97 protein-coding genes (2 of these 97 cut by a window edge) are annotated in these 115,343 nt (G+C 57.2%); 37 read left to right on the top strand and 60 right to left on the bottom strand.

Annotated features, from left to right (window positions below; genetic code table 11):
• The 4 genes from ORG26_RS09470 to nuoL all read right to left on the bottom strand — a co-directional run.
• On the bottom strand, positions 1 to 741 hold the 5' portion of the coding sequence (locus tag ORG26_RS09470; RefSeq protein ID WP_266368719.1) for a hypothetical protein. The gene continues 606 nt to the left of window position 1, outside the view; only the first 741 of its 1,347 coding nucleotides appear in the window; it begins with the start codon at positions 739 to 741; the stop codon falls past the left edge of the window.
• An 18-nt stretch (positions 742 to 759) separates the two neighbouring features.
• Complete coding sequence (locus tag ORG26_RS09465) at positions 760 to 1,512, bottom strand: carboxypeptidase-like regulatory domain-containing protein (RefSeq protein ID WP_266368718.1); 753 nt, start codon at positions 1,510 to 1,512, stop codon at positions 760 to 762.
• 147 nt (positions 1,513 to 1,659) lie between these two features.
• Positions 1,660 to 3,333, bottom strand: a complete 1,674-nt coding sequence (locus ORG26_RS09460; protein WP_266368716.1) for a complex I subunit 4 family protein — start codon at positions 3,331 to 3,333, stop codon at positions 1,660 to 1,662.
• Positions 3,334 to 3,424: 91 nt separating this feature from the next.
• Positions 3,425 to 5,479, bottom strand: a complete 2,055-nt coding sequence (nuoL, locus tag ORG26_RS09455; RefSeq protein ID WP_266368715.1) for an NADH-quinone oxidoreductase subunit L — start codon at positions 5,477 to 5,479, stop codon at positions 3,425 to 3,427.
• 198 nt (positions 5,480 to 5,677) lie between these two features.
• On the opposite strand from nuoL, the gene ORG26_RS09450 reads away from it, so the two are divergent.
• Positions 5,678 to 6,655, top strand: a complete 978-nt coding sequence (locus tag ORG26_RS09450; RefSeq protein WP_266368713.1) for a phytanoyl-CoA dioxygenase family protein — start codon at positions 5,678 to 5,680, stop codon at positions 6,653 to 6,655.
• Here the strand turns inward: ORG26_RS09450 and ORG26_RS09445 are convergent.
• From ORG26_RS09445 to ORG26_RS09425, 5 genes are all read right to left on the bottom strand, one after another.
• On the bottom strand, positions 6,652 to 7,266 hold the full coding sequence (locus ORG26_RS09445; RefSeq protein ID WP_323134402.1) for a 2OG-Fe(II) oxygenase: 615 nt from the start codon (positions 7,264 to 7,266) through the stop codon (positions 6,652 to 6,654). The two genes, ORG26_RS09450 and ORG26_RS09445, sit on opposite strands and share 4 nt — an antisense overlap.
• A 46-nt stretch (positions 7,267 to 7,312) precedes the next feature.
• Positions 7,313 to 7,624 (bottom strand): NADH-quinone oxidoreductase subunit NuoK, encoded by a 312-nt coding sequence (gene nuoK / locus ORG26_RS09440; protein WP_323134401.1) that lies wholly within the window; start codon positions 7,622 to 7,624, stop codon positions 7,313 to 7,315.
• The gene (locus tag ORG26_RS09435; protein ID WP_266368711.1) at positions 7,611 to 8,153 is read right to left on the bottom strand and encodes an NADH-quinone oxidoreductase subunit J family protein; all 543 of its coding nucleotides are present in this window, start codon (positions 8,151 to 8,153) and stop codon (positions 7,611 to 7,613) included. Before ORG26_RS09435 ends, nuoK begins: the two co-directional genes overlap by 14 nt.
• Positions 8,154 to 8,178: 25 nt before the next feature.
• The gene (locus tag ORG26_RS09430) at positions 8,179 to 9,744 is read right to left on the bottom strand and encodes a 4Fe-4S binding protein (protein ID WP_266368710.1); all 1,566 of its coding nucleotides are present in this window, start codon (positions 9,742 to 9,744) and stop codon (positions 8,179 to 8,181) included.
• A gap of 121 nt (positions 9,745 to 9,865) precedes the next feature.
• Positions 9,866 to 12,274 carry an alpha-ketoacid dehydrogenase subunit alpha/beta gene (locus ORG26_RS09425; RefSeq protein WP_266368709.1) on the bottom strand — a complete coding sequence of 803 codons (2,409 nt, stop codon included), beginning with the start codon at positions 12,272 to 12,274 and terminating at the stop codon, positions 9,866 to 9,868.
• Between the two features lie 244 nt (positions 12,275 to 12,518).
• On the opposite strand from ORG26_RS09425, the gene ORG26_RS09420 reads away from it, so the two are divergent.
• Positions 12,519 to 12,968, top strand: a complete 450-nt coding sequence (locus ORG26_RS09420) for a DUF1573 domain-containing protein (RefSeq protein WP_266368707.1) — start codon at positions 12,519 to 12,521, stop codon at positions 12,966 to 12,968.
• Positions 12,969 to 13,148: 180 nt separating this feature from the next.
• On the opposite strand, the gene ORG26_RS09415 is transcribed toward ORG26_RS09420, so the two are convergent.
• Positions 13,149 to 16,055, bottom strand: a complete 2,907-nt coding sequence (locus ORG26_RS09415; protein ID WP_266368705.1) for a putative LPS assembly protein LptD — start codon at positions 16,053 to 16,055, stop codon at positions 13,149 to 13,151.
• 268 nt (positions 16,056 to 16,323) lie between these two features.
• On the opposite strand from ORG26_RS09415, the gene ORG26_RS09410 reads away from it, so the two are divergent.
• The 3 genes from ORG26_RS09410 (at position 16,324) to ORG26_RS09400 (ending at position 19,971) form a co-directional block, all read left to right on the top strand.
• Entirely contained in the window at positions 16,324 to 17,100 is a 777-nt protein-coding gene (locus tag ORG26_RS09410; protein ID WP_323134431.1) for an N-acetylmuramoyl-L-alanine amidase family protein, read from the top strand.
• A 142-nt stretch (positions 17,101 to 17,242) separates the two neighbouring features.
• Positions 17,243 to 18,241 (top strand): MlaD family protein, encoded by a 999-nt coding sequence (locus tag ORG26_RS09405; protein WP_266368703.1) that lies wholly within the window; start codon positions 17,243 to 17,245, stop codon positions 18,239 to 18,241.
• A gap of 119 nt (positions 18,242 to 18,360) precedes the next feature.
• Positions 18,361 to 19,971 (top strand): acyl-CoA carboxylase subunit beta, encoded by a 1,611-nt coding sequence (locus tag ORG26_RS09400; protein ID WP_266368702.1) that lies wholly within the window; start codon positions 18,361 to 18,363, stop codon positions 19,969 to 19,971.
• Positions 19,972 to 20,057: 86 nt separating this feature from the next.
• Here ORG26_RS09400 and ORG26_RS09395 read toward each other — a convergent pair whose 3' ends face one another.
• The 3 genes from ORG26_RS09395 to ORG26_RS09385 all read right to left on the bottom strand — a co-directional run bounded on the left by ORG26_RS09395 (position 20,058) and on the right by ORG26_RS09385 (position 23,406).
• Entirely contained in the window at positions 20,058 to 21,332 is a 1,275-nt protein-coding gene (locus tag ORG26_RS09395) for an ArnT family glycosyltransferase (RefSeq protein WP_266368700.1), read from the bottom strand.
• 98 nt (positions 21,333 to 21,430) lie between these two features.
• Positions 21,431 to 22,246 carry a glycosyltransferase family 2 protein gene (locus ORG26_RS09390; protein ID WP_266368698.1) on the bottom strand — a complete coding sequence of 272 codons (816 nt, stop codon included), beginning with the start codon at positions 22,244 to 22,246 and terminating at the stop codon, positions 21,431 to 21,433.
• Between the two features lie 248 nt (positions 22,247 to 22,494).
• Entirely contained in the window at positions 22,495 to 23,406 is a 912-nt protein-coding gene (locus ORG26_RS09385) for a DUF1338 domain-containing protein (RefSeq protein ID WP_266368696.1), read from the bottom strand.
• A 199-nt stretch (positions 23,407 to 23,605) separates the two neighbouring features.
• Between ORG26_RS09385 and ORG26_RS09380 the strand changes: the two genes are divergently transcribed.
• From ORG26_RS09380 to ORG26_RS09350, 7 genes are all read left to right on the top strand, one after another.
• Positions 23,606 to 23,866, top strand: a complete 261-nt coding sequence (locus ORG26_RS09380; protein WP_266368694.1) for a hypothetical protein — start codon at positions 23,606 to 23,608, stop codon at positions 23,864 to 23,866.
• A gap of 169 nt (positions 23,867 to 24,035) precedes the next feature.
• Entirely contained in the window at positions 24,036 to 25,670 is a 1,635-nt protein-coding gene (locus tag ORG26_RS09375; protein WP_266368693.1) for a M14 family metallopeptidase, read from the top strand.
• Between the two features lie 3 nt (positions 25,671 to 25,673).
• Positions 25,674 to 27,428: a M14 family metallopeptidase gene (locus ORG26_RS09370; RefSeq protein ID WP_266368692.1), complete on the top strand. Its 1,755-nt coding sequence runs from the start codon at positions 25,674 to 25,676 to the stop codon at positions 27,426 to 27,428.
• 754 nt (positions 27,429 to 28,182) lie between these two features.
• Positions 28,183 to 29,262 (top strand): 5-(carboxyamino)imidazole ribonucleotide synthase, encoded by a 1,080-nt coding sequence (locus tag ORG26_RS09365; protein ID WP_266369353.1) that lies wholly within the window; start codon positions 28,183 to 28,185, stop codon positions 29,260 to 29,262.
• 77 nt (positions 29,263 to 29,339) lie between these two features.
• Positions 29,340 to 29,831 carry a 5-(carboxyamino)imidazole ribonucleotide mutase gene (gene purE / locus ORG26_RS09360; protein WP_266368691.1) on the top strand — a complete coding sequence of 164 codons (492 nt, stop codon included), beginning with the start codon at positions 29,340 to 29,342 and terminating at the stop codon, positions 29,829 to 29,831.
• A gap of 118 nt (positions 29,832 to 29,949) precedes the next feature.
• Positions 29,950 to 30,711, top strand: coding sequence for a LysM peptidoglycan-binding domain-containing protein (locus ORG26_RS09355; protein ID WP_266368689.1), 762 nt, complete (start codon positions 29,950 to 29,952; stop codon positions 30,709 to 30,711).
• 97 nt (positions 30,712 to 30,808) lie between these two features.
• Positions 30,809 to 31,201 carry a Dabb family protein gene (locus ORG26_RS09350; protein WP_266368687.1) on the top strand — a complete coding sequence of 131 codons (393 nt, stop codon included), beginning with the start codon at positions 30,809 to 30,811 and terminating at the stop codon, positions 31,199 to 31,201.
• A gap of 125 nt (positions 31,202 to 31,326) precedes the next feature.
• Here ORG26_RS09350 and ORG26_RS09345 read toward each other — a convergent pair whose 3' ends face one another.
• Positions 31,327 to 33,546 (bottom strand): S9 family peptidase, encoded by a 2,220-nt coding sequence (locus ORG26_RS09345; RefSeq protein WP_323134398.1) that lies wholly within the window; start codon positions 33,544 to 33,546, stop codon positions 31,327 to 31,329.
• 69 nt (positions 33,547 to 33,615) lie between these two features.
• Entirely contained in the window at positions 33,616 to 34,182 is a 567-nt protein-coding gene (locus ORG26_RS09340) for a YcxB family protein (protein WP_266368685.1), read from the bottom strand.
• Positions 34,183 to 34,480: 298 nt separating this feature from the next.
• On the opposite strand from ORG26_RS09340, the gene ORG26_RS09335 reads away from it, so the two are divergent.
• Together ORG26_RS09335 and ORG26_RS09330 are read left to right on the top strand one after the other, a co-directional pair.
• Complete coding sequence (locus tag ORG26_RS09335) at positions 34,481 to 34,990, top strand: phosphoribosyltransferase family protein (RefSeq protein ID WP_266368684.1); 510 nt, start codon at positions 34,481 to 34,483, stop codon at positions 34,988 to 34,990.
• A gap of 127 nt (positions 34,991 to 35,117) precedes the next feature.
• Positions 35,118 to 36,503: a sensor histidine kinase gene (locus ORG26_RS09330; protein ID WP_266368682.1), complete on the top strand. Its 1,386-nt coding sequence runs from the start codon at positions 35,118 to 35,120 to the stop codon at positions 36,501 to 36,503.
• Between the two features lie 96 nt (positions 36,504 to 36,599).
• Here ORG26_RS09330 and ORG26_RS09325 read toward each other — a convergent pair whose 3' ends face one another.
• The 3 genes from ORG26_RS09325 to gldG form a co-directional block, all read right to left on the bottom strand.
• A complete protein-coding gene (locus ORG26_RS09325; RefSeq protein ID WP_266368681.1) occupies positions 36,600 to 39,584 on the bottom strand; it encodes a DEAD/DEAH box helicase in 2,985 nt (994 codons plus the stop codon).
• 358 nt (positions 39,585 to 39,942) lie between these two features.
• Positions 39,943 to 41,064 carry a DNA polymerase III subunit beta gene (gene dnaN, locus ORG26_RS09320; protein ID WP_266368680.1) on the bottom strand — a complete coding sequence of 374 codons (1,122 nt, stop codon included), beginning with the start codon at positions 41,062 to 41,064 and terminating at the stop codon, positions 39,943 to 39,945.
• 169 nt (positions 41,065 to 41,233) lie between these two features.
• A complete protein-coding gene (gene gldG / locus ORG26_RS09315; protein WP_266368679.1) occupies positions 41,234 to 42,889 on the bottom strand; it encodes a gliding motility-associated ABC transporter substrate-binding protein GldG in 1,656 nt (551 codons plus the stop codon).
• Between the two features lie 166 nt (positions 42,890 to 43,055).
• Between gldG and ORG26_RS09310 the strand changes: the two genes are divergently transcribed.
• On the top strand, positions 43,056 to 44,225 hold the full coding sequence (locus ORG26_RS09310; protein ID WP_266368677.1) for an alpha/beta hydrolase family protein: 1,170 nt from the start codon (positions 43,056 to 43,058) through the stop codon (positions 44,223 to 44,225).
• Here ORG26_RS09310 and ORG26_RS09305 read toward each other — a convergent pair.
• The 4 genes from ORG26_RS09305 to nhaD form a co-directional block, all read right to left on the bottom strand.
• A complete protein-coding gene (locus ORG26_RS09305; protein ID WP_266368675.1) occupies positions 44,135 to 45,685 on the bottom strand; it encodes a hypothetical protein in 1,551 nt (516 codons plus the stop codon). The genes ORG26_RS09310 and ORG26_RS09305 overlap by 91 nt on opposite strands.
• 443 nt (positions 45,686 to 46,128) lie before the next feature.
• On the bottom strand, positions 46,129 to 48,246 hold the full coding sequence (locus ORG26_RS09300; protein ID WP_266368674.1) for an insulinase family protein: 2,118 nt from the start codon (positions 48,244 to 48,246) through the stop codon (positions 46,129 to 46,131).
• Between the two features lie 102 nt (positions 48,247 to 48,348).
• Positions 48,349 to 49,749 (bottom strand): M16 family metallopeptidase, encoded by a 1,401-nt coding sequence (locus ORG26_RS09295; RefSeq protein WP_266368672.1) that lies wholly within the window; start codon positions 49,747 to 49,749, stop codon positions 48,349 to 48,351.
• Positions 49,750 to 49,976: 227 nt separating this feature from the next.
• Positions 49,977 to 51,260, bottom strand: coding sequence for a sodium:proton antiporter NhaD (gene nhaD, locus ORG26_RS09290; protein ID WP_266368671.1), 1,284 nt, complete (start codon positions 51,258 to 51,260; stop codon positions 49,977 to 49,979).
• A 63-nt stretch (positions 51,261 to 51,323) separates the two neighbouring features.
• Here nhaD and ORG26_RS09285 point away from each other — a divergent pair, with 63 nt between their 5' ends.
• The gene (locus ORG26_RS09285) at positions 51,324 to 51,644 is read left to right on the top strand and encodes a hypothetical protein (RefSeq protein WP_266368670.1); all 321 of its coding nucleotides are present in this window, start codon (positions 51,324 to 51,326) and stop codon (positions 51,642 to 51,644) included.
• Positions 51,645 to 51,808: 164 nt separating this feature from the next.
• Here ORG26_RS09285 and ORG26_RS09280 read toward each other — a convergent pair whose 3' ends face one another.
• Genes ORG26_RS09280 through ORG26_RS09270 form a run of 3 tightly spaced genes read right to left on the bottom strand, consistent with a single transcriptional unit; the run spans position 51,809 to position 55,405 of the window.
• Positions 51,809 to 52,987 carry a cation:proton antiporter gene (locus ORG26_RS09280; RefSeq protein WP_266368668.1) on the bottom strand — a complete coding sequence of 393 codons (1,179 nt, stop codon included), beginning with the start codon at positions 52,985 to 52,987 and terminating at the stop codon, positions 51,809 to 51,811.
• Between the two features lie 27 nt (positions 52,988 to 53,014).
• A complete protein-coding gene (crtD, locus tag ORG26_RS09275) occupies positions 53,015 to 54,493 on the bottom strand; it encodes a 1-hydroxycarotenoid 3,4-desaturase CrtD (RefSeq protein ID WP_266368666.1) in 1,479 nt (492 codons plus the stop codon).
• A 30-nt stretch (positions 54,494 to 54,523) separates the two neighbouring features.
• The gene (locus ORG26_RS09270; RefSeq protein WP_266368664.1) at positions 54,524 to 55,405 is read right to left on the bottom strand and encodes a PE-PGRS family protein; all 882 of its coding nucleotides are present in this window, start codon (positions 55,403 to 55,405) and stop codon (positions 54,524 to 54,526) included.
• A gap of 173 nt (positions 55,406 to 55,578) precedes the next feature.
• Here ORG26_RS09270 and ORG26_RS09265 point away from each other — a divergent pair, with 173 nt between their 5' ends.
• Together ORG26_RS09265 and ORG26_RS09260 are read left to right on the top strand one after the other, a co-directional pair.
• Positions 55,579 to 56,484, top strand: coding sequence for a glycosyltransferase family 2 protein (locus tag ORG26_RS09265; protein ID WP_266368663.1), 906 nt, complete (start codon positions 55,579 to 55,581; stop codon positions 56,482 to 56,484).
• A gap of 70 nt (positions 56,485 to 56,554) precedes the next feature.
• Entirely contained in the window at positions 56,555 to 56,980 is a 426-nt protein-coding gene (locus tag ORG26_RS09260) for a secondary thiamine-phosphate synthase enzyme YjbQ (protein ID WP_266368661.1), read from the top strand.
• Between the two features lie 61 nt (positions 56,981 to 57,041).
• Here ORG26_RS09260 and ORG26_RS09255 read toward each other — a convergent pair whose 3' ends face one another.
• Complete coding sequence (locus tag ORG26_RS09255) at positions 57,042 to 57,407, bottom strand: hypothetical protein (RefSeq protein WP_266368659.1); 366 nt, start codon at positions 57,405 to 57,407, stop codon at positions 57,042 to 57,044.
• A 322-nt stretch (positions 57,408 to 57,729) separates the two neighbouring features.
• Positions 57,730 to 59,241: a TolB family protein gene (locus ORG26_RS09250; RefSeq protein WP_266368657.1), complete on the bottom strand. Its 1,512-nt coding sequence runs from the start codon at positions 59,239 to 59,241 to the stop codon at positions 57,730 to 57,732.
• Between the two features lie 219 nt (positions 59,242 to 59,460).
• Here ORG26_RS09250 and ORG26_RS09245 point away from each other — a divergent pair, with 219 nt between their 5' ends.
• Together ORG26_RS09245 and ORG26_RS09240 are read left to right on the top strand one after the other, a co-directional pair.
• Positions 59,461 to 61,824 (top strand): TonB-dependent receptor, encoded by a 2,364-nt coding sequence (locus ORG26_RS09245; RefSeq protein WP_266368655.1) that lies wholly within the window; start codon positions 59,461 to 59,463, stop codon positions 61,822 to 61,824.
• 72 nt (positions 61,825 to 61,896) lie between these two features.
• Entirely contained in the window at positions 61,897 to 62,721 is an 825-nt protein-coding gene (locus ORG26_RS09240; protein ID WP_266368653.1) for a DUF4249 domain-containing protein, read from the top strand.
• 76 nt (positions 62,722 to 62,797) lie between these two features.
• Here ORG26_RS09240 and ORG26_RS09235 read toward each other — a convergent pair whose 3' ends face one another.
• The 8 genes from ORG26_RS09235 to ORG26_RS09200 all read right to left on the bottom strand — a co-directional run bounded on the left by ORG26_RS09235 (position 62,798) and on the right by ORG26_RS09200 (position 71,796).
• Positions 62,798 to 63,916 (bottom strand): IS110 family RNA-guided transposase, encoded by a 1,119-nt coding sequence (locus tag ORG26_RS09235; protein WP_266368651.1) that lies wholly within the window; start codon positions 63,914 to 63,916, stop codon positions 62,798 to 62,800.
• A gap of 276 nt (positions 63,917 to 64,192) precedes the next feature.
• Positions 64,193 to 65,221, bottom strand: coding sequence for an LLM class flavin-dependent oxidoreductase (locus ORG26_RS09230; protein WP_266368649.1), 1,029 nt, complete (start codon positions 65,219 to 65,221; stop codon positions 64,193 to 64,195).
• Positions 65,222 to 65,364: 143 nt separating this feature from the next.
• A complete protein-coding gene (locus ORG26_RS09225; RefSeq protein ID WP_266368647.1) occupies positions 65,365 to 65,793 on the bottom strand; it encodes a GldM family protein in 429 nt (142 codons plus the stop codon).
• Between the two features lie 50 nt (positions 65,794 to 65,843).
• Positions 65,844 to 66,500, bottom strand: coding sequence for a DUF4369 domain-containing protein (locus ORG26_RS09220; protein WP_266368645.1), 657 nt, complete (start codon positions 66,498 to 66,500; stop codon positions 65,844 to 65,846).
• Between the two features lie 171 nt (positions 66,501 to 66,671).
• A complete protein-coding gene (locus tag ORG26_RS09215) occupies positions 66,672 to 67,889 on the bottom strand; it encodes a DUF2264 domain-containing protein (protein ID WP_266368644.1) in 1,218 nt (405 codons plus the stop codon).
• 157 nt (positions 67,890 to 68,046) lie between these two features.
• Positions 68,047 to 68,868 (bottom strand): class D beta-lactamase, encoded by an 822-nt coding sequence (gene blaOXA / locus ORG26_RS09210; RefSeq protein WP_266368642.1) that lies wholly within the window; start codon positions 68,866 to 68,868, stop codon positions 68,047 to 68,049.
• Positions 68,869 to 68,874: 6 nt separating this feature from the next.
• On the bottom strand, positions 68,875 to 70,308 hold the full coding sequence (locus ORG26_RS09205) for a hypothetical protein (protein ID WP_266368640.1): 1,434 nt from the start codon (positions 70,306 to 70,308) through the stop codon (positions 68,875 to 68,877).
• A gap of 195 nt (positions 70,309 to 70,503) precedes the next feature.
• Entirely contained in the window at positions 70,504 to 71,796 is a 1,293-nt protein-coding gene (locus ORG26_RS09200; RefSeq protein ID WP_266368638.1) for a hypothetical protein, read from the bottom strand.
• A 288-nt stretch (positions 71,797 to 72,084) separates the two neighbouring features.
• Here ORG26_RS09200 and carB point away from each other — a divergent pair, with 288 nt between their 5' ends.
• A complete protein-coding gene (gene carB / locus ORG26_RS09195; protein ID WP_266368636.1) occupies positions 72,085 to 74,961 on the top strand; it encodes a carbamoyl-phosphate synthase large subunit in 2,877 nt (958 codons plus the stop codon).
• A 267-nt stretch (positions 74,962 to 75,228) separates the two neighbouring features.
• Positions 75,229 to 75,651 carry a response regulator gene (locus ORG26_RS09190; RefSeq protein WP_266368634.1) on the top strand — a complete coding sequence of 141 codons (423 nt, stop codon included), beginning with the start codon at positions 75,229 to 75,231 and terminating at the stop codon, positions 75,649 to 75,651.
• A gap of 94 nt (positions 75,652 to 75,745) precedes the next feature.
• Here the strand turns inward: ORG26_RS09190 and ORG26_RS09185 are convergent, their stop codons facing one another.
• The 6 genes from ORG26_RS09185 to ORG26_RS09165 all read right to left on the bottom strand — a co-directional run bounded on the left by ORG26_RS09185 (position 75,746) and on the right by ORG26_RS09165 (position 80,745).
• Entirely contained in the window at positions 75,746 to 76,156 is a 411-nt protein-coding gene (locus ORG26_RS09185) for a response regulator (protein WP_266368633.1), read from the bottom strand.
• Positions 76,157 to 76,237: 81 nt separating this feature from the next.
• Positions 76,238 to 78,460, bottom strand: coding sequence for an ATP-binding protein (locus ORG26_RS09180; RefSeq protein WP_266368632.1), 2,223 nt, complete (start codon positions 78,458 to 78,460; stop codon positions 76,238 to 76,240).
• An 88-nt stretch (positions 78,461 to 78,548) separates the two neighbouring features.
• The gene (locus tag ORG26_RS23515) at positions 78,549 to 78,773 is read right to left on the bottom strand and encodes a Uma2 family endonuclease (RefSeq protein ID WP_323134430.1); all 225 of its coding nucleotides are present in this window, start codon (positions 78,771 to 78,773) and stop codon (positions 78,549 to 78,551) included.
• A 45-nt stretch (positions 78,774 to 78,818) separates the two neighbouring features.
• The gene (locus ORG26_RS23510; RefSeq protein ID WP_323134397.1) at positions 78,819 to 79,109 is read right to left on the bottom strand and encodes a hypothetical protein; all 291 of its coding nucleotides are present in this window, start codon (positions 79,107 to 79,109) and stop codon (positions 78,819 to 78,821) included.
• Positions 79,110 to 79,192: 83 nt separating this feature from the next.
• The gene (locus ORG26_RS09170; RefSeq protein ID WP_266368631.1) at positions 79,193 to 79,366 is read right to left on the bottom strand and encodes a hypothetical protein; all 174 of its coding nucleotides are present in this window, start codon (positions 79,364 to 79,366) and stop codon (positions 79,193 to 79,195) included.
• A gap of 197 nt (positions 79,367 to 79,563) precedes the next feature.
• Positions 79,564 to 80,745, bottom strand: a complete 1,182-nt coding sequence (locus ORG26_RS09165; RefSeq protein WP_266368629.1) for a DUF6563 family protein — start codon at positions 80,743 to 80,745, stop codon at positions 79,564 to 79,566.
• A gap of 177 nt (positions 80,746 to 80,922) precedes the next feature.
• Between ORG26_RS09165 and ORG26_RS09160 the strand changes: the two genes are divergently transcribed.
• Positions 80,923 to 81,741 carry an aldo/keto reductase gene (locus ORG26_RS09160; RefSeq protein WP_266368627.1) on the top strand — a complete coding sequence of 273 codons (819 nt, stop codon included), beginning with the start codon at positions 80,923 to 80,925 and terminating at the stop codon, positions 81,739 to 81,741.
• A 114-nt stretch (positions 81,742 to 81,855) separates the two neighbouring features.
• On the top strand, positions 81,856 to 82,083 hold the full coding sequence (locus tag ORG26_RS09155; protein ID WP_266368625.1) for a DUF4834 domain-containing protein: 228 nt from the start codon (positions 81,856 to 81,858) through the stop codon (positions 82,081 to 82,083).
• A 96-nt stretch (positions 82,084 to 82,179) separates the two neighbouring features.
• Here the strand turns inward: ORG26_RS09155 and ORG26_RS09150 are convergent, their stop codons facing one another.
• Together ORG26_RS09150 and purN are read right to left on the bottom strand one after the other, a co-directional pair.
• Positions 82,180 to 82,560: a hypothetical protein gene (locus ORG26_RS09150; RefSeq protein WP_266368624.1), complete on the bottom strand. Its 381-nt coding sequence runs from the start codon at positions 82,558 to 82,560 to the stop codon at positions 82,180 to 82,182.
• A gap of 106 nt (positions 82,561 to 82,666) precedes the next feature.
• Positions 82,667 to 83,239, bottom strand: a complete 573-nt coding sequence (gene purN, locus ORG26_RS09145; RefSeq protein WP_266368622.1) for a phosphoribosylglycinamide formyltransferase — start codon at positions 83,237 to 83,239, stop codon at positions 82,667 to 82,669.
• 121 nt (positions 83,240 to 83,360) lie between these two features.
• Between purN and ORG26_RS09140 the strand changes: the two genes are divergently transcribed.
• Both ORG26_RS09140 and ORG26_RS09135 read left to right on the top strand, forming a co-directional pair.
• The gene (locus ORG26_RS09140; RefSeq protein ID WP_266368620.1) at positions 83,361 to 83,987 is read left to right on the top strand and encodes an ABC transporter ATP-binding protein; all 627 of its coding nucleotides are present in this window, start codon (positions 83,361 to 83,363) and stop codon (positions 83,985 to 83,987) included.
• 97 nt (positions 83,988 to 84,084) lie between these two features.
• Positions 84,085 to 85,467: an ABC transporter permease gene (locus ORG26_RS09135; protein WP_266368618.1), complete on the top strand. Its 1,383-nt coding sequence runs from the start codon at positions 84,085 to 84,087 to the stop codon at positions 85,465 to 85,467.
• A gap of 95 nt (positions 85,468 to 85,562) precedes the next feature.
• On the opposite strand, the gene ORG26_RS09130 is transcribed toward ORG26_RS09135, so the two are convergent.
• Together ORG26_RS09130 and ORG26_RS09125 are read right to left on the bottom strand one after the other, a co-directional pair.
• Positions 85,563 to 86,783: a hypothetical protein gene (locus ORG26_RS09130; protein WP_266368617.1), complete on the bottom strand. Its 1,221-nt coding sequence runs from the start codon at positions 86,781 to 86,783 to the stop codon at positions 85,563 to 85,565.
• Between the two features lie 382 nt (positions 86,784 to 87,165).
• Entirely contained in the window at positions 87,166 to 87,546 is a 381-nt protein-coding gene (locus tag ORG26_RS09125; protein WP_266368616.1) for a MerC domain-containing protein, read from the bottom strand.
• Positions 87,547 to 87,756: 210 nt separating this feature from the next.
• On the opposite strand from ORG26_RS09125, the gene ORG26_RS09120 reads away from it, so the two are divergent.
• Positions 87,757 to 88,311, top strand: a complete 555-nt coding sequence (locus tag ORG26_RS09120; RefSeq protein ID WP_266368615.1) for a hypothetical protein — start codon at positions 87,757 to 87,759, stop codon at positions 88,309 to 88,311.
• Between the two features lie 99 nt (positions 88,312 to 88,410).
• Here ORG26_RS09120 and ORG26_RS09115 read toward each other — a convergent pair whose 3' ends face one another.
• Positions 88,411 to 89,103: a TapB family protein gene (locus ORG26_RS09115; protein ID WP_266368613.1), complete on the bottom strand. Its 693-nt coding sequence runs from the start codon at positions 89,101 to 89,103 to the stop codon at positions 88,411 to 88,413.
• A 62-nt stretch (positions 89,104 to 89,165) separates the two neighbouring features.
• On the bottom strand, positions 89,166 to 90,035 hold the full coding sequence (locus ORG26_RS09110) for a geranylgeranylglycerol-phosphate geranylgeranyltransferase (protein ID WP_266368612.1): 870 nt from the start codon (positions 90,033 to 90,035) through the stop codon (positions 89,166 to 89,168).
• 126 nt (positions 90,036 to 90,161) lie between these two features.
• Between ORG26_RS09110 and bshA the strand changes: the two genes are divergently transcribed.
• The gene (gene bshA / locus ORG26_RS09105; RefSeq protein WP_266368610.1) at positions 90,162 to 91,301 is read left to right on the top strand and encodes an N-acetyl-alpha-D-glucosaminyl L-malate synthase BshA; all 1,140 of its coding nucleotides are present in this window, start codon (positions 90,162 to 90,164) and stop codon (positions 91,299 to 91,301) included.
• A gap of 14 nt (positions 91,302 to 91,315) precedes the next feature.
• Here bshA and ORG26_RS09100 read toward each other — a convergent pair whose 3' ends face one another.
• Positions 91,316 to 91,561 (bottom strand): hypothetical protein, encoded by a 246-nt coding sequence (locus ORG26_RS09100; protein ID WP_266368608.1) that lies wholly within the window; start codon positions 91,559 to 91,561, stop codon positions 91,316 to 91,318.
• 148 nt (positions 91,562 to 91,709) lie between these two features.
• Between ORG26_RS09100 and ORG26_RS09095 the strand changes: the two genes are divergently transcribed.
• The gene (locus ORG26_RS09095) at positions 91,710 to 93,044 is read left to right on the top strand and encodes an NAD(P)/FAD-dependent oxidoreductase (protein WP_266368607.1); all 1,335 of its coding nucleotides are present in this window, start codon (positions 91,710 to 91,712) and stop codon (positions 93,042 to 93,044) included.
• 87 nt (positions 93,045 to 93,131) lie between these two features.
• The gene (locus tag ORG26_RS09090) at positions 93,132 to 93,752 is read left to right on the top strand and encodes a sterol desaturase family protein (RefSeq protein ID WP_266368605.1); all 621 of its coding nucleotides are present in this window, start codon (positions 93,132 to 93,134) and stop codon (positions 93,750 to 93,752) included.
• Between the two features lie 100 nt (positions 93,753 to 93,852).
• Here the strand turns inward: ORG26_RS09090 and ORG26_RS09085 are convergent, their stop codons facing one another.
• Positions 93,853 to 95,688, bottom strand: a complete 1,836-nt coding sequence (locus tag ORG26_RS09085; protein WP_266368603.1) for an ABC transporter ATP-binding protein — start codon at positions 95,686 to 95,688, stop codon at positions 93,853 to 93,855.
• A gap of 208 nt (positions 95,689 to 95,896) precedes the next feature.
• Between ORG26_RS09085 and ORG26_RS09080 the strand changes: the two genes are divergently transcribed.
• Both ORG26_RS09080 and ORG26_RS09075 read left to right on the top strand, forming a co-directional pair.
• A complete protein-coding gene (locus tag ORG26_RS09080) occupies positions 95,897 to 96,238 on the top strand; it encodes a PadR family transcriptional regulator (protein ID WP_266368601.1) in 342 nt (113 codons plus the stop codon).
• Positions 96,235 to 96,927 (top strand): hypothetical protein, encoded by a 693-nt coding sequence (locus ORG26_RS09075; RefSeq protein ID WP_266368599.1) that lies wholly within the window; start codon positions 96,235 to 96,237, stop codon positions 96,925 to 96,927. Before ORG26_RS09080 ends, ORG26_RS09075 begins: the two co-directional genes overlap by 4 nt.
• 21 nt (positions 96,928 to 96,948) lie before the next feature.
• On the opposite strand, the gene ORG26_RS09070 is transcribed toward ORG26_RS09075, so the two are convergent.
• The 5 genes from ORG26_RS09070 to ORG26_RS09050 form a co-directional block, all read right to left on the bottom strand.
• A complete protein-coding gene (locus tag ORG26_RS09070; protein WP_266368597.1) occupies positions 96,949 to 98,601 on the bottom strand; it encodes a hypothetical protein in 1,653 nt (550 codons plus the stop codon).
• 93 nt (positions 98,602 to 98,694) lie between these two features.
• Positions 98,695 to 99,186 (bottom strand): NADH-quinone oxidoreductase subunit C, encoded by a 492-nt coding sequence (locus tag ORG26_RS09065; RefSeq protein WP_266368595.1) that lies wholly within the window; start codon positions 99,184 to 99,186, stop codon positions 98,695 to 98,697.
• Positions 99,183 to 99,773 (bottom strand): NADH-quinone oxidoreductase subunit B, encoded by a 591-nt coding sequence (locus tag ORG26_RS09060; RefSeq protein ID WP_266368594.1) that lies wholly within the window; start codon positions 99,771 to 99,773, stop codon positions 99,183 to 99,185. The genes ORG26_RS09065 and ORG26_RS09060 overlap by 4 nt, the downstream gene beginning before the upstream one ends.
• Before the next feature lie 12 nt (positions 99,774 to 99,785).
• Positions 99,786 to 100,382, bottom strand: a complete 597-nt coding sequence (locus ORG26_RS09055; protein ID WP_266368593.1) for a hypothetical protein — start codon at positions 100,380 to 100,382, stop codon at positions 99,786 to 99,788.
• 44 nt (positions 100,383 to 100,426) lie between these two features.
• Positions 100,427 to 100,909, bottom strand: coding sequence for an NADH-quinone oxidoreductase subunit A (locus ORG26_RS09050; RefSeq protein WP_266368591.1), 483 nt, complete (start codon positions 100,907 to 100,909; stop codon positions 100,427 to 100,429).
• A gap of 88 nt (positions 100,910 to 100,997) precedes the next feature.
• Here ORG26_RS09050 and ORG26_RS09045 point away from each other — a divergent pair, with 88 nt between their 5' ends.
• Together ORG26_RS09045 and udk are read left to right on the top strand one after the other, a co-directional pair.
• Entirely contained in the window at positions 100,998 to 103,457 is a 2,460-nt protein-coding gene (locus tag ORG26_RS09045) for a S9 family peptidase (protein ID WP_266368589.1), read from the top strand.
• A gap of 225 nt (positions 103,458 to 103,682) precedes the next feature.
• Positions 103,683 to 104,306 carry a uridine kinase gene (gene udk / locus ORG26_RS09040; RefSeq protein ID WP_266368588.1) on the top strand — a complete coding sequence of 208 codons (624 nt, stop codon included), beginning with the start codon at positions 103,683 to 103,685 and terminating at the stop codon, positions 104,304 to 104,306.
• 1 nt (position 104,307) lies between these two features.
• Here the strand turns inward: udk and ORG26_RS09035 are convergent, their stop codons facing one another.
• From ORG26_RS09035 to nadC, 6 genes are all read right to left on the bottom strand, one after another.
• Positions 104,308 to 106,020: a hypothetical protein gene (locus ORG26_RS09035; RefSeq protein ID WP_266368587.1), complete on the bottom strand. Its 1,713-nt coding sequence runs from the start codon at positions 106,018 to 106,020 to the stop codon at positions 104,308 to 104,310.
• 48 nt (positions 106,021 to 106,068) lie between these two features.
• Positions 106,069 to 107,661, bottom strand: a complete 1,593-nt coding sequence (nadB, locus tag ORG26_RS09030) for an L-aspartate oxidase (RefSeq protein ID WP_266368585.1) — start codon at positions 107,659 to 107,661, stop codon at positions 106,069 to 106,071.
• A gap of 16 nt (positions 107,662 to 107,677) precedes the next feature.
• Positions 107,678 to 108,064, bottom strand: coding sequence for a type II toxin-antitoxin system VapC family toxin (locus ORG26_RS09025; RefSeq protein ID WP_266368583.1), 387 nt, complete (start codon positions 108,062 to 108,064; stop codon positions 107,678 to 107,680).
• Positions 108,061 to 108,282, bottom strand: coding sequence for a hypothetical protein (locus tag ORG26_RS09020; RefSeq protein ID WP_266368581.1), 222 nt, complete (start codon positions 108,280 to 108,282; stop codon positions 108,061 to 108,063). Before ORG26_RS09020 ends, ORG26_RS09025 begins: the two co-directional genes overlap by 4 nt.
• 16 nt (positions 108,283 to 108,298) lie before the next feature.
• On the bottom strand, positions 108,299 to 109,303 hold the full coding sequence (gene nadA / locus ORG26_RS09015) for a quinolinate synthase NadA (protein ID WP_266368580.1): 1,005 nt from the start codon (positions 109,301 to 109,303) through the stop codon (positions 108,299 to 108,301).
• Positions 109,304 to 109,467: 164 nt separating this feature from the next.
• The gene (nadC, locus tag ORG26_RS09010) at positions 109,468 to 110,307 is read right to left on the bottom strand and encodes a carboxylating nicotinate-nucleotide diphosphorylase (RefSeq protein WP_266368578.1); all 840 of its coding nucleotides are present in this window, start codon (positions 110,305 to 110,307) and stop codon (positions 109,468 to 109,470) included.
• 194 nt (positions 110,308 to 110,501) lie between these two features.
• Between nadC and ORG26_RS09005 the strand changes: the two genes are divergently transcribed.
• From ORG26_RS09005 to ORG26_RS08995, 3 genes are all read left to right on the top strand, one after another.
• The gene (locus ORG26_RS09005; protein ID WP_266368577.1) at positions 110,502 to 110,873 is read left to right on the top strand and encodes a hypothetical protein; all 372 of its coding nucleotides are present in this window, start codon (positions 110,502 to 110,504) and stop codon (positions 110,871 to 110,873) included.
• A gap of 149 nt (positions 110,874 to 111,022) precedes the next feature.
• Positions 111,023 to 113,995 (top strand): protein translocase subunit SecDF, encoded by a 2,973-nt coding sequence (secDF, locus tag ORG26_RS09000; protein WP_266368575.1) that lies wholly within the window; start codon positions 111,023 to 111,025, stop codon positions 113,993 to 113,995.
• Positions 113,996 to 114,160: 165 nt separating this feature from the next.
• A protein-coding gene (locus ORG26_RS08995) for an APC family permease (RefSeq protein WP_266368574.1) crosses the window boundary here: on the top strand, positions 114,161 to 115,343 show its 5' portion. It continues 317 nt past the right edge of the window; only the first 1,183 of its 1,500 coding nucleotides appear in the window; the start codon lies at positions 114,161 to 114,163; its stop codon lies off the right edge, out of view.

The following is a 115,343-nucleotide window of genomic DNA, read 5'->3' as shown; positions in this document are numbered from 1 at the left end:
GTTCACGCCAAGCTGATCGCCGTTGATGCCGTAATGACGGATGACGCTGATACCTGCTTCGGTGGCTGATCCCAGAGGCAGAAAAAGGTCGTAATTGGAAGGCTTGCCGTCGATTTCCCGGACGTCGTCGAAACCGCCGGACTGGTACATGATCGTTAAATTCCGCTCCTGCAAATACACCAGCGTATCCGTTTCGGGCGTCATTTTGTAGCGTTCGATCCAGGCGATGGCGTCTTGGCTCACCCGCCGGACGCGGGCCGTCAGGGTTCTTTTAACCGGGTCTACGACCGCCAGCTGATTCAGGCCCCATACGCCCCCGCTGTTTTGCCGGGCAAGACCAACATTGTTTTTTCCCGCTCCTGAAAACTCGTTCTGCCGGTATTGGTACGTAAGAATGAGGGGTTCGGATACGGTAATTTCACCCTGACCAAAGGTGTAAGCGGTGCCGCTGCCGTTGGGGGCTTTGTTTTCGACCGCCTGGATCGAAACCGGAGTCTCTTTCGCCAGTGCCCCTGCCGGAATGGTCAGCTGAAGCTTTCCGTCAGCGGAGGTCACCGTGCCGCCCGCCGGACCAATGACCTGCGTGACGGAAGGACCCACCGGCCGGCCCGCTTCTGTGACGGCTCCGGGTTGGGTGGGCGTCGGAACAGGGGTTTCGGGCGTGACCGTATCGACACCGGGCTTGCAGGAGACTATCAGCATCAGGGCAGCCGCCAGAAAAGAAAAATGTGCCGTTTTCATATAAACCAGGGCCTGTTTTTAGTGAGCATATTCAATCCGCATGCAATCGTTGCAGAAGGTGGGCGAGTCATCGCCGTAGAAGTCCTGGGTCAGACTTTCGGCCAGCGGCTGGTCGTAGCTGGCCTGAAGCCGCAGCCGCCGGCCGGTTGGCTTGTGGACCGCGGTGATTTTGTACCGGCCGATAGGAATGTCCACGATTTTGGCGTAAAGCTTCGTCCGTGGCGCTCCTGATTTGCGCACCAGGGTCTTGCCCGTTGAGCCGTCGATCAGCGGCCCTACCGGCGTGAAGGTGAACTCAATGTTTTCTACGTCGTACACCTCGCTGTCCGCGTTGGCGTAGAGATAGGCCGTGCCGCCGTAGAAAGTGTCCGGATTGGACGGCCGTTCGCCGGTAAGTCGCCAGGAGAAGTTCCGGACGGCCCCTTCTTCCCCGAAGGAGTCGTACTTGTCTGGGTGGAGGTCAATCCTGTAGGTTTGGCCGTTGTACCGGTGGCTCATGCGGGCATAGCCCCGGAAGGCCCCCGGCTGCGCTTTGACTTTGTAGTTTCCGGCGGCATCCGTCGTGGCCGAGAAGCCGGAGTTGTAGTAGAGCGTGTTGTCAAAAAAGACGTTTATGCCCGAAAGGGCCTTGCCGCCGGCACCGGTCACCTTGCCGGTTACGTAACCCGATTGGGGGTTCCCGGAATCGGTGCCGGGACCGGGTTCGGTCACTTCGCAGGCGGAAAGCAGAAGCAGCGCCCCTGCCGCCAGGGAGGTGAGTATCGTTTTCATAATCAGCGAGTTTTGTTGTTTACACCTTAAAGTTGGAGAAGCGCAACCGGCTGACCATCCCGGCCTCTTTTGAAGCGGAAGTTTTATTCGGCGAAACGAAAAAAGGCCGCCGTTAAGCGACCTTTCCGAAAAAGAGAAAAGCAAGGTTTATTCCACCGTAAACTTCTGCAGCCATTCGGCCACGGTGGCGTTGGTGAGGTCGAAAATAAGGTGGGGGAAAACGCCTAAAGCCAGCGCCAGCGCCGCCAGCGGAATCAGCATGAGGCGTTCACGGCGGTCGAGGTCGGGGAGCGGCCCGACGGTTTCTTCCTTCACCCAGAGCGGTCCGAAAAACATCCGCTGCAGCGTCCAGAGAAAATACCCCGCCGCCAGAATGATGCCCAGCGTGGCTACGGCCGTCATCCAGCCCGGCAGCCAGAGCGACTGGAAGCTGCCCATCAGCGTGAACAGTTCGCCGATGAAACCCGAGAAGCCCGGCAGACCCAGCGAGGCAAAGAAAGCGACGGCGGTCAGGGCCGTATAGCCCGGCATGGACGCGGCCAGTCCCCGGTAGTGGTCGATGCGGCGGTCGTGCGTCCGGTCGTAGAGCACGCCCGTCAACAGAAACAGCATGGCCGACAGCACGCCGTGGCTGACCATCTGGTAGACGGCCCCGTTGATGCCTTCGGCCGTCAGCGAAGCGACACCCAGCAGGACAAAACCCATGTGCGACACCGAGGAGTAGGCAATCATTTTCTTCAAATCGGTCTGCGCCAGAGCGTTGAAGCCGCCGTATACGATGGAAAGGACACCCAGCCCTGCCAGCCAGAGCGCATATTCGGCGGCCCCGTCGGGGAAGAAGCCCCAGCCAATCCGGAGAAAGCCGTAACCGCCGATTTTCAGCAGAATTCCGGCTAGCACCACCGATACCGGCGTCGGCGCCTCGACGTGGGCGTCGGGCAGCCAGGTATGGAAGGGAACGACCGGCAGTTTGACCGCAAAGCCCAGAAAAACGCACAGAAACGCCACCAGCCGCGAAGGAATACCAAACAACTGCACTTCGCCGTAAATGCTCAGGAACGAGTCGGGCAGGTAGTTCCGGCCGTCGGACATATAGCGGAAATCGAAGGTGTGCGTCAGTTGCCGCGGTTCGATGCGGTTGTCGGCCAGCCAGGTCTGCATCTGGCGGATGATGTCTTCCGTGATATTGGCCCGGTCGTCGATCAGGCCCAGGTTCAGCGCCGTTTCGACCGGGTCCATCACGGCCAGATACAGCGCAATCATCACCAGCAGAATCAACACGGAGCCCGCCAGCGTATACAGAAAGAACTTGATGGAAGCGTATTCCCGGCGCGGGCCGCCCCAGAGGCCGATGAGAAAATACATCGGCAGGAGCATAAATTCGAAAAAGAGGAAAAACAGGAAGAAGTCCAGCCCGACAAAGCAGCCCATGATGGTGCCCGTCAGCAGCAGATACAGCGAGTGGTAGGCCCGTTCGCGCTTGTCGATGGTCCAGGAGGAAATGGCCCCGATGAGCATCACCACGCCCGTCAGCACCACCAGCGGCAGACTGATGCCGTCCACCCCGACCACGTAGTCAATCGAAACCACGCCCAGACTGCCCAGCGGCAGCGTAATCCAGTCGAGGCGTTCGAGAAGCTGGTAACCGGCCTGCGCCGGGTCGAAGGCCAGGTAAGCCGCGCCGCAGAGCAGCAGTTCGCCCAGACAGAACAGCAGCGTAATCCAGCGGTAATGGTCTTTTTGGGTATCGGGCAGCAGGGCCACCAGCACCGCTCCGGCCAGCGGCCAGAAAATCAGCAACGAGAGAATGTGTTCGCTCATACGTAACGCAGAATGCTATTCCGCGATCTTATTTTTCGTAGCGCGGAATGATATTCCGCGGTTCTATTTTTTCCCGGAATGGTTTTCCGGGTTACAGTATCAACCAGATGATCAGCAGCAGGCCCATAACGGCCGCCACGATGTACGACTGCGCCCGCCCGCTTTGCACCTGCCTCGCCGCCGTCCCGAAACGGCCCGCCAGCCAGGCCGCTCCGTTGACCAGCCCGTCCACCAGATTGCGGTCGAGCCAGCCGACGACGTGCGCCGCCACCACATTGCCCATCGCCACCAGATGCACCAGGCCATCGACAACCTTCGCGTCGAAGCGCGACAAAGCGTCCGAAAACGTCAGCACCGGCTGGATAACGCCCTTCCAGTGCAGCGTATCCAGGTGCAGTTCCCGGTTCCGGAACCAGAAGATAAACCGCCGCTCGAAGCGGTGCAGCCGCCGCGCAAACGTATGGAACGGCCGGAACACCCAGCGGTCGGCCAGTTCGGCGGGGGCCAGGTCCGGCGTCAGCAACCGCACTTCGGGCAATTTGGGGTCGGTCGCGGGCAGGAAATAGCCCGTCAACAGCCCGACCGTCACCACCCCGACCGAAACCAGCGCAATCAGGAGATGCTCATAGGCCAGCCCCAGCGTCTCGTCGCCCGCCGAGAAGGCGTTGCTTTCCGCAAAAAGCCGGAAAAACCAGCTTTCCGTGGCCGAGAACGGGTTCCGGGAAAAAGTCAGTCCGAGGGAAAGGGCGGCCAGCAGCACCACCGGGCCGGTCATGCGCCAGTCCGATTCGTGAACCCGCGAAAAGGGCAGATCGACGTTCCGGTATTTGCCAAAAAAGATCAGATGCGCCTGCCGGGCCATGTAAACGGCCGTCAGCCCCGACGAAATCAGCGCCAGCGCGGGAACCAGTATGGCCCCGCCCGAGCGGTTCTGCGCCCAGTCGAACGAGCCGGTCAGCAGCGCTTCTTTGGACAGAAAGCCCGAAAACAGCGGGACACCGGCGAGGGCCGCCGCGCAGACAAGGTAGCCGATGAAGGTCACGGGCATGGCTTTGCGCAGCCCGCCCATCCGCCGCATATCCTGCGTATGGACGCCGTGGATGACCGAACCCGCCGCCAGAAACAACCCCGCCTTGAAAAACGCGTGGGTCGTCAGGTGGAAAAGGGCGCCGGAAACATTGCCCGTTCCCATGCCCACCACCATCAGGCCGAGCTGCGAGACGGTGGAATACGCCAGTACTTTTTTGATGTCGGTCTGAAAAACGGCGCTGTAGGCCGAAACCAGCATGGTAATCAGGCCGATGACGATGATGACCGTCAGGGCGTCGGGCGTCAGCAGCGGGTGAATGCGGGCGAGCAGAAAAATCCCCGCCGCTACCATCGTCGCGGCGTGAATCAGGGCCGAAACGGGCGTGGGGCCTTCCATGGCGTCGGGCAGCCAGGTCGATAGCGGGAACTGCGCGGACTTGCCCACGCAGCCGCAGAAGAGGCAAAGGCCCGTCAGCGTAGCGAAGGGCGTGGCGAGGTTCGGCTGGTCGAGGACTTCCGAAAATTCGGTGCTGCCGTAGGTGTAGTAGACCAGAAAAATACCGATCAGAAACCCGGCGTCGCCAATCCGGTTCATGACGAAGGCTTTCTTGGCGGCGGCGGCGGCTTCGGGTTTCCGGAACCAGAAACCGATCAGCAGGTAGGACGAAAGGCCCACCAGTTCCCAGAAAATATACAGGCCAATCAGGTTTCCGGCCAGCACAATTCCGAGCATGGACCCGACAAAAACGCCCAGAAAGCCGAAATAACGGTTTTTGTCCGGCTCGTCGTGCAGATACGAGGTGGAATACAGCTGGACGAGCAGGGCGATAAAATGCACAACCCCCAGCATCAGCAACGTTAGCGAATCGAGGCGAAAGGCAATGGGCAGGGAAAAATCCTGGAGCGCAATCCAGTCGGTACGCAGCGTAACCGGCTGACGGCCCGTCTGTATCATCACCCACACCGACAGGGCGAGGCCCGCCAGCGTCAGAACCGCCGAGGCCAGGCCCGCCACCGCATTAAAGCGCCGACCCGCCAGCAGCCAGCCGATTCCGTGGACAAACGGAAGCAGCAGAATAGTCCAAAGCAGCGTACGGAGCAGGTTTTCGTCAGGCATCAAAGCGGTGAAGCGGTTTCGTGGGGCAAATATCTTGAATAACCGCCCGAAAACAAATCCTGTTGTTCTTTGCCGCTTACGAAAAAGTAAGCCAGCATCAAGATTTTCAACACTTTGTTGGCTAGTTTTAGTGGTATTTATGAAAGAATTGATCTTTATTAAAGTATCCTATTAAACCACGTTAATATTTGTACTGTCATGCCTACTGCTGTCTTTCCCCAAAACTACACGGTAAATTTGCCCTGGGTCGAATCGCCGTTCTTCAAGAAAGAACTGAAAAGTGCGAATCTTGACCCGGAAACGGAGAAAATGGTCACCCAATTTGCGGAAGAAGGGTATGTCGTTTTTGACCCCGAAATCGATTTTTCGGTGCTCGACGAAGTGATTGCCTCTCTGGAAGAAAAACATCTGGCCACCAGCAACCTGCGGATTCAGGACGCGTGGGCGTACGCGGAAGCCGTGCGGCAGATCGCCATTGCGCCCAAGGTGATGGATCTGCTCCGGGTGCTGTACCGCCGCGAACCGATCCCGTTCCAGACCCTGAACTTCAAACTCGGCACGCAGCAGCGGACACACAGCGATTCGATTCACTTTCACTCGATTCCTCAGCGGTTCATGTGCGGTGTCTGGGTGGCGCTCGAAGACGTCCGGGACGACAACGGGCCGCTGCACTACTATCCCGGCAGCCAAAAACTGCCCTTCTACGACCTCGTGGACATGGGCCTGAAAGGCACTACGGCCCAGACCATTGAGGAAGTTTACGGTAAGACGTACATTAAATACGAAGATTTTCTGGAGGACATGATTCAGGCGCAAGGGTTGAAAAAATCCATCCTGAACATGAAAAAAGGGCAGGCCATCATCTGGTCGGCCAACCTGCTGCACGGCGGCGAGAAGATCAAAACCCCCGGCGCGACCCGCTACAGCCAGGTAACGCATTATTTTTTCGAAGACTGCGTATACTATACGCCGCTCCGTTCCGACGCCACGCTCGACAAACTGTTCATTCGCCAGATCATGAACATCGCCACGCGGAAAGTGGTCGAAAACAAGTACATGGACCAGACCCTGAACCAGGCGCACGAAGGCTATCCGCTGCGTTTTACGGTGCCGAAGACGCTGCTGTCACTGTCCCGGCTAATTCCGGCGCCGGTCAAGAAAATCCTGAAGCGCTAACGGGTTCTGAGCCAGCCTGTCAGGCTGATGCGCTCGCGGGTAGCCGGTTTGACTTCGTGCTCCAGCTTATCGCTCTCGAAGCAGACCAGCCGCCCGCCGAGCGGCAGCAGGCTGATGGCCTCTTCGGCTCCGTCCGGACCGGCTTTGTAAACTACCAGTTGCCCGCCGTCGGCTTCCTGCCAGTCCGTATTGAGGTAACAGATAACGGACATACGTCGCCGCGAATCCGTCCGGAAGCGGTCGAGGTGGCGTTTGTAAAACGTACCGGCGGGGTAGAGGGCGTAATGAATTTCTCCGTCCTGCAGGCCGAGGTAACACGTCCGGTTGAGGTAATCGACCAGACTCTGGAGGCGGTCGAGGTACTGCTGTTCTTCCGGCAGGGCGTTTTCGGCGTCGAGCCAGCAGATTTCGTCGCCGCGGATGGCCGTTTCGACCGTCACCTGCTGATTGCCGATACCGGCGGGCCTGAACGCGCCGTCCTGGTGGCGCTGGCGCAGCGTTCGGGTCAGGGCGGCTACTTCGTCCGGCGATAAAAAACCGTCGAGCACGCCGTAGCCCTGTTCCAGAATACCGTCGATGAGGCGTTCGAATTTATCTTCCAAAGTGAGCATGGCTGAGGGGATTTCGCGGCCGGTTCCGCGCGGAAAGTCAACGCGTTTATTTCTTCATTTCGCTGATTTCATCCAGCTGTACCGTCCGAAAGTGCTTGTGGACCTGCAGGATGATGGCCAGGGCCACGGCGGCTTCGGCGGCGGCTACAATCATGACAAACAGCGCCAGCATCTGCCCCTGCAGCCGGTCGGGATCGTACTGGCTGAAGGCGATCAGGTTGAGGTTCACGGCGTTCAGCATGAGCTCGATGCCCATCAGGACCATGATCGCGTGGCGTTTGATGACCACAATGGCCAGTCCGATGCTGAACAGGGCCGCGCTGATGAGCAGGTAATATCCGGGATTAATGACTTCCATCGTTGGTGGGGTTAACGCGGGCACCCGCCGCCAGCGTGGCCGCTCCGATGAGCGCTACCAGCAGCAGCAGACCCGCCAGTTCGAAGGGCAGACTGAACTCGGTCATCAACTGGCGGCCGATCAGTTCCGGGGTCTGCTGCCAGACGGCCTCCCGGTTGAACAGCACGAAGTTGGCCCGGACAAGCAGGCTGTACAGCGCCCAGAAAAGGCCCAGCGCCGTCAGCAGCGGCCAGAACCAGCCCCGGTGCCGGGTCAGAATGTAGTTTGGTTTGGACGCCGAATCGTTCGCCGATGGCCGCTTGTGGGTCAGCATCACCCCGAAAATGATCAGGACCAGAACACCGCCGACGTAGATCATCACCTGCGCCACGGCCAGAAAATCCGCTCCGGCGAGCACAAACAGGCCCGCCACGCCCAGCAGGGTTAGCAGCAGGAAAAACGCCGCATACAGCACATTCCGCGTGAGCAGCACCGCCAGCGCCGAGCCGAGGGTAAGAAGGGCAAAAAGCAGAAAAATAATCTGAACCACGATTGACGCTGATTACATGGATAAACTAGGATTCGTCGGAGGGCTGCTCCGGTTGGTCGGGCGTGGCGGGCTTCGGCTTCATCGTCGGCCGGAACGCCGGACGCGGTGAAGCCGCTTTGGGTGGCTCCGGTTCTGCGGGTTGCTCCGGTTCGGGCACAGAAGCCGCCGCCGGGCTCTCTGCCGCCGGTTTGGGCTTCATCGTCGGCTGGAACGCCGGTTTGGGCGCGGCCGCTTTCAGCTCTTCGGCGGGAGAAGCCGCTTCGGGTTCCGTCTTCGGCGTTTCGGTCGGAGGGGCCGGGTCGGGTGCCGCCGGTTTGGGCTTCATCGTCGGCCGGAAAGCTGGCTTCGGAGCGGCGGCTTTGGGTTCTTCCGGCTGGGTCGTCGGCCCGGTTTCTGCCTTGGGTTCTTCCAAGGGTGTCGGTTCGGCCGGAACGGACTCCGGGGCCGTCGGTTCCGGCGTACCGGCTTTCGGCTTCATCGTCGGGCGGAAAGCCGGTCGGGGTGCCGGTGCCGGGGGGGCTTCGGACGGCGGTGCGGCTTCCGCTTTGGGTTCGTCCGCGGCGGCGGGTTGGGGGATCGCCGGTTTCATCGACGGGCGGAAAGCCGGTCGGGCGGCGGGCCGGGCCGCTTCGGTCGCAATCTTTTCGGCCTCATCCGGAGTCGCCTGGGAAGGACGCGGGTCCTCGGGCGTCGAACTGGGCGAACGGTGGCCTTCGATCGGCTTCGGGTCATCGACCGGAATGACCACCCCGGCTTCATTCGGCACGGTGGTCGGCTCGTCCGTTTTCGGGGCCGCCCCGGGCTTCATCGACGGCCGGAAAGCGGGCCGGGCCGCCGGTTTGGGTGCCTCTTCGGGAGCCTGGGGCGGTTCCGGAGCGGTGGGCGTTTCGGCTTCGGCGGGTTTGGGAGCCGCGCCGGGTTTCATGCCGGGGCGGAAAACCGGACGCTTCGGGGCGGCGGGCGCTTCTTCGGCCGGTACTGTTTTCGCGGCGGCGGCCGATGCGGCGGCTTTCTCGGCGGCCTGTTTCGCCTTGAATTCTTCTTTTTCCCGCATAAACTGCTCGTACAACTCCCGCTTCTCCTCGGCCTGCTCGGGGGCGAGGTTGGTGAAGTGGTACGTCATGTTCCGGATGTCGAATTCGCTGTAATCGAACGTCTTCGTCATCGTCAGGCATTCGGTCGGGCAGACGGTCGTGCAAAGGCCGCAGTAGCAGCATTTGGCCATGTCGATGTCGAACTTACCCGCATACAGCCGGATGGGCGAGCCGTCGGAGGCTTTGCCGATTTCTTCGGTGGCCTTGATGGCTTCGATGCTGATGCAGTCTACCGGGCAGATTTTGGCGCACTTGTCGCAGACAATGCAGTCGTCGATTTCGTTGTGCAGCCGGTAGCGGCCGTTGTCGGGAATGGGAATCGTCTGGAACGGATACTGGAGCGTGACGATGCCGGTATCCTGATCAAAATAGGACGCATCCTGCACATTGATCGGCCTGCGGCTCTGCCGCGCCTGCCACAAATGGCGGAGGGTAAGCCTGAGTCCGGCCACCGAGGTGCGGATTCCTTCCTGTATATCTTTGAAATATTGAGTCATTTCGGTGCAAAAGTAGCGGTTTAAACGCAGAGGACGCTACGCTAAACGCAGAGTTCGCCGTGAAAATAACAGCGTTCCCGGTGTTTAGCCCAGCGTCCCCTTCGTGAAAACTCTTTTGCCCTTAATATAATTCCGGAAAACGGGCCGGTTCGGCTTCCCGCATCATCTCGTAAACGGCGTCGAATACGTCCTCCGCGCCCGGTTTTGAGAAATAATCCCCGTCGGAGCCGTAGGCCGGACGGTGGGCCTGAGCCGTCAGCGTGCGCGGTGCCGAATCCAGCCAGCGGTACGCATTTTGCTCTTCCACCACTTTCTGCATCATGTAGGCCGAAGCTCCGCCGGGGAAGTCCTCGTCGGCAAAAAGCACCCGGTTGGTTTTCTTAACCGATTCGATGATGGAGTGATGAATGTCGAAAGGCAGCAGCGACTGCACGTCGATGACCTCGATGCTGATGCCGAACGACTGCAACTGCTCGGCGGCTTCCAGCACCACGCGGCACATGGAGCCGTAGGTGACGATGGTGACGTCCGTGCCCTCGCGCAGAATTTGCGGAACGCCCAGCGGAACGCACATTGTGTCGAGGTTCTCGGGCAGACGCTCCTTGAGGCGGTAGCCGTTCAGGGGCTCGATGACGAGCGCCGGATCGTCGCCCTGCATGAGCGTGTTGTAGAAACCGGCGGCCTGGGTCATGTTGCGGGGCACCAGCACGTGCAGGCCCCGGAGGCTGTTGAGCATGGCCCCCATGGGCGAACCGGAATGCCAGATGCCTTCCAGGCGGTGGCCCCGCGTCCGGACGATGACCGGCGCAATCTGCCCGCTTTTGGTGCGGTAACGCAGCGTCGCCAGATCGTCGGTCAGGGTGGCCAGCGCGTAAAAAATATAATCGAAGTACTGAATCTCGACGATGGGCCGCAGACCGCGCATGGCCAGGCCGATTCCCTGCCCGACGATGGTGGTTTCGCGAATGCCCGTATCTGTAATCCGGAGCTTGCCGAATTTATCCTGCAAGCCCGCGAAGCCCTGGTTCACGTCGCCGATCTGGCCCACGTCTTCTCCCATCGCCAGCACGCGGGCGTCGCGGCTGAACAGGCTGTCGAAGTAACGCTGCATGAGCTGGTAGGCATCAACGACCGGGCTTTCGGCGCCGTACTCCGCCGGAACGGCCGCCACATTCATCGGCGAGGACGCGTACGGGCTGTAGAGGTGCGAGCTGAAACGGTCTTCGTTTTCAAGCTTGTTGCGCTCGACCCAGGCCAGCAGTCCCTGCCGGGCCGGGCTGTTTTCGCCCCGCAGATGACGCAGGGCTTTGCGCACGGCCGCTACCGCATCCCGGCGCAGCGGCGTGTGCGTCTGGCGGAGCTGCTCGCGGAGGGCGGCAATGGCGCCGGCATTGGCCGACGATTCGATAGCCTGCTGGAGCAGCGTCATGGCCTCGTCGAAATCGCCTTTCATGGAGGCGACGTAGGCACCCCAGGCGTCCTGTTTGGCCTGCTTGACGACCTGGGCGGCCTCCCGCTCGATGCGGTCGAGTTCGTCGGGCGTGGCGTAGCCGTTTTCCAGAATCCAGAGCCGGAACTGCCGGTTGCAGTCGTGCTCTTTTTCCCAGGTCAGGCGGTCTTTGGATTTGTAGCGTTCGTGGGAGCCGGAGGTTGAATGGCCCTGCGGCTGCGTCACCTGCTGCACGTGTACGAGCACCGGAACATGTTCTTCCCGGCAGATTCGGGCCGCCTTCTGGTAAGTTTCAATCAAAGCGGTATAATCCCAGGCCATTACGGTCAGGATTTCGAAGCCTTTGTCTTTTTCGTCCCGCTGAAAACCGGCCAGTGCTTTGGAAATGCTCGCTTTGGTCGTCTGGTATTCAATCGGGACGGAGATGCCGTAGCCGTCGTCCCAGACCGACATCAGCAGGGGCACCTGCAGCACGCCCGCGGCATTCATGGTTTCCCAGAACATGCCCTGCGAGGTGGAAGCGTCGCCGATGGTTCCGAAAACAATTTCGTTACCCTGACGCGAAAACTGCATCCTAGTATGTAAATCCGGATTCTGACGGTACAGTTTCGAGGCGTAGGCGAGGCCGAGCGCGCGCGGAAGCTGACCGGCGGTAGGGGCGATGTCGCTGACGGAATTGTAAAATTCGGTCTGTGTCCGCCACTGACCGGCTTCGTCGAGCCAGCGGGTGGCGTAATGGCCGTTCATCTGCCGACCGGCCGAGTGCGGGTCCGCTTCCACGTCCGTATGGGCGTAAAGCTGGGCAAAGAACTCGGTCCAGGTTAGTTGGCCCGTGGCCGCCACGAAGGTTTGGTCCCGGTAGTATCCTGAACGGAAATCGCCGCGCCGGAAAGCGGTGGCTGCCGCCAGCTGCGGAAGCTCCTTTCCATCGCCGAAAATGCCGAATTTAGCCCGGCCACCCATCACTTCCCGACGCCCGAGGAGACTTGCCTGACGGCTTTCCGAGGCCAGGCGGTAGTCGCGCAAAATTTTTTCACGCGTCAGAAGGTCGGTTTCGCTTATTGATTCGTTTACAATCACAGAACTGCCTTAATTTAAAGGTTGTCGGATAGTTTGCTGATGAAGTGGAGACGGTTCAATAGAGTCCCGTTCAGGTATTAGACGATTAAAAATAATAGAAAGTTTGACAGCTTTCAAAGAACCTTTTTTTTCACAATCTTTGTTTTGAGTGCAATTGCCGATATTTATTTGGCAAACCTTTTGCGGCAGTTCCGAATTATTGAGCGTAACGACTAATTTTTTATAACTAAATTTTTCAAAAGCGATGAAAAAAGTTTTTTCACTTTTCGTAGTTCTTTTTGCAATTACTACGGTCGCCTTCGCCCAGAAAGGGGTGGTCAAGTTTGCCAAGGAGTCGCACGACTTCGGCAAAATTGAGCAGGGTAAGCCGGTGACGTTCACCTTTGAATTCACCAACACGGGCACCGACCCCGTAGTAATTTCGAATGCCCAGCCGTCCTGCGGTTGCACGACGCCGGACTGGACCAAGAGCGCCGTCCTGCCGGGCCAGAAAGGCTACGTGAAGGCTACGTACAACGCTGCCGCCATGGGTCAGTTTAACAAAACCGTAACGGTCACCAGCAATGGCGAACGGCCGCAGATTTTCCTCGAACTGCGCGGGGAAGTGGTAGCGCCGAAGGAAGCCCAGTCTGCCGCTGCTGCCCCGACGCCGGCCCCGGCCATTAAAAAGAAAGTTGCCAAGACAACGCGATAAATTTCTCTTGTCATGCATGAAAAAAGGGCGACTCCAACGAGTCGCCCTTTTTTCATGCATGACAAGAGAAATGATTGAATGTTGAATGATTGAGTTTTGAATGATTGATCTGCTTCGCAAGGCTAGAATTTGGCGGAGCCATTCAACCTATCAATCATTCAAAACTCAATCATTCAACCATTAAAACATCGTTCCCACATTAAGTCCGCCACGGCTGCGGCGGCTGAGTTTCAGGTCCTGGAGGATGCTGGAACGGGCGCGCAGGTCGAAAGAAAAGTAGTTGGCCCGGTACCGGTTGCCGGAGAACGGCGTCCAGCTAAAGCTCATGTCCCAGCAGTGCAGGTCGCGGTTGATGGAAACGGTCGTCAGGGACGGAGCCCGGGCAACGATGTCGTAACCGGAGTTGATCGAAACCTTCCACTTGGGCGTCAGGCTGAAGTCGCCCGTAATTTGCAGCGTCTGGATGATCGTGCTTTGGGTCGGCGTAAATTTGTTCAGGCTGAAGTTGTAGCTCAGGTTCAGGTTCCAGGGAATCGTGAAATCCACGTATTCTTCCGGATTCAGACGAATGTCGTTGATCTGTGCCTGCTCGGCGGGCGTGGTTCCCTGGACCTGCTGCCCCACGGTCCGCGCCCGGTTCTGGTTCGCGCCTTTCGGATTGAAGCTCGTGCTGATGAAGAAGTTCAGATTCTGCAGATGCAGCGGCGCCTGCTTCAGGTCGCTGTTGAGGGCGAGTTTGTTGGTCCGCGTCAGCACCACATCGCCTTTCGTACCCCGCTGGACAATCCGGCCGTCGGCTTCGATGATGTACACGTTGGTGGTCCGGGGAAGGTACTCGAACGCGTACGGATCGAACGTCGCTGCAAAGTTAAAGTTCACTTTCTTCAGAATCTGCGTGTTGGCGCTCAGGTTGACCGGCGAGAAGTTGAACTGCGGCGCGAAGATGTTGTACCCGCCCGAAAGGCTGATGTTGTCGAACAGCGAAATCTTCTCAAACTCACTCTTGGCCGAGTCACTGCGCGACCGCACCTTCATCTCAATCTGGTTGACGAGGCTGTAACTTATGCTGGCCTGCTGGCCCGGCGAAGCCCCGCCGCTCCCGCCGAATCCGCGGAAGTTGGAGGTGCGCAGGGGCTCCCCGGCGGCGTTGCGAAAGCCTTCAATGGCCGTCGAAAACGAGTTCGACAGGTCGGGAAGGTAACTGAACGAGACCGATGGGGCGATCGTATGCCGGATGGCCTGCACCCGTCCCAGCCGCACGAAATACGTGCCGTAGGCCCGCGTGTTCACGCTGCCGTTGAACGATACGGAATACGTGCTGAAAACGCCGCCCACGGTGTCGATGCGGTAGGCGATGTCGCTGGTGCCGGGAATGCTCTGCCGGGTAAACTGAAGCTTTTTGGTGTACAGGTCACCCTGAAACGAAATACCCGGCGTGAAGTTGATGTACCGCGCAATCTTGAAGTTCGGCAGCGAAATGGGAATCGAATACCGGCTCTGCACCTGCATGTTGCGCAGCAGTTCCGGCAGTGTTTCGAGGTTGAACGGATACAGATTCTGCCCGACCTGCGAGAAATCGCCCGACCGGACGCGGTTCAGACTGTCGATGCGGGCCTGAATGGTGTCGCCCCGGATGTTGGCCAGCGACGTCAGAATCACCGGAAAACCGAGGCCGGTGGTGTCGATGCGGCGGCGGACGTTGTTGATCTGCGCCGACGCGTTGAAATCAAAGCCCACCCGGAACGACTCGTACCACTGGCCCGTTCCGCCGCGCAGGGCGAAGGGCGCAATCTGCGTGACGCCCAGGTTCACATCGGCCGAAACGTCGGTTTGCCCGTTTTCCCGCAGGCCGGTGAGCTGGTTGAAGCGTCCAAAGTTCTGGTTGACGCGGAAGTTGGCCCCGCTCCGGACATACTGCCCGAACTGGCGGCTGTACTGCACCGACGAGCCGGCCACGTTCCGGATGGTCTGCTGCAGGCTGGTAGCGTTGAGCTGGCTGTAGCTGTTACTGGCGACGTTGACGTTGGCCGAAAACGACGACCGGGCACCGCGGTTCTGAGGCGCGTGCGACCAGATGATGCTGAAGTCGTTGCTGGGCGCCTGGGCCTCCACAATGCGGTTGAGCCGGTTGCGGGAATAGCGCAGCGCAAACTGGCCGCCATAGCGGTAGCGTTTCAGGTACTGCGATTCGACGCCCGCGCCCCAGCTGCCGTTGGAGTAGATCGAGGCTTTGAACTGCATGCCGATGTACTCGTTCAGAGCCCAGTAATAGCCCCCGTCGCGGAGGAAGAACCCGCGGCCGTTGGGCTCTTCGCCGTACTGCGGAAAGATCAGCCCCGAAGTCCCGATCTCTTTCTTTTTGGGTATCGGAAAAAAGCCGAAGGGAAGCCCAAGCGGCAGCGGCACTTCGTTGACGGCCAGGTAGAACGGGCCCGCGACGACCTGTTTGTTGTGCACCACCTTGATTTTTGTGGCCGCAATGTGGAAGTGGGGCGTCGTCAGGTTACAGGTGGTGTAAATGGGCGTCTGCCCGTTCGCACGACCGATGTATACGTTGTTGTCGGCGTCCTTTTTTACGCGCGGGCCGCGGATATTGCCTTCGCCCTGCGCGGTGATGACGCTTGAAATGATTCCCTTTTTGGTCTTAAAATTGTAGCGGATTTCCTTGGTGTTGTACGTATCGGCACCATCCTGAAAAATCGGCTGCCCGATCCACTTCCGGGTGGTGGAGTCGTAACGACCCCGCGCAAACACTTCGTTGGTTGCGTAGTTCAGACGAATGTAGTCGGCCTGCAGCGTAATGTCGCCGTAGTTGACTTCCGCCTCTCCGAAAAGCTCGTAAATCCGGCCGGTGGCGTCAAAGAAGGACGAGTCCCGGGATTTGGACTTGACCGACGTCTGGAACTGCCGGTCGATGGTCATGGTGTCGCGGACGGTGGTATCCAGCGGGGTCGCCGTGCGGTTCGGCCGAAGGGTATCGCCGGGGGCCGCCGGGCGAACGCCGGTAGCGGGTGTCGCCGGGGCTCCGGCCGCGGGCAAACGTCCGGATGCGGGCCGACGAACCGGGTTCTGCTGCGCTGAAGCCACCAGTGCGGCCGTCAATAAGCAAAGAACCCAGCAAATCCGTATAATAAAGTATGTGTTTCTCAGTTTTATCAAAAAAATTACATTTGCTACAATGGGGTGTTCAGGTGGGAACACCTGTACCTTTCAGAATTACAAAGTTAGTCGCTAACTTTTATCCCATACTGCTTTGAAACGGATTGCGTTGTTAAAAATTATTAAAACCTGCTTCCAGACGGCGGCAACCTCAGCGTTTGCGGTTCCGCTGCTGAGCTTTGTTCTTTTGTCGCAAGTGCCCCAGCAGGTGCAGCAGCCCGCTCATCGCGACAGCAGCGGTACGGACGAGATGCCGGAAGGCCCCGGTCGGCTGCGCACGGTGGTGCTCGATGCCGGTCATGGCGGGAAGGACCCCGGCTGCGTGGGCCGAACTTCCCGCGAATCCCGGATAGTGCTCAAGATCGCCCTGAAGGTGGGGCAGCGGATCAAGCAGGAGATGCCGGGCGTCCGGGTCATCTATACCCGTTCGACGGATAAGTTCATCGAACTCAGCGAACGCTCCAACATTGCCAACCGCAACAAGGCCGACCTGTTCATCTCGATTCACTGCAACGCCAGTCCGAGCAGCAGCCGGGTGTACGGCACGGAAACCTACACGATGGGTCTGCACAAGACCAACGGGAACCTGGATGTAGCCAAGCGGGAAAACGCCGTTATCAAGAAAGAGGAAAATTATCAGGAAACCTACAAGGGCTTCGACCCGGACTCGCCGCTGGCGCACATCATGCTGGCCAATTACCAGCACGCGTTCATGAACAGCAGCATCGATTTTGCCCAGAAAGTGGAATACTGCTTCAAAAAATACGCCGACCGGTCGAGCCGGGGCGTGAAACAGGCCGGTTTTCTGGTTCTCTGGCGCACAACCATGCCGAGCGTGCTGATCGAAACAGGCTACCTGACGAATCCGAACGAAGAGCGCTATCTCGCCTCCGAAGCGGGTCAGGATGAAATTTCAGCGTCTATCGTTCAGGCGTTCAAAGCGTATAAACACGAAGTGGATACCGTAGACTAACGCCGCAAATTTCTAACTTCGCACCGAATTTAATTGTTGATTGAGCGAATGAGTGAATGAGCGAATAGCTCCGCTTTGTCAAGTAGTCGTTTGTCAGCGGAGCCATTCGCTCATTTACTCATTGGCTCATTCACTCATTACCATGAAACTATCCCAGGAAGCTAAAATCGGCCTTCTCGCGCTCGTCACCATGACGATGCTTTATTTTGGATTCAATTACCTGAAAGGCTCTGACATTTTTTCCCGCACCAATAAATTCTACGTCATCTACGATAACATCGACGGGCTGACGACGTCCAACTCCGTGCTGCTGAACGGCCTGGCCGTGGGGCGCGTGGAGCGGATCGAGATTTTGCAGGACCGTGGCAATCAACTGCTGGTGATGCTGGACGTGAAGAAAGACATCATCGTTCCCGTCGGCACCAAAGCCATCCTGGCCGATGCCGGGGTGCTGGGCGGAAAACAGATCCGGCTGGAACTGGGCACGGGGCAGCCCCTCGAAAAAGGCGATACGCTGGTGAGTGCCAAAGAAAAGGGCCTCACGGCCCAGGCGCAGGAGAAACTGCCGCCCGTGCTCAATAAGGTCGATTCGCTGATGGCCAGCCTCAACCGGGTGGTCGGCTCTTTCGACCAGACGGCGACCGTTCTGAACCGCACGCTGGCCTCCACCGAACTGGCTACGGGAACGCTGAACCAGACCCTCGCCGAAAACCGCCAGAACCTGAATGCGCTGATGGGCAACCTGAACCGGCTTTCGGCCAACCTCGTCGAAACCGAACGGCAGCTGAAACCGATTCTGGCCAAAGCCAACACCTTCACGGATTCGCTCAATGCCCTGCAACTGCGGCAGACGCTCAACAACGCCAACCGCACGGTGGGTACGCTGCAGACGATGCTGGCCGACATCAACCGCGGACAGGGCACGCTCGGGAAGCTGAAAAGCGACGAAAAGCTGTACGCCAACGTCACGGCCACGACCGCCAGCCTCGACCGCCTGCTGACCGACCTGCGCGAAAACCCGAGGCGGTATGTGCATTTCTCGCTCTTTGGTCGCAAGGAAAAGGCAAACGGCAAAACGGAAGCCATTTCGCCGCTGCCCACGGTCACCCCGGCGGCGGATACGGTCAAGCCCGTTCAGTAACCGAAACTTCGATTTTGTGCAACAGCCCCGGCAAACCCGGGGTTTTGTTTTTTCGGTATATTGCCGTTATTCATCAACACGCCTGACACACCTTCAACATGATTGCAACGGAAACTCCTTTGACTCCTTTCCTTGACGAACTAGCCCGCCGCGCGGCCCTGACCCGGCTCGGCGGCGGACCCAAAAAAATTGAGGATCAGCATAAAAAAGGCAAACTCACCGCCCGCGAACGAATCGATTACCTGACCGACCCGAACTCGCCTTTCCTGGAAATCGGCCTGTTTGCCGGGGAGGGAATGTACGCCGAACACGGCGGCTGCCCGGCAGGCGGCGTCGTGACCGGCATCGGGTACGTGGCGGGCCGCGAATGCGTCATCGTGGCGAACGACGCGACGGTGAAGGCCGGTGCCTGGTTTCCCATCACGGCCAAAAAGAACCTGCGGGCGCAGGAGGTAGCGATGGAAAACCGCCTGCCGATTATTTACCTCGTCGATAGCGCGGGCGTTTACCTGCCGCTGCAAAATGAGGTTTTTGCCGATAAAGAGCACTTCGGACGGATGTTCCGCAACAATGCGCAGATGTCGGCCCTGGGCATTGTGCAGGTGGCGGCCATCATGGGCAGCTGCGTGGCGGGCGGGGCTTACCTGCCCATCATGTCGGACGAGGCGCTGATCGTGGAAGGGACGGGCTCGATTTTTCTGGCGGGTCCGTATCTGGTCAAAGCGTCGATCGGCGAGGAGGTGGATGCCGAGACGCTGGGCGGAGCCTCGACCCACTGCGAGATTTCGGGCGTAACGGACAACAAGTACCCCGACGATAAAAGCTGTCTGGACGCCATCCGCCGTATTTTCGAGAAAATGGGCGCTCCCGACCAGGCGGGATTTAACCGGGTAGCCCCGGCCCCGCCCGTCAAACGTCCGGAAGAAATTTACCAACTGCTGCCCGCCGACCGCGTCAAGCCGTACGACATGCGCGAGATCATCGACCGGCTGGTGGATCATTCGGAGTTTGAAGAATACAAGGAACTCTACGGACAGACGATTCTGTGCGGATACGCCCGCATCGACGGCTGGGCCGTGGGCATCGTGGCCAACCAGCGCAAGGTCGTCAAGGCCAAAGGAAAAACCGGCCAGCCCTCGGAAATGCAGATGGGCGGGGTCATTTACTCGGATGCCGCCGACAAAGCCGCCCGCTTCATCATGAACTGCAATCAGAAAAAGATTCCGCTGGTCTTTTTGCAGGACGTGACGGGCTTTATGGTCGGAAGTCGTTCGGAGCAGGGGGGCATCATCAAGGACGGAGCCAAGATGGTCAACGCGATGGCCAATTCGGTGGTGCCGAAATTTACGGTCGTGATCGGCAATTCGTACGGGGCGGGCAATTACGCCATGTGCGGCCGGGCTTACGATCCGCGTCTGATGATCGCCTGGCCGACCGCCCAGATGGCCGTTATGAGCGGGGCGTCGGCGGCCAAAACGCTGCTGCAGATTCAGGTGGCGGCGATGAAAGCCAAAGGCCAGCCGATGACGCCGGAACAGGAGCAGGAACAGCTGCAGAAAATCACGAACCAGTACAACGAGCAGCTTTCGCCCTACTACGCCGCCGCCCATCTCTGGGTCGATGCGGTGATCGATCCGCTGGAAACCCGGCAATGGCTTTCCTCAGGCATGGAAGCGGCCAACCACGCGCCGATTACGAAGGCGTTTAATGTGGGCGTCATTCAGACGTAGCGGGCCCGGTCCACTGGACGTTTGGCGTTTGGGAGTACCGGTTCTGCAGCCGTTAACCACCGGCAGGCATCAAACGTCCAGATAACTTACTTGTCAAATCTGGCCGAAATCTTCACCACGCTGCTCAGCACGTACGCCATCCACACCAGCAGGATCGGCACGATGACGTAGAAAAGCCGCTGGTAGGCGCTCGCCGCCGTGCTTCCGGCCAGATAAATCAGCGCAAAAAGCAACAGGAAGCGCACCGGATAGGCCATTCTTCGCCAGTTCAGCGCCGTAGGAATGAGGCTCAGCAGGAACAGCGACAGGAAAAAGCCGTTGACGATAATTTTCTTGAGCAGCCCCGGGTCCTGAAAACGGTAGGAGAACGGGTAGCTGAAAAACAGGCGCCCGAGGTTGTTGAAGCAGTTTTCCAGAAACTTCTTCGGATGCGCTTTGATGTTGCGGATGGCCAGCCGTTTGAAGGCATCGTCGCGCTCCAGGCCACGGTACGAATAAATCTCTTTGTAGTCGGCGGCGTGATTGGCTTTCAGGATTTTGACGTTGAGCGAATCAGCCGCCGGATAAGGCGAAATAAAGGCGAAATCCAGATTTTCGTCGAACCACTCGCCGTACTCGTCCGCGTGCGGGGTGGTCATCCAGTACAGGCTCATCCCGCCCGAATTGCCCCAGTAGAGCGTCCGGCCGGTCAGCTGGTAGGTGTACAGGAGGTACGGCACCGTCGTAGCAAACGCCACCACCAGCACCAGCAGGCTCCGCCCATACGCCCGGTTCCGGCGATTGAGCAGCCACAGCAGCGCGTTGCCGCCCAGCATCAGCAGCAGCACGTACCCGAACATCACCTTCACCAGAGCCGTGTAGCCGATCAGAAACCCGGAAAGAAGGAGCCACCGGCGGCCGCCTTCCCCGTACAACCGGGTGAGGCTGTAGGCCAGCGCCGCGCACAGGAAGCTGACGAGCGTTTCGGTCATCAGAATCGGCAGCAGCTGGTACGTGATGAAGTACAGTCCCCAGAACACCGCCGTAGCCAGTGCCCAGCCGGGAGCCGTCAGCCGCCGGAGCGTCAGGTAGACAAGCACGACCGACCAGTACAGAAAAAGGGCGTTCGAGAGCGTAAGGACGAGAACGGGTACCCCGAGCGCAATCAGCGGTGCCAGAAACAGCGGGTAACCCGGGCCGTTCCAGAGGTAAACATCCGGTGGCGGCGGCGAGTAAAAGCCTTTGAGCAGATTCTGGGCGTACCAGTAGTACCGGTCGCCGTCCATCACCATTGGGTTGTGCCGAAGCACCACTATGGCGACGTACAGGGCCAGAAACGGCAGAAACAGCAGGTACGGATTGCGAATACGAAGTACGTTCATGGACATCAGCGGACTGGGTCGCAGCGCCGGGCAGAGTTTTTCGACCAATCTCCGCTAAGCTTTCTCCCTCCGCCGGGCGCTGCGCTCCAACCTCTCTTTTACAGCTTCAGAAAGCCGTATTTCATAATACAGTAAATGGCCCGGAAGCCGTCTTTCCAGTTGATTTTCTTGCCCTCGGCGTAGGTCCGTCCGTAATACGAAATGCCCACCTCGTAGATGCGGATTTTCGGAATCCGCGCGATTTTTGCCGTAACCTCAGGTTCGAAGCCGAAGCGGTTTTCTTTCAGGACAATCGGCTTGATGATTTCGCTGCGGAACAGTTTGTAGCACGTTTCCATGTCCGTCAGGTTCAGGTTCGTGGACATGTTCGACAGAAACGTCAGGAACTTGTTGCCGATGGTGTGCCAGAAGAACAGAATCCGGTGCGGCCGTCCGCCCATGAACCGGCTTCCGAACACGACGTCTGCGAAACCGTCGAGCACGGGCTGGAGCAGGATGTTGTATTCGTTGGGATTGTACTCCAGATCGGCGTCCTGAATGACGATGTAGTCGCCCGTGGCGTACTTTATACCCGTGTGCAGAGCCGCGCCTTTGCCTTTGTTCACCTCGTGCTTATAATACTGAATATCGTCGGCCAGGTCTACTTCCGTGGCCACCAGCATGGCTTCCGACTCCAGCAGGGCACTGCTGCCGTTGCCGAAGGTAGCCTCCTGGGCCACCTCCCGCTGCTGTTTCCGGTGCCGGGCGATGTACTGGAGCAAAACCGTTTCGGTATTGTCCCGCGAACAGTCGTTGACGAGAATGATTTCCTTCGTCAGTCCGGCGGGGAGTTGGACCATTTTTACCCGGTCGAGCAACTGGGTGATGGTTCGTTCTTCGTTGTAAACGGGAATAATGATAGAAAGCTTTTCCATGCGTTAAGTTTTCAAGCTACGGTTCTGCGGTGTCTTCTGATACCGCTCCTGCAATGCCGCTAAGCCATTGAGCTATCCGGGCATCCCTCCATTACCAGACATAGGCTGTCGAACGGAAAGCCGCTTGCCCGAGTTTGGTAATTCTTAACGCATTCAAAATCGTGCCAATCCTGCTGGAACGAAGTTATTTATAAGACAAAAAAGCCCGCTCGGGTAAGGAGCGGGCCTGCGGCTGGCAGCCGGTGGGGCTACTGATGAGTCTGGGAGGTGAAGGTACTTTCGAAAATCTTGTCGGCGTTTCCGGCCTCGAAGCCGTCGCGGCGGTGCTCCCGGCGAATCTGGTCGGGCGGCAGGTGCGCAAACTGGGGCAGCACCCGGCGTTCGGCGAATTCGACGTACGAGCCCGCAATCCGGTGCGTTTCGCCCCCGGCAAATTCGGCGTCGAGCATCTGCGCCACCGTGGACGCCTGCAACAGCACCCCGTCCGGGCTGGTTTTGACGACGCCCCCGGCGGTGTTAAGCCGGAAGCCGCGCCGTTCGAGAAAAGCCACAAAATCCTGAATGGTATGATAGCCCGGTTTCAGATTGTGCACGCTGACCGTAAAATGATTCAGGTAATAGCGGTTATAGATGACCCAGGCGGCGTATTCGCTTTCGGCCAGCAGCGTCTGGTAATCCGCCAGCGTCGGGGTGCGCCACAGCGGCTGGTGCAGAAAGGCATCGACCGCCGCCGCATCGTCCAGGTTCAGGCCGTCGACCGGGTCGGCGGTGACGGTATCCGTGTAGGAATGAATGATGGCCTGCGCCCGCTCCGACAGCTCGTGTACCCGCAGTTCGCTGACAAAAATCCGGGGAAAACGCGGTTCGGGCGGCGCGTACCAGTAAGCCGTCAGTTTTTTCTCCGCAAAATTGTAGAAATCCCGTTTCTGGTAGCCGTAATGCAGAAAAATCTTCTCGAAGGACTGGATACCCAGGTTCGGAACGCCCATCGTCCGGAAGGCGATATGATCGTTTTCGATCTCTCCGGCCGACCCGATGACGCCCTCGTCCATCAGGGCATTCACAACGCCCGAAACGTCGGGCACCCGTTCCCGGTAGCGGCTCATCAGGCCGTTCATTACCTCGTCGAGCAGCATCAGTTTGTCTGGTGAAGTAGTCATAGTCAAGTAAATGGATGACTTGGCAAGGTAGTAAAAACGCTTAATCTCCTTTTAATTTTTTACCCAAGAACAAAGTCTATAAATTTGGTATGAACTTTGAAAAGAGCTTACTGTCCCGTAACGAATTACTCATTTATTTCAAGCGTAGCCGATGCTAGTGTATGGAACTCTGCTCCTGATCGGGAGCTATTTGATTGGAATGCTGTATATCTTCAGTAAAACGCAGAAACGTTGTACCTGTACCCACTGCAAGACAGACATTCACCTGGAACGCACCACCAAGCCTTCCTATTTTAAGCGCTACTACAACTTTCTGCCCCTGAAGGCCTACCGCTGCCGGCGTTGCGCCAAAACGTTTTTCATCCATAATGAAACGCCGGGTGTCGAGCCGATTCGCATGGATGAGCAGGTGCTGTCGACCGCGCCGAGGACGGTTCGGAAAGAAGATACCGTGTACTGACAACCCGCGCGACCGGGCACCGAACCTAGTCCGGCACGCCGTAAGTCAGAAAAGCCAAAGGCCGCTTCCGAAAAGGGAGCGGCTTTTTTCGTATTTTGGGCGTTTGTTTCAACCCAACTCCTAATTCATCAACCGTACTTGCATGGTGAATACCCGTTTACTATCCTGTATGCTGGCCGGATGTCTGGTCAGTAGTCTCTCGCTCGCCCAAACCCCCGGTTATCACTCCCATGCCCAGCTGACGACCCGTCTTCGCAGCCTGACGGCCAAATATCCGGCGCTTTCGCGCATGGAATCCGTCGGGACGACCCGCAGCGGCAAAGCCGTTTATGTGCTGACGCTTGGCCGGGGCGATGCCGCCAAAAAACCGGCCGTGGCCATTGTTGCGGGCGTTGACGGCACCCATCCGGCCGGCAGCGAACTCGCCGTTCAGCTGGCCGAAAAGCTGCTGGCGGCCTCCGGGCAGGACAGCGTGGCGCAATTGCTCAACAGCAAAACGTTCTACATCTTCCCGAATGTAAACGCCGACGCCCTGGAACAGGCCACCGCCGCCCTTAAATACGAGCGCCCCGGCAACGGCTCGGATACCGACGACGACCGCGACGGCCGCTCGGGCGAAGATCCGTTTGAAGACCTCAACCGCGACGGCCTCATTACGCAGGTCCGCGTGGAAGACCCGACCGGCACCTTCGTGCCCAGCAAGGACGACCCGCGCGTGCTGGTCAAAGCCGACCCCGCCAAAGGAGAGTCCGGCCGCTACCTCATCATCTCGGAAGGGACGGACAACGACAAAGACGGCCAGTTCAACGAAGACGGCCCCGGCGGTGTTCATCTCGACAAGAATTTCACGTTCGACTACCCGATTTTTGTGCCCGGTTCGGGCGAAATGGCGGCTTCTGAACCCGAAGTGCGCGGACTGCTGGATTTTCTTTACAAAGCCCCGAACGTCTATGCCGTGCTGACCTTCGGGCCGTACAACAACCTTTCGGAAGCGCCCAAGTTCGACCGGGCAAAAACCGCGCGCCGCATCGTGACCGGGCCGCTCGAAAAAGACGCCACCGCGGGCGACCATGTTTCGAAGCTCTATAACGCGCAGACCGGACTGAAAGACGCTCCGGCCATGCCCGCCGCCAAAGGGAATTTCGCCCAGACCGCCTATTACCACTACGGCCGCCTGAGCTTCTCGACCCCGGGCTGGTGGGCACCGAAAGAGGCAAAAGAGGCAGGACAAGGAACAAAAGACGCCCCGGCGGCGAAACCTTCCGACAACGAGGATATTCGGTTTCTGCGCTGGGCTCAGGCCAACAACGTGCCCAATGGATTCGTAAACTGGACGCCCGTGGAGCATCCGGACTTCCCCGGTCGCCGGGCGGAGGTGGGCGGCATGGTCCCGTTTGCGAAGTACAACCCGCCGGTATCGTTTCTGAATGAGGCGGCGGACCGGCACCTGAAATTTGTCACGGCGCTGGCGCGGCAGATGCCCGTCATCGACGTCGTGAACGTCCGGACGGAGGCTCTGGGCGGCGGACTGACGCGCGTGACGGCCCAGGTGGTCAACAAGGGGCTGCTGCCGACGGGGGCGGAAATCGGCGACCGGGTGCGGTTTGTGCCGAAGATGAAAATCGAAATGAAGCTGGGCAACGGCCAGAGCGTCGTTTCGGGCCGCCGGATGATTCTGCGCGGGCCAATGGCGGCGGGCGAATCGGTGGAAGTGAGCTTCCTCGTCAGCGGCACCGGCCGCGCCACGCTCGAAGCGGGCAACGCCATGACCGGCACCAAATCAGTAGACGTAACCCTCCGATAAACCATGAAAAAGCTATTCATCCTGGCGCTAAGCCTTTTTTCCTATACCACCTTTGCCCAGCAGAAACCCGCCGAGGTTAACCCGGACCTGACCGGCATGCGGGCGGTCGGCTCGCCGGCCAATCCCAAAGTGCCGATGCGCTGGAACCATTACAACGACTACGCGGGCATCACGAAATTCTGCCAGGACATGGCCAAAGCCCACCCGAACCTGGTGCGCGTGGAGTCGATGGGCAAGTCGTTTCAGGGCCGCGACCTGTGGGTGCTGGTCGTTTCGGATTTCAAAACGGGCAATGCTGACCGCAAACCGGGTTTTTACATCGACGGCAACATCCACTCGAACGAATTGCAGGGGTCGGAGATCGCCATGTACACGGCCTGGTACCTGGCCGAAAACTTCGGAAACGTCGAGTTCATCACCAATCTGCTGAAGGATAAAACGTTCTACATTTCCCCGACCATCAACCCCGACGCCCGCGAAGACTTCATCCGGAATCCGAACAACGCCAACTCGCCGCGCTCGGGCATGATGCCGATGGACGACGACGGGGACGGCTACGTGGACGAAGACAAATACGACGACCTCGACGGCGACGGCAACATTGTGCAGATGCGCCGGAAATCGCCGCTCGGCCGCTGGAAACAGGACCCGAACGACCCCACGCGCATGATTCCGGCCAAACCCGAGGAGCCGGGCGAGTACGAACTGCTGGGCATCGAAGGCATCGACAACGACGGCGACGGGCAGGTGAACGAAGACGTGGTGGGCCGTTACGACCCCAACCGCGACTGGGGCTGGGGCTGGCAGCCGGACTACATCCAGAGCGGGGCCTTGTTTTACCCCGGCACGCTGCCCGAGACGCAGGCCATCAAGAAGTACATCATGGCCCATCCCAACATTGCCGGGGCGCAGAGCTACCACAACTACGGCGGCATGTTCCTGCGCGGACCGGGGGCCGAGGAAGACCAGCAGTACTACTCGCAGTCGGACGTAGCGGTGTACGACGTGATTGGCAGAACAGGTGAGAAGATCATTCCCGGCTACAATTATTACGTCATTTACAAGGATTTGTACACCGTTTACGGCGGCGAAATCGACTGGATGGCGCTGGGGCGGGGCATTTTCACGTTCTCGAATGAGTTGATGACCTCTTACCTGCTGTACCGGCAGAAGCCGCAGGAAAGCAACCGGTTCCAGAACGACGAGTTCAACACGTTCGGCAAATACCTCCTGTTCGACGACGCGTATGTGGCCTGGAAGCCTTACAAACACCCGCAGTACGGCGATGTCGAAATCGGTGGTCCGAAGAAGAACTACATCCGGAACCACCCCGGTTTCATGCTCGAAGAGGACGCGCACCGCAACATGGCCTTCACGCTTTTCCACGCGCACCACACGCCGAAACTGGACATTCCGACCATCGAAACCCGTTCGCTGGGCAACGGCCTGACAGAAGTGACGGCCACGGTGGTGAACCAGCGCGTGATTCCGACGCACTCGGCCCACGACGTCAAGTACAAGATCGAGCGGCCGGATTACATCACGCTCAAAGGGGCGAACGTGGTCGCAGGCATGCTGGTCGAAAACGCCGATTTTGGCCTGACCCGGGAGCAGAAGAATAACCCGGCCACCGTCGAAGTGCCGACTATTGCGGGCATGGGTTTTGTGAAGGCCCGCTGGATTGTCCGCGGCAACCCCGGCAAACTGACCGTCACGGTCGATAGCCGGAAGGGCGGCGTAGTGGAGAAAACGCAGTAAATGAAGGGTTTTTCGCAGATTGACGCGGATTTTAAGCGCAGATTTTCACAGAAAAATCGGCGAACATCTGCGTTAAAAATCCGCGTCAATCTGCAAGAAATGATTCTATCTTTCTACCTGCACATACGTAATGACCCGTCCGCCGCCGCTACGCAATGGCAAGTCGAATTTTGTAACAGCCTTTGCCGGGGGAAGTGCCCTGCGTTGGGTTTTCCTTTAGGGAGGTTCCCAACCGGACAAGGTCTGACTTGAAGGACGGATATTTTCTGGCAAGTCGTTTTAATTCCCGATCAAAGCGCTCGGATGTAAGAAGGCTATAACTCATCGAGCAGCTCGTCAAGGGGCTTTAGCTTTTTTTCTCTGCCGATGCAGCTTCACTTCCTCCAGCGCCTCTTTGATACCGTTCAGAATTTCCTCTGTCGGCTCATTGTCTGAGTCCGGCAAGTGGTATTGGGCCGGTAGAGCTTCCCAATCGGCAAGTGGGAGTGCCCTGCGAGTCGGTGACATATTGAAGGTTCATGGTTTCGTCCCTTGTTGAATGAGGTGAGTACGGTGATTTGCCGGAGGGCTGAACCGCTAAATCCCTGAATCACTAACCAATTTCACAGAAAAACATCCTGAACAGAAAGCGGTTCCGGCGGCAGGTATGAATTGAGTTGTGCGAAAACCCTATTTTTGCGCCAACTTTCTCCCTATGACAAATTTTAATCCTCAGACCCGCATCGGTATCCTCGGCGGCGGACAGCTTGGCCTGATGCTGCTGCAGGCGGGCATCGACTGGAACCTGGCGGTGCATGTGATGGACCCCGACGCCGAAGCGCCCTGCCGCCACCTCGCCACGTCGTTTACGCAGGGCTCCCTCACGGATTACGAAACCGTGTACCAGTTCGGGCAGACGGTCGATGTGCTGACCATCGAGATCGAGCGCGTAAACGTGGATGCCCTCGAAGCCCTGGAGCGCGAAGGCAAACGGGTCTATCCGCAGCCGTCGGTGATCCGGACGATTCAGGACAAACGGGCGCAGAAGCAGTTTTACCGCGACCACAACCTGCCTACGGCGAATTTTATCCTGACCAGCACCCGCGAAGAAGTCCGGGTGAACGCCCATTTCCTGCCCGCTTTCCATAAGCTCGGGCGCGATGGCTACGACGGCCGGGGTGTGCAGCGGATTGCCTCCGTAGAGGAGGCGGACAAAGCCTTCGACGCGCCGGGCGTGCTCGAAAAAGCGGTCGATTTTCACAAGGAACTGGCAGTGATTGTGGCCCGGAGCGAGAACGGCGAAGTCACGGTTTTTCCGACCGTGGAGATGGTTTTTCATCCGGAACAGAATCTGGTCGAGTACCTGTTTGCTCCCGCCGAAATCACGGAGGAAATCAACCAGCAGGCGCAGGAAATCGCCCGCCGCACGGCCGAGGCATTCGGCATCGTCGGGTTGCTGGCGGTGGAAATGTTTCTGACCAAAAAGGGAGAAATCCTCATCAACGAAGTGGCTCCCCGTCCGCACAACAGCGGGCACCACACCATCCGGGCGAACGTAACGTCCCAGTTTGAACAGCACTGGCGGGCCATCCTGAACCTGCCGCTGGGCGATACAGCCATTCTGACGCCCGCCGCCATGCTCAATCTGCTTGGCGAACCCGGCCACGACGGCCCCGCTCGGTACGAGGGCATGGAGACGCTGCTGGCCATGCCGGGCGTTTTCCCGTTCCTCTACGGTAAAAAAATAACCCGTCCGTTTCGCAAAATGGGCCATATTACCGTTATTGGAGAGACCTTAAGCCAGATTCAGGCGAAAGCAGACATCATCAAAAGAAGCATTAAAGTTGTGAGTTAAGAATTATGAGTTAGGAGTTAAGGATTGCGGGCGACAGCCTACTCATCATTCTTAACTTATAACTCATAACTGAAATTATGATTGGAATTATCATGGGCAGCAGCTCGGACCTGAAGGTCATGCAGGAAGCTGCCGACATACTGGCGGAACTCGGGGTTCCGTACGAAATTGACGTTGTATCGGCGCACCGGACGCCGGAGAAAATGGTGGAATATGGAAAGACTGCCCGCCAGCGCGGACTGAAAGTTATCATCGCCGGAGCGGGAGGGGCCGCCCATCTGCCAGGCATGGTTGCCTCGCTGACGACCCTGCCCGTTATCGGAGTGCCGGTCAAATCGAGCAATTCCATTGATGGCTGGGACTCCGTGCTGTCGATTCTGCAGATGCCGTCCGGGGTCCCTGTAGCCACGGTAGCGCTCAACGGAGCCCGGAACGCCGGTATTCTGGCCGCGCAGATCGTCGGCACGTCGGACGAGGCGCTGGCTGACCGTCTGCAGCAGTACAAGGAGAATTTGAAGGAGAAGGTAGACGAAATGAGTAAAGAAACGAAGAAAAGGTATGAGAAATGAGGTGTTAGGTATGAGGTGTGAGGTGGCTCCGCCCGAAAGCGAACAAACCGGCGGAGCCACCTCATACCTCACACCTCATACCTAACCCTCACATCTCCTACTTCACACCTGATAATTTATGAATTCCGAGGCATCAAAACGTAACTCGCACGCAACCGAAACCTCCAGCCTGCCCGTCATTACGCTGGTCGTGCTGCTGATGACCATTGTGGCGCTGCTGTACATCGGCTACGAATACATTGCCGACAATACCCAGGGCTCGGAGGAACTGACCAACGTTTCGCTGGATACTACCTCGCAGAACCAGGTCGCCCAGCTGCCGACCGAGCCGGAGCTGGTTTCGCCGATGGAAATCGATACGTCGAGCCGGAACGCCCCGGTCGATCTGTCGCAGGCGGAACCGCCGGTCGAGGACGACATTGCGCCGGCCGAAACCAAAAAGGAGGAGAATGCCCGCCTGGCGGAAAGTGGGGAGACCGAAAAGCCCAAAGCCGAGGAGACTGCCCCGAAGCGGGAAGAAAAGCCCGTCGAGAAGAAGCCGGAAGTGGCGAAAGCGGCCGTGCCAGCCGGAGGTTCTTCGCACACGCATACCGTTCGGCCGGGGGAGACGGTCTACAGCATCGCCAGCAAGTACAACATGAGCGTGACGACGTTGAAGGCGCTTAACCCGGATCTGGAGAACAACGCGGTCAAAGCCGACGTCACCAAACTGAAAGTGAAAGTCCGGGCCGTACACACGGTGGGGCCGGGGGATGTGCTGCGCGTGGTGGCCGAAAAATACGGCGTCAGTAAGGAAGCTCTCATGAAGGCCAACGGCAAAACGAAGGACTTTGCCCAGCGGGGCGAGAGGCTGATTATTCCTTATCCGGAAAAACAGTAGAGTAGAAAATCCAGACTCCTGAATTATGAATGCGGCCGTAATTGCCTAAGTTGCGAAGCCATTCAGCATTTTTATTCAAGATTCAGCCTTATTTTTTATGAAATCGGTCATCTTCTCCATTGCTCTTTTTGCGCTCTCACTCACCGGCGCATTGGCCCAATCGTCTAAAAAAATGAACAAACAGGTGGTTCAGCACATCGTTCTTTTCAAGTTCAAGCCCGAAACAAAACCCGAGAAAGTGGCCGAAATCGTGGCGGCCTTCGAGGCGCTGCCGTCCAAAATCAAGGAAATCAAACGCCTTGAGTGGGGAACCAACAACAGCCCCGAAAAGCTGAACAAGGGCCTCACCCACGCGTTCATCCTGACGTTCGACAGCGAAAAGGACCGCGATGCCTACCTGCCGCACCCGGCTCACAAAGAGTTCGGGAAAGTAGTCGGCTCCTGGCTGGCGGATGTGACCGTCGTGGATTTCAACAACCAGGCGAAGTAAGAGGTACGGAAATTAATTTTGTTCGGCGGCCGGTGTCTTTACCGGCCGCTTTCTTTTTGGGTGAAAATAAAAATGGCCGATTCTCGCCGGCCATTGGAAGGGTTTTGGGCTGAAGCCCGGGGATACTAGAGATTCTGCTCGATAAATTCCGTCATCATCTGGTACAGGTGCAGGCGGGTGTTGCCGCCCCCGATGCCGTGGTTGCGGTTCGGGTAGTAGAACGACCGGAACTGCTTGTTCGCCTTGATGAGCGCCTCTTCAAACGCTACCGAGTTCTGGAAATGCACGTTATCGTCGCCGGTGCCGTGGACGAGCAGGAACGGGCCTTTCAGCTTCGCGGCATGGGTCAGGGGCGAATTGTCGTCGTAGCCCGACGGGTTGTCCTGCGGCCGCTTCAGGTAGCGTTCGGTATAAATGGTGTCGTAGAACCGCCAGGTCGTGACCGGCGCGACGGCAATGCCCGTTTTGAAGACATCCGCCCCCAGCGTCATGCAGAGCGAGGACATGTACCCGCCGTAACTCCAGCCCCAGATGCCAATCCGGCTTTTGTCCACGTAAGGCAGCCCGCCGAGGTACTTCGCCGCCAGAATCTGGTCTTCCGTTTCCAGCTTGCCAAGCTGCGCGTACGTAGCCGTCCGGAACTCCTTGCCCCGGGCTCCCGTGCCGCGGTTATCGACCGACACGATGATATATCCTTTCTGCGCCAGCGTCTGGTACCAGAAGAAGTCGCGGGCCTCCCAGTTGTTGCTGACCGTCTGCGAACCCGGACCGCCGTAGACAAACATCAGCACCGGGTACCGTTTGGTGCTGTCGAAGTTCATCGGGCGAATCATCCAGCCGTTGAGGGCGGTGCCGTTGGGTGTGGTAAACTGGAAGAAGCGCTTCGGAGAGAGGGCGTATTCGGCCAGGCGGCTGCGCAGCGGGGCGTTGTTTTCCACAATCCGCAGCGTTTTGGCCGGTTTGGCGCCTTGTGTCTGTTCGACCGTCACGGTCATGGGCGAATCCGCCGCGGCCAGGTAGCGGAGGTAATAGGCATAGTCCGGGCTGATGTTGATGGTGTTCGTACCGGCCTGCGTCGTCAGACGGGTTTTGGTTTTGCCGTCCAGCGTCACGCGGTACAGGTGGCGTTCGAGGGGCGAAACTTCCGTAGACGTGTAGTAGAGCGCTTTGGCCTTCTGGTCGATGCCCAGAAAATTGACCACTTCCCATTGTCCGGAGGTCAACTGCCGAATCTGCTTGCCGCTCAGGTCATAGAGGTACAGGTGCTTGAACCCATCGCGTTCACTGGAATGGATGAACGTTTTGCCGTCGGCCAGATAGGTCAGGTCGTCGGTCGCCTCCAGGTCCACGTACGTCGGGCTGGTTTCGGTCAGTACCACCGTGGTCTGGCCCGTGGTGGCATCGGCGTGGAGCAGGTCCATGCGGTTTTGCAGGCGGTTCAGACGCCGGACCGACAGGAGGTTCGGGTTCTGCGTCCAGTTGATGCGGGGCAGGTAAATGTCCGTTTCGGTGCCGGTATCGACTTTCGTCTTTTTGCCGGAAGCTACGTCTGCCACCCAGACCGACACAACCGAGTTGGCCTCCCCGGCTTTCGGGTATTTGAAGCGGTAGTCCGTCGGATACAGCTTGCCCCAGAGCTGCATGTTGTACTCCGGCACGCGGCTTTCGTCGAAGCGGATAAACGCCACTTTGCTGCCGTCGGGCGCCCATTCGAAGGCCCGGGCCATGCTGAATTCTTCTTCGTACACCCAGTCGGCACCGCCGTTAATGACTTCGTTGAACTTGCCGTCGCTGGTCAGCTGGGTTTCCTGTCCGCTGGCGAGATCGACCACAAACAGGTTATTGGCCCGCACAAAAGCCACGCGTTTGCCGTCCGGCGAGAACGTCGCGTACTGCTGTTTGCCGCCTTTGGAAAGCCGGGTCAGCTTTTTGGTGTCCAGGTCGTACACGTAAAACTCCGCTTTGCTCGACCGGCGGTAGATCGGCTCTTCCTGCGTGGTGATGAGCAGTTTCCGCTCGTCGGCGCTGAGCTGGTAATCTTCCAGGTCGATGCGCTGGCTGCTGCCGTCCACAGTGGCCGTCTGTTCGTCAAACAGCGTTTCGGCGGCCTGGCCGGTGGTGATGTTGTAGCGCACGACCTTGCCGCCTGTCAGCGAAGTGTAAAAGCCGCCGGCCTTCATCCAGTTGACGCCCGAAACGGTGCGCTGGCTGAAAACGCCCGCGTTGCTGCCCCAGATGTCGTTCAGGGTGACGGATTTACCCGTCGTAGCCATCTGGGCGTCGGCCGAGGGGGCCGCCCCGAGGAGACAGAGTGCCAGCAGGCCGCTAATGAAGTGTTTTTTCATGGGTTTTACAGGAAAATAAATTACCCCCGGCACAGACGAACCGGGGGTAGTGGAGGGTGATTTCGGCAATCAGGCGTTTTCGGCCAGCAGCCCTTTGCGTTTCAGGATAGCGTCCATGAAGCGCAGGTCGTTTTCGCTGCCGAAAATCGAGTAAGGCAGGTAGAGAAACTGCGCGCCGGTCATGCCTTTCGCGACGAGTTTCATAAACCAGTTCATTTTGACGTTCTGCATCGCCGCGTCGTTGGACATGGTCAGGATGTAGGCGTCTTTATCTTTGCGGACGGCCGTAAACTGCTTCCATTCCAGCTTGCCGCCTTCCCGGGCATTTTTCCACAGCATAATCCACCGGCTGTCGATTTCGTAGACGTATTTGTCGAACAGCGGCTTGGCCTGTTCCATCTGCGTCATGCCGGTAAACTGCACCGCCCAGAACAGCACGTAAATCAGAGTCCCGATAAAGAGCAGGATCGCCGGCCAGTAGACATCCACCACGTCGGTGGCATACAGCACGATGTTGACCACGATCAGCACCAGCGGAATAGCCAGCCAGTACCAGTGCGTCTTGAACCAACTGCGCATGATCAGGTTAAGGTAGGTTTTCTGGTCGAGCGCGTACTTCTTTGTTTTAATGGTCATTTATGTAACGGTATTTAAGAGACGTAAGACGATAGACAAGAGACAAAAGACGAGGAAAGCGGCATCAGGTCCTTTGTCTCTTGTCTTTTCTCTTTTGTCTGCAAAAAGAAAGCACAAAAATAAGAAAAGGCTCCGTTTAATCAGAGCCTTTCTTTTTCCAAGTGTACGGTGAGTACGACCGATGCGCTCAGAAGCACCCGGCCCTCCAGTCAGTGTCTGATAAAATCATAAATGGTGCCAGAACGGCGGGCTCTTCGCGGAATTTTTTCATTTTTGCGGCGGGGACACTTTCCAGTTTATGACGACACAACCAACCCAGATTCTGACCAATCTTCAGCTGACGCAGAAAATCCGGCGCATTGCCTTCGAGATATACGAGAATAATTTTGAAGAAACCGACCTGGTGCTGGCCGGCGTTTCGGGCGAAGGCTACGTGCTGGCCCAGCGGCTGGCGTTCGAACTTCAACACATTTCTCCTCTGAAAGTCACGCTGTTAAAGATCGAACTGGATAAATCCCTGGCGCAGCAGCCGGCCATTCATCTGGATGCGGAGGCGGACGTTTATACGGAAAAAGTGGTGGTCGTGGTCGACGATGTTCTGAACACGGGCCGTACGCTGGCCTTCAGCCTGCTGCCCTTCCTGAGCGTTCCCCTGCGAAAACTTCAGGTCGCCGTGGTGGTGGACCGCAACCACAAACGGTTTCCGGTAGCGGCGGATTATATCGGCTACGAATTGTCTACCACCCTGACCGAACACGTGCAGGTGATCGTGAGCGACGGGGAGCGGGCCGGAGTTTACCTCCGCTGAGCGGTAAAGGTGACCCCTTTTTGAGGAGCTTAAAAAGCCGTTAAATTTTGTAGAATAGGAAAATGATTGTGCTTTGGAGGGAATTTATTGGTTAATTTTGGAAAGATAATCCCTACTGATTGGCCCGATGGAAGCCGCCATACAGCGCCTGAGCAACCAGATTGCTATCGGCGCTTTCATTGTTTTTAGTCTTGTTATTTGCGGCTTTGGCCTTTCCCTGTTCATTCACCAGCGGGAGGAGCAGAGCAACCAGTGGGTGATTCATACCTACCAGGTGATAGACCAGCTCAAGGACGTGTCCCACCGGATTGCCGATGCGGAAACGGGCGTTCGGGGGTACACCCTCACCGGAAGAGACGTTTTTCTCACGCCTTACCGCACGACTAAAGATTCCCTGCCCGCTCATCTGCAAACCCTCCGGACGCTGGTCGATGACAATCCGTCCCAGTCCGCCCGGGTCGGTGAGCTTCAGAAACTGACGGCGCAGAAACTGGCGATTCTGGACCGGCAGGTAAAGCTGAAAAGCAAAACGGACCCGGCCGAGGTCGCCCGGCTCGTGGAGACTGGCCGACAGATTTCCATCAGAATTTCCGAAAAAGTCCGCGTGATGATTGAGGTCGAACAGAGTCTGCTCAAAGACCGGAACCGCCGCGCGGAGAGCTTTTTTCAGTATACCAATAGCCTGTCGGTGGTGCTGCTGCTGTTTATTTTCCTGATTCTGCTGGTGGGGTATCGCCGCCTGCGGTCCGAGCTGGAAAAGCGGGAGCAGAACGAAATGCAGCTTCGCGCTTACGAAGCCACGCTCGAAGAAAAAATAACGGAACTCCAACGCTCGAACGAAGACCTCCAGCGCTTTGCCTACGTGGCGAGCCATGATTTGCAGGAACCCCTGCGAAAAATTCATACCTACATCAGTCTGATTGCCGACTCGTTTGCGGAGGACCTGACGGATAATGTGCGCCCGTATTTTGAGCGGATCGAACTGGCCGCCGCCCGTTCCTCGGCCCTCATCCGGGATTTGCTGACGTATTCCCGGGTAAGCAACCAGAAAGAAACGTTTAAAAAGGTCAATCTACAGGACCTGGTCGGGGAGGTGATTGACGAACTGGACATAATCATCCGCGAGAAGCAGGCGCAGATCGAGGTCGGTCCGCTGCCCGAACTGGAATTGATGCCGGGTCAAATCCGCCACCTGTTTCAGAACCTGCTGACCAACGCCCTAAAATACCAGCGTCCCCAGGTGCCGCCGCACATCCGGATTGAGGCCCGCCCCGTTGCCGATGGTTACGAAATCAGCGTTGCCGACAACGGCATCGGCTTCGACGAAAAGTACATGGCGCAAATCTTCGAACCGTTCAGCCGCCTGCACAACGGTTCGGTGTACAAAGGCACCGGCATCGGCCTGGCGATCTGCAAAAAAGTGGTGCAAAGTCATGGCGGAACCCTTTCGGCCAGCAGCCAATTAGGCCAGGGAGCGACGTTCACGGCATGGCTACCGGGAGGGAATGATTGAATTTTGAATGACTGAATGACTGATTAGCTCCGCCAGCTTTTGCATTGATGCGAAGCTATTCAGTCATTCAGCCATTCAGTCATTCAGCCATTCAGTCTATCCCAGCAGTACCATGATATCCTCCTTCGTGAGGGCTTTGACGAAGTTTTCTTCGCTGGTGATGAGTTCGCTGGCTAGCCGCTGTTTGCTCCGCTGAAGGTCCAGAATCTTCTCTTCCACGGTGTTGTGCGTGATGAATTTGTAGGTGAAGACCGTTTTCTGCTGCCCGATGCGGTGGGCGCGGTCCACGGCCTGCGCCTCAATAGCGGGATTCCACCAGGGGTCGAGGATGAAGACGTAATCGGCGGCGGTCAGGTTGTGGCCCAGCCCGCCGGCTTTGAGCGAAATCAGAAACAGCTTTACCTCCTCATTGGTCTGGAACAGAGCCACCTGCTCCCGGCGGTCCTGCGTCGAGCCGTCGAGGTAGGCGTAGCGGATACCCTGTTTTTTCAGGTACTGCTGCACGACATCGAGGTGCTTGATGAACTGACTGAAAATCAATACCTTGTGATTGTCGGCCATAGCTCCTTCGAGGCGCATCACCACGTCTTCGAGCTTGCCCGAATCGCCCTCGTACGTCTCGTCGATCATGCGCGGATGGTTGGCAATTTGCCGGAGTTTGGTCAGGCCCTGCAGCACCACCATCTGCGATTTGGCCATGCCGTCTTCTTCAATCCGTTCCAGAATCAGGTTGCGGTAGTACGATTTGGCTTCTTCGTACTGCTTTTCCTGCTCGGGCGTCATGTCGCAGTAATGGATGTTCTCCACTTTCTCGGGCAGGTCCAGCGCCACCTGCGATTTGTGCCGCCGCAGCAGAAACGGCTTGATGATGCCGTAAAGCCGCTGCGTTTTGGCCTCGTCGTTCTTTTTTTCGATCGGAATCTGAAATTCGTTCCGGAAAAAGGTCTGGCTGCCCAGCAGACCCGGATTGATAAAGGTCATCTGCGACCACAGGTCCATCGTGCTGTTTTCCAGCGGAGTACCCGTCAGAATGAGCCGGTGGGCCGAGTCGAGGTGCATGACGGCCTTCGTAATGTGCGAGGTCGGGTTTTTGATCGCCTGCGATTCGTCGAGAATGATGTAGTTGAAGCGGTACAGTTTCAGCAGATCAATGTCGATCCGGACGATGCCGTACGAGGTCAGAATAAGGTCGTACTGGTCGAACTGGGCGGTGTTCTTGTCCCGATACGTGCCCGTATACACCAGAATCCGCAGATTCGGCGTGAACTTGCGGGCCTCCAGTTCCCAGTTGTACAGCAGCGACGTGGGCATCACCAGCAGGTTCGGACGGGCTTTTTCGGGGTCGGTCAGGCCGGCTTCTTTCTGCGATTGCAGCAGGGCGAGCGTCATGACGGTTTTTCCCAGACCCATATCGTCGGCCAGACAGCCGCCGAAGCGGTACTGGTTCAGAAACTGCATCCAGTCGTAGCCCGCCTTCTGGTAGGGGCGCAGCGTACCGCGGAAATCCGTGGGAAGCGGGGCCGGGTTGATTTCCTCAAAATGGCGCAGCCGCTCCAGCTTGTGGCTCATCACGGCCGACGCCAGACTTTCTTCCTGCAATTCCTGCACGAGCGCCAGGTGGTGTTTCCGCAGCAGCAGCTGGTCGGAGCTGTGGTCGTGCTCGGCAAAGGCAAACAGCTCGGAATACTTCGTAAACCAGGCTTCCGGAATGACGGCAATCTCCCCGTTGGGCAGGGTAAATTCTCGTTTTTTGTTCAAAATAAGCGACCGGAGCCGGATAAACGGCACTTCGTACTCCCCAAACTGAACTTTGGCGTAAATATCAAACCAGTCGCGGGTCTCGTTTTCGTTGATCGAAACTACGATGCTGGAATAGCCCAGAAAATAGCGGCGGCTGTCGGCGGCGTTCTGGCGAATTTCGAATCCTGCCTCCCGCAGCGGCCGGTTTTTCTCCTGCAGCCATTCGAAGGCCCGGTTTTTGGGAAGCGAAATGCGGCCGTGCCTGATGTCCAGATCGTTGTCGCGCAGCCAGTTCAGATAATTCTTCTCGATCCGCAGATCCCGGCGGATTTTGTGGAAAATGTACTCTCCGTTCCGTTTCTCGACGCTCACGTTGGAAGAGGCCGAGAAACTGTCGAAGCGGAAGGTAAAATCGCCGTAGCGGAACGAGAGGTCGAAGATGACCTGGCCGTTGCTTTCTTCGTCCGGGTCCATCATGGCCACTTCGGACGAGTGCCCGTTGGCGGCAAACAGGGCAGGCTGGGTCCGTTGGGAAGCCGCCGCCAGCTCCGACATCGTCAGCAGCGGGGTAGGCGTCTGGGAATCGCTCCGGATTTCAAACCCTTTGGCATATACGTCGTACGAGGCGATCAGCGGCGCGACAAAACGCTGATAATACTGATCTTCAATATTTTGCGGAATGACGATGTTCCGTTTGTTCAGGAACGGTCGGATCTTCTTGCCGTCTACGTTGTTGTCGAAATGGTAGAGCCGGTTGTTGAGCATCATCCACGCGGGCTGGTCGCAGATCACGAGCGCGCCCTTGAACTGAAAGTCGATCCGGTCGGTGCCGTATTTGATGATCGGGAAATATTCGGTCTGGCCGTCGGCGCGGTGGAAATTGAAGAATACGCGGGCTTTTTCAGGCATCCACTCCAGGGGCATCCAGGCGGGGTTGCCGTCGTTGCCCATGATAAAAATCCGGCGGGTCGCCAGTTTGGGCAGGATATCGGCCCGGCGGCGTTCGACGTACTCGCTGATGAGTTCCTGCAGGTTTTTGTCGCCTTTCTGCGGGTCGTACACTTTCAGGAAAAAATCGACGGCCGACAGTTTCCGGCTGTTAAACTTCTTCAGAATGGCATCCTGCTGGATTTCGTCGATCATGCGGACCAGCTCAAAGTCCGTCTCATCGAGCTCCGAGGCAAATTCTCCGACGTTTTTAGACGAAAGCGTCTGGTTGAGCAGCGTCAATTGTCCTTTCGGATTCAGCTGCACCACAAAAGCTTCGAATAAATACCCCAGAAATTCGTGCTCCAGCAGCGAATAGACGATTTGAAACGGTTCCGCAGGTGATACCTTCATAGTGTGCAATAAGCCGGTTAAAAGTTGGCGAACACCAGCCTGTTGTCATTATATAATGTACTGGCAATGAATCCTTCAAAGTAAAGGTCCCAATCAGTTGACGGAGTGCACGATTCAGACTAAAAAGAAAGCAATGGGGAACCTTCAGGGTTCGTTACAGAAAGCAACGAAACCAAATATACGAAAGCAGAAAAAGAAGACAAGCAGAATTTGAGGAAGCGCAACGGGGAAATGAGTGAAATGACTGAATGAGCGGTCCGCCGCCGCGGTGATTGACTGAGTGACTGAACACCGAGTCGGCAAAGCAGTCATTCAGTCAATCACCGCGGCGGCGGACCGCTCATTCAGTCATTCAATTTTACGCGTACGTATTAAGCATCACCGGCATCACCAGCATCAGGATGTCCTCGTTCTCTTCCTTGTCGGCGGGGATAATCAGGCCGGCGCGGTTGGGGGCAGAAAGTTCGAGAGAAATCATCTTGGCCTGGAGGTTGCTCAGCATTTCGGCCAGAAACTTGCCGTTGAAGCCGATTTCCATGCTGTCGCCGTCGTAGTCGCACAGCAGTTTTTCGTTGGCTTCGTTGCTGTAGTCGAGGTCTTCGGCCGAGATGGTCAACTGGTTGGCCTTCAGCGACAGGCGAATCTGGTGCGTGGTGCGGTTGGCGTAGATCATGATCCGCTTCAGCGAGTTCAGCAGGTCGGAGCGGCCGATGGTCAGCACGTTCGGGTTGTTGGTCGGGATGGCGTTCTCGTAGTCCGGGAAACGCTCGTCGATCAGGCGGCAGATCATCTGCGTGTTGCCGAAGCTGAAGGACGCGTTCGACTGGCTGAACTCCGCCCGCACGGGGACGCCTTCGGGCAGCGACGATTTCATCAGGTTGAGGGCCTTGCGCGGGATGATCATCGACGACTCGATGGACGAGTTGATGTCCGTCCGGCGGTACCGGATCAGGCGGTGTCCGTCCGTGGCCACGAACGTCGCGCTGTCGGAGCCCAGTTGCAGGAACACCCCGGTCATGGCCGGGCGCAGGTCGTCGGTGCTGGTGGCAAAAACCGTGTTGTTGATGGCGCTTTGCAGGGCATCCGACGAAATCTCAACGGCCAGGTTCTTGTTGACGGTCGGGATTTTGGGGAAGTCAATCGGGTTTTCGCCCGACAGTTTGTAGCGGCCGTTGTCCGTCAGAATTTCCGTTCCGAACGTTTCCGTGTCGATGTTGAAGGTGATCGGCTGTTCGGGCAGGCCGCGCAGCGTATCCAGCAGCAGCTTCGCCGGAATGGCAATGCCGCCGCTCTCGGACGATTCGACGGCGATTTCCGTAATCATCGTCGTTTGCAGGTCGGAGGCCGTGACGATCAGTTTATTTTCATCCAGACGGAACAGGAAGTTCTCCAGGATCGGCACAATCGGATTGGTGGCTACCACCCCGTTGATCGCCGCTAGCTGCTTGAGTAGTACGTGAGAGGAAACGATGAATTTCATATCGAGGTCCTGTTTGCTTCAGTAGGTGTAAGTAAGCAAAATTAGGAAAATTAGTCGAGAGTTGAAGTGCCGGTGGGGCGTTTGTTTCGCGGAAGCGGGCCGCACTGCGCCGAGGAAATCGGCGCTCAGCGGACTTTTCTCCGGCTAACGCTGCAAAACCGCCGAAGCGCTATCGGCCATACCGCCGCCGCCGGGCCGTCTGCCACACTACGCCCACCAGAGCGACCACTGCCAGCGGCGCCAGCAGGTTGATGAGCTGCCAGTTCGTGCGCTCTTCTTTCAGCCGGATTTTATCCAACGGTCTCAGGGCGATCTGTCGGCCGCGGGCCGCTACCACACCGTTGTCGTCCAGCAGGTAATCCACGGCATTCACCACAAAATCCTTGTTGGCAAATGTGTTTCGCGAAAATCGGTCGTAGCCGAGGGGATACGGGGCGTTTGTCTGGTAATTGATGTCGTTGATCAGAATATCGCCATCCGAGCAGACGACCACCCGCGTCGGCTGGCCCTGCGCCCGGAAGGTACCGGCGCGCGGATCGCCGGGGAGAATCCGGTTGGCGTAGAGCGACGAAAACGTGCCTTCGAGCAGGTAGCCGATGGCCTGCACCCCGTTGTTGTAGGTACGCGGGTCGGGCTGCTGCCGGGCTTCGTTGTACGACACCAGCGCCGGGGCGTTGAGCAGTTTGGTGTACTGCGAGGTCAGCAGCAGCGGCGTTTTGGTGATGCCCGCGGCCTGCACCGTATCCATCGTGCTGACAAAACGGGTGTACACCGCGTCGAGATTCCGGACAACCGGACTTTTCCCGAAATTATTAATCAACGGAAAAAACCGCCACGGCAGCAGCTGAATGTTCGGTTTGTCGCCCGACATGCCCACATTTAACGGAATAAAGGCGCTGCTTAAATCCTTAATGATGTTTCGATTTACCCGGACGCCCCAGCGGAAAAACAGGTCGTCGAGGTTCAGCGGCAGCGGCTGGGCGTAGGTGCCATCCTGCCCGACGCTGTCGATCTTCAGCCCATCCACAAAGAACAGCGCCTTGCCGCCGCCGACGACAAACTGGTCGATCTTGTATTTGTCGTCTTCGGAGAAGGGCCGGTCAGGTTTGGGCACGAGCAGTCCGTCGAGGCCCGTCAGGTCGCGGGAAGCCTGGAGGTCGATCAGCTTCACCTCGTACGTCTGTTGCAGGGTTGCCAGCAAGTCCGATAATCGCAGCGGCTGCACGTCCGTGTAAGTCACGGTCACGCCCAGCACTTTCCGGTTTTTGAGGGTCAGTTGCCGGACGGCGGAGGCAAACTGGTATTCCAGTCCTTCCACCGACTGGTTCAGCTGTTCTTCCGACGAGGCCGCCCGGTTGCCCCGCAGCAGCAGCACCGACTTCTCGCGACCCTGGTACGACACCAGCGCATACGGAAAAATGAGCTTTTCGCTGCGTTCGCCGCCGCTGCCCGACAGCACGTTGGTCGGATTCAGCCCTTTTTCGATCAATTTGGTCTGAAAAGCAACCCGCTCCTGCTCGTTGGCAATGGCGGCGGGGTCGATAAACCGGTAGGTGAAATCCTGGCCGGAGCGGGCTTCGAACTCTTCCAGGGTTTCGCGAATGCTGGTTTCCAGGCGTTTGAAGCCCGGTGGCAGGTCGCCGGTCAGGTACACATCGACGTGAATGTCATCATCGAGGTTGGTCAGCAGATTTTCCGTGGCATCCGAAAGGGTATAGCGGCCTTCCTCGGTCAGATCGAGGCGAAAAAACAAAAAGGAAGAGAGCAGATTAACGGCGGCCAGAACGGCCAGGACCACCAAAAAGCGCGACAGCGTTGACTTCATATGGTTAGTAAACGCCAATCCGTCCGCTGGCGTTGTGCGAAAGTAGCAAAAAACCGCTTTGGCGCCCGGAGGACCCATGCCATATCTCACAGATATGGCATGGGTCCTCCGGGAATCAGGCACTTCTTTTATGGATAGATTTTGTTTGGCAGTAGCTTTTGAAACCATGAAAACCCGCATCCTCATTGGCCTTGGTCTGCTGCTTATGACCGGGGCCGCCGCCCAGACGGCTCCCGAGCTTTGCCAGGGCGCTTATTTCACCGAAGCCCAGGGAAAAGCCTTTCTCGAAAAACAGGCGTCCGCCTACACGACCCTGGCCGACTGGAAAAAACGGGCCGGGGAAATCCGGGCGCAAATCCGGCGCGGCGCCGAACTGGAATCCCTGCCGCCCCGGCCCACGTCCAAACCCATCCTGCACAGCCGCAGGGTTCTGGATGGCTATACGGTAGAAAATGTGGCGTTTGAAAGCCTGCCGGGCATTTATGTGACGGGGAATCTGTACCGGCCGCTGAACCGGAAAGGCAAAGTGCCCGGCGTAATCTGCCCGCACGGGCATGGCGGCAACCTCGACAATCGGCTGATGGAATACACCCAGAAACGCTGCGCTTCTCTGGCGAGGATGGGGGCCGTGGTGTTCGCCTACGACATGGTGGGCTACGGCGACCAGAAGCCAATTTCGCAGCACAAACTGTCCAAAGCCTTCAAATTGCAGGCGATCAACAGCCTCCGGAGTCTGGATTTCCTGCTTTCTCTGCCCGAAGTAGATACCAGGCGGGTGGCCGTTACGGGCGAATCGGGCGGCGGCACGCAGACGTTTATGCTCACGGCACTGGACCCGCGGGTGACGCTGGCGGTCCCGACCGTCATGGTGTCGGCTTACTTTTTCGGCGGATGCGCCTGCGAGAGCGGCATGCCGGTCCACAAGCGCGGAGAATACCAGACGAATAATGTGGAAATTGCCGCCCTGGCCGCCCCGCGCCCGATGCTGCTGATTTCCGACGGCGGCGACTGGACCAAGAATACCCCGGAGGTCGAGTTTCCGCACGTGCAGCGGATTTACGGGTTTTACGGAAAAAAAGACCAGGTTGAGTTCGCGCATTTTCCGGATGAAAAACACGACTACGGCCCCTCTAAACGGGCGGCGATGTACCGCTTTATCGGAAAACATTTTAACCTGGATACCTCCAAAGTGTTCGGTCCGGACGGCCAGCTGGACGAAAGCGGCGCAACCGTGCTGACTCCCGCTCAGTTGACCGTCTTCACGGCCGAGTTTCCGCGTCCGGCCAACGCCCGGGTGGGCGATGAGGCCGTTATGGCGGCGGTCGATTTTAAGTGAACGGGCGAGAGATCGACCACGTAATAGCTCTCATCGTCCCGAATGCCATCCGCAAACGCCCGCCGGCAACTCTGGCGGTATTGACCCGTGGACAAGCGCAGCACCGGGTTGTTTTGGCCGCCGAAAGACGACTGTTTTAGCGGAAAATGGTGCATCAGCAGAACGGCGTCCGGATAGCGCTGTCGGTAAGTCATGAAACGTTCGACCAGCACGGAGTCCGAAAGATTCTTCACGTTGTCCGAGTATTCGGACGTTCGCCATAAAATAAACGGGCGTTCGAGCTGCGAATTAAGAGAAAGACCGGGCTTTTCGAGGTAACCGGCCACGGGAATCAGGAAGTAGTTGATCCCGACGGCATAGTGATTGACGTGGGCGGCTCTCAGGTAGTCGGCGGTCTGCCTGGCGGAAGAGAACGGGTACCGGTAATCCATCGAAGCCGCGTACAGGCCGCTGACAAAATTGCCCAGCAGCAGCAGCCAGAAAGGCCAGCGGGTCGGCGGCGTCCGGTGTTCCTCCTGAAAATAAATCCAGCAACAGACGATAAAAACGAGGAACAGATTGCCATTGTGCCGCATAGCGCCAGGAGATTTGACATACCCAAACAGGTAAACCATCACCAGGCTCACGGCCATCATGAGCAGCAGTTCTCTCTTTTTCCGGAACATGTAGAAAATACCGCCAGCCACCGCGATAGCCAGCAGACGCCGGAGCTGCAGATTGCTGATCCAGTACGTGTCCCAGAATGCATGGGTGAAGGACGGAATGGGGAAAAAGGCCAGGTTGGTGCGGGTAACGACCGCCAGAATACGTTGGGCATTCAGCTCGACAAACCAGCCGGGAATGTAACTGGAATCTGCCGGAGGTTTTACGGAGATAACAAACAGCAGAAAACTGGTTCCAATCAGCACAAAGGGCAGCAGCGCCTTCGGACGGAGAAAAAACAGCCTGTCTTGCAGAAACTTCCGGCGCAGCAGGGCAGCCGTGATGCCAAATCCGGCCAGCATGGCAAAGGCATTGCAGTGAATCAGCAGCGCCAGCAACACGCCAATCCACCCGGCGCTGCCCGGCAGATCTTTCCAGCGCAGAGCAATAAGCAGAAACAGGAAACTGGCAATCTGGTAGTTACGGGCAATCAGGCCGTATTCGAACAGGAAGAAATAACCGAAGATGAGCAGGGCCTTTTCGTAAATCCGGAACGGGCTTCTGAAGCAGATAATCCAGGCCGAAGCCAGCGTAACGCCGTAGTTCAGGACCTGCACCATGAACGGGCTGGCGCTGATTTTGGCCAGAAGCCACAACAGGATGAACCAAAGCTTCGGGTGGCCTTCGTAGGCGGTGTTCGAGAAAAGTTCGGACAGGCTGCGGCTCTGCAATGCGATCAGCCACGCCTGAAGTTCGTCGCGCCACATCTCATGCCGGTAGGTAAGTACGGCGAGGCAGCACGCGTAAAAAAGAAACAAGATAGCGGGTAACGATCTGGACAGTCTGGTCATTCCGGTTGACAGAAATGCGGCCGACGAATTGGCCAGCCGCAAAAGTTGGCATTAAGCAGGCGGTAGGAGTGACGCGCGTAAAGGCAGCCCGCCGAAGGACAGCGACTCACGACAAGTGCCGACCTCCAGGGCTACCCATGTTTCAACTTTTGTAGGACAGTGACAGAATGCCGCCGGGGCCTCAATGGCTTGCCAGCGTTCCTTATAGACCCCAAGATCGCCGTTGCGTCACGGCAGTTTTCGGGTAAAACGGTCGTGACCGTGCATAAAAGCTGCCGACCCTGGCCCCTAAGGGCAGTCGGGTAAGCCCGGCAGCGAATGGTAATAAACTGATTAAAACAGGATTAACAAAAAGCGCGCCAGATAATTATCCGACGCGCTCAGAAAAACTTGATTAAAATCAGCCCTGATTAATTTACTTTGAAATCAGAGTCTTTGAGGCCTTTGTTGACATCTACCTTGTTGACCGAAAGCGTCATTTCCATCGGGCCGAAATTCTGGCGGATGGTGTGCGGAATCTTCACGCCGTTGACGACTTTATAATCGCCTACTTTCACCACCTGCTCCTGATCGCCCTGCCGGCCGCGGCCTACCGTGACGGTCTGTACTTTCAGGCCGGTCGCTACGTCGTAGAAGTCCGTCCAGGTGACGGCGCCGTCGGCCGAGGCATGGGCCACCACGTAGGCGTCTTTGCCCTCAATTTTCTCGGTGCCCTGAAGCGTACTTTTAACCCCGTTGGCGGCAAAGTTCATCTCCGGGAAAAGGCCGTTGGACAGCAGCACCTGCTGGGCCTCCTTGCCCTCCAGGACGCTGGTGTTGCCCCGGGCCGTCCGGCTTACCTTCTGACCGTCGCTGACCATTTTCATCGCTTCCATGCCCATCGCGTAGACAACCATCGAGGATTTGTTGGGCGATTTGGCCTTGCGCACCATTTCCATCGTCTGGCCCTGCATTTCGGTCGTCATGCTGATGGTGAGGTCGTTGATTTTCGACAGCGCCTCTTTGCCGCCGATGGCCGTGAGGTACTTGTCGATGACCTGCTGGGCCGTCATCCCGGCAGCGGAGGCCGAGGTAGACGTCCGGCCCGGAGCCGACTGGGCGGCCGATGCGGCGGCGGCGGGTGCTTCCACCTTGTTGCCGTTTACGTCGTAAAACTCCAGCGGCCCGAATTTCTTCAGCTTTTCGGCAATCTCGGACGCTTTTCCAACGACCATGATGTAGGCGTTTTCGGGCTTGACGAGCTGCGTCGCCACCTGCTGTACGTCGGCATCCGTCACGGCATCGATCTTTTTCAGGTAATTGGCGAAAAAGTCCTGCGGGAGGTTGTACCGGGCCGTGCTGATGGCGAAGTTGGCGATCGTCTGCGGATTTTCGAGCGAGAAAATGAAGTTACCGGCAAAGGCGCTCTTGGTCCGGCTCAGTTCTTCGGCCGTCGGCTTGCTGCTGCGGATGGCCTTCAGTTCGTTCATGAACTCCGCTACGGCGCTGTCCGTGACGGCGTTCCGTACGCTGGCCGTCGCCCGGAAACGACCCACGAGCCGGTCGCTCGACAGGGACGAATAAGCGCCGTACGTAAAGCCCCGCTTCTCGCGCAGGTTGTTGAACAGACGGGCTTCGCCGCCGCCCAGAATGTCGTTGGCGATGCTGGCCCGGATCGACTCGTCGGTATAGGGCTTCAGCACTACCGGATACTGAACGTGGACAATCGACTGCACGGCGCTCGGTTTGTCGACAATCACCACTTTCGTTTTCTCAGGGGCTTTCGGAATTTCGTAGGTCGGGGCGGGCACCTCGCCGCGCTTCCAGTTGCCAAAATACTTCTCGACCATCGTCCGTGCCTCGGCGGGTGTGATGTCGCCCACCACGGCCAGGTAACCGACGTTCGGACGGTAGTAGGTTTCGTAGAACTTCCGGCAGTCCTCCAGCGTGATGTTGTCGATGGTCTGCTCGGTATCCGGCTCGCCGTACGGATGGTTTTTGCCGTAAACGAGCATGGCGCCCACGCGGTTGGCGATGGCGTTCGGGTTGTCCTTGGCCGAGGCCAGCGCCGATTTGTTCTGCTTTTTCAGCTTGTCGAGTTCGGCCTGGGTGAAGTTGGGATTGAGCAGCACGTCGGCTGTCAGTTCCATCAGCTTCGGCAGGTGCTTTTTCAGCGAAGAGGCGTAGAGGCCCGTCGGGGAGGTGCTCAGCGTAGCCCCGATAAAGTCCACTTCCTCGTCGAGCTGGTCTTTGGAGCGGGTCTTGGTGCCCGTCCGCATCAGGTCACCAGCGATGGACACGTATCCGGCCTTGTCGCCTTCCAGAATGGGTTCATAATCCAGCAGCAGGTTGACCGCCACGCGCGGTAGCTTGTTGTTCTGAACGACAAACACTTTCAACCCGTTGGCAAGCGTAAAGGAGGTCGGCTGGCCGACTTTGATCGTGGGAGCGGGGGCATCCGCCGGAAGTTTTGACCTATCAAGCTTCTGCGCCTGAGCTGTCAGCCCCAGTACCGCCAGCGCGGCGGCGAGGATGTATGTTGATTTCATGAAATGTCTTTAGTTTAGGGTTTAGGGTTTATGGTTTAGTGTTTGGGGATGGAGTCATCTGAGGCGACGTCAACTATAAACTCTAAACTATAAACCCTAAACTTATTTTCCTTTGTCTTCCTTCTTCGGTTCCATCGCTTTGGGCAGGTAGTACAGCGTGACGCGGTTTTCCTTCGTCAGGTATTTGTTGGCTACCCGGCGCAGGTCATCCTTGGTCACTTTATTGTACCGCTCCAGCTCCGTATTGATCAGATTGGCGTCGCCGAAATACATTTTGTAATTGGCAAGGCTTTCGGCAATACCGGCTACCCGGGCGTTCTGGTTGACAAAGTTGGTTTCGATCTGGTTCTTGACCTTCTGGAACTCCTGGTCGGTGACCAGTTCTTTTTTTACGCGCTCCACTTCCGTGTCCATGGCCGCTTCGAGTTCTTCGGCCTTAGTGCCCATGTTGGCAATGCCGATGGCGATGAACAGACCCGGATCTTCGAGGGCCAGCGGGAACACGCTCGTCTGGAGGGCTTTCTGCTGTTTGTCCACAATCTCCTTGTAGAAACGCGAGCTTTCGCCGCCCGCCAGCAGGGTTTGCAGAACGTCCAGCGCGTAGTAGTCCGGTGTGCCCTGGGCAGGCATGTGGTAAGCCTGGAACACGCCCGGCAGCGTCACGTTGTCGTACACGATGTCGCGAACTTCTTTGGTTTTGACGGGTTCGGTCACTTTCGGGCGATACGGGGCTTTGGGGCCTCGGGGGATTTCGCTGAAATATTTCTCAATCAGCTTCCGGGTGTCCTCCACGTTGATGTCGCCGGCGATGGACAGGATGGCATTGTTGGGGACGTAAAACTCCTTGTAGAAATCGCGGAACTCCTCAATTTTTGCCGCGTTCAGGTCTTCCATCGAGCCGATGGGAGCCCATTTGTAGGGGTGGGTCGTATACGCGCGCTTCAGCACTTCCGGGAAAAAAGAGCCGTACGGCTGGTTCTCGTACCGCTGGCGCCGTTCTTCCTTCACGACTTCCCGCTGGGTCTCGACGCCTTTCTGGTCGACCTTGGCGTGCAGCAGACGCTCCGACTCCAGATACAGACCCAGTTCGAGCTTGTTCGACGGCAGCACTTCGTAGTAGAACGTCCGGTCGTTGGACGTGTTGGCGTTCAGCTGTCCGCCCGCGCTCTTGACGATTTTCATGTAATCGCCGCGGCCGATGTTGTCGGAGCCTTCAAACATCAGGTGTTCGAAGAAGTGCGCGAAGCCCGAGCGGCCCGGCTGTTCGTTCTTGGAGCCGACATGGTACATCATCGTGACGGCTACCAGCGGGGTTGTATTGTCCTGATGCAGGATAACGTGGAGCCCGTTTGGCAGGTCGTATTCCGTAAACTTGATGCGCCCCTGCGTGGTCGCCGCTGCTGGCTTGGCCACTGCCTTGGGCGCCGTTTTTTTAGGCGTTTGCGCCACTGCTGACCACAGCAGACACTGGCTCAGCGCGACGTACAGCACGGTTTTTTTCATGCTTAGGTTAAAAGAAGTTGGTAAACGAAATTAGGTTGTTCAAAAATAGCCAAGAATATACTCCCGAAAAAGCTACCAAAAGCGGGAAGTACATGAGTGGCGGAATAGCAGGACTGAAGGGAATGATTGAATTTTGAATGACTGAATGGTTGATTGACTAGCTCCGCAAGTTTCAAATTGAGGCAGAGTCTCAGTCATTCAGTCAATCAATCATTCAGTCATTCCCCTCAGTACAAAAGCAAATACACCCCGGCGCCCGCCACGTACCCGGCCAGGGCGAGCCAGCTGATGCGTTTGAGGTACCAGCCGAACTGCAGGTGCTCCATGCCCATGACGGCCACGCCGGCGGCGGAACCGATGACGAGCAGACTGCCGCCCGTACCGGCGCAGTAAGCCAGAAATTCCCAGAGCTTGGCGTCGGGCGGGTAGGTCTGAAGGTCGTACATGCCCATCGCGGCGGCCACAATGGGAACATTGTCGATCACCGCCGACACGACGCCGATGAGCAGCACAATGACGTCCATATTCCCGACGGAATCATTGAGCGCCCGGGCGAGACTCGTCAGCACCCCCGTCGATTGGAGGGACCCCACCGCGAGCAGAATTCCCAGAAAAAACAGAATACTCGACGCGTCGATTCGGCTCAGGGCGTAGGCTGCCGTAAAGCGTTTGCGTTCTTCCACGTCTTTGTCCGAGTGAATAATTTCCGAAACAACCCAGATCACGCCGAGGACCAGCAGAATGCCCGTGTACGGCGGCAGATGCGTAAGGGTTTTAAAGATGGGCACAAACAGCAATCCCAGCAGTCCGACGAGCAGAATGATACCCCGGTCGCGACGCTGGCGGGGCGTGATGTACGGGCGGCTGATGCCGTGGGTGGCCGTCGCCACAAAAGCTTCCTGCTCGGCCTTAAAAAGGAATGTCTGAATCGTGAGCGGCACCAGCAGGCAGACCAGACTCGGGAGCAGTAACTGGCTGATGATATTCAGGGTTGTGACCTGCCCGCCAATCCAGAGCATGGTCGTCGTGACGTCGCCAATGGGTGACCAGGCACCACCGGCATTGGCCGCAATGATGATCATCCCGGCGATAGTGCGCCGCTGTTCGGCGTTGCGGATGAGCTTGCGGGTCACCGAAACCATGACGATGGAGGTGGTCAGGTTGTCGAGCAAAGCGGAAAGGAAAAACGCCAGCAGGCTGATGATCCAGAGCAATACCCGGGTGTTGCGGCTCGCAATGCGGTCGGTGATGATGCTGAAGCCGTCGTGCGCGTCGATGAGTTCGACGATGGTCATGGCCCCGAGCAGGAAGAAGGTGATCTCCGCAATCTCGCCCAGGTGATGCGACAGTTCTTCCACGACACCTTCCGGGTTCGCTTCGGCAGAAGCATAAATGGTCCAGCACAGAATGCCGGTAATCAGAGCGGTAGCGGTTTTGTTGATGTGGATGGAATGTTCGAGCGTAATGAGCAGATATCCGATCACAAACACCGCAATAAGCGTTATAAGCATGGCCAGTGGGATAGTTTCGGCCCAAAAATCGGAAATTAGAGTTTGCCGTTGCTATTTTTCAGAATGATAATTGTCCACGTACCGTTTCTGTGGGTCGATGGGATGGCGCTGTTTCCCTTTGTGCTGGTCCGAAAGCCAGCCCCCAGCGTTATTTTGCTGCATCACGAACGCATTCACCTCCGTCAGCAGCTCGAAATGGGCATTGTGCCCTTCTACGTCTGGTATCTGCTGGAATACCTGATCCGCCGCTTTCAATACCCCGATCATTACGCCGCCTACCGCAACATCAGCTTCGAACGCGAAGCCTACGCCAACGAACGCAACCTGAGCTACTACCGGGAACGGCCGTGGTTTGGGTTCGTCAGGTATATAAGGAATGATTGAATGATTGAATGATTGATTGACTGATTGACTGATTGACTGAATGACTGATTGACTGAATGGTTATTTAGCTCCGCAGGGTTAGAATTAGCGGAGCCAGCCATTCAACCATTCAACCATCCAACCTACTATCAGTCATTCAGTCATTCAGTCAATCAATCATTCAGTCATTCCTCCTCTCCTCCCCGATAGCTCACCACGCCGCCCATCATCACGAGCGCGGTGGCGATGACGACGAGCATGAGGATGCCTTCACGGAAGCCCTCAACTTTGAGGTTGTCCGGAATACCGAGGTAGAGCAGGACCGTGATCAGACCGCGCGGGGCCACGTAGGCGATGGGTGTCAGGCTGCCCTGAAGGCTGAGGCGCAGCACGGCGAAACGAACGCCGAAAATAATCGGCAGAATCAGCGCACTCACAATCAGAGCGTCGGGATCGATCAGCGTTTCCAGATCGGCGGCGTAGCCGAACAGCAGGAAAAAGAACGTCCGTACGATGAAGGCACTTTCGGCGGTGAGGTTTTTGAGCTGGTCGAGCTCTTTTTCGAACAGGTCGTTCTTCAGAACCCGGTCGAGGCGACCACGGATGAACAGTTCGGTATTGTTCAGAAAAAGACCGAAAACGAGGATGAGCAGCAGCGACGACAGATGGTAGATTTTTCCGACGGCGTACACCAGAAAGAGGACCGAAATGATCGGCAGGAACTTGATGTGGTGGTTGATCTTACTGATCAGGTACAGCAGGATAAAACAGCAGATGAGCGAGATGACCGCCATCACGGCCGTATCCTTGGCAAACGAAACGATCGACCAGAAACCACCGGAGGCGTTGTAGATCAGGAAGTTGAAGATCATAACGCCCAGGATGTCCGAGAACGCCGATTCGTATACGATAAACTCCCGCCGCGCCGGACTCAGGTTCTTGACACTCGGAATGGCCACGGCGCTGCTAATGATGGAAAACGGCATGGCCGTGACCAGGCATTTGAAAAAAGGCTGTTCGAGCAGCACATAAAACAGGCCGCCAATGAGCAGCGAGGTAAAAATAATGGCCGCCGTGGCCGCATAGAAAGCCCGCCTGAGCACCGCCAGCTTTTCGCCCGAAAGCTCCAGTTCAAGCGCCCCTTCCAGCACGATCAGAATCAGCCCCAGCGTGCCCAGCGTGGACAGAATCGGCGTCAGGTACGGAATCTGCACGTCCAGGTAATTCAGCAACTGGCGAACCAGAATCCCCGAAACGAGCAGCAGAATGACCGAAGGCGTTTTATACCGGCTGCTGAGCAGGTCAAACACATACGACAGCAGAACCGACAGACTGAGTACGATGATTAGGTACGAACTATCCATGCAATACGGAAATGGGCGAATGGCAAGTTAATGATTTTCTTTCACCATCTCCGTCGCAATTTTCGCCGAAAGCAGACAGAGCGGAATGCCGCCGCCGGGGTGCACGCTGCCGCCCACGAAGTACAGATTCTCGAATTCGTGCGAAAAATTGGCGTGGCGCAGAAAAGCCGCGAAGCGGTTGTTGGAGCTATTGCCGTACAAAGCTCCCTGCGAACTCGACGTCCGGGCTTCGATGCTGCGCGGGTCCAGAATGGCCTCGCAGGCAATCAGCGGGGCAATGTCGGTGCCGAGCGCGTGGCTGAGCTTGCGCAGGATGTTCTGCCGGGTCCGGTCGATGAGCGCGTCCCAGTCCTGGCCGGTGTTGTTGGGCGCGTTGATGAGCAGAAACCAGTTTTCGCAGCCCGCCGGGGCGTCGTCGGGCTTGTGCTTCGAGGTGATGTTGAGGTAAACGGTCGGGTCGTCGGTCAGGTCGTGGCGGCGGAACAGGTGGTCGAACTCCGTCCGGTAATCCCCGCTGAAGAAAATGTTGTGCAGGCCCAGTTCGGGAAAGCTTCGCCGGATGCCCCAGTAAAAAATCAGCCCCGAACTGGACTTGGGCTGCCGCAGAATCCGCTCCGGCTGCCGGGCGTCGGGCAGCAGTTTCCGGAACGTATTGACCACGTCCATGTTCGACACCACTAAGTCGTAAGGCGTAAGCTCTGAGTCGTAAGTTTGCAGACCTGTTACGCGGTTGCCTTGCGTCATTATTTTTTCCACCTGGGAATTAAAATGAAACCGGACGCCCAAGTCTTCGGCGAGCTTTACCAGGCTGTTGGTGATGCCGATCATGCCTTCTTTCGGGAAAAAGGCGCCGATGTTGTATTCCAGATGCGGAATGATGTTCATCGTGGCGGGCGTCTGGTAGGGGTCCGAGCCGTTGTAGGTGGCGTAGCGGTTGAACAGCTGCACGAGCTTCGGGTGGCGGAAACGCCGTTCGTTGGCGCTGTTCATGGTGCCGAAAATGCCGAGTTTGGGCAGATTCAGGTAGCCGTGCAGAGCGTCGCGACCCAGCCAGGTGGAGGCTTTGTGCAGCGAACGGTGGAGGAAAAGCTTTTCGGTAATCTCGTATTTGGTCGCGCTATCTTCCAGATGGGCAAGCAGGTGGGCGGCGGGCTCGCCGAGGGTCGTTTCAGCTTCCCGGGCAAACCGCTGGTGGTCGGCCCAGGCCGTCAGGCGCGTGCCGTCGTCCCAGAAATACCGGCAGGTTTCTTCCAGACGAATATAGTTGAAATAATCCGCCGGCGTTTTGCCCGCCAGCCGGAACAGTTCGTCCACCAGATGCGGCATCGTGAACAGGGACGGCCCGGCGTCAAAACGGTAGCCGTGGAGGTCGAAAGACGAGAGCTTGCCGCCCGGATAGGCGTTCGCTTCGAAAACATCGACCTGGTAGCCTTTGACGGCCAGGCGAATGGCGGAGGCAATACCGGCGATGCCGGCACCAATGATTGCGGCGGTTTTTGGGGTCACGGTGAATGAAATTACGCTTCTACACGTAACTCACAACCGCTTGTAGAAGTTTAGGCTCACGGCCATCCCGTTGCCTTTTTCGCTCAGTGTATAAAAGCCCTTGCCATCCCGTTCGAAGGCAATGGCCTCGCCCTGCGGCTCCAGTTCGACGCTCAGGGACTTGCCGCCGCTGCGCTGCAGGGCGTCCGCCAGCGACTGCCCGTCGGTGCGCTGCCAGTACTGCACGCCCACGTAGGTCCGGAGCAGAATCTCCTTCCCGTCGGCCGAAACGCTGCCGCCGGTGACCAGCGTCAGGGGCAGTTCGCCCATGTAGGCGGCGGTCATCACGTCTCCCGTACTCTGCGGATAGGCGAGGCGGTAGAGGCGGGCCTTTTCCTCGCGTTTGGTCACGATGTACAGATCTCGGGTCTGCGGGTCCAGCAGCAGGGCTTCGGCGTCGCGCGGGCCGTCGGCGTAGCGGAAAGCGATGCGGTCGGCCCCGCCCACGGCTTCTCCGGCGCTTTTCGGTTCGGGGAAGCGGTAGATGTAGTTTTCGCCGTTCTGGGCCAGATTGTCGCCAATGTCGGCCATGTACAGGTACGAAACGCCGTTTTGCGGACCGGGTCCGATGGCGAGGTCTTCCCAGTCGCGGTTGCCGAATGGAAGTCCGATGCGGCTGACGACCTGTCCGTTTTTGTTCAGCAGGTTCAGCCGGTTCGGCGTACCGCTGTCTTCCTGCACCCACATATGGCCTTCGATGGTCCGGCTGTCCACCAGTCCGGAGGCTTCGTCCACCTGACCGGGCTGCACCGGGGCTTTCTCGGGCTGGGCCGAAAAACGGTCGGAGAGTCGGGCCCCGTTGTTGTTCGGGCTGATGATTTCGCAGGACAGCAGGGTCGCCAGCAACAGGGCAGACAGGAAGTTTATTCGCATGACAGGACGTTCGAGAGGATTGTCCGCTGATTAACTCAAAACGGCGCCTAAAGGTACGCAGCCGGGCCGTTTGGAAACGCACTTTTCTTCATTTTATGAGGAAAAGGTAAGTCGCGTGCCGAAAACGCCGTACTTTCGCCCTGCATTTGTTCCGTTTTCTGATCCTGTTTCCGGTGATTTCCATCATAATTATCAACTACAATTCCAGCGCGTTTACCCGGCAGTGTGTCCAGTCCATCCAGGAAAAATGTCGGTTGCCGTCGTACGAAATCATTGTGGTGGACAACAATTCGGAGCCCGAGGACGCCGCCGGACTGGAACCGCTTCAGCGGTTTCCCAACCTGAAGCTTGTCGCCAGCCGCCTCAACCTGGGCTTCGCCGGGGGCAACATGCTCGGGGTGCAGCACATCGACCCCCGCTCGACCTATTACTTTTTCCTAAACAACGACTGTGTTCTGGTCAACGACGTTCCGGGGCTGCTGCTGGCGTATATGGAAGCCAATCCGGCCGTAGGTGCCTGCACGGGCCAGATGTTCAACGGGGAGGGCGAGCGGGATTCGTCTTTTGCCTACTTCCCGACGCTGGGTGTCAAACTGCTGGGCCACGGCCTGATGCGAACCTTCGACCGCGAGGCGTACCCGCCGCTGCGGACGGCCTACACCGAGCCCGTCCGGGTGCCGGTGGTGACGGGGGCAGCCCTGTTTGTCCGCCGCACGGCCTTCGACGCTTTGGGCGGGCTGGATACCACTTATTTTCTGTACTGCGAGGAGGAAGATATCTGCAAACGGCTGGCGCTCAGCGGCTGGCCGTCGGTACTGGTTCCGGCGGCGGAGTTCATTCATTACAGCGGCGCGAGTACCCGGCGGCGGTTTGCCATCGAGCGCGAGTTTTACATCTCGCTTTTTTACTACTACCACAAGTTTGCCCATCCGCTGATGATTCCGCTGTACCGGCTGTTTTATTTTTTCAAGAATATCCGGAAAGCGGGCCGGAGCAAGGTATACGCGCAGGTGGCCTGGTCCATCCTGAAAGGCAGTCCGAGGCGGGAAAGTCTGCGGTATGGACAGAAAATTCGTTAAATACGTTCATCTCGCGGCCTTCACCGAAAAATACGGGTTTATATAGAAGCATAAACGTTAAGATAAGGCCATGCCCTTTTTTCAACGCACCTTACGACTGCCCGCCTACCCGCGTGGCTTTCATCTGATTACCCGCCTGATCGAACGCGAACTGGCGGCCGAACTGGCGTCGATCCGGGTCGGGATGCTGCACGTCTTCATCCAGCATACCTCGGCGAGTCTGAGTATCAACGAAAATGCCGACCCGACCGTCCGGCAGGATTTCGAAAGTTTCTTCAACCGGCTGGTACCCGAAAACGCGCCGTATTTCAAACATAACTACGAAGGTCCCGACGATATGCCCGCCCATCTGAAAGCGGCGCTGCTCGGCCATTCCGTGCAAATCCCGGTGACGGCCGGCCGGCTGAACCTCGGCACCTGGCAGGGCATCTACCTCGGCGAACACCGCGACCACGGCGGCGCCCGGACACTCGTGGTGACGGGGTGGGGAGAGTAAAGGGAATTAAGAATTATGAGTTAAGAATTAAGAATTAGGGGTGGCCGGGGGGCTTTTTGCATCAATAAACGCCTACTTGCAGGGAAAGATGACCCTTCTTAGCCGTCACAGGGATATACTCAACACATACGGGCCCTTCCTCGTAGAAATCCCATCGGTTGTTTTCACGAACACTCCCCTTATCGAGGATGGCTTTCCCCATATACTTTTGTCTGCCTTCCCGGCAGGGGTAAGCATAGAGGTATGCCTGCCCGTCCAACTCTCCACCTACATCTACCACAACTACGTTAGGCCTATCTTTACCGTGTTCGTGCCGGAAGACTTGCCCGCTACCGACATTGTTTATGGCATATTCTTTTTTGTTGCCGCAGGAAAGAAGTGATGTAATTACACTGAATAGCAATAAGGATTTGGCAAGTCGCATCATGTTTTGTCATTAGAAGCGGCAAATATACTTTCCTTAGGTATAACGCGTTCGCCATTCGTTAGCCTTGCTCACCCCCAGCCTAACGATTACCCGCAGATTCGTCTTTCCCAGCCGGCCGTGATTTCCATTTACAACTTTTTAGCCGGTATGTCTCTACCCGCGGCCGGTGTCCCCACCGGCCGCAGCAATATCGCCAAACAGAAGGACCTTTTCGGGCGGTGCGGACACAGTCTGAGGGGTGACTTTCCCAGACTTGCGCCCGCACCGCCCGCAGCAAAGCCCTTCCCGTAATTCGTAATTTTTAATTCGTAATCAGAATCGTCTATTTCTGCGTGACCACCAGCATGCCCTCCGCCGTGTTGCTGACGAACGCCACATGTTTGCTATCGGGCGACCAAGAAGGCGTGTTGAGGGTGCCCTGCCCGCCGTAGAGGTAGGCCACCACCTTCGGCTTGCCGCCTGATACGGGCATCATCCGTAAGTAAACGTGCTTGTAGAACGGGTGGTCGCCGGATTTCACTTCTTCTCTCAGAAACGACAGAAAAATGAGCCATTTGCCGTCGGGCGAAACATGCGGGAACCAGTCGTGGAATGGCCCGTCCGTAAGGGCGGTCTGCTCGGTGCCATCGGCTTTCATGCGGTAAATGAGCATGTTGCCGGTCCGGTTGGAATTGAAATAGATATACTGACCGTCGGGACTGTATTCGGGGCCGTCGTCCAGCCCCTTGGCGTCGGTCAGGCGCAGCTCGGGTCCGCCGTTGGCCGTGACGCGGTAGATGTCGAACTCGTTGTTGCGCGAGCCGGTGAAAACCAGAAACCGTCCGTCGGGCGACCAGCCGTGCAGGTACGACGGGCCGACGGGCGTGATGAGCTTCGGCTGCCCGCCCGTGATGGGCACCGTGTAGATGAGCGAGCCCAGATTCGGGTCGGGACCGGTGCTGCTCAGGCCGAGCAGGCTGCCGTCGAACGAAAGGACGTGGTCGTTGTTGTTTTTGTCCACGTTGCCCGTGTCGAGCACTTTGGGTTTACGGGTTTTCAGGTCGAAGGTGTAAATCAGACCTTCACGGTTGTAAAGCAGCGTTTTGCCGTCGGGCGTCCAGTTGGGAGCCTGAATGGAGCCGGGGTCGGTGTAAACAACCTCCCGCCCGCCGGTTTTCACGTCCAGAATTTCGAGGTTGCTGGCCAGATACTGCTTGTAGGGAACAAGGCCGGCCGGGGCGGGCACCGTCAGGCGCACGTCGCGGAACCGGGCTTTGGCCGGGTCGCTGCCCGTCTGTCCGCCCACAAAAAGGCCCGCGTACACTTCCTCCCCAAGCGGAATGTTCTGCACAAAATCCAGCGTGAACGGCTCCCCGAACCGGGCCACCCAAAGGGCGAACACATTGCCCTTGCGCTCCAGTTGAATGACGTCGGCCCCGGTCGCTTTGGACGCTTTGGCCTCCGGGGCGCTGCCCGCCTGGCGTCGGAACTGGAGCGCCGCCGCGCCATCGCCCTGTACCGTGGCGCTCGCAAAGGGCGCGCCCGGCTCCAGACTGCTCCGAACCATCCAGCCCATCCGCTGCCGCTCGCCCACACCGCGCCCGACGAACTCCGCCCGGGCGGTCAGGATGAAGTCGCCTCGCATGCGTTTCCAGGCAAAATGACTGTCTTCAGGGCCGCTGCCCGTGCTACTCAGTTCGTAGGTTTCGGATTTCGGGCTGTAAGCGGCGGTGCCGGGGCGGGTCGCCGGGCCCAGGTCGCCGCTTTTTTCAAAAACACCCAGCGACTGGGCGAAGCCGGGAAGGGAAAGACAGACAGCTAAGGCAAGACAGAGCAGGTGAGAAGTGCGTTTCATGCGGTAGGGAGAATGGATTGGATGCGGGAATGGACAACTCGAAAAGAAGCCGTCCGGCCGGTTTTACTGATGCACGGCCTGTACGGTTTCGTGAACGGTCGGGCGTTCAGCCCGCCAATTCAGGGCTTTATCCGCCAAATCTTCCGGTTCGGTATCTTTTTGTGGTCCGGTCGGCGGCGTCGAACTAGTTTTGAGCCGTAAACAACGAATACTTCCTCTATGAAACAGTTCTTCTTCCTCACCCTGACGGCGCTCCTGACGGCCTTCGGTGCCGTAGCTCAGGAGCGCGTCACGGTGAGCGGCTACATCAAAGATGCCGCCAACGGCGAGGGCCTCATCGGTGCCACGGTGCAGGTCAGGGGCCAGTCGCTCGGCGCAGCCGCCAACGAATACGGATTCTACTCGCTCACCCTGCCCAAAGGTTCCTACGAACTGGTCTGGTCGTACGTCGGGTACGAACCGCTGACCCGGACGGTCGCGCTGACGGCGGGCCAGAAAATGGACGTCCAGCTGAAATCCGCCGATGTGCAGATGCAGGAAGTTGTGGTGAAAACGACCAAACCCGAGCAGAACGTCACCAGCCTCGAAATGGGCGTGAGCAAGCTGGAAATGAAAACCGTCAAGGCCATGCCCGCCCTGCTGGGGGAAGTGGACGTGGTGCGGAGCATCCAGCTGCTGCCGGGCGTTTCGACGGTGGGCGAGGGCGCGACGGGTTTCAACGTCCGCGGCGGCAACATCGACCAGAACCTGATTCTGCTCGACGAAGCGCCGGTCTACAATTCCTCCCACCTGCTGGGCTTCTTCTCGGTCTTCAATCCCGATGCGGTGAAAGACCTGAAACTGGTCAAAGGCGGGATTCCGGCCCAGTACGGCGGTCGGCTGTCGTCCCTGCTCGATGTCCGGATGAAAGAAGGCAATTCCAAACAGTTCTCCGTCTCGGGCGGCATCGGGACCGTTTCCAGCCGTCTGACGGTCGAAGGGCCGATCCGGAAAGACAAAAGCTCGTTCATCGTGACGGGTCGCCGGTCGTATGCCGACTTATTCCTGAAAGCTTCCCCGAATCAAGACTTGCGGAACAACATTGCCTACTTCTACGACCTGACGGTGAAAGTCAACAACACCATCGGCCCCAAAGACAAGGTGTTCGTTTCGGGCTATTTCGGCGCGGACGTGTTCAGCCTGAAAAGCCCCGACAGCGGCGATTTTCGCATGAGCTGGAAAAACAAAACGGCTACCGTGCGCTGGAATCACCTGTTTTCGGACCGGCTCTTTGCCAACTTTACGGGCGTTTACAGCGATTATTACTACAATCTGGGCGTACCGTCCGGGCCGCAGGCTTTCGACTGGACCTCGAACATTTATAACTACAGCGGCAAAGCGGACTTTACCTATTACCTGAGCACCCGCAACACCGTCAGCTTCGGCGCCCAGGCCATCCGCCACCGGTTCACACCCGGCAACGTGAAGCAGGAACGGGAAGGCTCGATTGTGAACCCGATCAGCATGCCGGAAAAGCACGCGATGGAATACGCCGCCTACCTGGACAACGAGCAGTCGATTGGCCGGAAACTGAGCCTGCAATACGGCCTGCGCCTGTCGGCTTACCAGTACCTCGGTGCCGGCACGACGTACGATTATGTGGGTGAACCGAACCGAAAACTAACGCCGACCAACCCGCAGACGTACGGCAAAAACGAAGCCATTGCCACGTACGCCAACCTGGAGCCCCGCTTCTCGCTGCGTTACTCGGTCGATGCATCCAGTTCGATCAAGGCAACCTACAACCGCACGGCCCAGTACATTCACCTTATTTCCAGCTCGACGGCGGCCTCCCCGCTCGACCTCTGGTATCCGACCACCAGCAACGTGAAACCCGAGCGGGCCGACCAGGTGGCCGTAGGGTACTTCCGCAATTTCAAAGAGAACGCCATCGAAGCTTCCGTAGAGGGTTTTTACAAAACGATGGAGAACCAGATCGACTACCGCGACGGCGCCCAGACGCTGCTGAACGAGCACCTCGAAGGCGACCTGATGTACGGCCGGGGACGGGCTTACGGGGCAGAGTTTTACCTGAAGAAAAACACGGGCCGCCTCAACGGCTGGGTCAGCTACACGCTTTCACGCTCGGAGCGTAAAGTGGCCGGACTGAGCAACGACGAGTGGTACGCCGCCAAATACGACCGTCGCCACATGCTGTCGGTGGTCGGAATTTACAACCTGAACAAGCGGCTGAGCCTGTCGGCCAACTTCGCCTACAATACCGGCGTGGCGACCACGGCCCCGAACGCCCGCTACGAATGGGACGGCATGACGCTGCCGCATAACACGACCAACAACCGCAACGCCTTCCGGGTCCCGGCTTACCATCGTCTGGATCTGTCGGCGACGCTGCAGGGCAAGCGCAACCCGACACGCCGCTGGCAGGGCGAGTGGGTGTTTTCGGTTTACAACGCCTACGGCCGCCGCAACGCCTTTACGGTGTATTTCCGGCAAGCCGAAAACAATCCGCAGCAGACCGAAGCCGTCAGGCTGTCCATTCTCGGCGCGGTGCTGCCTTCGGTGACGTATAACTTCAAGTTTTGACATTGAATATCTGACACTTGACGTTGGAAGGCGGCGCTCAGGCGCTGGCCGGAACGTCCTCCCTAAGAAATCATGAAATCACGCAACAACGTATACCTTCTCCTGCTGAGCCTCTTCAGCCTGACGGCCTGCACCGACGTGGTCGATGTGGACCTCGAAAAAAGTGAACCGCTGCTGGCCGTCGATGGGCAGATCACCGACCAGCCCGGCCCGTACACCGTACGCCTGAGCACGACGGCGTCCTATTTCAGCAACACGACGACCCCGGCCGTTACCAACGCGACCGTCGTCATCCGGGATAGCGAGGGCGTCTCCGAAACCCTGAAGCAGACAACCCCCGGCGTTTACGTCACGAGCCAGCTCCGTGGGAAAGTCGGCCACAAATACACGCTGACGGTAAAAGCCGACGGACAGGAGTATACGGCCGAAACCGAAATCCGCCGCGTATTCCCGCTGGATTCCATCGCCGCTGAGTTCAGAAAGGAAAGTCTGGGGCAGGAGGAAGGCTATTATCTGAAAATCTACGGGCAGGAAATCGCCGGGAAAGGCGATTCGTACCGCTGGAAGGTCTATCGCAACGATTCGCTGTTGAGCAAGCCGGCCGACCTTATTTTCTTCGATGATCTGTACATTGACGGCAACTACCTGAACGGCATTGCCCTCGGGAACGGGCCTTTCAAAAAAGGGGATAAAATCCGGGTGGAAAACCTGTCGCTGACGGATGACGCCTATCAGTACATCGTCGAGATTTTCAACAACACGGCGGCGACCGGCGGGCTGTTCTCCAACCCGCCGGCCAACGTCCGGACGAACATCCGCAATGTAGCTCCAAACGGAAAAAAAGCCGTCGGCTGGTTCAACGGCTCAGCCGTCCGGCGAGTAGAGAAAACCATTTAATGTATCCACGGACTAAAGCCGCTGGTACTGTCGTGAGTTGCAAGTTTTGGGTTAGTATTTTTTCAATATCTTTGACCTACCTGTAGGACAAGCAGGCTTCGGCCTCTTGATCCTGTGTAGTCCCGCTAGTCGGGACTATTTTTTTAGCCTGGTCCGATACGTTCTTTGTCGTAGTTGGAGAGTAACTAGGCTCGTACTCAGACCCGTTGCGCCAGAGAGCATAACATAGAGTAAGCAGCTTTTTCTGGACGGCTACATACGCTTTCATTTTGATGCGTGATCGGCTATAGACCCGCTCATAAAGGGCGGCACAGCCAGGTTCACCAAAACGCACCGCATTAAGAGCGGGTAGATGCAAGATACGACGAATGCGACTGTTCCCTTTTTTTGAGATGCGCGTCTTACCGATATGTTTGCCCGATTGGTTTTCCACTACGTCATAGCCAGCAAAGCTCACTAGTTGCCGTACGTTCTCAAAGCCCGTGAAGCCATTTGTCTCTGCCACTAGTGTAGCGGCCGACAGTCGGCCCAGCCCCTTGATGGCACTCAGCCGATCAATGCCTTCCCGTAAAGGTTGATCATCGTCCAGCAGATCATTAATGGCCTGACTGATTTCGGTCAACTGCCTGTCATAGAGAGCAATGAGGTTATTAAGCTGTTTGAGGATGAACCCATCGCTGAACTGGCTGTACTCAATAGAGTGCTTTTGATTCTGGCTTTGGGTCTTCAGTTCCTGTAACCTCTGGTGTTGACGAGTTAGCATCCGCAGACTGTATATGTTCTTCGAGAGTGGTTGCCAAAGCGGCAGTTGCTGTTCAAGCGTCATACGAGCCAGCCCTTGCGCATCGATGCGGTCATTCTTGGACTTGAGACCCAGGCTTTTGAGGTAGTGCTTTGCTTTGTTTGGCAGGACCACACTGACCGATTGGTCTTTGGTAAACAGATACCAGGCCAGGGTCTCATGATAAACGCCTGTGGCTTCCATGACATAGCGAACCGGTAGGTCTGTCTGCTTACAGTGCTTTCCTAGCCAGGTCATTAGTCCTGAGAAAGCGGCCGCCTTGTTAGCTAGTTTAGTGGTTCCTTTAACCGTTACTTTTCCGGTGGTGTCGATGACGGAAACACAGACAAGAATGGTGTCTTTGCCAATGTCAAAGCCCACCCCGTAACGCAGGAAGGAAGCTGTCGCTTTCATAGTGGATAAGGGTTGGAGGTAAACTGACCGCTTCTCTCGTCTTTTGCACATGTATGCAGGATTACAGTACAGAACCGTATCCATAGGTACTGTTGAAGTTACTGAGAAAAAGCAGGGTGGGCAGATAGACCAGCGGCACAACATCGCCTTGAAGACGTGTTAACGGCGGAACACGGGCTGCTGCCCACCCTTGTCAGGGACTAACCCAAAATTGCACTCTTTCCAACTATATCAAAGAAGTTCAAAGATATGAGCGGCGGACCGTCCGTGGATACATTATAGCGCCTTCCGGACGGCGGGCGCCACGACTGTTCCGAGCAGCTCGATGGCGCGCATGACCTTGTCGTGGGGCAGCGTTCCGACGCTGATGTGCAGCAGGAAGCGGGTGTTGCCAAACAGTTCGTATTCGTACAGAATCTTGTCGATCACCTGCTGCGGACTGCCGACCAGCAGCGAGCCGTCCGGTTCGCGCATCATTTCGAAATGCTCCCGGTCCATCGGCGACCAGCCCCGCTCGCGCCCGATTTTGCTCATCACGTAGGCGTACGGCCCGTAGAATTCATTCGCTGCTTTCTGCGAATCGTCGGCGATGTAGCCGTGGGAGTTGATGCCTAACTGAAGTCGGGCGGGGTCGTGCCCGGCCTTTTGCCAGCTTTCCTTGTAAAGCCTCGTAAACGGAACAAACCGCTGCGGCATGCCGCCGATGATCGCCAGGGCCATCGGCAGGCCGTAACTGGCCGCCCGGACCACCGATTCCGGCGTACCGCCCACGGCCACCCAGATGGGCAGTTCGGGCTGGTGGGGTCGGGGATAAACGCCCCGGTTGTCGATGGACGGCCGGTGGTGCCCCTCCCACGTAATTTTTTCACTTTTATTGAGGCGAACGAGCAGGTCCAGTTTTTCGGCAAAAAGCGAGTTGTAGTCGTTCAGGTCATTGCCAAACAGCGGAAACGACTCGATGAACGACCCCCGGCCCGCCATGATTTCGGCCCGACCGCCCGAGAGCAGGTCCACGTGCGCAAAATCCTGAAAGACCCGGACGGGATCATCCGAACTGAGCACCGTTACGGCGCTGGAAAGCTTGATATTCTTTGTCTTAACCGCCGCGGCCGCCAGCACGACCGCCGGGGACGAAACGACAAAATCGGAACGGTGGTGCTCCCCGATAGCAAAGACGTCCAGGCCCAGCTGGTCCGACAGTTCGATTTCTTCCATCAGGTTCATCATCCGCTGGTGCGGGCTCAGCAGCTTCCCCGTGGCCGGATCGGGCGTATTTTCGACGAATGTGGTGATGCCGATTTCCATAATTTAATGTATCTACACCTTTTTGGCTGTAACATCAGAACGGCCTCAATTCGTTGCAAAATCGGTGACTTCTGTTTGATCGGTAAACAAAAAAGCCGTTCAAATGCTTGAACGGCCGGTTTTCGTTGACTGCTGAATCAGGCTTAATAAAGCGGAATCGAGTAAACGATGTGATTCGGAAAGGCTTTCACCTGGCCGTTTTTGTTGCGAAAATAAGCTTTCTCTATTTCCACAACGTACCGGTCCCCCGGCTGCGCCTGAGACGCCAGTGTTTCCAGCGACCCCTTACCGTTCCAGGCAATCACCGCTACCCTTGGATTCTCGCGGGCGAGATTGATGAATCCTTTCTCAATCACAACCTCCGCTTCGGGCTTACCCGTCTGCGAATCGGGGGCGCTGGTCGCCGTCAGGGTTCGGCTGTTGAGCGGAACTCCTTTCGACTCATCAACGGGTTTGCCATCGAACAGGAGCGTAAGCGTGAATTTCGGCTCGGGAGAAGCCTGAGCCAACAGCGCGGACGGGGCTAAAAGACAGCCAATTAGGCAAAGACGGAAAATCAGGGATAGGCGCATGGTTGGAAGGGTTTGGCGTGATGTATCCCTGAAACGCCGACGGCCGTACTTTATTGAATCAGCTTCTCCAGCCGCTGCGCCACCGTGTGTTTCCTCAGGTCGGCATTCAGGTTTTTGTACAAATTCTGCACCTCGTTTTTGGGTAGCTGCGGCCAGTACCAGTTGAGCAGATACAGGCTCAGCAGCGAATTCGGAGCTGCCTGAATGCGCTCCTGCACCTGTCTGGACTGTTCGGCTTTCAGGCGCTTTTCGTCCTCTTCAATGCGCTGCAGCAGGTCCTTATCGTTGGGCGCGTTTTTCCGTTCGTTGTAGAGCGTCATCAGCTCGTCGCGCATGGGTTTGTCCACTTTTTCCTGAAACTCCAGCCAGGAGTCGGTCAGCGGAGAGCCTTTGACGGTTGCCTCGCGGAAAGCCTCTTTCGTGCCTTCCAGCGTCAGGTTGCCGTCCCAGATGAATTGCACCTGCCCGGGCAGTCCTTCGACGCTCACATTGTAAAAATCGACTTCCGGAATCGTCCGGGAAAACGTGAAGGTGCCATTCTGCGCCTTCACGGCATCCACCGTCACAACTTTGCTGTTTTTGTTGTCGGTCTTTTTCAGATAGACCATAACGCCATCAAGGCCCGGCACAGCGCCGGTCAGCCTGACGGAGTGCTGGGCAAAAGCTACCGAAAAGGTGCTCAGGAGCAGGAAGAGAATCGTTTTCATAGAAGTATGGTGTTTTGTTTCTCGCCGCTGCGACGGTTCGCCGCTGCGACGCAGATTTTAAACGCAGATTTTCGCAGAGATACTTGGCGTGAAGCCGCCAGTCGCCGCGAGAGCTACCCTAAACAACAAAGCCTTTGGCCGGTTGATTGACGAACCGATTGTCCGGTCCTTTCAGTACGCGTGATCGGCTTTAATGTCCTGTCCGGACCAGATTTTACGGGCGGTCCAATCCTGGGCGGGGTTGCTCCAGAACGGGTCGTCGGCCGGGAGGCCCAGCGGCACAAACGCGGCCGTGCAGAGGTACAGGCTTCCGGTGGAAATGTAGGTTTCGCCGATGGAAGGCTGGTGGCCGCACAGCCCGATCTGGAGCCATCCGCCGCCGTCGTACGTGCCCGGTGCTTCCATCGTCCGGCGGATCACGGCCGTGAGGGCCGAGCGGACCTGCGCGGGCGTCAGTTCGGCGGGCAGCTGTTTCTGCAAAGCCATCTGCGCCAGGTGCTGAAACGCCCCGCAGCGGTAAGCCAGCGACCGTCCGTAGGCCGCAAACGAGCCATCCGGCGCAATCATCCGTTCCTGAATGACGGCGTACCGCTGCGCCCGGGCCAGTACCGTTTCATACAGCCCTTTCTGGCCTTTGCCCGCTTCCTGCATCGTCCGGACAATGTCAAGCATCATCGGCTGGATAACAAAGCTGTTGTAATAATCCCAGTGGAAATTCGGGCCGTCGCCGTAAGCCCCGTCGCCCTTGTACCATTGTTCGTGCTGGCGGAGCGCGTAGTCGAGGCGCATTTCGTCGGCCTTACCGGTGAACCTGAGCAGGGCCGCTTCCACCATGCCGCTGAAAAGCAGCCAGTTGTTGAAACCCGGTTTGATGGCGCGGGTGGAAGTCAGCGCCGCCACCAGATTCTGCTGCGTTCTGGCGTCCAGTTTTTCCCACAACGCTTTGGGTGCGCGGAGGAGGGCGTGGGCCAGAAAGGCGGCGTCCACCAGCGGCTGCCCGCCGGACGTGAAGTTCAGAAACGTCGGGGCCTGCGGGTCAACGGAGCGGGCGATGGCCTGCCGGGCCAGTTCGCCGAAACGCTGCTGCTGGGACCGTTCGGCCGCCGGAACCTCCGCGTCGAGCCAGGGCGACAGGCCCGTGAGGGTTCGGCCGAGGGCTTCGAGATAGGTCACCTTTTTGCGCCCTTCCAGTTGTTTCGGGGCCGATTCCACGGGCATTTTGTCCTTCAGTTGCCCGGCGGCGGCGGCGGTGAGCACGGGTCCGGCCACTTTCAGCAGCGTCTGGAGCCAGTAGGCCCGGTCGTCGGCGGGCGGCGTTTGGGTGAAAGCAAGCGACGGGGAAATAGCGGGGGTAAGGGCCAGTCCGGCCAGAAAATTTCTGCGCTTCATGGGGTAAAAGGTATAGGTCGAGAAGGCGGGGGGTGGAGGGATTTACTTTTGTGGATTTATTTCTCGCAGATTGCCGCAGATTTTAAGCGCAGATTCTCGCTAAGACTTTCTGCGGAAATCTGCGCTTAAAATCTGCGGCAATCTGCGAGAAACCATTTCACAAAATCCCCATTTCCTTCAAAATCGCCTCCGTAATCGCCCGGCGGCCCGGCACGAAAGTCGGCGGAGCGGGCGAGGGGCTTTCCACGTTCGTCGCGAAATAATAAACTTTATCGCCTTTTTCGACGTACCCGACAAACCAGCCCGTGTTGCCTTCTACCGAGTTGACACCCACGTCGGGCAGAGAGGTGACCCAGCCGGTCTTGCCGTACAGCCGGTAGCCTGGTTTTTCGTCGAGCAGCATCACTTTCTTCAGAATGCCGAGGCTGCGCTTGGAAAACGGGACTTTCCCTTCGTGAATCCGGCGCAGAAAATCGACCTGCTGTTCCTGCGTAATGCGGGAAGCGCCTTCCAGCCAGAATCGGTCGAGGTTTCCGGCCGAAATGTCCAGATTGCCATAATCGGCTTTGCTGACCCATTTCTGCATCCGCTCCAGGCCGATTTTGCGCGCCAGTTCCTGATAACACGGCACGCAGGAGGCCGCAAAAGCCGTTTTGAGCGTGTGGTCCTGGTTCCAGGCTTCGATATCGCGTTTGACACCGTCCCATTTCATCGGGCTGTTCTCGTCTTTCAGAACGCCCGTTTCCAGCCCGACGAGCGTGTTCATGATCTTGAAAGTCGAGGCGGGCAGAAATCCCTTGCGGCACCGTTCAAACTGGTAAGCCGTGTAGTGGTCGCGCTGCGGGTCGTAGAGCAGAAAAGAGCCGGTGAGCTTTTGCTCCTTGAAAAAGCGCTCAAAATCCGGCCGTTCGGTGATGCGGGCGGCGGGGCGAAAACTGAGCAGAAGAACGGTGGCAACGAAGAGGACTAGCGGTTTCATTCCGGCTTACGGCGTCGTGGTGATGGCTTGCAATTTAAGAAACTTTCCCGGTCCGCCCCGCTCTCCCAGCGCCGGTTCGAGGCCAATGACGGTAATCTGGCCGTTCCAGTTGCGGGCCCGGCTCATGTCGAGTTCGTAGGTCCGGTATTCCCCGTCGCCGATGATCGGAAAATCCAGGACGCGGTCGGCCAGGTACTCGGGGTCGCCGGGCTTGCGCCAGCGAAAACGGGCCTGCCGGGCGTCGGTTTTGAAGGCCGCCCGGATGTAGATTTTGGGAATGGAAGCGGCGTCCCAGAGCACCCCGGGGCCGGTCATCAGAATGTCGGACCGGTCGAGGGGCAGGTTGATTTCGCCTTCGATGGGCCAGCCTGTATCCCGCCCGAAATCGTAGAAATGCCAGTGCTGCCGGTCCTTGACGAAGCGGTAGTTCGGTCCGGCCGACGGGCGCGGCTGCTGGTAAACCCATTTACGGATGTCTTCCAGGTTGCCCAGCACGAGGGCGTAGGTGTATTCATAGACGATGTTGTGGTCCAGAATTTCGTAGTAGGTGGGCCCCGCATTGGCCGTCCCGAAATCGTACTCGAAGCCCGTGCCTTCGGGGCCGTAGGTGCCCGCCACAAAGTCGTACTGATCCGGTTGCCAAACGCCCAGTCCCCAGTTTTGTTCGTTCACCATCGCCACCCAGTTTTCGGTGGTCTGCACATACTGCGTTTTGCCGCGGCTCTGGATGCGGGTGAGGGCATCGTTGGTGAAAGGTTTCAGGCCGTTATACGAAAAAATGCGGTAGTACGGGGCGTTGAGGTACACGGCGGGCAGTTCCTGCGGGAGGGCGGCGTACTGCGTTTTGTCGGGGCGATTGTTGGTCAGGCGGCAGCGGACGTGGACGGCATTGTCTTTCAGGCTGATCCAGGTTTCAAAGGTGGCCTGCCCGCGGACGTTGTTGAGTGCCCACTGCGTCGGTTCGGTTTTGATGTAAAGCTGGGTGCTGTCGTTGCGGAAATCCAGCACGCGCGCCCCGTTGCCAAAGACATCGCCCGACTGGATAGGGTTCCAGCTCATGTACGACCAGGCCGGGTGAATCTGCGCCCCCGGCGGCACGTACGGGCTTGGTCCCGAGTAGAACGAAGCCTGAATCTGCCGCCCGAGGTCGTAGTTGTTGACCATGTTGGTGCTCAGGCTGAGCAGTGACGCAGTGGCCGGAGCCAGAAACGTGATGGCCCCGCCCCGGGCCAGGTCGATGCCCACCCGGACGATGCCGTTGCTGAGGAAGGTCGGGTCGGCTTTGGGCTGCGGTGCGGGCGGCACCGACGGTTCGCCCACCGTTCCCGGCGGGGTGTTGGTCGGCGTGGAGTACGTGATAGGTCCCCAGACGCGCTCCTCGTATTCGTAGCAGCCGACCAGCAGAACGGCAAGCAGGAAGATCAGTCTCAGGCGTGGCATAAACAGGGTCGTTGCAGGGCGAAAAATACAAAAAGTCGGGGGAAGTTGGTAAGCATGAGCCCAAACTTAATCGCCATTAAAATAGCGTAAAGTATCATCAAACGGCATCTACCAGTTCATCGCGGCCTTCCGCAAGCATGGTAAAAAATAATCGGCGGGACCTACGCGCCGCGCAGACCCCGCCGGGGTTGTCGCTTAGCGGTTGGCTTCTGAGAGCCAGTGAAACTGCCGTTCGGCGAGCTGGAATTGGTGGTTGGTGCGGCGAAGCGTCACGGTCAGGGAATCGCCGCGGTAAAGGCCGCGCAGAACGAGGCGGCTGGTGTCCGGGCGGGCGAGCCGAAACGTCAGGACGGGCAGGCTGTCGCCCGAAAGCTTCTTGAACGCCAGCGTCTGCTGGGTGGAGTCCAGCCGGTAAACAAAATAGCCGCGCCGATACCGCTGCCGGAACAGCGTGTCCGGCGTCTGAATGCTGCCCGAAGTGGTGGTTTCGAACACCACATTTTGCCACCGCAGCGAATCCGGCAGGCTGGACCGGAACTCGGTCACTTCGTAGAAACCGGCCTTCAGCGGTCCCGGCGGCGAGGGCGGCGATGAAAATGACTGATACGTCTGATACAGCGGCATAATTCCGAAGAAGAACACAAAAGCCACCTTGAGTACCGTCTGCGCGATGCGGGCCGGCCTGTTCGAAAAACGCAGCGACCGGCTGGGCTGCGTCGGGCGGTTGAACACAAAAAAGTCGAGCAGGCGGCGGGCGTCGCTGACCAGCAGCAGGTTGCTGAACACAAACAGGTGCGTGGAGAACAGCTTCACCGGAATGTCGTAGCAAAAATTGAGCACCATGACGTTCAGGAAAACACTGGCCGACACAAACGCACCCAGAGTCGCCGTGCGTCGCCACAGCAGCAGACCCCCCGCCAGCACCTCCACCGCGCCCGAGAAGAATTGATAGGGCTTGGAGTACCCGATAAAGAGCCACGAAAACCGCATCGGCAGCAGATCGCCGAGGGGCGTAGCCAGCTGGCTCAGGCTGGGAAAAGACATTTGCAGTCCAAACAGCTTAACAATGCCGTAGGAAAGGGCCACCGATGCCACGTAGTAGCGCAGGACCACCAGCGTCCAGTAAGCCAGCCGGTCGTACTGGCGGCGTTTGTCCACCAGCGACCAGAAGACCATACCCAGCAGGGCGGCCAGGGCAAAAAAGGACAACTGGGCGTACCCGTAGGACGTATCACCGCTGCCGTTGAAGGGCACCAGCTGGTCTTTGATGTGGAAAAGGTGCTGATTGGCGGCCGTGACCAGCCAGTTTTCGGCCTGGTTATACCCGTCGCTCAGGATGCTGATACCGGGAAACATTCCCAGCCAGGTCAGCGGCGACAGGTACAGCAGTAAATAAATGGCGGTAAAGCGGAACAGCAGCCGACGCCAGAGCGGCCAGGGCGCAGGGGTGAAAACCGAAACGGCCGGAGCCGCAGGAGCTTGAAGCATAGGGCAGGGTAGTCAAGTGAGCCCGGGAAGATACTCAATGGCGGCGAACGGTTCAAGAAGGGTTTATCGGAAGGTTTTCGAACTTTTTTTAGTCATCTGTTTCGCATTCCCCCTCATTCGACTAATTTTGTGCAATTTTTTGACCATACCGGAACAGCCTGGCCGGCGCTCCGGTTGTGCCTGTTCATGACTTGATTGGCATTCTGTGTTTTGCGGGCCGGTTCGTTTCAGTGGGGTCAGTGGAGTATCCAAACCGATATTCATAAGACTTTCTTTTTCCGCTGAAAAATGCCCAAAGATTCTTCCCTCCGCTCGGTTCTCATTATCGGCTCCGGCCCTATCGTCATCGGTCAGGCGTGTGAATTCGACTATTCCGGCTCGCAGGCGGCTCGTTCGCTGCGCGAAGAAGGCATCGAAGTGTCGCTGATCAACTCCAATCCGGCCACCATCATGACCGACCCGATCAACGCCGATCACGTCTACCTGAAGCCGCTGGAAAAGAAATCCATCGTCGAAATCCTGCAAAAACACCAGGATATGGGTCGCCCCATCGACGCCGTGCTGCCGACCATGGGCGGCCAGACCGCCCTGAACCTCGCCATCGACTGCGACAAGGCCGGCGTCTGGACGAAGTTTGGCGTCCGCATCATCGGGGTGGACATCAAGGCCATCGAGACCACGGAAGACCGCGAGAAATTCCGGCTCAAAATGCTGGAACTGGGCGTGGGCGTCTGCAAAGGCCGCACGGCGCGGTCTTTCCTCGAAGGCAAGGAAATCGCGCAGGAAATCGGCTTTCCGCTGGTGATTCGCCCGTCGTTTACGCTCGGCGGAACCGGCGGCGGCTTCGTGGAACGCCCCGAAGATTTTGACAAAGCTCTGACGAACGGCCTGCACGCCTCGCCGGTCCACGAAGTACTGGTGGAACAGAGCGTGATGGGCTGGAAAGAATACGAACTGGAACTGCTGCGCGACGGCGCGGGTAATTTCATCATTATCTGCTCCATCGAAAACTTCGACCCGATGGGAATCCACACGGGCGACTCCATCACGGTCGCCCCGGCCATGACCCTGCCCGATACGCTCTACCAGAAAATGCGCGACCTCGCCATCATGATGATGGACGGCATCGGCAAATTTGCGGGCGGTTGTAACGTGCAGTTCTCGGTCAACCCCGAAACGGACGATATCATCGCCATCGAAATCAACCCGCGCGTGAGCCGCTCGTCGGCCCTGGCGTCGAAAGCAACGGGCTACCCCATTGCCAAGATCGCGGCGAAAATGGCCATCGGCTACAACCTCGACGAACTCATCAACCCGATCACGGGCTCGACCTCGGCCTTCTTCGAACCGGCCATCGACTACGTGATCGTGAAGGTGCCGCGCTGGAACTTCGACAAATTCCCCGGCTCCGACCGCTCGCTGGGCCTGCAGATGAAATCCGTGGGTGAAGCGATGGGCATCGGCCGGAACTTCCAGGAAGCCCTCCAGAAAGCCTGTCAGTCGCTCGAAATCCGCCGCAACGGCCTCGGCGCCGACGGCAAGGAACTGACCGACCAGAAGGCGCTTACCGAAAGCCTCGGCCACCCGAGCTGGAACCGGCTGTTCCACATCTACGACGCCTTCAAGGCCGGGATGTCGTTCCGCACGATTCAGAAACTGACCAAAATCGACCCGTGGTTCCTGCACCAGATCGAAGAACTGGTGGAACTGGAGCGCGAGATTCAGAAATATGACCTCGACGACCTGCCGCCCGAACTGCTGCGCACGGCCAAGCAGAAAGGCTATGCCGACCGCCAGCTGGCCCACCTGCTGCAGGTCCGGGAAAGCAAGGTGTACGATTACCGCCAGAAGCACAACATCCGGCGCGTGTACAAGTGCGTAGACACCTGCGCCGCCGAGTTTGAGGCCAAAACGCCGTACTACTATTCGACCTTCAACAACGAGGTGCCCATCATGACCGACCGCCCCGAGCCGGTTTCGGACCTGCCGGGCAACGAATCGGTGGTGAGCAACCGCAAGAAAGTCGTGGTGCTGGGCTCCGGCCCCAACCGCATCGGGCAGGGCATCGAGTTCGACTACTCCTGCGTCCACGGTGTGCTGGCGGCGAAAGAGTGCGGGTACGAGACGATCATGATCAACTGTAACCCGGAAACGGTTTCGACCGACCCCGACATTGCCGACAAGCTGTACTTTGAGCCGGTGTTCTGGGAGCACGTCCACGCCATCATCCAGCACGAAAAGCCGGAAGGCGTGATCGTGCAGCTCGGCGGGCAGACGGCCCTGAAAATGGCCGAAAAGCTGACGCGTTACGGCATCAAGATCATCGGCACAAGCTGGGAAGCCCTTGACCTGGCCGAAGACCGGGGTCACTTTTCCAGCCTGCTCCGCGACCTCGACATCCCGTATCCGAAGTTCGGCACGGTGCGCGATTCAGAAGCGGCCCTCGACCTGTCGAAAGACCTGGGCTTCCCGCTGCTGGTGCGGCCGAGCTACGTCCTGGGCGGGCAGTCGATGAAGATCGTCATCAACGAGCAGGAACTGGAAGCGCACGTGATGAAAATCCTGAACGACATTCCGGACAACAACATCCTGCTCGACCATTTCCTCGAAAACGCCATCGAAGCCGAGGCGGACGCGATTTGCGACGGCGAGGACGTACACATCATCGGCATCATGGAGCATATCGAACCGGCGGGTATTCACTCCGGCGACTCGTACGCCCTGCTGCCGCCTTTTGACCTGAGCGAGAATGTGATCCGGCAGATTGAGGAGTACACGAAGAAAATCGCCGTAGCCCTGAAAACGGTGGGTCTGATCAACATCCAGTTCGCCATCAAGGACGAGAAGGTGTACGTCATCGAAGCCAACCCGCGCGCGAGCCGGACGGTGCCGTTCATCTGCAAAGCCTACCAGGAACCGTACGTGAACTACGCCACGAAGGTGATGCTGGGTGCCAAAAAGGTGAAGGATTTCGAATTCAAGCCCGTGAAAAAAGGGTACGCTATAAAGATTCCGGTGTTCTCGTTCAACAAATTCCCGAACGTCAACAAGGAACTGGGTCCGGAGATGAAGTCAACCGGCGAAGGCATCTACTTCATTGATGATTTGCAAGATGATTTCTTCCAGAAAGTCTACTCGGAGCGGAATCTGTACCTGAGCCGCTAAGCACGAAAAAGTAAGTGGGTGCCACGGCTTCAGGTTGTGGCACCCACTTTTTTTAGGAACGTTCGGGCAGGCTCTTCCTGCCGTTTGAGCCCGAAAGCCGGAGTCGCTGGTCGCCGTTTACCCGCAGGCGGCTACTCCGGGAAGACAAGGCCCTGCGCCGGCTGCTTCCGGCACCGGGCAACTCAGTAAGTTATTGGGCGTATAAAGTTGAATCTGTTTATCTTTCACGCTTTATTTCGTAAGGTGCCATTTTGTTCGCGTTGAAGTATGATTAGGCCTCGCCTGGTGCTGGTTGATGACGATGTTAATTTTTGCTTTGCCTTTCAGAAAGCACTCGAGGGGTATAATGCATCGATACGGGTAACTGTGTACAACAATGGCGCAGAACTGATCGAGGCGTTGGGGCAAATTTCGGTTCGGGACAAGCCGCAGCTTATCCTGATGGATCTGGACATGCCTCGTATGAATGGCATCGAGACCACAAAGGCTATTCGGCAGAATGAGCAGTACCGGGCCGTGCCCATCCTGCTGTTAACCAGATCCGAACAGCCGAGTGACGTGGAGAAAGCCTACCAGATGGGCGTGAACGCCTTTATTTCAAAGCCTTTTTCCTACGCAGAGATCAAACAGACGGTCCAGCAGATTGGCGATTATTGGCTGATGACGGGGCAATTACCGGGAGGAGCGTAATTCAGAAAACGTATATAGAGGAGCGTTACCCTGGGGCCGTGCGTCTACCGGCTTACAGATGTCCATGAAGCCGGAGAGGCCGTTTTTTAAGCCCTTAATGGACCAGCAGATCGTCCATCAGCCAGAAGCCGCAGAGCCGGCTCAGCACCGACCCAACACCTTTGTAATTGCTGGGTTTGCGGATGTAGGCATTGGCACCCAGTTCGTAGGCCCGCTGTACTTCCCGCGGCTCGTCCGAGGTGCTGTAAATGACAATAGGCAACCGACGCAGCCGGGCCACGGTCCTGAGTTCTTCCAGCACCTGAAGCCCGCTCAGGTCGGGCAGGTTCAGGTCCAGCAGCACCAGTCGGGCCGAATCTTTGGTTTGTGGGTCGGTCAGGTAATCGATGGCGGTTTTGCCAGTTTCGACAACTACGTAGCGGACGCCGACATCCAGCTTGCTGATCGCCCGGTTAAAAACCGCTACATCATTGGGATTATCTTCCACATACAGTAAGTCAACCATACGAGGTAAGTCTTGAGTTGAGTGTTTAAAAAAAAGAGTGGTTGTTGCGTTAAAAACAGGCTGTTTCGGAGAAATTAGCGCTCAGTTGGTGTCGGGAAAAGAAACCCAGAAGGTGGTTCCCTGCCCTACGGCACTCTGGTACCATATTTTTCCGCCGTGGCGGCCTACAATGCGTTTTACAATGGACAGCCCGACTCCGCTGCCTTCAATTTCGATCGCGTTATCCAGTCGCCGGAAAAGTTCGAACATGCGCCCGGCCTTTTTCATATCAAAACCAATACCATTATCCTGCACGGAGTAAATAACTTCACCCGGAGCACGACGTCCCTCGATAAACACGCGGGGGGCGGCGATAGGTTTGCTGTATTTTACAGCATTGGTCAGCAGGTTGGTAAACACCTGCGCCAGCATCGTCGGGTCGCCCAGCAGCGGCGGGGTGTCGCCCAGTTCAATCGTCACGGCGCTGTGGTGACTGTCGATCAGTACCTCTTCACGAATCTGATCCAGCAGCGGCCTCATCGGTACTTCCAGCCGGTGAATCTCCGACCGGCCCATACGGGAATAATTCAAAATGTGGGAGATGAGTTCCCCTAATCGGTCGGTAGACTGAATGATTTTGGTTAATAATTGCCGGGCGTCGTCGTCGAGGTTCGTCCCGTAATCTTCTTCCAGAATATCCGCAAAATAACGGATCGAGGAAAGCGGCGTCCGGAGGTCGTGCGAAACCGTATAGCTGAAGGCATCCAGCTCTTCGTAGGCCATCTGAAGCTGCCGGTTAAGCTGCCGGAGCTGGTTGGCCTGCCGGGTGATGGCCTGCAGAACGTTCTCGCGTAGTTTCAGTACCGCCGAAAGCTCGGCGTCGCTCCACGGCTGTGAAGTATGCCGAACCGTCTGCGACCAGGCTTCAAAACTTTTGCGGGGACTCAGCCGCAGGCCGCCTTCTTCCTGAACGGTAACCGATTTCTCCGGATTCCCGGCCCAGGTCACTTCCCGGAGCTGTTCGGGTTTGAACCACAGCAGGTATTCGCCCATCTCGCGGGAGAGGACGATGGCCAGCATACCGGCCGCCACCTCCGAATAGCTTGCGGCTTCCGGAAACTCGTCGGGTAGCCGGTGCGTCTGGTGAAACACATCGAAAGGATGCTTGTTCAGCCATTCCGCCAGCCGCTCCAGGGATTTTTCGTCGGGGGTCTGTCCCAGCTGGTGAATCCGCCCGTTGTAGATGAGTGCGGCCCCGGTGGCGCTGGTTACGTCGAGCGCAGTGACCGGGTGGGCCGTCAGCGCAGAGAAAAGATTAGCATCCTGCAGCAGCTGCTGGTGGAGCGTATGCTCGTGGTCCAGAAACTGACGGCGCTGGCTGGCGTCGGCTTCGCTTTCCCGGAATTCCAGCGCAGCCGACAGCAACTGGCTCACAAACTGGGCGGCCTGCCGGGTCGGGTAATCGATAAAGCGGGCTTCCGAATGGTGACAGGTCATCAGCCCCCACAGTTTCCCCCGGTACAGCAGCGAAAGGCTCATGGAAGCCCCGACGTTCATGTTCCGCAGGTACTCGATATGAACGGGCGAAACGGCCCGCAGCCCGGCATGGGTCATGTCCAGCGGCGCCGGGTGCCGCGACAGAATGGCCGTCGGCTGGCTGTAGGTATCCACAATCAGACGCACCGGGTTGAGCCGGTACAGTTCCCGGGCCTGTTTGGGAATGTCCGAAGCCGGGAAATGCAGGTCCATGTACGTCTCCATCTCGTCCGCTTTGTCTTCGGCGATGACCTGCCCGTGCCAGTCCGCGCCAAAACGGTAGACCATGACCCGGTCGAAGCCAATGATGGTCCGGACGCGGCGGGCGGTGTTTTGCAGGAGTTCTTCCAGCGATTTGCTCGACTGCAACTCGGCCAGCGCCTCGGCAATGAGCGGTTGGTGGCGAAACGCGCCGGTGGATTCAATCGTCGGCTCCCATTCCAGAAGAATCAGGCCGCCATGTTCGTGTACGACCAGGTCCCAGGGCTGCCCCATGATGGTAAACCGCTGCGGATTGATGCCGCTGGGCGAATCGCTGCGCTGGATAACCCGGATGAGGTTCACCAGGGCTTCCGGCGATTGCTCCGTGGCTGACAGCAGGGCATTGAGGGGAGCACCCAGAAGCTGCGCGGGCGCCGTTCCGCAGAAATCTTCAATTTGCGCGCTGACGTACTGAATCGTCAGGTTGTCGCGGGAAAGAGCTACCAGATGGCCGTGCGCCTGGATATAGCCCGGGATATGAATGGGTTCCTGTTCACAGGTGGATAAATCTACCAGAGGGATAGTCATTGAGTAAACGAAAGGGACATTTCTACAAAAGTACGACTACCCTAGAAATCTATTACTATGGTAGGGTCTATTTCCTGATGGGTGCGAATCAGGCAAACAGGTCGGCGACGGTGAAGCGAAACTCGGGCAGGACGGGCGCGGCCGTGATTTCGTCGGAGCCTTTGTAAACTTTCAGAAGTTCGGGGCTGCTGTAGGCTTCAATGCGCTTCTGTTTGGGAACAATGTACCAGACAAGCCCAGCGCCGCCGTCGAAGTAATCTTCCAGTTTATCAATCACGTCCTGATGGCTTTCGGATTCCGACAGAATTTCAATGGCAAAAAGCGTACTGACACGTTCGCCGGCGCGAATGGCGCTGATTTAGTCGGGAGTGAAATACGTCAAAGCCGGGATACGTTTGCGAAATAAGTCCACGTAGGAATCCGTTTCCGGCATCAATTCATGCCCTTGTCTGTAAGCGTCCGTACCGGCAAAAGCACGGAGCAAAAAACGCGCAATTAGAATTTCCTCCTGTTTTATACCATTTTTAGGAATAACCCGCCCGCGGACAAACTCGTAGCTGCCCTCGGTGACGTGCTGCCGCTCCCACTGCTCGAATTCCGCGATCGTTTGCAGGTGAACAGGCAGTTCCAGTAGCTTCTCCGTAACCATACTCTGAACGTTGATGTACTACCAAAGATAACAAATTCAGGGAGTTCAGGTATAAAAAAAGGCCGCTTTTGCGGCCTTTTCGGTCAGGAGCGATTCATGATGTTGCCCCCGTACGGCGCTGTCATTCGGGAGATGGCTTCAAACACAGGAGCGTTGGCAAGAATGAAGTTTCGTATGTTCTGTTTTTGAAAAATCCAATTTTCGCGGCGGCGGATCTGCACTTCCAGACCAGCCAGATTGAACCGAAGTACCTGCATAGCATCAGTAGTTTGGTTAGAAATGAGCCTGATAACTCCGACGGGGTCCAGGCCACTGTCAGGCTAATAACCAAATTATCAGCGACTTTGATTCTCCTATGTCGGGATAGTGCAAAAACTACTTCGTATTCGCCAGTGAAAATTCCGGGATTTCAAAAGATTCTTGATTCTGTCCTGCAAGGCAGTTGCGCCAGGCGTCAGTCTACAGGAACCGGCTGACCGGCCGCGACCTGCTTGTTGAAGCGCCGCAGAAACTTGAACTGCTCAACCTCGTCGTTTTTGTCGGAACTTCTCCGATACTCTTCCAGCAGATTCGGAGCCGCCGCCAGAATCTCTTCCATTTTTTCTTTCGTCACCCGGAAAATCGCGCCGGACTCCATGTCGAGCGCTATGCAGTCCAGGTGCCTTGTGGAATTGGAAATCAACACTCCAACAACGCCGAACTGAACACCCACTCCTATGCTCACGGCTTCACTCGGCGTGACGTAGTCGTCGACCCAGAGGAGGTAGCGCCCGACATGCCGCACGCGCACATACCGGCGGACCAGCGAGTTATTGGCATACAGGGCGGTGCTGAGGTAAAGGTCCTTGTCGATGCTGAAGCCGTAAAAGCGGTATTTGGCCCGTCCGCCCGAGGGCTTCCGCACAGTGGCAAAGTCTTTGTCGGCCTGCACCAGAAAACCGCCCACCAGCGTCGGCCGGTTGCGCTGGAGGTCGTCGAAGTCCTGATAAATGCCCATCCGCCGCGACTGGCAGGTGAGGAGGTGGTCTTCGGCCGTGCGTTCCTCGGGGTAGCTGGCAGATTCCAGCCGCATTTCGCTGGCGGCTTTGGCCATTTCCAGGTCAAAATCACTGTAAAAAGCGGGCTTCCCGACCGGGTCGAGCACGTATTGGTTGTAGCGGGTGAACGCTTTTTCCAGCCCGCTCCGAATCAGGTCGGGCAGATACGAACCGCTCTCGTTGATAATTTCCGCCTTAAAAACCGGCACAAGGTTGCGGGCCGAGTCCCGCACGAAAAAAGTAAGCCCCAGCTCCAGCCGGTCGCGGTTGGAATTGGCCGTCAGGTCGAACTCCTGAATGCCCACCACGACCGGTTTGAACGCCGGATTGATGTGGTTATAGGTCATATATACGTACGACCGCAAGCTGGGCAGAAAGCCGCCTTTAAGGTCCAGGTCGGTCGATTTGCCGGAAGATTTCTGCAGCGTGCCGATGCGGGCGGTATCCGGACGGGCGTCAAATAGACTATCGACGTAAAACTGGCGGTTTGCCAGGGTACTGATCTGCTGGAAGGGAAGGTCCAGATAAGTCGTTTTGGTCTGGCCCAGCGCGGTGGTCCCGGCAAAGAGGCAGAGGCAGGCGGTAAAAAGTTGTTTCATTGATTGCGGTGGTTGCCTTATGGCTTCGGAATGAGCAAATAACATACCTGACTCGTTGATTTGTCAGACAAATTGAGAGCCTGTTTTCCGCCTTCCGCAAACAGAGCCTGGGTGTTGCTTTATTTGAATCTATCCGTAAAATTGCCGCCTGAAGAAAAACGTCTTATCCCCGAACGCATGAGTTTTCCCCGCATTACGCTCAACAACGGCATCGACATCCCGCTGCTGGGCCTGGGCGTGTACGCACCCGAACAGAAAAATGAAGTCCGGCGGGCCGTCGAATGGGCGCTCGAAGCGGGTTGCCGCCTCCTCGATACGGCCAGTGCCTACCAGAACGAAGAGGAAGTGGGCGAAGCCGTGCAGGCCAGCGGACTGCCGCGCCGCGAAGTGTTCATTACGACGAAGGTCTGGACTGACGAGATGGGCTACGAGTCCACGCTCCGGGCCTTTGACCGGAGCCTGAACCGCCTGGGCACCGACTACGTGGATCTGTACCTCATTCACTGGCCCGTGCAGGGACGAAACCTCGACACCTGGCGGGCGCTCGAAAAACTCTATGCCGACGAGCGGGTCCGGGCAATCGGCGTTTCCAATTTCTACCCGCATCACCTCGACGAACTGTTCAGCATCGCCACGGTGACGCCGGCCGTCAACCAGTTTGAATTCAGTCCGTACTGCTACCTGCCCGAGGTGCTGGACTACTGCCGCGAGAAAGACATTCAGCCGGAGGGCTACGCGCCGGTGGTGCGGGGCGAGAAGAAAGACGATCCGCGGCTGCTGCGGATGGCCGAAAAGTACGGCAAATCGACCTACCAGATTCTGATCCGCTGGTCGCTGCAGCACGGGGTCATTACCATTCCCAAGTCCGTCAACCAAAAACGCATCCGGGACAACTTCGACGTGCTGACATTCAGCCTTTCGGACGAGGACATGGCCGAGATGAACACCTGGTACGACAATACCCGCGTCGCGCCCGATCCGCGGACAATTTTGTGAGGGTCGGCCAAAATCCCGGCAACTGTTCCGGCTTTTTTTACGTTAGTGAGTGAAAAGCAGTACTTTTGTCTGCCCGGCAACTTTCCGGAGGGCCCGGCTTAACAAGCGACATCGATGTTCAAATTTCTGTTTATCCTGTTTCTGATCATTGTTTTTGTTCCACCGGTGCGCCGTTTCTTTTTCTGGCTGCTGGTGGGTCGGCAGTTGGTAAAGGAGCAGAAAAAAGCGCATCAGCGCTATGCCAGCAAAGAAGGCGATATCAAAGTAGACCACGTCCCCCCCGGTGCCACGGACTCCAAAATTCAGGGCGGCGATTACGTGGATTACGAAGAAGTGAAATAAAAAAAGTCGTACGTCTTTAAGTCGTAAGTGGCTCCGCCAGGTTAGGAAACGGCGGAGCCACTTACGACTTAAAGACGTACGACTTAAAGACTTTTTTCACTGATATTTCACCGCCACTCCCCGCAGTCGCCAGCCGTTCATCGTGACCGTGGTGTAATACTGGTAGCGGATGCTGACAAGCGCGTCGGCGCCGAGGCGTTTGGCCTCCAGGGTCATCTTCGCCAGCAGAATTTCCTTTTGCTCCATATCGATGCCCCGGTTCAGCATGCGGCCACTTCGGGTTGTTTTCTGACGCTCTTCCAGCGGCTTTTCCTCCAGATACTCCAGTTCTTTCAGCTCCACATACGCCTGCTCAGGCCGTTGATTTTCGTAATAGACATCGACCGGATAATCCGGCGGCAAAGCAATCGGAATGGCCGGACGGAAACAGCCGACCAGCATCGGAATCAACAGCAATGCACCCAACAGCTTCTTCATGGACAAGACGATAGGAGGTTTATAGTTTGTGGTTTAGAGTTTAGGGTTTATAGTTGCTTCGCAGGGTTAGAATATGGCAGAGCAACTATAAACCCTAAACCAAAAACTAATTTCCAAATAACACTTTTTCCACTATTTCCGGAAAATGCCGGTGTTCGAGTACCTGCACGTGGCGGGCGACGTCTTCGGGGGTGTCGGTAGGCTGAACGGGGCAGCTTGCCTGAAAAATAACGGCGCCTTCGTCGTACTGCTCGTTTACGTAATGAATGGTGATGCCGGATTCGGCTTCCCCGGCGGCCACAACGGCTTCGTGGACAAAATGGCCGTACATGCCTTTTCCGCCGTATTTGGGCAGCAAAGCGGGGTGAATGTTGACGATGCGCCGGTCAAAAGCCCGGACCAGCGAGGCGGGCATCAGCCAGAGAAAACCCGCGAGCACGATGAGGTCGATCTGCTGGTTCTGAAGCATTTCGGTTATGCGGTCAGTCTGGTAAAACGTCGGCCGGTCGAACAGCAGCACCGGGATATGGAGGCGGCGCGCCCGTTCGATGACGCCCGCTTTGGGGTTGTTGGACAAAATCAGGCTAATCTCTACGTCTTCGCGACCGGCAAAGTGATCGGCGATTTTCTCGGCGTTGGAGCCGGAACCTGAGGCAAACAGGGCAAGGCGCTTCTTCATGCGGCGAAAATACGGCTTTTCGGACGGGCGACGGTGTTTTCTTCGGGGATTCGTCGCATTTTGCAAGCCTGTTGCAGGAATTTGGTATTTTTGACTTTAACCGCCGATTTCAAAAAGCATCATGCTGACTTCGTCTCAACTGACTTTTTCCTATTCACCCGAAAAACGATTTACGTTTCCGGACCTTCACTGCAACGACCGCGACGCCCTGTTGATTCTGGGCCGGTCGGGCAAAGGCAAAACGACTCTGCTGCACCTGCTGGCCCTGCTGCTGAAGCCGGAAAACGGCTCGGTCCTCATCAACAATACCGATCTGACGCGGCTTAGCGTGTCCGAAACGGCCGCTTTCCGGGCGGCGCATGTGGGGCTGGTTTACCAGAAACCGCATTTTGTCAGTTCCCTGTCCGTGCTGGACAACCTGCTGCTGGCAAACTACCTCGCCGGACAACCGCAGAACCCCGCCCGCGCCCGCCAGCTGGCCGAACAGCTGGGCTTTGCGGACCGCCTGCCGAAACGGCCCCACCAGCTGAGCCAGGGCGAACAGCAGCGCGTGAGCATCGCCCGCGCCGTGATGAACAGCCCCAACCTGATTCTGGCCGACGAACCAACTTCCGCCCTGGACGATGAAAACTGCGCCCGGGTGGTGGACCTGCTCCGGCAGCAATCCAGCCAGGTGGGGGCCAGTCTGATTGTCGTTACCCACGACCAGCGGCTGAAAGATGCGTTTTCCAACCAGGTGCTTCTTTAGTTGTCGGTATTCTGTTTTCAGTTGCTTCGTCGGCGATGATTTTTCTACGGCAGGCATCCGAAAACAGAAAACTGAAAACAGAAAACTGAAAACAGATATGAACCTTCTGAAAATAAGCTGGGCGAATCTGCGCGACAAGCCCCTGAGCAGCTTCCTGAGCGGACTGCTGATGACGCTCGGCATCAGCATCATTTCGCTGCTCCTTTTGCTGAATAAACAACTGACCGAGCAGTTCAACCGCAACATCAAAGGCGTTGACATGGTGATTGGGGCGAAGGGAAGTCCGCTGCAACTCATTCTGTCGAGCATCTACCAGATCGATTCGCCGACCGGCAACATTCCGCTGGAGGAAGCCGAGCGGCTGGCGCAGAACCCGATGGTGAAGACGGCCATTCCGCTGGCGATGGGCGACAATTTCCGTTCGTTCCGCATCGTCGGGACGGATAAACAGTACGTGGACCACTACGGAGCCAAAGTGGGCGAGGGGCGGCTGTTTGCGAAAGACCTCGAAGTAACCATCGGGGCCCGGGTGGCCGAGGCGGCGGGTCTCAAAATCGGAGACTCCTTTGCCGGGGCGCACGGCCTGGACGAAGAAGGTGAGGCCCACAAGGAAGCGCAGTACAAGGTGGTGGGCGTTTTCAGCCCCGCCGGCAGCGTGATCGACCAGTTGATTCTGACGAACGTGTCCAGCGTCTGGGCCATTCACGAGCACCACGAAGCCGGGGAAACGGCCTCCGCGGGCGCTTCGGCCGCGAAGGAAGAACACCATGACGAAGAGGAGCACGAAGGCGAAGAGCACTCCGACGAAGCCCCGGCGCAGCAGGTCGCGCAGGCCAAACCGCAGCCCCCGGCCGGTGGTCGCCGGATGCCGATGCTGGCCGTTCCCGGTCCGCCGCCCGCCGACGAGCACGAAGAAGACGAAGAACACCACGACGAGGCCCGCGAAATCACGAGCATGCTCATCAAGTTCCGCAACCCGATGGGCATGATGCTGGCACGGAACATCAACATGAATACCAAAATGCAGGCGGCCGTTCCGGCGATTGAAGTGGACCGTCTGTTCAGCCTGCTGGGTGTCGGAATCGATACGCTGCGCGGTCTGGCCGTGGCCATCATGCTCATTGCGGGCATCAGCGTCTTCGTATCGCTGTACAACTCGCTAAAGGACCGAAAATACGAAATGGCGCTGATGCTGTCGATGGGCGGCACCCGGACGCAGTTGTTCGGCATGCTGCTGCTGGAAGGGCTGGTGCTGGCGCTGCTGGGCTTTGTCCTGGGACTGGCGCTGAGCCGCCTGGGCCTGCTGATTTTCTCCGCCCGTTACGCCAGCGACTATCATTACAACCTCAACGACCTGTCGCTGCTGCCTGAAGAATGGGCGTTGCTGGGCGTGGCCGTTCTGATCGGCGTGCTGGCCGCTGCCCTGCCCGCGCTGGGCATCTACCGGATGAATATTTCAAGGACGCTGGCGGAGGAGTGATTCTGAACCGGGATTAAACAGATTAGGGGATTTATTATGATGCTTCGCTTGATTGAGAACATCATAATAAATCCCCTAATCTGTTTAATCCCGGTTCAGAAACTATCTGAAGCTCTCCCAATCGGCCGGATGCCCGCTTTGCGCTCGTCGGCGACGGTGATGAAGCGGTAATGCGGTTCCTTCCGGGAGGCAAAAATTTCTTTCAGTTCGTTGTACTGCCGCTGGGCGCGGGCGCGGGCCGTTGCAAACATCTGCCGGGACGTTTTAACCCGTTTGGTGACGGGAATCTTGGCCAGATTGAGCTCGCCGACCATCGACGTTTCCAGGCAGACAAAATCCCGCCGGTCGTCGTCCCGGTAGTAGCCCAGAAAACAGTGGTCGGGGAACAACACCAGAACCGGCTCAATGTGAATGGAGCGCAGGACCGACGCAAACAGCACCATCGCATCCGCGCAGTTGGCCTGACGGACATTCCAGGTCTGATCGATGAGGCGTATACGCTGGCTGTAGAGCCGGGCCGAACTGCCCGTGCTGGAGTTGGTCGAGATGGAACTGTACCGCACGCCGCGCTTCTGCAGCGCGTACCAGATGGAGAAAACCTGCTCATCCACCGTCTTCGGGTTGCCCGACTGGTAGCCGTCGAAGCCCGTCACGATGCCTGTCTTGAGTGCTTCGGCCAGAATCTGGTCCACCACCGGATCATCTTCGTTGATGTAAGCGGTGTACATGTAATTGAGGTCCATGCCGCCCGTCGGGTTGCCTTTTTCCTCCCAGAAATACGGACAGTCGTTGACCGAGCGCAGCGTGGCGACTACCGTCCGGTGTCCGGCTTTAATTTCGTCGATGTAGGTCGTAATGGTCAGGTTGATCGGCGTCGGCTGCTGCAGGGCGCGGAGCTTCTGGTAATTCCAGGCGAGCCGGGGCGTCACCTGATACTGGCGACCGGCTTCCTGCATCGTTCCCTCGTACACGGCGGCATCGCTGAAAGGCGTAGCGCCGATCTCTACCCGAACGTGGGTGTCGGGCGTTGGATTCTGCACAAAAACCGCCACCAGCCCATCTCCGTCGCCGAGCGTGTAGGCGTCGTTGGGCTCGTTGAGGGCGGCAGTAGCCAGAATATACGAAGCGAACAGCTGTTTCTCCATGCCAACCTTGACCGAAACCTGCGCTTTGGGCGCGCGGCGTTCGACCCGCGGGTGCGAGGTAAGGTGGGCAAGCGGTTCGGACGAAGCGTCCGGCGGTTCGTACTGAGCAACGCCACGAAGGCTTAGCAGGAAAAGAAGGCCAAGCCAAATGGCATTCCGGGTGTTTTTCATTAGCTGTCGAGACAGTTACGGTACTTTCTACGGTCTTTACTGCGAATAAACCAATTTTTCCCTATTGTTTCAATAGAGGAGGCAGGTTAAAAGTTGATTAACAGGAATCGTACCAAACCATTACCTCAATTGTAGCTGTCTGATAATGTTTTTTCAGGAGTGGATCGGCCCGCCATCTGGGCGCAGAATTCGTCCGCTCTGTCGGCGGTTGGAGACCCTGGCAGCGGCGAACCGGACGGCTTAAAATTCCGAAAAAAACAAAGCAGGCCGCCGCCCCGGTGAGAAAGTGCGTCAACACAGGTTTACAAAAACAAACGTGCGACCGCCTGAAGGAAAGCCTCCCGGCGGTCGCACGTTGAGCAAAAAAAGTCCGTAAAAGGGGTCAGTGCGCGTGCTGCAACCGGCAGTACCGCAGGTTGGCCAGATGCGTCATCACCAGTCCTGCCGAAGCGGCGTAACCCAGATATTCAAAAATTTCGTTGACGTCTTCCAGGACAATGGCCAGCGCAAACACGCTCAGAAAGGCCCACAGAAGGGTTTTGATCAGCGGAGCCGTCTGGTGACGAGTGGCGTAGTACACGGCCGTAATGTTCAGGGCGATAAAAACGTAATCGAGGCTCAGATAACCCATCCGGATCGAATCGTGTCGAAATACTGACGAGGTCATCAGCAGAACGGGCGTTGCCAGGCAGTGAATGATGCACAGAACAGACCCCGTGATTCCTACGTAATCAGCTTTCTTCGACAGAATATCCAGTTTCATAGCGGTTATTGTGGCTTGCGGGAGCAAAGGTAGAACAGTTGGGATAACTGTGCAACATTGTTGCAGAACTTTTGCGCGGGTAAATTTAGTGACTGTTTGCTCTAAACTACAGTGAATGCAATAAAGTTGCAAAAATAGTTGCAACCTTGTTGCATTGAATCTAGCTTTGCAGCCAGAGCTGGTAAACATCCACAATCAATCTTCACAGAAATGATGCTTAAAAAACACGGTAGACTGTTTATTCTGGGATTTAGCCTGCTGGCTTTTGTGGCCTGTGACCGGGCGGACGATGCCGTAGAGCCGGAGGAGAACGAGCTGATTACCACGGTATCGCTGAAATTTACCGAACAGGGAACCACCAACACGCAGACGTTCACGTATCGCGACACGGATGGGGACGGAGGCGCGGCACCCTCGCGGTTCGACAACGTCGCTCTGAAGCCGAACGCCACGTACCGGCTCGACGTTGAATTTCTGGACGAAAGTAAAAATCCGGCTAAAAACATCACGACCGAGGTGGCCGAAGAGGCCGACGAGCATCTGGTGATCTACACCCCGTCGCCCGCGGCCCTGCTTACCTATACCGCCACGGATAAGGACAGCAAAAACCTGCCCATCGGTCTGACGGGCACCGCCCGGACCGGGGCCGCCGGAACCGGAAAACTGCGGGTGCAGCTCCGCCACCAGCCCGGCACCAAGAACGGAACGACCCAGCCCGGCAGCGACGACGTCAATCTGGAATTTAATCTAACGGTGGCCCAGTAAGCCACCGGTTTCCCGTAGCAACGTCTCCCAATCGCCGGGCGCTTCCTCGCAGGCCCTGCCAGTCGGAGACGTTGCTACAGGAAATTTATTTTCCCCGCCTCACAGAATCTTGTTCAGCACCGTGTACCCGATCAGTTTGCCGTTGCGGTAGGTTTCTGTTTTGAGGTCGAATAAGACGTCTTCGACGCGGTAGCTGACGGTTTTCATCGTCATTTTGATCGGAATGCCCATCGTCCGGTTTTCGATGTTCATGTCGGAGTTCAGCTTGAACGCGTTGTAGGTTCCGGCCGGAATGGTCAGCGACTCGCGGCTTTCCACCTGCCGGTTGGCCATGAGCAGGTTCATGTCCATCATTTTGCTGCCGTTGTTGAACATTTCCGCCTCCAGCCGTCCGTCTTTCAGTTTCTGCCCGACGGTGAATCGGGTCGGATAAGCCAGTTCGTTCACCTTCATTTTCATCTCCATGTTTTTCATGGCCGGATTGTTCTGCTGAACCATCGGGGACAGGTCGGCGATGATTTCGTTGCCGTTGCAGAGGTAGTGAAGCGTGTATTCGCCGGTTCCCTTTCCTTTTTCATCGAAGGTGTTCATAACGACATCCATGACCGTCGAACCGCCCTCGCGCCGGATATTTTTGAACGTATACACCAGCCGACCATTCATCTTATCCCGGGCATTGTAGGAAAGCAGTTCAAAGCCCGTTCCCGCCTTTACTTTGAAGTCGCCGCAATCCTGCGCCAATGCGGGCAGAGAAAAAAGAAAAGCCAGGAGTACCAGAAAACGTGTTTTCATAAGACAGAGCGTTGATTGACAGACCTTAAGTTAGGCAATAAGGCCCGCAAATCAAAGGTCCGTCATACCCACGCCATGCTTACGACGCCAATCAGCATGATCAGCTTGCAAAGGGAGCTCAGGTAAGAAAAGTCCCGGCGGGTGTCGGCCATGACGAGGCGGTAAACGAGCCAGGTGATCGGGAGAAGCAGAATCATGAAAATCCAGCTCAGCTGCGGGTTACCGAGCGAGTGCGCCATGCTGAAAAGAATGGCGATGAAAGTGGCAATCAGGACGTACAGCAGGTTTTTGGTTCGGCGCAGACCCCAGATGATGGGCAGCGTCCGGCAGCCGAACCGCTCATCCCCGCGCACGTCCTCCATATCCTTGATGATTTCCCGGACCAGCGAAATGCAGAACGAAAACAGGGCGTAAATAAGGAGCAGATCCACCTGCTGCCGGTAAAAAACGGCCAGGGCCACCAGCGAAAGGGCCGTGAGAAACGAAACGATGAAGTTTCCGATAAAAGGCTGCCGCTTAAAATTAGACGAATAGAACCACAGCAGCGTTACCGACACAAAATCCAGCAGAAAAATCCATTTGCTGAGGTAAAAGCCGATCGCCAGCCCGATGAGGTTGAGCGCCTGGTGCGTGCCCATCGCTACCCTGCGGCGCAGATACCGTCCGATAATGACCCGCTCCGGCTTGTTGATGATGTCGATCTTGACATCGAAATAATCGTTGATGATGTACCCCGCCGCGGCGATGCAAACGGTTGAGAGTGAAAGCAGAAACAGATGCCGGTCCAGCAGCAGCTGCGGCCAGTTGTCGCGGGGACCGATGAGGGCCACCCGCGCCAGGTACTGCGTTGCCACGATAATGAGCAGATTCTGCACCCGGATGAGGCGCAGAAAACCTTTCAGAATGGCAAAGGGCGGGAGCGGACGGGTCATGGCCGGAAGTCGGAATCAATAATCAAAGATAGGGTATTTGCGGCGTTTTTGGCAGACCGTTACCTCATTCACAAATTCTTCATACGTTTTGAGAACAGAAGAGGCGGGATTTGGTGTTGTACGGTCATGAAAATCGGAATCGTCTGCTATCCTACCTTCGGGGGCAGTGGCGTGGTCGCTACAGAACTCGGCAAAGCGCTGGCAAAAGCCGGGCACCAGGTCCATTTTATTACCTACCAGCAACCGCCCCGCCTCGACTTTTTCAACGAGAACGTTTACTACCACGAAGTCAATATCCCCACCTACCCGCTGTTCCAGTTTCCGCCCTACGAGTCGGCGCTGGCGAGCGAGATGGTGAACGTGGCGATGAACGAAAACCTGGACCTGCTGCATGTCCACTACGCCATTCCGCACGCTTCGGCGGCCTACATGGCCAAAATGATTCTGCGGGCCCAGGGCCGTTACGTGCCCGTGGTCACTACGCTACACGGCACGGACATTACGCTCGTTGGCAAAGACGCTTCCTACGAGCCGGTCGTGACCTTCAGCATCAACGAATCGGACGGGGTGACGGCGGTTTCCGAAAACCTGCGACAGGATACCTACGCTCATTTCAACATCAAGCGGGAAATCGAAGTGATTCCCAATTTTATTGATTTTCAGCGGTTTAGTCGTCAGAAAAAAGATCATTTCAAAAAAGCCATCTGCCCGAACGGGGAAAAGCTCATCGTCCATACGTCGAATTTCCGACGGGTGAAGCGGATCGACGATGCGGTGGAGGTCTTTTATAAAATCCAGAAACAGATACCCGCCAAGCTGCTGCTCGTCGGCGACGGACCCGAGCGCGCCCGGATCGAGAAACTGTGCCGCGAACTGGGCATTTACGAAGACGTTCGCTTTCTCGGTAAACTCGATGCCGTCGAGGAAGTGCTGTCGGTGGCCGACCTGTTCCTGATGCCTTCCGAAAACGAAAGCTTCGGCCTGGCGGCGCTGGAGGCTCTGGCTTGTGAAGTGCCCCTGATTACGTCGAACGCGGGCGGTCTGCCCGAACTGAACGTGCAGGGCGTGTCGGGTTTCCTGAGCAACGTCGGCGACGTGGACGACATGGTCAAAAATGCCCTGTATATCCTTGACGACGCCAATTTGCAGACCTTTAAGCACAACGCCCTCGAACGGGCAAAAGACTTCGAACTGTCGAAAATCCTGCCGATGTACGAGGCGTACTACGAGCGGGTCGTGCAGGAAAGCGGCGCGGCGGTGTCGTGAAGACGGCCAATCGGTTAGTGAGCCGGTTGGCTGTAGGTTACTTTGGGCGGAGAGGATTTTTTAAAATAATCCTTATAAACCTCAAAACGGTAGATTAGAAAAGATGTCCAGCCAAGATGACCGACGAGCAGGACCAGCCAGATGGTTATTCCTCTTCGCCGACTGGATGCCTTTTTAAGGAGATAAAGCAGAAAGAGGGCCTGAATAACGGCAAAAAAGCATAGCCCGGAAATTAATCTAAAAATCATCAGCTCGTCCATAGTTTAGTCCTGTCAGGAGTAAAGAGGCTGCTGGCCGAAGCCGTGAGGCATAATATAAATAAAATAGCAAAGTATGTTGTTAAGGGAGGAGAATTAAACTTTGCCGAAACAAAAGAGGTTAAATGGGTAGGAAACATCCTTCCTGCCCATGAATCCGAACATCCCACCACGCAACAATCGCAAGCGCGTCGTTATCGTCGGCGCGGGCTTTGGCGGACTGCAACTGGCCCGGCGACTGGCCGACCGACGGCAGTTCCAGGTTGTGCTGCTCAATAAAACGAATTACCACGAGTTCCAGCCCCTGTACTACCAGGTGGCCACCTCCGGACTTGAGGCCAGTTCCATCCTGTTCCCGCTGCGGTCCGTTTTTTCCAACTGCAAGAACGTCCACATCCGGCTGACGACCGTCAACAAGATCAGCACCACGACCAAGACCGTGGAAACCGATCTGGGACCCATCGACTACGACTATCTGGTGATCGCTACCGGTGCTGATACCAACTATTTCGGCATGCAGAACATCATCGAACGGGCCCTGCCGATGAAATCCGTCTCGGAAGCCATCGCCCTGCGGAACCGGCTGCTGCAAAACTTCGAAGATGCGCTGTCGGTCACCAACGACGACGAAAAGCAGAGCCTGATGAACATCGTGGTCGTTGGCGGCGGGCCTACGGGCGTCGAGCTTTGCGGTACGCTGGCCGAACTCAAACGCACCGTTCTTCCCCGCGACTATCCCGAACTGGACTTCACGATGATGGAGATCTACCTCATCGAAGGCGGGGCCGAACTGCTCGGGCCGATGTCGGTGGAGTCGCAGCAGAAATCGCAGAAATATCTTGAAGAGCTGGGCGTTCATTTAATTTTTAACACCCACGTAGTGGATTTTGACGGGACAACTGTCTATACCAAAGAAGGCACGACGCTGCGGACCAACAACCTCATCTGGGCGGCGGGCGTCCGGGCGAATCCGGTCAACGGATTGCCGCCGGAAGTGATCGGCCGGGGCGGGCGCGTGAAGGTTAACCGCTTCAATCAGGTCGAAGGCTTCACGGACGTGTTTGCCATCGGCGATGTGGCGTTGATGACGGAGGAAAAATGGCCGAACGGACATCCGCAGGTGGCCCAGCCCGCCATTCAGCAGGGGAAACACCTGGGCACGAATCTGCTGCGGATTGAGAAAGGCCAGCCGATGCAGGAATACAAGTACAAAGACCTGGGTTCGATGGCAACCATCGGCCGCGGCCTGGCCGTGGTGGACCTGCCGTTCTGGAAATTCCAGGGATTTTTTGCCTGGCTTGTCTGGTTATTCGTCCACCTGATGTCCATCGTGGGGGTGAAAAACCGGCTGGTTATCTTCATCAACTGGATGTGGAGTTACCTGACCTACGACCAGTCGCTGCGTCTGATCATCAAGCCGAAGTTGCCCAAAGGGAATCTGGAAGCGATTAAAACCAAGATCGAGGACCAGTTGGTAACTAAATAGAGATACTGAGAAAAGTCAGTGCAAGCTCTGCGTTACATCCCTAGATTTGCATCTCTATCTACAACCTATACACTCCAATAATGAACAATGGAAGCTAAAACCACAAAAGTCCGGCCCAAAAACACCGGCACCCGCCCGTTATTTGACAACCCCATTCTTGAAGCACTTTCCCGTACGCACATTGCTGTTCCGATCACGATGTATCTGGTGACGGCCACGGTGCTCGGCTGGTATGCGTTCACCTATACGGACATGAGTCCGGCTTTTATCGGCGTTCTCTTTTTCACCGGTATGCTTGTTTTTTCGCTGATCGAGTATGCCGTGCACCGGGGCGTTTTTCATATGGATACGGACACTCCGGCCAAGGCCAAGATCCAGTACACCTTTCACGGAATTCATCACGAATATCCCAAGGACAAAACCCGGCTGGCGATGCCCCCGGCGGCGGCGATCATTGTGGGCGCAACCCTGTTTGGCGTGACGTTCCTGCTGCTGGGCGAAGCGGCTTATGCCTTCTTCCCCGGTTTTCTGGTCGGTTATGCCGGCTATCTGTTCGTGCACTTTATCGTCCATGCCTACCAGCCGCCGAAGAATTTCTTCAAGTGGCTCTGGATCAACCACGCCGTGCACCATTACAAAAGCACCGAGCGCAACTACGGCGTGTCCTCCCCGTTGTGGGACTATGTGTTTGGCACTTATATGAAATGATTGAATTTTGAATGATTGATAGGTTGATTAGGCTTCGCCTCAAATAGAGAGTGGCGGAGCTAATCAACCTATCAATCATTCAAAATTCAATCATTCTACCCTACCCCTGCAACAGGCTTAGTTTCCGGTAGAAGCCTTCGTCGACCTCCAGCAGGTCTTCGTGAGAGCCGCGTTCGATGATTCGGCCCTGGTGAACGACCAGAATTTCGTCGGCGTGCTGGATGGTACTGAGCCGGTGGGCGATGACGAGCGTCGTGCGGTTGCTCATCAGGCGCGTCAGGGCTTCCTGCACCAGTTTTTCGGATTCAGTGTCGAGGGCGGAGGTCGCTTCGTCCAGAATCAGGATGGGCGGATTTTTGAGGACGGCGCGGGCGATGCTCAGGCGCTGCCGCTGTCCGCCCGAAAGGCGGCTGCCCCGGTCGCCGATAACCGTCTGGTAGCCCTGCGGCTGGGCCATAATGAAATCGTGGGCGTTGGCAATCTTCGCCGCCGCCATCACCTCTTCCTCCGAAGCCGCCGTTCCGAAGGCGATGTTGTTGAAAATCGTGTCGTTGAACAGAATGCTTTCCTGCGTGACGATGCCCATCAGGCCCCGCAGCGAGGCCATGCTGCAGTCGCGCAAATCCACCCCGTCGATCAGAATGCGGCCCTGCGTCGGGTCGTAAAAACGCGGCACCAGGTCCGCGATGGTCGATTTGCCGCCGCCCGACGAACCGACCAGCGCCACCGTTTTTCCTTTCTGGAGCGTAAAGCTTACCTCCTGCAGCACCGGAAGACCCTTTTCGTACTCAAAGCCGACGTTCTGCACGTCGATGCTTTTCTCGAACGAGGTAAGCTGGCGGGCGTTGGGTTTGTCCTCCAAATCGGGCACGGTGTCGATCAGTTCGAGCACCCGTTCGCCGGAAGCGATGCCCCGCTGCGAGCCGCTGAAGGCGTTGGAAATGTCTTTGGCGGGCCGCGTCACCTGCGAGAAAATGGCGATATACGCGATAAACTGGGCCGCCGACAGCTCCGACTGACCCGAAAGGACCAGCGAGCCGCCGTACAGCAGAATAGTGGCCACGACGCTGACGCCCATGAACTCCGAAAACGGCGAGGCCAGTTCGCGGCGGTTGGCCAGGGAGCGGACGGCCCGGCGGTAACCGTCATTTTCGCGGCGGAATTTGTCCAGAATAAACCCTTCGGCCACGAAGCCCTTCACGACCCGCATACCGCCAAAAGTCTCGTCGAGCAGACTGACCAGGGCGCTCAGGCGCTGCTGGCCCTCCTGCGCATCGCGCTTCATCCGGCGCACCAGCGTAGCGATAAAGATGCCCGATACCGGAATGACCAGAATGGCGAAAAAGGTCAGTTTGACCGAAATGCTCAGCAGCGCAATGAGGTAACCAATCAGCAGAAAAAACTCCTTCGAAGCCGCCGAAAGCGTATTAGCAATGGAATTTTCGACCTCCTGCACGTCGGTGAGGGTCCGGGAAATGAGGTTCCCCTTGCGTTCATTCGAGAAAAAGCCGAGGTGCAGATGGATGGTCCGCTCAAAAACAGCCTCGCGTAGCCTGCTGACCATGCGGGCCTTGAAGCTTTCCAGTTGCCACACCGACAGGTATTTGAACAGGTTATTCAGCAGAACGGACACAACAATGACGCCGCAGACAAATTTCAGCGCCCCGACTTTGCCGTTTTCCACGAAGAAGCGGGCGAAATAGTACTGAAAATAATCCATCAGCGAGGTATTCAGCGACAGCGCCGGAGCGGGCCGGTTGATGAGCTGCTGGATTTCGGCTGGGCTCACGCGGTCGAACAGCACATTCAGCAGCGGAATCAGCAGCGTGAAGTTTAGCACGCCGAACACGCTGGCCAGCAGGGAGGTCGCCACAAACGGCACCAGAAAGCGGCCCAGCGGGTTGGCAAAAGAGAGTAAGCGAAAATAAGTCTTCAATTGGCAGTATTTAAACCACAAAGGTCGGAAAGATTTCGGTAACCGCCCACGGTTTCAACCATCACCCACGGTTTTAAACAATAGCCCACGGTTTTAACCGTGGGTACCCGATTCATGCCCTAATGCCTGCGTTTTACACAGGAGTAATTCAATAAAATCTAATACCTAAGATGTATAGGTATATTAGTATCCTTTGTATACTTGCCTCATGAGCAGTTCTAATCAGCAGTTACTAAAAGGCAGTCTGTCCGTCATTATTCTGAAGCTGTTGGAAGACCGCGAGAAAATGTACGGCTACGAGATCACGCAGAAGGTAAAGGAACTGACGGCGGGCGAGATGAGCATCACCGAAGGGGCGCTGTATCCCGCCCTGCACAAACTCGAAGCTGAAGGGCTGCTGACCACCGAAACGCAGGTGGTGGAAGGCCGCGTCCGGAAGTACTATTCGCTGACCAAAGACGGCCACCAACAGGCTGTCAGCCGCGTGTCCGAGCTCGCCGCCTTTGTGCAGAACCTCCAGACGTTACTGAACCTGAAACCGGTAATATGAAACTCACCCAAACCCACCTCACCGCCATCAACCACCACCTCCGCCGGGACAACTGGCTGCTGAACGAGGCCCTGATAGCCGAACTCATCGACCACTACACCAACGCCGTTGAAGAACGCATGACCGCCGGACTGACCTTTGAACAGGCGGTGCGGGCGGTTCACGCCGGGTTCGGCGGGCAGCCGGGGTTGTTGCAAATGGAAGAGCAGTATGTGAAACAACTGAACCGGGCGGCCTGGCTCACCTTTCAAAAGACGTTTCGCAACTGGTTCACGGGGCCGCGAGTGGTGGCGGTACCGCTGATTCTGGCCCTTTTTTACTGGCTACTCGACAACTACGGACAGGATGGTGCGTTGCTGATGGCTCTGTTGTTTCTGCTGCCTTTCGTGGGCGTTTGTTTTTACCTGAATCGCGCTCATGACATCCAGGTTTGGCGACGCTGGAACGGTGAGACGCAACGAAAGCACGTTCTGGCAGGGCAGCGGTACGTTTCCCTCACGGTCGTACAATGGTCAGGAATGGTTATGTCGATACTCTATTATCCCAGCGTTTGGTGGCATAATCTCGCCGTTTCGGTTCATCATTCGTTATGGGTGTTGTCGTTTTCGGTGGTGCATGTCTTGTGTTTTTTAGCACTTGCCAGTGCGGTTGAAGTAGGGCGGCCGGAAAGCCGCCAAACGGCCGCATAAGCTTTTTAGCCAATAAGCGTTTCACAAATTCCCCCGAATCAGCCGAATCACTTCGTCCATCTTATCCGGCAGCGGCGCCCCGCGTTTGATGAACTTCCCGTCGCGGCCCATCAGCGTGGCCCCCGGAAATTCGAACGCCCGCAGGGAGGTCAGGATGCCGACCGCCTGATTGGATTCGGAGAAAACATTCAGACCGGGCGGGCGATTGCGGCCAACCCATTCCTGCCAGAGGTCGCGTTCGCCGCCGTCGGCGCAGAGGTAGACCACCAGCAGGTCGCGGGCGCTAAACTCCGTCGCCAACTGCCGGGCCTGAAGCGCCGCCAGACGAGTGCCCGGTTCGGCATTCGTGTAGGTGATGATGTACGCCAGTCGTCCGCGGGCCATTCGCCGGATTTCATCCAGAATATCCTTTCCCGAACGCCAGTTTTGAAGCACAAAAACGCCCGGCAACACCTCGTAGGCATTATCGGCGCTGGTCTGGGATGCCATCGTCTGTACGACCTGCCGAATGGAAGCGCTGTCTTTCGCCTGAAGCCGATATATTTCCTCCAGCGACTGGCGGACAACAGGCACTGACATCTGCGGAGCCGCGTGGGTATACAGGGTTTGGATGTCTTTCAGGCTCAGTTCGGGAAAGCTTCGGGCAAGCACCCGGCCCATCAGGTAAGCGTTCCGGGTCGAATCGACGGCGGATTTGATCTGCGCCCGGTAGCTTTCGTAGGAAACAATGTCGGAAAGGGTATCGGCATTGCGGTTCAGCACCCGATTCAGTAATGACATATCCCGGCTCTGGGCGGCATTCTTCTCGACAATCTCGGCCAGACGACTGCGTTCGGTCTCCTCGATGCGCTTGCCGTACCGAAGCAGCAGACCTGCCAGCAGGGGAGCGGGCACGCTGCGTCCGCCCTGGCCGACGGTCTGCTGGGCCACCCGGGATTCGTAATAGGTCGCCATCCGGTCATAGGCAATTGCTTTTGAAACCGTCAGAAAAGGGTCGTTCGGGGGCATCAGTTCTTCGGATATCCCTTTGACCATCGACAGGTTTTCGGCCAGAAACTTTTCGTAAAGATAGATAGCGCCTTCGCTGCGGGCCAGCGACGTCTGGTATTCGGTGAGCAGGGGAGGAACCTGTCTATTTCGTTGGTAGGCATCGAACGTGCTCATAAACTCGCTCATCAACACCGAAGGAATGTTCGAGGCCGGTGGCCGGTTGACGCGCTCAGCCAGTTTGCGCGGGTCCGTTTTACGCCGGTTCTTGAACTCGTAGGCTTTGTAGCGGGCCAGCTCCTGATTGACCTCGGCCAGCGTGCCGCCAAACCGGAACGGCACCTCGGCGGCGTACAGCGAATCGGCGTTGAGCCGGATTTCGACCGTTCCCGGTGCGGCCAGAAACGTCGTGCGGACGTTGCCAAACCGGAATTCCATTTCTTCGTAAGGAAACAAAAGCGGCAGCGTGAGCCGGAAACGCCCGTCGGGCTGAATGTCGCCGGGGCGCACCAGTTCTTCGTCGGGCTGGAGGATGTTGCTGCGCGAAACCGAAACGGCGGGGCTCTGGCGATACAGCCGTACCGACAGGTTCTCAATTCGGCCGGTGACCGTCACCGAGTCCGGTGCCTGAGCAAAAAGCCCGGTTACGCCATTAACAAAGAGAATAAGCAGAAAAAGGCAGCGCATGAAGGCAGTATGGAGATAAGTTTAGGGTTTAGAGTTTATAGTTTAGAAAAACGGGTTCCATCTCCCTCCAAACCCTAAACCCTAAACTATAAACTATTTAACAATAATGCCGTGGTAGCGCTCCTGTTCGACATAGTCGCGGCGGAGCGGGTGGCCTTCCCAGTCGGTGGGCAGCAGAATCCGGCGCAGGTCCGGATGGCCGCTGAAGTGGATGCCAATAAGGTCGAAGGCTTCCCGTTCGTGCCAGTCGGCGGTGCGCCAGACGCCCGTCACGCTGGGAACGGCGGGGAGCGGGTCGCTGCTCCGGGGCACCACCACTTTCAGCATCAGCGTGTGTTCGTAGGGAATGGACGTCAGGTTGTACACGACTTCCATCGTGCCCACCGTGGGGCCGTTGTCGATGCCCGTAATGCAGTTGAGAAGGTCAAAAAACAGCCGTTCGTCGCGTTTCAGAAAAGCGCAGACGTCCGTGATTTTATCGGTTACAATCACCAGAAACGGCTGCGGATTCTGCGTGTTGGCCTGCAGGACGACCTCCGGGCCGAAGTGTGCGGTGAGTAGGTCGGTGATTTCGGAAAACGTCATGCTTCTACGTTGCTGGGTTGCCCGGAGAACTCCGGTTTCTGGTTGCGGGCCCGTTCCTGCTCGGCCTCCATCCGGAGCAGCGCCGTCGGGGCGGGTTCCTCGCGCAGGTTTTCGCCGCGGATTTTTTCCTGTAATTTCAAAAAGCCGCCAATAAGCGCCTCGGGACGGGGCGGACAGCCGGGGACATACACATCCACCGGAATGATCCGGTCCACGCCCTTCACCACGTGGTAGCCGTGCTGCCAGTACGGCCCGCCGCAGTTGGAGCACGACCCCATCGAAATCACGTAGCGCGGCTCGGGCATCTGCTCGTACAGCCGCCGGATGCGGTCGGCCATTTTGAAGGTCACCGTACCGGCCACAATCATCACGTCCGACTGCCGGGGCGACGGCCGCGGGAAACTCCCGAAACGCTCCAGGTCGTAGCCCGAAGCCATTGTCTGCATCATCTCGATGGCGCAGCAGGCAATGCCGAAGCCCATCGGCCACAGCGACGACAGCCGCGCCCAGTTCAGCAGGTCTTCGGCCGTGGTCAGCAGCGCGCCGCCTTCGCCGGTTTTAAATCGTTGGTCTAATAATCCAGTCATACTTTCTAAACGCTACTGGGGTAACAAGATTGGCGGGCTACTGGTGCCCCGGAGGCGAATTTCCTGATAGCGATACGAAAAATGCTCCACCGACGGACGCCCCACCCGCAGCCGTTCCGCTTGTTTGTCGATGCGCACCGTTTTGCGGGGAATAATGCTGATGAGCGCCCCGTACTGCGCACCCGAGAAGGGGCCGCTGATGATGACCAGCGTCCGCACCATGTTCAGCATTCCCACCAGCCCGAATAGGTCGGAGTCGTTACCCGAAATCGGCCGTAGCGCCGCCGCAACCACCACGCTCTGCACTGTGCCTATACCGGCTCCCAAAAGTACGGCCCGCCCGACATTTCCCTTGCGGCGAAGGGTGATCTTTTCGATTTGGGTAGCCGGGATGCTCAGGACCCGCGGCTGCCCGCTCCGCAGCAGCGTAATGTCTTCCGGCGTGTTGGGAACGTAGTACAGCGCGGAGTCGGACAGACTGTATAAAATACCCCCGCTGCGTAGTCCCTGTTCAACTTTAACGATGGCGCGAAACAGTTTGATGCGTTTCTGCGCCGCCAGAGGAAAAGCCAGCAGCAGGCCGAGGAAAAGGGCGGTTAGCGTTTTCATGAAGAGGCAGGAACAAGGTTCGGCAGAAGATACGGCAAAACGTCTTATACCTGCTTCGGCGCGCGGCGGTATTTTTGGTTAATTGTCTGGTATTTAGTCAACGGTACGTTTGTCTCCACCACGGGTAATTTAGGCTCGGGCCGTACCCAGTCGAGGTAGCCTTTGGCCCAGGCGTAGGCCAGGCCCAGCGCCAGCAGTCCGATAAACAGCGTCATCTCTCCTAAGGAGAACCACCCCCACAGGCCGTTGGTTTCCGCGATGAGGTCTTCCTGCCCGAATACCGTCGCCCACGGAAACAGAAAAACCAGCTCCACGTCAAAAAGCACGAAAATCAGGGCCACGACGTAGAAGCGGATGTTGAACTGCACGTTGGCGTTGCCCACCGGCTCCTCGCCCGACTCGTAGGTGGTCAGTTTTTCCTCGTTGGGGCGGTGGGGACGGAGCAGTTTTCCGACAAACAGAATCGCGCCGACAAACACCAGGCCGGTGATGATGAAAAGCAAAATGATGCCGAAGTCTGAAAGCATACATCTATGGCCCGCAAAATGGCCTTTTTTCGAACAAAATACCTAAATTTAAGCCTTAAAACCTATTCTTTCATCCAAACTCAAGCCTATGTCCTCCCTTTCCGCCCGGGCGCTCTGGCTGGCGGCGCTGCTGCCGCTGACGACGCTCGCCCAGGATGCGCCGACCTACCTGACGCCTCCCAAAGCGATTGCCGACCTGGCCACTGCCCCGCCGACGCCTTCCGTCAGTATTTCGCCCAAAAACGACTGGATGCTGCTGCTGGAACGGTCAGACATGCCAACCATTGCCGAACTGGCCGCCCCGGAACTCCGGATCGGGGGCCTGCGCATCAATCCGCTTAACAACGGCCAGAGCCGGGCGCTGACCTTCGTCGGAATTCGGATCAAAAACATCGCGACAAAAGCCGAAAAGCCAGTCAGCGGGCTGCCCGAAAACGTGCGGATTGCCGACCTGAGCTGGTCGCCGGACGGGAAGCGCATCGCCTTTACGGTGCCCAAACAGACAAGCATTGAACTCTGGACGGCCGACATTGCCACCGGCGCGGCCACCCGCCTGCTCGAAGGCGTGAACGACGCCATTCCCGGCGTGCCCTTCGACTGGACGCCCGACGGCCAGAGCCTGATCGTGAAGCTCATCGATCAGAGCCGCCAGCAGCCTCCGCAGGCGCCGAGCGTTCCCAAAGGCCCGACTGTTCAGGAAAACCGGGGCGGCAAGGCTCCCTCGCGTACCTATCAGGACCTGCTGAAAAACGCCACCGACGAGGCGCTGTTTGACTACCACATCGCCGGGCGGCTGGTGAAAGTGGGCGTCAACGGCCAGCAGACGCCCGTGCTGTCGGCCCGGATACTGACAGACTTTAACCTCTCGCCCGACGGAACGTATATTCTGACCACGACCGTCAAGCGGCCGTATTCGTACCTCGTACCGTACAGCTTTTTCCCGAAAACAATCGAAGTGCTGTCCAACGACGGAAAGCCCGTGAAAACGCTGGCCGACCTGCCGCTGGCCGAAAATCTGCCGACGGGCTTCGATGCCGTGCCCACGGGCATGCGCTCGGTCAACTGGCGGGCCGATGCCCCGGCGACGGTTTATTACGTCGAAGCGCAGGATAACGGCGACCCGAACAAGGAAGCGGCCGTCCGCGACAAAGTGTTCCAGCTGGCCGCTCCGTTCTCGGCCCAGCCGACCGAACTGGCGGCCTTGTCGCTCCGGTACCGGGGTATGATCTGGGGCGATAATTCGATCGCGATGGTGTCGGACGGCTGGTGGAAAACCCGCAAAATCCGGACGCACCAGCTTAATCCGTCGCAGCCGGGTACGCTCAAAACGATTTTCGACCGCAACACGGAAGACGGCTACGCCAACCCCGGAAGCCCGGTGACGCACACCAACGCCTGGGGCCGCAACGTGCTGATGCTGGCCGACAAAGGCAAGGCCATTTACCTGATGGGCGAGGGCGCTTCGGCCGAAGGCAACCGTCCGTTTGTCCGGAAAATGAACCTGGACACCAAAGCGACCAAAGAAATTTTCCGCTCGCAGGCGCCGTACTACGAAGTGCCGGTCGAGATCCTGGATGAGAAGAACAACGTGATTCTGACGCGCCGGGAGTCCATCGACACGCCGCCGAACTATTTTGTGCGTAATCTTTCCAAAAAGAGCGACGTGCAGCTGACCGATTTCCCGCACCCGTACCCCGCGCTGAAGGCCGTCAAAAAGGAACTGATTCAGTACACGCGGAAAGACGGTGTCAAGCTGACCGCCAAGCTGTACGTACCCGAAGGCTGGTCGAAGGACAAAGGACCACTGCCGATGATTATGTGGGCGTATCCGCGGGAGTTCAAAAGCGCCGACGCGGCGGGTCAGGTGAAAAACTCGCCCTACGAATTTATCCGGCTGAGCTGGGGCGGTCCCTTGTTCTGGCTGACGCAGGGATATGCCGTGCTGGACGATCCGGACCTGCCCATCATCGGCGAAGGAACCGCCCAGCCCAACGATACGTACATCGAACAACTGGTAGCCGGTGCCGAAGCGGCCGTGAACGAAGCCGTTCGGCGCGGCGTGGCGGACCCGAAGCGCGTCGGGGTCGGCGGGCACTCGTACGGGGCGTTCATGACGGCCAACCTGCTGGCTCACAGCGACCTGTTTGCGGCAGGCGTGGCCCGGAGCGGCGCCTACAACCGGACGCTGACGCCGTTTGGCTTTCAGGCCGAAGAACGCACGTTCTGGGAAGCTCCCGAGGTGTACAGCCGCATGTCGCCGTTCAACCATGCCGACAAGCTGAAAGAGCCGATTCTGCTCGTCCACGGGGAAGCCGACAACAACCAGGGGACGTTCCCGATCCAGAGCGAGCGTTTCTACAACGCCCTGAAAGGCCACGGCGGGACCACCCGACTGGTGATGCTGCCCTACGAAAGCCACGGTTATGCGGCCAAGGAGTCCATTCTGCACACGCTGGCGGAAATGAACACCTGGTTTGACAAATACGTGAAGAACCGGCCGACCGAAGCCGCGCAGCGGGCCGGGCAGACCAGCACGGGGAGGAAGTAAGAAGGTTGAAAGTAGAAGGTTGAAGGTTGCTTCGCCTGAATCAGAAGTTTGTAGAGAGGCGGAGCCACGTTCAACCTTCAACCTTTTACTTTCAACGCCTCCACAAACCTTGTCGGGAATCGGGGCCGCCTTTTTTATGAAAATTTCGTTAAAAAGCGGCTGCCGACAAGCCCGCTGTTCTCCGGGACTTTCCCAAACGCCGTCGGTTTTTGTACCTTTGTGGCCATGACCACCAAACCGTATATTGTCGGCATCACCGGCGGAAGTGCATCCGGAAAGACTTCGTTTCTGAAAGACCTGCTCAATGCGTTCACGGAAGACGAAGTGTGTTTGATCTCGCAGGATAATTATTACCGTTCCCTGGACTGTATTCCCGTTGACGATAACGGCGTTCCTAACTTCGATTTGCCGGAAACGATTGACCACGAGCGCTTTGCCGAGCACATCCGGCAGCTGCACGCGGGGCATATCGTCGAAACGCTGGAATACACGTTCAACAATCCGAACGTCGTGCCGGCGGTGCTGACCTACCGCCCGACGCCCATCATCATCGTCGAGGGCATCTTCTCTTTTCACTTCCCGGAAGTAGCGAGCCAACTTGATCTAAAGGTATTTATTGCGGCCAAAAACAAAACCAAGCTCGAACGCCGCATCGTCCGAGACCAGTCGGAGCGGGGCATCGAACTGACGACCATTCTGTACCAGTGGAAAAACCACGTCCGGCCGACCTACCGGCAGTTTATCAAGCCCTACAAGGCCGAAGCGGACATTGTCATTCCGAACAACCAGCATTACCGCAAAGGGCTGGATGTGGTCGTGAGCTATCTGAAGTCAAAGCTGACCCGGTAAATCACCAGCTGATAAACCCGTCAAAAAGAACCGCTTCCGGCCGCGACCGGGCTGTTTCGGCGTACAGTAGCCCGACCCGGTAGCGTCCAGGAGGTAGGGTGCTGGTGGCAAACTTCGCCGAATAAATGCCGGAATAAACGCTGCCTTCCGTCAGCATTCGTCGGTAGGCGGCCCGCTGCGGGAGTCCACCGGTAAGGTACGTTTTGCCGGTACTCTGGTGAATCAGAGCAAAGAGGACTTCGTTGGTTAAAGCGCGGTGACGAAACTCGGTGATCGGCGCTTCGATGATCCGGTAAACATGCTCGCCTTCCCGAATGGTATAGGTTTTGGGCCTTACCGGAAGGAGTTTGGCCCTTTTCAGACTCTGGTCGGCCCCCGGTAGGTAATCGGGCAGGTGCCAGTATCCTTCCTGATAGGCCGGACGCAGGTAGTACTGGGCATTCGCATTGAACTGGAACGGGATACTGACCATGTGGAAATGGTGTTTCCAGTTGTAGGTGTCGGCCACGTACTGGCTTCGTTTCAGCAGAATGGCCCGCGTGTAATGAAGGAAGCACAGCCCATTGAAAAAAACGCATAGACACAGCAGCCCGGCGTACACGTAGTTTCTGTACGACCGTGCCGTTATCCGCAGAATCAGAAGGTAGGCCAGCGCGGAGCAGACGGCGGCATACAGCTTGAACCGGTTGGGAACAATGACTGTCTCCTGGGCCCGGAAAAAGGCAATCATGGAAACCGTCAGGAACAGAAACGTGAAATCGGCAAAGATGACGGAAGTGGCCGAAAGCGGTTTTTTCTCCCCGGCCAGACTCCGGTAAAAGTTGAGCAGGATGAACGGGGTAACACCGAGAAACAGGAGCAGGCCCCAGGCGATGGAAGCGACCGAAGACGAATCGCTGACAATCGTAAAATTGGCCCCGATCAGACCGAAGAAAAGGCTGAAGACCGAAAGCGCCCGGCGCGGACTCGATGCCTCCCCACTGAAGCTGTACCCCCAGAGATAGCCCAGCAGGCAGAGCAGCAGGGCCAGCAGCCAATAGCCGAACCACTGAAATTTCCGCCGGGAGGCAAGCAGATACAGCCCAATGCCAAAAGTGGTAATGCCGTTGCCATGCGTAAACGTGGACGCAACGGCCAGCAGCAGCGCAAGGACAAAGCCCGCCGTGCTTTCCGTTGAATACAGAATGCCCGAGATCAGCAAAGCGAACAGGCAGAGGGAAGTATGCTGCAGCCCCGTCAGCGCCCAGTTATTGACCTCGTGATATTGGAATTGTAAAAGCAGAAGCGGAACCGGAAGGAAATAAAAGAGCGGCAGCGAAAGGGCCTTGAATCGTTTGTAAAGCAGCAGCAGAATCAGCAGCACGTTCCCGTTGGCGAGAACGATGTAGGCTTTGAAATGCAGCCGCCCGTTGAGCAGGTAATCGACAAAGGCGACCAGGCGGGGAATGACAATCCGGTGGTCGTTGTCGGAAACAAAAAAAGAGTGAAGCACCTGAGCCGGAGCGTCCGCTTTCCGGATTTCGTAGATGAGCCGCAGCAGACTCGTGTCGTCCATGAACGGAAAGTCGACGGCAAACGTGTAGGCCTCGTAGAGGTAGGCGAGGCAGAAAGCAAGCAGAAAAGCACCCGGCAGGTAGTATGTAAATAGGATAATCCGTTCCGGTCGTTCCGCCGCCTTGGGACGACTGTCGACTACAGTTACCAGGTTATTCACGGAAGTACAGAGTTTGGTGGGTAGGACGAAGAGAATCAGGCCAGCGGTTTACTTCTGGCCCCTAATATTGTCAAGATTAAAATGAAGTCCACGATTCTCCCGTCTTGACATGGCTCCTTTTATTATAAGGTAGGCAACTTCGATCATATTTCGCAGTTCGCAGATGCGGACCGACACTTTCGACTGGCGGTACAACTCCTCGTGTTCCAGATAAATCAGCTCCAGACGGTCCATCGCCCGCTTCATCCGGCGGTTCGACCGGACGATTCCGACGTAGTTGGACATGATCGATTCCAGTTCGCGCTGCATTTCGGTGACCAGAATCAGTTCTTCCTGGTGGGTCGTTCCGGCATCGTTCCATTCCGGAATGTCGTTCGGCACCACCGTTTCGGGCAGTTCTTCGATGGTTTTCAGAAAAGCCCGGTGCCCGAAAACGACCGCTTCCAGCAGGGAGTTGGACGCCAGCCGGTTGGCACCGTGCAGACCCGTGCAGGAACATTCCCCGGCGGCGTAAAGGTAGTGGATGTTGGTCTGTCCCCACTCGTTGACCCGCACACCTCCGCACATGTAATGCTGGGCTGGCACCACGGGAATAAAATCTTTCCGGACATCGATGCCGAGGTTATCGTGGCAGTAGGCCGTAATGGTCGGGAAATGTTCGACAAAGCGCTCGTAGTCGCAGTGCGTCACGTCCAGATACACGTGCTGGTCGCCGGACTTTTTCATCTCGGAGTCGATGGCCCGGGCCACCACGTCGCGGGGAGCCAGCGAAAGCCGGGGGTCGTACTGTTCCATGAACGTCTCGCCCCGTTTGTTGCGCAGAATCCCGCCGAAGCCGCGGACGGCCTCCGAGATCAGAAAGTTGGGTTTCTTCCCCGGTTCGTACAGCGCCGTGGGGTGAAACTGGATGAACTCCATATCGCCGCAGATGGCTTTGGCGCGGTAAGCCATCGCAATGCCGTCGCCGGTGGCAATGGTCGGGTTGGTCGTGCTCTGGTAAATATTGCCGATGCCGCCCGTTGCCAGCAGGGTTGTCCGGGCCAGAAAACGCTCTACCCGGCCCGTCTGGGTATCGAGGACGTAGGCACCGAAGCACTGGTTGTCGGGGTCGTAGCGGTGAACCGTCTCGCCGAGGTGGTGCCGGGTAATGAGGTCAACGGCGTAATAATGGGTAAAAACTTCGATGGACTTCAGCGACTGCGCTTTTTCGAGCAGTGCGCGCTCGATTTCGGCCCCGGTAATGTCTTTGAAGTGCAGAATCCGGTGGTCGGAGTGGCCGCCTTCGCGGGCCAGGTCATAATCGCCGTCTTCCTCCCGGTCGAAGCGGGTGCCGTAGTCGATGAGCTCCCGGATGCGGTCGGGGGCCTCGCGGACGACGATTTCCACGATTTTCCGGTTGCTGAGGAAATCCCCGGCGATCATGGTGTCCTCGATGTGTTTTTCGAAGGAATCGTCTTCCGACCAGACGGCCGCAATGCCGCCCTGGGCGTACTTCGTATTCGTCTCGTCAGCCACCACTTTGGTAATGACCGCAATCCGGACCGGCTTTTGTTCCTGTTCAAAATGAATCGCCAGTTTGGTGGCGTACGTCAGGCCCGCGATGCCGGAGCCGATGACGAGGAAATCGTAATTATGGGGCATACTACCTGGTAGTCATTTAAAACCACTGAACCGGCGCGGCATACGTCGGAAAAACGGAATCTTTGCTTACGAGGGTCAGATTCTCAGTCATAGCCTGCGCAATCAACATTCTGTCGAACGGGTTCCGGTGGTGAAAAGGTAAGGTTTCAAGATACGAAATGTGATTTCCCTGGATGGGTATTGCAACAATAGAAAGCCTGAGCAACTCTCTTTCCACATCCTGTACGGAATGGGTCAGGGAAAGTTTGCCCAGGCTTTTTTTGATGGCGATCTCCCACAAACTGACAATGCTGAAAAACAACGCATTCTCCGGCTGCTTTAAGGCATGAAGAGTCGCGTCGGGAATCTGCGTTTCATCGTTTAATAGCCAGAGCAGTACGTGGGTGTCCAACAGATAATTCATGCGCTACATGTACTCGTTGAAGTCATCCAGTGGGGCGTCAAATCATCGGCCATATAAACCACCAGACCTTTCATGGTGCCAAACTGCCGCTCTTTTGATGGCCGAACAAGAGCAGTTTCTTCCTGCAAAACGCTTTGCAGCGTACGCTTTTCTTCGGCGGAGAGTTGCTTCACGGCTCGCACCAGTTGTTCAAAGCCAATCTGAACGGTCAATTCCATGCCCATTTCTGATTTATTACTTACTCAACTCCAGCATCCGGAGCACCGAGGCCTCAGCCTTCAGCCGCACGTCCTCGGGCACCTGAATTTCCGGCAGCTCGTAGTACAGGCAATTATACAGCTTTTCGAGCGTATTCATCTTCATGTACGGGCATTCCGAGCAGGCGCAGGTGTTGTTCTCCGAGGCCGGGGCCGGAATGATCTTCTTATGCGGAACGGCCTGCCGCATCTTGTGGAGAATGCCGGCTTCCGTCCCGACGATGAATACTTCGTCCGGCTGATCGACCACGTATTTCAGCAGGGCCGTCGTGGAGCCGACATAGTCCGCCTGGCTCAGGATATGTTCCTGGCATTCGGGGTGGGCAATGAATTTGGCTTCCGGGTATTTCTGCCGCAGGGCCGTCAGTTTCTCCTGCGAAATGTCGATGTGCACGATGCAGGCCCCGTCCCAGAGCACCATGTCGCGGCCCGTCTTGTTGATGATGAACCGGCCGAGGTTCGCATCCGGGGCGAAGATGATCTTCTGCTCGGCAGGCAGGCTTTCCACAATTTTTAGCGCGTTGGACGAGGTCACGATGATGTCCGACAGCGCCTTGATTTCCGCCGAGCAGTTGATGTACGACAGCACCATGTGGTCCGGGTACTTCGCCTTGAAGGCCGCAAACTGGTCCGCCGGAGCCGAATCGGCCAGCGAGCAGCCCGCGTTCGTATCCGGGATGACGACTTTCTTTTCGGGCGAAAGGATCTTGGCCGTTTCACCCATGAAGTGCACGCCGCAGAACACGATCATGTCGGCGTCGGTCGCGGCGGCCTGCTGCGAGAGGCCCAGGCTGTCGCCGATGTAGTCGGCCAGGTCCTGGATGTCGCCATCGACGTAATAGTGGGCGAGGATCACGGCGTTCTTCTCTTCTTTCATCCGCAGGATTTCGTCCATCAACACTTGTTTATCTTTCGGCGTCGAGCGGCTGACGTAGCCGATCTGCCGCACTTCGTCTTCTAAACTGATAGGAATTGTTGCCATGTTTTAGTAACAAAAAATGGTGGCAAAAAATCTTAAACCAACCACAGAGTTGCGCGGAGTTGTGACGCAGAGTTGCACGGAGTTTTTATTTTTAATTAAACTCTGTGATCCTCTGCGGCCCGCCGCTGCGGTGCCAAAACTCCGTGCAACTCTGTGGTTAAAAATCAATACGCTTTCAAACTTAAATCCAGACTCTTGACCTGGTGCGTCAGCGCGCCGGACGAAATGTAATCCACCCCCGTGACGGCGTATTCGCGCAGGTTATGTTCGTTGATGCCCCCCGAGGCTTCCGTCACCAGCCGCCCGTCGATGAGTTCGACCATTTCCTCCAGCTCGGTGGGGCGGAAGTTGTCGAGCAGAATCCGGCTGACGTGGCCCTGTCCGATGCGCAGCAGTTCCTCCACTTCGGCCCGGTTGCGCGTCTCGACCTCGATTTCCAGGGAACGACCCGTCTCCTGCAGGTATTGTACGGCCTGCGAAACCGCCGCTTCGATGCCGCCGGCGTAGTCGATATGATTGTCCTTGATCAGGATCATGTCGTACAGCCCGAACCGGTGATTGACCGCGCCGCCGATCCGGGTCGCCATTTTCTCGCAGATGCGGAAGTTCGGCGTTGTTTTGCGGGTATCGAGCAGTTTGCATTTCGTGCCTTCCAGCAGGGCGACCATCGCGTGGGTGTGCGTGGCGATGCCGCTCATGCGCTGCATGCAGTTCAGCACCAGGCGCTCGGCGGTGAGGATGTTCCGGGCGTTGCCGCTGACGGTCAGCACAATGTCGCCGTAGTGAATGGTGTCGCCGTCGTGTTTGTAAACGTGCACCTCAAACGTCGGGTCCACTTCCTGAAAGATGGCCTGCGCCACTTCGACGCCCGCCAGCAGGCCGTCCTGTTTGACAAGCAGACGGGCCCGGCGCCGGGCATCGGCCGGAATGGTGGACAGAGAGGTATGGTCGCCATCCCCGATGTCCTCGGCCAGCGCGAGTTTTATGAATTCCTGTAAGGTCATGTCAAAAAATTTGCGGCGAAAGTTACGTCAATTGGTATGTAAACAAAATAGAAGGTCTTTTGGCTTAACGGGAAGTTGTTTCATTAAGACCTCATTAAAGCTGGGCAAAAGAGCCCGGACGCGGAAACCTGTTTGGGAAATGACTTGTTTTGCTGGAGAATTTGTACGAAATTCGCAAACTCTAAAATAAATCCATGAAGCAACGGCCGTCCGACATAATCCGTTATCTGAGCCTGTTTCTGACGGGTCTGCTCCTGCTGCTGGCGGCGGGCGGTCCGGCACTGACGGGCGCCGGGGCGGTTGCCAAACCGGTTGTTGCCAAGGAACAGAAAGCGGGCAAGCCGGTCCAGATGCCGGAAACGATTGTCAAGGGCGCCAGCTTCGAGGCCGTCGTCACGCCCGCCGCGTCGTTCGACTTTGCGCAGGCCGTGTACCTGCTTCCTCCGGTCGTGCAGCTTCTTGTGCCCGAGCAGCCCAAAATCACGCGGGCGTTCGAGGTTCCGTACTTCTATTTCTCGTACTTCCGACACGTTTTCGGGCATCATATTGCCGCCAACGCGCCCTAACGGAATCACGGGCGGCTCGCCGCCGCGGCTGAAGCCCGCATTCTCCTTTCATCACTTCCATTTCGTACTGATAGGTTTCTGCCTACAGGCACTGCTTTTTACATTCTATTTTATTTAAATCTTCACGGGCTAACGTCCGTGGTACATTTATGCAAAACAAAACCGGAATAGTAATCCTGACCGGGGTAATCGCAGCCATCTGCATTTACTTCCTGTCGTTTACGTTCGTGTCCCGCAGCATCAAGCAGGACGCCGAAAATTACGCCTCCGTCAACGGGAAAGTGGACTTCACCCGGCAGCAGCGGTATATTGATTCGCTCTGGAAAGAGCCCGTTTACCTCGGTAGCACGCTGAAAGAAGTGACCGAGCGCGAACTGGGTCTGGGTCTTGACCTCCAGGGCGGGATGCACGTAGTGCTCGAAGTGGCTCCGGCCGACATCGTGCGGGGTCTGGCCGGTGGGTCGCGTGACCCCAAGCTGAACGATGCCCTCCGCAAAGCCAGCACCGCCTCGAAGACGAGCCAGTCGAGCTACGTGGACCTGTTCATCGACGCTTACAAGGACTCCGCGCCGGGTTCGCGCCTGGCCGATGTGTTTGCCAACAGCGCCAACCGGGGTCGCATCAGCCGCCAGTCGTCCGACGCGGAAGTGCGCCAGATGCTGAATCAGGAAGTCGAAGGAGCCATCGGCCGGGCTTTCCAGATCATTCAGGCGCGTGTCGATAAATTCGGCGTTGCCAACCCGAACATCCAGCGTCTGCCGGGCACCAACCGCATCCTGATCGAACTGCCGGGCGTAGACAACCCCGAGCGGGTGCGCCGCCTGCTGTCCGGAGCGGCCAAACTGGAATTTGCGGAAGTTTACCTGCTGAACGACGTAGCGGCGGGCCTCGACCAGCTGGGCGCGTACCTGGTGCAGGAAGAAGCCACCCGTAAAGCGGCCGCCAAAGCGACGCCGGCGACGGCTGCTGCCGATACCGCCAAAAAAGGAGCTTCCAGCCTCGAAGCCCAGCTGGCTCAGCGCAACCAGATTGCCAAAGGCGATTCGGCCAAGAACGATACCACGGCTCAGGCCGCCCAGAATGCCGCTTTGACGCAGCTGTTCGTGCCCATTTCGCAGAACCAGCTTGGCGTTTTCCTGAAAGATACGGGCCGTGCCAACGAAATCCTGAATCGTCCGGAAGTTAGAGCCATGTTCCCGGCGGATGCCGCCATCACCTGGGATCGCAAGCCGATGGCCGGAACCGACGGCAAGGAAATTCTGCCGCTGTACTTTATCCGCAAGCCGGGTGCCAGGGCTCCGCTGGAAGGCGACGTGATCGTGGACGCGTCCAGCGACTACGACGACCGCGGCCGTCCGGAAGTGACGATGCGCATGAACGCCGAAGGTGCCCGCAAATGGCGTACGCTGACGGCCAACAATATTGGTCGTCCGGTAGCGATCATTCTCGACAACTACGTGTACACGGCTCCGACCGTGCAGAACGAAATTCCGAACGGCTCTTCGAGCATCACGGGTAACTTTACGGTGGAAGAAACGAAGGACATGTCCAACGTCCTGAAAGCCGGTAAACTGCCCGCCCCGACCAACATTGTGGAAGAAGCGGTTGTTGGTGCTACGCTGGGTTCTGAGGCGGTCAACGCCGGGGTAATGTCGTCGCTGGTCGGTCTGGCGATCGTACTGGTGTTCGTGGTGCTCTACTACGGCACGGCCGGTTTCATTGCCGATTTGGCCCTGTTTGTGAACCTGTTCTTCCTGATGGGCGTCATGGCCTCGCTGGGTGCGGTACTCACCATGCCGGGTATTGCCGGTATCGTCCTGACGATCGGTATGGCCGTTGACGCCAACGTTCTGATTTTCGAACGGATCAAGGAAGAGCTGGCGCTGGGCAAGCCGTTCAAGCAGGCCATTTCGGACGGTTTCAGCAACGCGTATTCGTCCATCATCGACTCCAACGTAACGACGTTGCTGACGGGTGTGATCCTGTTCATCTTCGGTACGGGTCTGATCCTGGGCTTTGCCACGACGCTGGTCATCGGTATTCTGACGTCCCTGTTTGCGGCCATTTTCATTACGCGGATCATCCTCGAATCGTACGTGAAAAACGGCAAAACGCTGGCGTTCGGCTCGACCTGGTCGAAGAACCTCTTCAAAGATTCGGCCTTCGATTTCGTCTCGCGCCGCAAGCTGTACTATACCATTTCGTCCGTCATCATCGGAGCCGGGATTGTTTCTGTCCTGATCAAAGGCTTCGGGCTGGGCGTTGACTTCAAAGGTGGCCGCTCGTATGTGGTTCGTTTTGAACAGACCGTCAGCACCGACGACGTGCGCGAAGCTCTGACGCAGGAACTGGGCCAGGCTCCGGAAGTGAAAACCTACGGGGGATCGAACCAGGTGCGCGTTACGACGAGCTATCTGGCCGAGGAAACCTCTCCGGAGGCCGACAAGCAGGCGGAATCAAAAATCAATTCCGGTCTTGCCAAAGTGACGGGCAACAAAGGCTCTATCGAAAGCTCGCAGAAAGTAGGTCCGACGATTGCCAACGACCTGATCTACTCGGCCGGCTGGTCGATTCTGCTGGCGGTTGCGGTGGTGTTTGGCTACATCCTGATCCGGTTTAAGAAACTCGCTTTCGGCTACGGTGCCGTGGTGGCCCTGTTCCACGACGTTCTCGTGATTCTGGCTATCTTCTCCATCGGAAACGGGTTCCTGCCGTTCTCGCTCGATATTGACCAGGCATTTGTGGGTGCCCTGCTGACGATCATGGGTTATTCGATGAACGACACCGTCGTTGTCTTTGACCGCGTTCGGGAGTATCTGAACGAAAACAAGGGCAAGAAGGAAAGCATCCCGACCATCATCAACAACGCCCTGAACTCGACGCTGAGCCGTACGGCCGTGACGGGTATCTCGACGATGCTGGTGCTGATCGTGCTGTTCATCTTCGGCGGCGAAACCATCCGGGGCTTCTCGTTCGCGATGCTGATCGGGGTTATTGTCGGTACGTACTCGTCCCTGTTCGTCGCGACGCCCATCGTGGTCGATGCCCTGAGCCGCGACCAGGACAATGAGACGCCGGTAACGCCGGAAGTCGTGAAAGGCGCGAAGCCTGCGAAGGCATAAGGAATGATTGATAGGTTGAGTGATTGAATGATTGACCGGCTTTGCCACATTGAATCAGTCATTCAATCATTCAACCTATCAATCATTTTTTTCGTACCTTACTCATAAAATCGCAAAACGCTGTTTCGTTATACGTACACTTTACCTCCTTATTACACTTCCTGCATGGAAACAAAGACCCAAGTAAGAGACACCAGTGTCTGGCGTAAAAAGCCTCTGTCCGCTTATGAAGCGGATATGAAAAAAAGCGAACTAAAACGCGTCCTGAGCCGTTGGGGGCTGACCTCACTGGGCATTGGGGCCGTTATCGGGGGCGGGATTTTTGTACTGACGGGGATTGCCGCCCACGACTGGGCAGGTCCGGCGCTGGCGCTCTCGTTTGTTCTGGCCGGTGTTGCCTGTACGTTCGCTGCGCTCTGCTACGCCGAGTTTGCCTCCATTCTGCCGGTAGAAGGCTCCGCATATGCCTATTCCTATGGTACAGTAGGCGAGTTGTTCGCCTGGCTGATCGGCTGGAATCTTATTCTGGAATACATGATGGGCGCCACAACGGTTGCCGTAAGCTGGTCGGGCTATTTCGAAAAGCTGATGCACCTCTTCAACATTCACCCGCCGCTCTGGCTGATGAATGACCCGGTAACGGCCCAGGAAAAAGCCGAAAAGCTGCGTGCGGCCGGGGAGGCCATTCCCGAGTTCACCTTTGCCATGAACCTGCCGGCCTTCCTGATCGTGCTCGTCGTTACCTACATCCTCGTCAAAGGGATTAAGGAAGCCGCCAGCACCAACAACCTGATCGTGATTATGAAGGTGGCCGCCGTGATTTTTGTCATCATCGTGGGCGCTTTTTACGTAGACACGGCCAACTGGACGCCGTTCATCCCCGAGCCGGTGATCGACAACAGCGGCCAGCAGCACTACGGCTTCAACGGCATCGTGACGGCAGCATCCATCGTGTTCTTTGCCTACATCGGTTTTGACGCCGTTTCGACCCAGGCCGGTGAGGCGATCAACCCGCGTAAGGACGTACCATTCGCCATTATCGCTTCGCTCATCATCTGTACCGTTCTGTACATCCTCGTTTCGCTGGTGCTGACGGGTATGGTGCGCTTCGACAACCTTGACCTCAAAGCTCCCGTCGCACAGGCATTTGCTGACCAGGGGCTGACCTGGGCCGTGTACATCATCACCATCGCGGCCATCGCCGGTCTGACCTCTGTAATGCTCGTGATGATGCTGGGCCAGACGCGGATCTTCCTGGGCATGGCCAAAGACGGTCTGCTGCCGAAGGGCCTGTTCGCCTCCATTCACCCGACGTTCAAAACGCCGTATAAGAGCACCATTCTGGTAG

The organism is Tellurirhabdus rosea (assembly GCF_026278345.1).
GTDB classification, from domain to species: Bacteria; Bacteroidota; Bacteroidia; order Cytophagales; family Spirosomataceae; genus Tellurirhabdus; species Tellurirhabdus rosea.
The sequence above is the reverse complement of the archived record's forward strand: the minus strand, read 5'-3'. Positions and strand labels throughout refer to the sequence as shown.

Coding starts and splice junctions, on each gene's coding strand:
- ORG26_RS09465 (WP_266368718.1), bottom strand. CDS start 1,512: ATGAAAACGATACTCACCTCCCTGGCGGCAGGGGCGCTGCTTCTGCTT.
- ORG26_RS09460 (WP_266368716.1), bottom strand. CDS start 3,333: ATGAGCGAACACATTCTCTCGTTGCTGATTTTCTGGCCGCTGGCCGGA.
- nuoL (WP_266368715.1), bottom strand. CDS start 5,479: ATGCCTGACGAAAACCTGCTCCGTACGCTGCTTTGGACTATTCTGCTG.
- ORG26_RS09450 (WP_266368713.1), top strand. CDS start 5,678: ATGCCTACTGCTGTCTTTCCCCAAAACTACACGGTAAATTTGCCCTGG.
- ORG26_RS09445 (WP_323134402.1), bottom strand. CDS start 7,266: ATGCTCACTTTGGAAGATAAATTCGAACGCCTCATCGACGGTATTCTG.
- nuoK (WP_323134401.1), bottom strand. CDS start 7,624: ATGGAAGTCATTAATCCCGGATATTACCTGCTCATCAGCGCGGCCCTG.
- ORG26_RS09430 (WP_266368710.1), bottom strand. CDS start 9,744: ATGACTCAATATTTCAAAGATATACAGGAAGGAATCCGCACCTCGGTG.
- ORG26_RS09420 (WP_266368707.1), top strand. CDS start 12,519: ATGAAAAAAGTTTTTTCACTTTTCGTAGTTCTTTTTGCAATTACTACG.
- ORG26_RS09405 (WP_266368703.1), top strand. CDS start 17,243: ATGAAACTATCCCAGGAAGCTAAAATCGGCCTTCTCGCGCTCGTCACC.
- ORG26_RS09395 (WP_266368700.1), bottom strand. CDS start 21,332: ATGAACGTACTTCGTATTCGCAATCCGTACCTGCTGTTTCTGCCGTTT.
- ORG26_RS09390 (WP_266368698.1), bottom strand. CDS start 22,246: ATGGAAAAGCTTTCTATCATTATTCCCGTTTACAACGAAGAACGAACC.
- ORG26_RS09385 (WP_266368696.1), bottom strand. CDS start 23,406: ATGACTACTTCACCAGACAAACTGATGCTGCTCGACGAGGTAATGAAC.
- ORG26_RS09380 (WP_266368694.1), top strand. CDS start 23,606: ATGCTGTATATCTTCAGTAAAACGCAGAAACGTTGTACCTGTACCCAC.
- ORG26_RS09375 (WP_266368693.1), top strand. CDS start 24,036: ATGCTGGCCGGATGTCTGGTCAGTAGTCTCTCGCTCGCCCAAACCCCC.
- ORG26_RS09370 (WP_266368692.1), top strand. CDS start 25,674: ATGAAAAAGCTATTCATCCTGGCGCTAAGCCTTTTTTCCTATACCACC.
- ORG26_RS09365 (WP_266369353.1), top strand. CDS start 28,183: ATGCTGCTGCAGGCGGGCATCGACTGGAACCTGGCGGTGCATGTGATG.
- purE (WP_266368691.1), top strand. CDS start 29,340: ATGATTGGAATTATCATGGGCAGCAGCTCGGACCTGAAGGTCATGCAG.
- ORG26_RS09355 (WP_266368689.1), top strand. CDS start 29,950: ATGAATTCCGAGGCATCAAAACGTAACTCGCACGCAACCGAAACCTCC.
- ORG26_RS09350 (WP_266368687.1), top strand. CDS start 30,809: ATGAAATCGGTCATCTTCTCCATTGCTCTTTTTGCGCTCTCACTCACC.
- ORG26_RS09345 (WP_323134398.1), bottom strand. CDS start 33,546: ATGAAAAAACACTTCATTAGCGGCCTGCTGGCACTCTGTCTCCTCGGG.
- ORG26_RS09340 (WP_266368685.1), bottom strand. CDS start 34,182: ATGACCATTAAAACAAAGAAGTACGCGCTCGACCAGAAAACCTACCTT.
- ORG26_RS09335 (WP_266368684.1), top strand. CDS start 34,481: ATGACGACACAACCAACCCAGATTCTGACCAATCTTCAGCTGACGCAG.
- ORG26_RS09330 (WP_266368682.1), top strand. CDS start 35,118: ATGGAAGCCGCCATACAGCGCCTGAGCAACCAGATTGCTATCGGCGCT.
- ORG26_RS09325 (WP_266368681.1), bottom strand. CDS start 39,584: ATGAAGGTATCACCTGCGGAACCGTTTCAAATCGTCTATTCGCTGCTG.
- dnaN (WP_266368680.1), bottom strand. CDS start 41,064: ATGAAATTCATCGTTTCCTCTCACGTACTACTCAAGCAGCTAGCGGCG.
- gldG (WP_266368679.1), bottom strand. CDS start 42,889: ATGAAGTCAACGCTGTCGCGCTTTTTGGTGGTCCTGGCCGTTCTGGCC.
- ORG26_RS09310 (WP_266368677.1), top strand. CDS start 43,056: ATGAAAACCCGCATCCTCATTGGCCTTGGTCTGCTGCTTATGACCGGG.
- ORG26_RS09300 (WP_266368674.1), bottom strand. CDS start 48,246: ATGAAATCAACATACATCCTCGCCGCCGCGCTGGCGGTACTGGGGCTG.
- ORG26_RS09295 (WP_266368672.1), bottom strand. CDS start 49,749: ATGAAAAAAACCGTGCTGTACGTCGCGCTGAGCCAGTGTCTGCTGTGG.
- nhaD (WP_266368671.1), bottom strand. CDS start 51,260: ATGCTTATAACGCTTATTGCGGTGTTTGTGATCGGATATCTGCTCATT.
- ORG26_RS09285 (WP_266368670.1), top strand. CDS start 51,324: ATGATAATTGTCCACGTACCGTTTCTGTGGGTCGATGGGATGGCGCTG.
- ORG26_RS09280 (WP_266368668.1), bottom strand. CDS start 52,987: ATGGATAGTTCGTACCTAATCATCGTACTCAGTCTGTCGGTTCTGCTG.
- ORG26_RS09270 (WP_266368664.1), bottom strand. CDS start 55,405: ATGCGAATAAACTTCCTGTCTGCCCTGTTGCTGGCGACCCTGCTGTCC.
- ORG26_RS09260 (WP_266368661.1), top strand. CDS start 56,555: ATGCCCTTTTTTCAACGCACCTTACGACTGCCCGCCTACCCGCGTGGC.
- ORG26_RS09255 (WP_266368659.1), bottom strand. CDS start 57,407: ATGATGCGACTTGCCAAATCCTTATTGCTATTCAGTGTAATTACATCA.
- ORG26_RS09250 (WP_266368657.1), bottom strand. CDS start 59,241: ATGAAACGCACTTCTCACCTGCTCTGTCTTGCCTTAGCTGTCTGTCTT.
- ORG26_RS09245 (WP_266368655.1), top strand. CDS start 59,461: ATGAAACAGTTCTTCTTCCTCACCCTGACGGCGCTCCTGACGGCCTTC.
- ORG26_RS09240 (WP_266368653.1), top strand. CDS start 61,897: ATGAAATCACGCAACAACGTATACCTTCTCCTGCTGAGCCTCTTCAGC.
- ORG26_RS09235 (WP_266368651.1), bottom strand. CDS start 63,916: ATGAAAGCGACAGCTTCCTTCCTGCGTTACGGGGTGGGCTTTGACATT.
- ORG26_RS09230 (WP_266368649.1), bottom strand. CDS start 65,221: ATGGAAATCGGCATCACCACATTCGTCGAAAATACGCCCGATCCGGCC.
- ORG26_RS09225 (WP_266368647.1), bottom strand. CDS start 65,793: ATGCGCCTATCCCTGATTTTCCGTCTTTGCCTAATTGGCTGTCTTTTA.
- ORG26_RS09220 (WP_266368645.1), bottom strand. CDS start 66,500: ATGAAAACGATTCTCTTCCTGCTCCTGAGCACCTTTTCGGTAGCTTTT.
- ORG26_RS09215 (WP_266368644.1), bottom strand. CDS start 67,889: ATGAAGCGCAGAAATTTTCTGGCCGGACTGGCCCTTACCCCCGCTATT.
- blaOXA (WP_266368642.1), bottom strand. CDS start 68,868: ATGAAACCGCTAGTCCTCTTCGTTGCCACCGTTCTTCTGCTCAGTTTT.
- ORG26_RS09205 (WP_266368640.1), bottom strand. CDS start 70,308: ATGCCACGCCTGAGACTGATCTTCCTGCTTGCCGTTCTGCTGGTCGGC.
- ORG26_RS09200 (WP_266368638.1), bottom strand. CDS start 71,796: ATGCTTCAAGCTCCTGCGGCTCCGGCCGTTTCGGTTTTCACCCCTGCG.
- carB (WP_266368636.1), top strand. CDS start 72,085: ATGCCCAAAGATTCTTCCCTCCGCTCGGTTCTCATTATCGGCTCCGGC.
- ORG26_RS09190 (WP_266368634.1), top strand. CDS start 75,229: ATGATTAGGCCTCGCCTGGTGCTGGTTGATGACGATGTTAATTTTTGC.
- ORG26_RS09185 (WP_266368633.1), bottom strand. CDS start 76,156: ATGGTTGACTTACTGTATGTGGAAGATAATCCCAATGATGTAGCGGTT.
- ORG26_RS09180 (WP_266368632.1), bottom strand. CDS start 78,460: ATGACTATCCCTCTGGTAGATTTATCCACCTGTGAACAGGAACCCATT.
- ORG26_RS23510 (WP_323134397.1), bottom strand. CDS start 79,109: ATGGTTACGGAGAAGCTACTGGAACTGCCTGTTCACCTGCAAACGATC.
- ORG26_RS09170 (WP_266368631.1), bottom strand. CDS start 79,366: ATGCAGGTACTTCGGTTCAATCTGGCTGGTCTGGAAGTGCAGATCCGC.
- ORG26_RS09165 (WP_266368629.1), bottom strand. CDS start 80,745: ATGAAACAACTTTTTACCGCCTGCCTCTGCCTCTTTGCCGGGACCACC.
- ORG26_RS09160 (WP_266368627.1), top strand. CDS start 80,923: ATGAGTTTTCCCCGCATTACGCTCAACAACGGCATCGACATCCCGCTG.
- ORG26_RS09155 (WP_266368625.1), top strand. CDS start 81,856: ATGTTCAAATTTCTGTTTATCCTGTTTCTGATCATTGTTTTTGTTCCA.
- ORG26_RS09150 (WP_266368624.1), bottom strand. CDS start 82,560: ATGAAGAAGCTGTTGGGTGCATTGCTGTTGATTCCGATGCTGGTCGGC.
- purN (WP_266368622.1), bottom strand. CDS start 83,239: ATGAAGAAGCGCCTTGCCCTGTTTGCCTCAGGTTCCGGCTCCAACGCC.
- ORG26_RS09140 (WP_266368620.1), top strand. CDS start 83,361: ATGCTGACTTCGTCTCAACTGACTTTTTCCTATTCACCCGAAAAACGA.
- ORG26_RS09135 (WP_266368618.1), top strand. CDS start 84,085: ATGAACCTTCTGAAAATAAGCTGGGCGAATCTGCGCGACAAGCCCCTG.
- ORG26_RS09130 (WP_266368617.1), bottom strand. CDS start 86,783: ATGAAAAACACCCGGAATGCCATTTGGCTTGGCCTTCTTTTCCTGCTA.
- ORG26_RS09125 (WP_266368616.1), bottom strand. CDS start 87,546: ATGAAACTGGATATTCTGTCGAAGAAAGCTGATTACGTAGGAATCACG.
- ORG26_RS09120 (WP_266368615.1), top strand. CDS start 87,757: ATGATGCTTAAAAAACACGGTAGACTGTTTATTCTGGGATTTAGCCTG.
- ORG26_RS09115 (WP_266368613.1), bottom strand. CDS start 89,103: ATGAAAACACGTTTTCTGGTACTCCTGGCTTTTCTTTTTTCTCTGCCC.
- ORG26_RS09110 (WP_266368612.1), bottom strand. CDS start 90,035: ATGACCCGTCCGCTCCCGCCCTTTGCCATTCTGAAAGGTTTTCTGCGC.
- bshA (WP_266368610.1), top strand. CDS start 90,162: ATGAAAATCGGAATCGTCTGCTATCCTACCTTCGGGGGCAGTGGCGTG.
- ORG26_RS09100 (WP_266368608.1), bottom strand. CDS start 91,561: ATGGACGAGCTGATGATTTTTAGATTAATTTCCGGGCTATGCTTTTTT.
- ORG26_RS09095 (WP_266368607.1), top strand. CDS start 91,710: ATGAATCCGAACATCCCACCACGCAACAATCGCAAGCGCGTCGTTATC.
- ORG26_RS09090 (WP_266368605.1), top strand. CDS start 93,132: ATGGAAGCTAAAACCACAAAAGTCCGGCCCAAAAACACCGGCACCCGC.
- ORG26_RS09080 (WP_266368601.1), top strand. CDS start 95,897: ATGAGCAGTTCTAATCAGCAGTTACTAAAAGGCAGTCTGTCCGTCATT.
- ORG26_RS09075 (WP_266368599.1), top strand. CDS start 96,235: ATGAAACTCACCCAAACCCACCTCACCGCCATCAACCACCACCTCCGC.
- ORG26_RS09070 (WP_266368597.1), bottom strand. CDS start 98,601: ATGCGCTGCCTTTTTCTGCTTATTCTCTTTGTTAATGGCGTAACCGGG.
- ORG26_RS09065 (WP_266368595.1), bottom strand. CDS start 99,186: ATGACGTTTTCCGAAATCACCGACCTACTCACCGCACACTTCGGCCCG.
- ORG26_RS09060 (WP_266368594.1), bottom strand. CDS start 99,773: ATGACTGGATTATTAGACCAACGATTTAAAACCGGCGAAGGCGGCGCG.
- ORG26_RS09055 (WP_266368593.1), bottom strand. CDS start 100,382: ATGAAAACGCTAACCGCCCTTTTCCTCGGCCTGCTGCTGGCTTTTCCT.
- ORG26_RS09050 (WP_266368591.1), bottom strand. CDS start 100,909: ATGCTTTCAGACTTCGGCATCATTTTGCTTTTCATCATCACCGGCCTG.
- ORG26_RS09045 (WP_266368589.1), top strand. CDS start 100,998: ATGTCCTCCCTTTCCGCCCGGGCGCTCTGGCTGGCGGCGCTGCTGCCG.
- udk (WP_266368588.1), top strand. CDS start 103,683: ATGACCACCAAACCGTATATTGTCGGCATCACCGGCGGAAGTGCATCC.
- nadB (WP_266368585.1), bottom strand. CDS start 107,661: ATGCCCCATAATTACGATTTCCTCGTCATCGGCTCCGGCATCGCGGGC.
- ORG26_RS09025 (WP_266368583.1), bottom strand. CDS start 108,064: ATGAATTATCTGTTGGACACCCACGTACTGCTCTGGCTATTAAACGAT.
- ORG26_RS09020 (WP_266368581.1), bottom strand. CDS start 108,282: ATGGAATTGACCGTTCAGATTGGCTTTGAACAACTGGTGCGAGCCGTG.
- nadA (WP_266368580.1), bottom strand. CDS start 109,303: ATGGCAACAATTCCTATCAGTTTAGAAGACGAAGTGCGGCAGATCGGC.
- nadC (WP_266368578.1), bottom strand. CDS start 110,307: ATGACCTTACAGGAATTCATAAAACTCGCGCTGGCCGAGGACATCGGG.
- ORG26_RS09005 (WP_266368577.1), top strand. CDS start 110,502: ATGAAGCAACGGCCGTCCGACATAATCCGTTATCTGAGCCTGTTTCTG.
- secDF (WP_266368575.1), top strand. CDS start 111,023: ATGCAAAACAAAACCGGAATAGTAATCCTGACCGGGGTAATCGCAGCC.